112 protein-coding genes, 1 rRNA gene, 6 pseudogenes and 1 riboswitch (1 of these 120 running past the window's edge) are annotated in these 115343 nt (G+C 40.3%); of the genes and pseudogenes, 52 read left to right on the top strand and 67 right to left on the bottom strand.

The genetic code is table 11. From position 1 onward, the window contains the following. Positions 1-72, top strand: a 5S ribosomal RNA gene (gene rrf, locus HLH18_RS16300); the annotation flags it as partial. 184 nt (positions 73-256) lie between these two features. Further along, a pseudogene (locus HLH18_RS01925) lies at positions 257-813 on the top strand (DUF4256 domain-containing protein). Positions 814-876: 63 nt separating this feature from the next. Here HLH18_RS01925 and HLH18_RS01930 read toward each other — a convergent pair. The 7 genes from HLH18_RS01930 to HLH18_RS01960 all read right to left on the bottom strand — a co-directional run bounded on the left by HLH18_RS01930 (position 877) and on the right by HLH18_RS01960 (position 7876). Then, positions 877-1452 (bottom strand): lytic transglycosylase domain-containing protein, encoded by a 576-nt coding sequence (locus tag HLH18_RS01930; protein WP_350642243.1) that lies wholly within the window; start codon positions 1450-1452, stop codon positions 877-879. 201 nt (positions 1453-1653) lie between these two features. Then, a complete protein-coding gene (locus HLH18_RS01935) occupies positions 1654-2196 on the bottom strand; it encodes a type 1 glutamine amidotransferase domain-containing protein (RefSeq protein WP_171545610.1) in 543 nt (180 codons plus the stop codon). A gap of 398 nt (positions 2197-2594) precedes the next feature. Then, entirely contained in the window at positions 2595-3080 is a 486-nt protein-coding gene (locus HLH18_RS01940; protein ID WP_171545611.1) for a GNAT family N-acetyltransferase, read from the bottom strand. A gap of 101 nt (positions 3081-3181) precedes the next feature. After that, complete coding sequence (locus tag HLH18_RS01945) at positions 3182-4381, bottom strand: acyl-CoA dehydrogenase family protein (RefSeq protein WP_171545612.1); 1200 nt, start codon at positions 4379-4381, stop codon at positions 3182-3184. 25 nt (positions 4382-4406) lie between these two features. Beyond that, a complete protein-coding gene (locus HLH18_RS01950) occupies positions 4407-5693 on the bottom strand; it encodes an acyl-CoA dehydrogenase family protein (RefSeq protein WP_171545694.1) in 1287 nt (428 codons plus the stop codon). A 234-nt stretch (positions 5694-5927) separates the two neighbouring features. Beyond that, positions 5928-7301: an ABC1 kinase family protein gene (locus tag HLH18_RS01955; RefSeq protein ID WP_171545613.1), complete on the bottom strand. Its 1374-nt coding sequence runs from the start codon at positions 7299-7301 to the stop codon at positions 5928-5930. A gap of 269 nt (positions 7302-7570) precedes the next feature. Beyond that, entirely contained in the window at positions 7571-7876 is a 306-nt protein-coding gene (locus HLH18_RS01960; RefSeq protein ID WP_131287302.1) for a hypothetical protein, read from the bottom strand. A gap of 196 nt (positions 7877-8072) precedes the next feature. On the opposite strand from HLH18_RS01960, the gene HLH18_RS01965 reads away from it, so the two are divergent. From HLH18_RS01965 to HLH18_RS01985, 5 genes are all read left to right on the top strand, one after another. Further along, the gene (locus HLH18_RS01965) at positions 8073-8438 is read left to right on the top strand and encodes a lysozyme inhibitor LprI family protein (protein ID WP_131287300.1); all 366 of its coding nucleotides are present in this window, start codon (positions 8073-8075) and stop codon (positions 8436-8438) included. Between the two features lie 105 nt (positions 8439-8543). Then, positions 8544-9554 (top strand): 50S ribosomal protein L3 N(5)-glutamine methyltransferase, encoded by a 1011-nt coding sequence (gene prmB / locus HLH18_RS01970; protein WP_171527842.1) that lies wholly within the window; start codon positions 8544-8546, stop codon positions 9552-9554. A gap of 12 nt (positions 9555-9566) precedes the next feature. After that, positions 9567-10661 carry a chorismate synthase gene (gene aroC / locus HLH18_RS01975; RefSeq protein ID WP_171545614.1) on the top strand — a complete coding sequence of 365 codons (1095 nt, stop codon included), beginning with the start codon at positions 9567-9569 and terminating at the stop codon, positions 10659-10661. Between the two features lie 181 nt (positions 10662-10842). After that, complete coding sequence (locus HLH18_RS01980; RefSeq protein ID WP_171545695.1) at positions 10843-11385, top strand: GNAT family N-acetyltransferase; 543 nt, start codon at positions 10843-10845, stop codon at positions 11383-11385. Between the two features lie 214 nt (positions 11386-11599). Continuing rightward, a riboswitch (glycine riboswitch) is annotated at positions 11600-11689 on the top strand. 147 nt (positions 11690-11836) lie between these two features. Further along, the gene (locus tag HLH18_RS01985; RefSeq protein WP_171545615.1) at positions 11837-13081 is read left to right on the top strand and encodes a D-amino acid dehydrogenase; all 1245 of its coding nucleotides are present in this window, start codon (positions 11837-11839) and stop codon (positions 13079-13081) included. Between the two features lie 36 nt (positions 13082-13117). Here the strand turns inward: HLH18_RS01985 and HLH18_RS01990 are convergent, their stop codons facing one another. Together HLH18_RS01990 and HLH18_RS01995 are read right to left on the bottom strand one after the other, a co-directional pair. Then, on the bottom strand, positions 13118-13489 hold the full coding sequence (locus HLH18_RS01990; protein WP_171545616.1) for an MmcQ/YjbR family DNA-binding protein: 372 nt from the start codon (positions 13487-13489) through the stop codon (positions 13118-13120). 36 nt (positions 13490-13525) lie between these two features. Beyond that, on the bottom strand, positions 13526-14176 hold the full coding sequence (locus HLH18_RS01995) for an A1S_1983 family putative colistin resistance protein (protein ID WP_171545617.1): 651 nt from the start codon (positions 14174-14176) through the stop codon (positions 13526-13528). Between the two features lie 99 nt (positions 14177-14275). Here HLH18_RS01995 and ispF point away from each other — a divergent pair, with 99 nt between their 5' ends. Further along, on the top strand, positions 14276-14767 hold the full coding sequence (gene ispF / locus HLH18_RS02000) for a 2-C-methyl-D-erythritol 2,4-cyclodiphosphate synthase (protein WP_131287286.1): 492 nt from the start codon (positions 14276-14278) through the stop codon (positions 14765-14767). Here ispF and HLH18_RS02005 read toward each other — a convergent pair. The 3 genes from HLH18_RS02005 to HLH18_RS02015 all read right to left on the bottom strand — a co-directional run bounded on the left by HLH18_RS02005 (position 14755) and on the right by HLH18_RS02015 (position 17452). Then, a complete protein-coding gene (locus tag HLH18_RS02005) occupies positions 14755-15279 on the bottom strand; it encodes a protein tyrosine phosphatase family protein (RefSeq protein WP_171545618.1) in 525 nt (174 codons plus the stop codon). The two genes, ispF and HLH18_RS02005, sit on opposite strands and share 13 nt — an antisense overlap. 64 nt (positions 15280-15343) lie before the next feature. After that, complete coding sequence (locus HLH18_RS02010) at positions 15344-16435, bottom strand: 3-deoxy-7-phosphoheptulonate synthase (protein ID WP_214647243.1); 1092 nt, start codon at positions 16433-16435, stop codon at positions 15344-15346. A 126-nt stretch (positions 16436-16561) separates the two neighbouring features. Continuing rightward, positions 16562-17452, bottom strand: a complete 891-nt coding sequence (locus HLH18_RS02015) for a sulfite exporter TauE/SafE family protein (RefSeq protein WP_171545620.1) — start codon at positions 17450-17452, stop codon at positions 16562-16564. A gap of 226 nt (positions 17453-17678) precedes the next feature. On the opposite strand from HLH18_RS02015, the gene lpxB reads away from it, so the two are divergent. Continuing rightward, positions 17679-18875: a lipid-A-disaccharide synthase gene (gene lpxB / locus HLH18_RS02020; protein WP_171545621.1), complete on the top strand. Its 1197-nt coding sequence runs from the start codon at positions 17679-17681 to the stop codon at positions 18873-18875. A 1-nt stretch (position 18876) separates the two neighbouring features. Here the strand turns inward: lpxB and HLH18_RS02025 are convergent, their stop codons facing one another. Then, positions 18877-19800: a helix-turn-helix domain-containing protein gene (locus tag HLH18_RS02025; RefSeq protein WP_171545622.1), complete on the bottom strand. Its 924-nt coding sequence runs from the start codon at positions 19798-19800 to the stop codon at positions 18877-18879. 192 nt (positions 19801-19992) lie between these two features. Here HLH18_RS02025 and HLH18_RS02030 point away from each other — a divergent pair, with 192 nt between their 5' ends. Next, positions 19993-21213 carry an alkane 1-monooxygenase gene (locus tag HLH18_RS02030; protein ID WP_171545623.1) on the top strand — a complete coding sequence of 407 codons (1221 nt, stop codon included), beginning with the start codon at positions 19993-19995 and terminating at the stop codon, positions 21211-21213. Between the two features lie 194 nt (positions 21214-21407). On the opposite strand, the gene HLH18_RS02035 is transcribed toward HLH18_RS02030, so the two are convergent. Then, positions 21408-21758: a DUF3147 family protein gene (locus HLH18_RS02035; RefSeq protein ID WP_171527854.1), complete on the bottom strand. Its 351-nt coding sequence runs from the start codon at positions 21756-21758 to the stop codon at positions 21408-21410. Positions 21759-22179: 421 nt separating this feature from the next. Here HLH18_RS02035 and HLH18_RS02040 point away from each other — a divergent pair, with 421 nt between their 5' ends. From HLH18_RS02040 to HLH18_RS02060, 5 genes and pseudogenes are all read left to right on the top strand, one after another. After that, on the top strand, positions 22180-22290 hold the full coding sequence (locus tag HLH18_RS02040) for a hypothetical protein (protein ID WP_171545624.1): 111 nt from the start codon (positions 22180-22182) through the stop codon (positions 22288-22290). Positions 22291-22636: 346 nt separating this feature from the next. Then, complete coding sequence (ybaK, locus tag HLH18_RS02045; protein ID WP_171545625.1) at positions 22637-23104, top strand: Cys-tRNA(Pro) deacylase; 468 nt, start codon at positions 22637-22639, stop codon at positions 23102-23104. 102 nt (positions 23105-23206) lie between these two features. Beyond that, a pseudogene (locus tag HLH18_RS02050) lies at positions 23207-23659 on the top strand (hypothetical protein); the annotation flags it as partial. Positions 23660-23720: 61 nt separating this feature from the next. Next, positions 23721-24425 carry a hypothetical protein gene (locus HLH18_RS02055; protein WP_171545626.1) on the top strand — a complete coding sequence of 235 codons (705 nt, stop codon included), beginning with the start codon at positions 23721-23723 and terminating at the stop codon, positions 24423-24425. A 412-nt stretch (positions 24426-24837) separates the two neighbouring features. After that, positions 24838-24942, top strand: coding sequence for a YHYH domain-containing protein (locus HLH18_RS02060; protein ID WP_350642246.1), 105 nt, complete (start codon positions 24838-24840; stop codon positions 24940-24942). A gap of 70 nt (positions 24943-25012) precedes the next feature. Here the strand turns inward: HLH18_RS02060 and HLH18_RS02065 are convergent, their stop codons facing one another. Next, complete coding sequence (locus tag HLH18_RS02065; RefSeq protein WP_067722770.1) at positions 25013-25231, bottom strand: hypothetical protein; 219 nt, start codon at positions 25229-25231, stop codon at positions 25013-25015. A gap of 356 nt (positions 25232-25587) precedes the next feature. Continuing rightward, entirely contained in the window at positions 25588-25944 is a 357-nt protein-coding gene (locus HLH18_RS02070; protein ID WP_171545627.1) for a hypothetical protein, read from the bottom strand. Positions 25945-26493: 549 nt separating this feature from the next. On the opposite strand from HLH18_RS02070, the gene HLH18_RS02075 reads away from it, so the two are divergent. From HLH18_RS02075 to HLH18_RS02100, 6 genes are all read left to right on the top strand, one after another. Then, positions 26494-27723, top strand: coding sequence for an MFS transporter (locus HLH18_RS02075; protein ID WP_171545628.1), 1230 nt, complete (start codon positions 26494-26496; stop codon positions 27721-27723). Positions 27724-27918: 195 nt separating this feature from the next. Then, the gene (locus HLH18_RS02080; RefSeq protein WP_171545629.1) at positions 27919-28548 is read left to right on the top strand and encodes a 2'-5' RNA ligase family protein; all 630 of its coding nucleotides are present in this window, start codon (positions 27919-27921) and stop codon (positions 28546-28548) included. Then, positions 28545-29063, top strand: coding sequence for a bifunctional adenosylcobinamide kinase/adenosylcobinamide-phosphate guanylyltransferase (cobU, locus tag HLH18_RS02085; RefSeq protein ID WP_171545630.1), 519 nt, complete (start codon positions 28545-28547; stop codon positions 29061-29063). The genes HLH18_RS02080 and cobU overlap by 4 nt, the downstream gene beginning before the upstream one ends. Beyond that, a complete protein-coding gene (gene cobT, locus HLH18_RS02090) occupies positions 29063-30118 on the top strand; it encodes a nicotinate-nucleotide--dimethylbenzimidazole phosphoribosyltransferase (RefSeq protein ID WP_171545631.1) in 1056 nt (351 codons plus the stop codon). Before cobU ends, cobT begins: the two co-directional genes overlap by 1 nt. Before the next feature lie 29 nt (positions 30119-30147). Beyond that, a complete protein-coding gene (locus HLH18_RS02095; protein ID WP_171545632.1) occupies positions 30148-30768 on the top strand; it encodes a histidine phosphatase family protein in 621 nt (206 codons plus the stop codon). 5 nt (positions 30769-30773) lie between these two features. Next, positions 30774-31529: an adenosylcobinamide-GDP ribazoletransferase gene (locus tag HLH18_RS02100; RefSeq protein WP_171545633.1), complete on the top strand. Its 756-nt coding sequence runs from the start codon at positions 30774-30776 to the stop codon at positions 31527-31529. Positions 31530-31563: 34 nt separating this feature from the next. Here the strand turns inward: HLH18_RS02100 and HLH18_RS02105 are convergent. The 5 genes and pseudogenes from HLH18_RS02105 to tusD all read right to left on the bottom strand — a co-directional run. Further along, a pseudogene (locus HLH18_RS02105) lies at positions 31564-31762 on the bottom strand (LrgB family protein); the annotation flags it as partial. Positions 31763-31806: 44 nt separating this feature from the next. Beyond that, positions 31807-32118, bottom strand: coding sequence for a TusE/DsrC/DsvC family sulfur relay protein (locus tag HLH18_RS02110; protein WP_171545634.1), 312 nt, complete (start codon positions 32116-32118; stop codon positions 31807-31809). 13 nt (positions 32119-32131) lie between these two features. After that, positions 32132-32431 carry a DsrH/TusB family sulfur metabolism protein gene (locus HLH18_RS02115; protein WP_250852355.1) on the bottom strand — a complete coding sequence of 100 codons (300 nt, stop codon included), beginning with the start codon at positions 32429-32431 and terminating at the stop codon, positions 32132-32134. A gap of 5 nt (positions 32432-32436) precedes the next feature. Further along, positions 32437-32787 carry a hypothetical protein gene (locus tag HLH18_RS02120; protein WP_171545635.1) on the bottom strand — a complete coding sequence of 117 codons (351 nt, stop codon included), beginning with the start codon at positions 32785-32787 and terminating at the stop codon, positions 32437-32439. Positions 32788-32830: 43 nt separating this feature from the next. After that, a complete protein-coding gene (gene tusD / locus HLH18_RS02125; protein ID WP_171545636.1) occupies positions 32831-33199 on the bottom strand; it encodes a sulfurtransferase complex subunit TusD in 369 nt (122 codons plus the stop codon). Between the two features lie 71 nt (positions 33200-33270). On the opposite strand from tusD, the gene HLH18_RS02130 reads away from it, so the two are divergent. The 4 genes from HLH18_RS02130 to HLH18_RS02145 all read left to right on the top strand — a co-directional run bounded on the left by HLH18_RS02130 (position 33271) and on the right by HLH18_RS02145 (position 37269). Then, complete coding sequence (locus HLH18_RS02130) at positions 33271-34278, top strand: SDR family NAD(P)-dependent oxidoreductase (RefSeq protein WP_171545637.1); 1008 nt, start codon at positions 33271-33273, stop codon at positions 34276-34278. A 119-nt stretch (positions 34279-34397) separates the two neighbouring features. Continuing rightward, positions 34398-35792: a class II fumarate hydratase gene (fumC, locus tag HLH18_RS02135; RefSeq protein WP_171545697.1), complete on the top strand. Its 1395-nt coding sequence runs from the start codon at positions 34398-34400 to the stop codon at positions 35790-35792. A 101-nt stretch (positions 35793-35893) separates the two neighbouring features. Further along, positions 35894-36385: a hypothetical protein gene (locus HLH18_RS02140; protein WP_171545638.1), complete on the top strand. Its 492-nt coding sequence runs from the start codon at positions 35894-35896 to the stop codon at positions 36383-36385. A gap of 281 nt (positions 36386-36666) precedes the next feature. After that, positions 36667-37269, top strand: coding sequence for a nitroreductase family protein (locus HLH18_RS02145; RefSeq protein ID WP_171545639.1), 603 nt, complete (start codon positions 36667-36669; stop codon positions 37267-37269). 114 nt (positions 37270-37383) lie between these two features. Here the strand turns inward: HLH18_RS02145 and HLH18_RS02150 are convergent, their stop codons facing one another. After that, positions 37384-38589, bottom strand: a complete 1206-nt coding sequence (locus HLH18_RS02150; RefSeq protein WP_171545640.1) for an MFS transporter — start codon at positions 38587-38589, stop codon at positions 37384-37386. Beyond that, a complete protein-coding gene (locus HLH18_RS02155; protein ID WP_502708109.1) occupies positions 38586-39029 on the bottom strand; it encodes a MarR family winged helix-turn-helix transcriptional regulator in 444 nt (147 codons plus the stop codon). Before HLH18_RS02155 ends, HLH18_RS02150 begins: the two co-directional genes overlap by 4 nt. A gap of 377 nt (positions 39030-39406) precedes the next feature. On the opposite strand from HLH18_RS02155, the pseudogene HLH18_RS16305 reads away from it, so the two are divergent. From HLH18_RS16305 to pdxR, 7 genes and pseudogenes are all read left to right on the top strand, one after another. After that, a pseudogene (locus HLH18_RS16305) lies at positions 39407-39487 on the top strand (DUF2946 domain-containing protein); the annotation flags it as partial. A 263-nt stretch (positions 39488-39750) separates the two neighbouring features. Continuing rightward, positions 39751-41190, top strand: a complete 1440-nt coding sequence (locus HLH18_RS02160) for a cytochrome ubiquinol oxidase subunit I (protein ID WP_171545641.1) — start codon at positions 39751-39753, stop codon at positions 41188-41190. Beyond that, entirely contained in the window at positions 41187-42191 is a 1005-nt protein-coding gene (cydB, locus tag HLH18_RS02165; RefSeq protein WP_171545642.1) for a cytochrome d ubiquinol oxidase subunit II, read from the top strand. Before HLH18_RS02160 ends, cydB begins: the two co-directional genes overlap by 4 nt. 9 nt (positions 42192-42200) lie before the next feature. Next, positions 42201-42311 (top strand): DUF2474 domain-containing protein, encoded by a 111-nt coding sequence (locus HLH18_RS02170; protein WP_086193303.1) that lies wholly within the window; start codon positions 42201-42203, stop codon positions 42309-42311. Between the two features lie 135 nt (positions 42312-42446). Further along, entirely contained in the window at positions 42447-43265 is an 819-nt protein-coding gene (locus HLH18_RS02175) for a hypothetical protein (protein WP_171545643.1), read from the top strand. After that, the gene (locus HLH18_RS02180; protein ID WP_171545644.1) at positions 43252-43416 is read left to right on the top strand and encodes a cbb3-type cytochrome oxidase assembly protein; all 165 of its coding nucleotides are present in this window, start codon (positions 43252-43254) and stop codon (positions 43414-43416) included. The genes HLH18_RS02175 and HLH18_RS02180 overlap by 14 nt, the downstream gene beginning before the upstream one ends. A 107-nt stretch (positions 43417-43523) precedes the next feature. Beyond that, positions 43524-44984 carry a MocR-like pyridoxine biosynthesis transcription factor PdxR gene (gene pdxR, locus HLH18_RS02185; RefSeq protein WP_171545645.1) on the top strand — a complete coding sequence of 487 codons (1461 nt, stop codon included), beginning with the start codon at positions 43524-43526 and terminating at the stop codon, positions 44982-44984. A gap of 39 nt (positions 44985-45023) precedes the next feature. On the opposite strand, the gene HLH18_RS02190 is transcribed toward pdxR, so the two are convergent. Both HLH18_RS02190 and HLH18_RS02195 read right to left on the bottom strand, forming a co-directional pair. After that, complete coding sequence (locus tag HLH18_RS02190; RefSeq protein WP_171545646.1) at positions 45024-45575, bottom strand: thermonuclease family protein; 552 nt, start codon at positions 45573-45575, stop codon at positions 45024-45026. A 216-nt stretch (positions 45576-45791) separates the two neighbouring features. Further along, complete coding sequence (locus tag HLH18_RS02195) at positions 45792-46721, bottom strand: LysR family transcriptional regulator (RefSeq protein ID WP_171545647.1); 930 nt, start codon at positions 46719-46721, stop codon at positions 45792-45794. Positions 46722-46815: 94 nt separating this feature from the next. On the opposite strand from HLH18_RS02195, the gene HLH18_RS02200 reads away from it, so the two are divergent. From HLH18_RS02200 to HLH18_RS02215, 4 genes are all read left to right on the top strand, one after another. Continuing rightward, complete coding sequence (locus HLH18_RS02200) at positions 46816-48054, top strand: acyl-CoA dehydrogenase family protein (protein ID WP_171545648.1); 1239 nt, start codon at positions 46816-46818, stop codon at positions 48052-48054. Positions 48055-48183: 129 nt separating this feature from the next. Further along, positions 48184-49311: a phosphotransferase family protein gene (locus HLH18_RS02205; RefSeq protein WP_171545649.1), complete on the top strand. Its 1128-nt coding sequence runs from the start codon at positions 48184-48186 to the stop codon at positions 49309-49311. Next, positions 49308-50006: a histidine phosphatase family protein gene (locus HLH18_RS02210; protein ID WP_171527926.1), complete on the top strand. Its 699-nt coding sequence runs from the start codon at positions 49308-49310 to the stop codon at positions 50004-50006. Before HLH18_RS02205 ends, HLH18_RS02210 begins: the two co-directional genes overlap by 4 nt. A gap of 27 nt (positions 50007-50033) precedes the next feature. After that, positions 50034-50777, top strand: a complete 744-nt coding sequence (locus HLH18_RS02215; protein WP_171545650.1) for an SDR family oxidoreductase — start codon at positions 50034-50036, stop codon at positions 50775-50777. Positions 50778-50863: 86 nt separating this feature from the next. Here HLH18_RS02215 and HLH18_RS02220 read toward each other — a convergent pair whose 3' ends face one another. After that, complete coding sequence (locus tag HLH18_RS02220; RefSeq protein WP_171545651.1) at positions 50864-51175, bottom strand: hypothetical protein; 312 nt, start codon at positions 51173-51175, stop codon at positions 50864-50866. A gap of 431 nt (positions 51176-51606) precedes the next feature. On the opposite strand from HLH18_RS02220, the gene HLH18_RS02225 reads away from it, so the two are divergent. Then, entirely contained in the window at positions 51607-52317 is a 711-nt protein-coding gene (locus HLH18_RS02225) for an SGNH/GDSL hydrolase family protein (RefSeq protein ID WP_171545652.1), read from the top strand. 30 nt (positions 52318-52347) lie between these two features. Beyond that, positions 52348-52941 (top strand): uracil-DNA glycosylase family protein, encoded by a 594-nt coding sequence (locus tag HLH18_RS02230; protein WP_171545653.1) that lies wholly within the window; start codon positions 52348-52350, stop codon positions 52939-52941. Here HLH18_RS02230 and HLH18_RS02235 read toward each other — a convergent pair. The 3 genes and pseudogenes from HLH18_RS02235 to HLH18_RS02245 form a co-directional block, all read right to left on the bottom strand. After that, a pseudogene (locus tag HLH18_RS02235) lies at positions 52936-53439 on the bottom strand (pyridoxamine 5'-phosphate oxidase family protein). The gene HLH18_RS02230 and the pseudogene HLH18_RS02235 overlap by 6 nt on opposite strands. Before the next feature lie 153 nt (positions 53440-53592). Continuing rightward, positions 53593-54030 (bottom strand): hypothetical protein, encoded by a 438-nt coding sequence (locus HLH18_RS02240; protein ID WP_171545654.1) that lies wholly within the window; start codon positions 54028-54030, stop codon positions 53593-53595. A 203-nt stretch (positions 54031-54233) separates the two neighbouring features. Beyond that, positions 54234-55793 carry a phospholipase D family protein gene (locus tag HLH18_RS02245; protein ID WP_171545655.1) on the bottom strand — a complete coding sequence of 520 codons (1560 nt, stop codon included), beginning with the start codon at positions 55791-55793 and terminating at the stop codon, positions 54234-54236. Between the two features lie 121 nt (positions 55794-55914). On the opposite strand from HLH18_RS02245, the gene HLH18_RS02250 reads away from it, so the two are divergent. Further along, positions 55915-57030, top strand: a complete 1116-nt coding sequence (locus HLH18_RS02250) for an S-(hydroxymethyl)glutathione dehydrogenase/class III alcohol dehydrogenase (RefSeq protein ID WP_171545656.1) — start codon at positions 55915-55917, stop codon at positions 57028-57030. A gap of 53 nt (positions 57031-57083) precedes the next feature. On the opposite strand, the gene HLH18_RS02255 is transcribed toward HLH18_RS02250, so the two are convergent. Further along, positions 57084-58289 carry an amino acid aminotransferase gene (locus tag HLH18_RS02255; protein WP_171545657.1) on the bottom strand — a complete coding sequence of 402 codons (1206 nt, stop codon included), beginning with the start codon at positions 58287-58289 and terminating at the stop codon, positions 57084-57086. 625 nt (positions 58290-58914) lie between these two features. Between HLH18_RS02255 and HLH18_RS02260 the strand changes: the two genes are divergently transcribed. Together HLH18_RS02260 and HLH18_RS02265 are read left to right on the top strand one after the other, a co-directional pair. Next, positions 58915-59976: a 3-deoxy-7-phosphoheptulonate synthase gene (locus HLH18_RS02260; protein ID WP_171545658.1), complete on the top strand. Its 1062-nt coding sequence runs from the start codon at positions 58915-58917 to the stop codon at positions 59974-59976. Between the two features lie 288 nt (positions 59977-60264). Continuing rightward, complete coding sequence (locus tag HLH18_RS02265; RefSeq protein ID WP_171545659.1) at positions 60265-61458, top strand: PilT/PilU family type 4a pilus ATPase; 1194 nt, start codon at positions 60265-60267, stop codon at positions 61456-61458. A gap of 103 nt (positions 61459-61561) precedes the next feature. On the opposite strand, the gene HLH18_RS02270 is transcribed toward HLH18_RS02265, so the two are convergent. The 12 genes and pseudogenes from HLH18_RS02270 to plsB form a co-directional block, all read right to left on the bottom strand. Next, a complete protein-coding gene (locus tag HLH18_RS02270) occupies positions 61562-62743 on the bottom strand; it encodes an MFS transporter (RefSeq protein WP_171545660.1) in 1182 nt (393 codons plus the stop codon). A gap of 301 nt (positions 62744-63044) precedes the next feature. Beyond that, complete coding sequence (gcvH, locus tag HLH18_RS02275) at positions 63045-63419, bottom strand: glycine cleavage system protein GcvH (protein WP_171545661.1); 375 nt, start codon at positions 63417-63419, stop codon at positions 63045-63047. A gap of 71 nt (positions 63420-63490) precedes the next feature. After that, positions 63491-64519 carry a helix-turn-helix transcriptional regulator gene (locus HLH18_RS02280; RefSeq protein ID WP_171545662.1) on the bottom strand — a complete coding sequence of 343 codons (1029 nt, stop codon included), beginning with the start codon at positions 64517-64519 and terminating at the stop codon, positions 63491-63493. A gap of 111 nt (positions 64520-64630) precedes the next feature. Then, positions 64631-65080, bottom strand: coding sequence for a MaoC family dehydratase (locus tag HLH18_RS02285; protein ID WP_171545663.1), 450 nt, complete (start codon positions 65078-65080; stop codon positions 64631-64633). Then, a complete protein-coding gene (locus tag HLH18_RS02290) occupies positions 65080-66933 on the bottom strand; it encodes an ABC transporter ATP-binding protein (protein ID WP_171545664.1) in 1854 nt (617 codons plus the stop codon). The genes HLH18_RS02285 and HLH18_RS02290 overlap by 1 nt, the downstream gene beginning before the upstream one ends. Before the next feature lie 24 nt (positions 66934-66957). Then, positions 66958-68229: a mechanosensitive ion channel family protein gene (locus tag HLH18_RS02295; protein WP_171545665.1), complete on the bottom strand. Its 1272-nt coding sequence runs from the start codon at positions 68227-68229 to the stop codon at positions 66958-66960. 244 nt (positions 68230-68473) lie between these two features. Beyond that, positions 68474-69010 carry a DUF2058 domain-containing protein gene (locus HLH18_RS02300; RefSeq protein WP_171545666.1) on the bottom strand — a complete coding sequence of 179 codons (537 nt, stop codon included), beginning with the start codon at positions 69008-69010 and terminating at the stop codon, positions 68474-68476. Between the two features lie 14 nt (positions 69011-69024). Next, positions 69025-69699, bottom strand: coding sequence for a YoaK family protein (locus HLH18_RS02305; protein ID WP_171545667.1), 675 nt, complete (start codon positions 69697-69699; stop codon positions 69025-69027). 32 nt (positions 69700-69731) lie between these two features. Next, the gene (sstT, locus tag HLH18_RS02310; protein WP_131287185.1) at positions 69732-70925 is read right to left on the bottom strand and encodes a serine/threonine transporter SstT; all 1194 of its coding nucleotides are present in this window, start codon (positions 70923-70925) and stop codon (positions 69732-69734) included. 280 nt (positions 70926-71205) lie between these two features. Next, entirely contained in the window at positions 71206-72939 is a 1734-nt protein-coding gene (locus tag HLH18_RS02315) for a SulP family inorganic anion transporter (RefSeq protein WP_171545668.1), read from the bottom strand. 106 nt (positions 72940-73045) lie between these two features. Further along, positions 73046-73338: pseudogene (locus HLH18_RS02320) on the bottom strand (metalloregulator ArsR/SmtB family transcription factor). A gap of 185 nt (positions 73339-73523) precedes the next feature. Continuing rightward, entirely contained in the window at positions 73524-76025 is a 2502-nt protein-coding gene (gene plsB, locus HLH18_RS02325; RefSeq protein WP_171545669.1) for a glycerol-3-phosphate 1-O-acyltransferase PlsB, read from the bottom strand. 266 nt (positions 76026-76291) lie between these two features. On the opposite strand from plsB, the gene cysK reads away from it, so the two are divergent. Continuing rightward, positions 76292-77290: a cysteine synthase A gene (cysK, locus tag HLH18_RS02330; RefSeq protein ID WP_214647242.1), complete on the top strand. Its 999-nt coding sequence runs from the start codon at positions 76292-76294 to the stop codon at positions 77288-77290. 86 nt (positions 77291-77376) lie between these two features. Here the strand turns inward: cysK and HLH18_RS15925 are convergent, their stop codons facing one another. The 3 genes from HLH18_RS15925 to HLH18_RS02340 form a co-directional block, all read right to left on the bottom strand. After that, positions 77377-77763, bottom strand: coding sequence for an aldehyde dehydrogenase family protein (locus tag HLH18_RS15925; protein ID WP_250852357.1), 387 nt, complete (start codon positions 77761-77763; stop codon positions 77377-77379). 41 nt (positions 77764-77804) lie between these two features. Beyond that, on the bottom strand, positions 77805-78806 hold the full coding sequence (locus HLH18_RS02335; protein WP_250852358.1) for an aldehyde dehydrogenase family protein: 1002 nt from the start codon (positions 78804-78806) through the stop codon (positions 77805-77807). Positions 78807-78979: 173 nt separating this feature from the next. After that, positions 78980-80587, bottom strand: coding sequence for a GMC family oxidoreductase (locus HLH18_RS02340; RefSeq protein ID WP_171545670.1), 1608 nt, complete (start codon positions 80585-80587; stop codon positions 78980-78982). A 294-nt stretch (positions 80588-80881) separates the two neighbouring features. Here HLH18_RS02340 and HLH18_RS02345 point away from each other — a divergent pair, with 294 nt between their 5' ends. Beyond that, the gene (locus HLH18_RS02345; RefSeq protein ID WP_171527947.1) at positions 80882-81817 is read left to right on the top strand and encodes a LysR family transcriptional regulator; all 936 of its coding nucleotides are present in this window, start codon (positions 80882-80884) and stop codon (positions 81815-81817) included. Between the two features lie 44 nt (positions 81818-81861). Here the strand turns inward: HLH18_RS02345 and HLH18_RS02350 are convergent, their stop codons facing one another. Next, entirely contained in the window at positions 81862-82470 is a 609-nt protein-coding gene (locus HLH18_RS02350) for a TetR/AcrR family transcriptional regulator (RefSeq protein WP_131287174.1), read from the bottom strand. A gap of 638 nt (positions 82471-83108) precedes the next feature. On the opposite strand from HLH18_RS02350, the gene HLH18_RS02355 reads away from it, so the two are divergent. The 4 genes from HLH18_RS02355 to HLH18_RS02370 all read left to right on the top strand — a co-directional run bounded on the left by HLH18_RS02355 (position 83109) and on the right by HLH18_RS02370 (position 88335). Next, the gene (locus HLH18_RS02355) at positions 83109-84890 is read left to right on the top strand and encodes an acyl-CoA dehydrogenase C-terminal domain-containing protein (protein ID WP_171527948.1); all 1782 of its coding nucleotides are present in this window, start codon (positions 83109-83111) and stop codon (positions 84888-84890) included. 103 nt (positions 84891-84993) lie between these two features. Next, complete coding sequence (locus HLH18_RS02360) at positions 84994-86163, top strand: thiolase family protein (RefSeq protein ID WP_171527949.1); 1170 nt, start codon at positions 84994-84996, stop codon at positions 86161-86163. A 130-nt stretch (positions 86164-86293) separates the two neighbouring features. Beyond that, positions 86294-87793, top strand: coding sequence for a succinyl-CoA:acetate CoA-transferase ScpC (gene scpC, locus HLH18_RS02365; protein WP_171527950.1), 1500 nt, complete (start codon positions 86294-86296; stop codon positions 87791-87793). 203 nt (positions 87794-87996) lie between these two features. Next, complete coding sequence (locus HLH18_RS02370; protein ID WP_171527951.1) at positions 87997-88335, top strand: hypothetical protein; 339 nt, start codon at positions 87997-87999, stop codon at positions 88333-88335. A gap of 169 nt (positions 88336-88504) precedes the next feature. Here HLH18_RS02370 and HLH18_RS02375 read toward each other — a convergent pair whose 3' ends face one another. The 13 genes from HLH18_RS02375 to HLH18_RS02435 all read right to left on the bottom strand — a co-directional run bounded on the left by HLH18_RS02375 (position 88505) and on the right by HLH18_RS02435 (position 100647). Then, positions 88505-89221, bottom strand: a complete 717-nt coding sequence (locus tag HLH18_RS02375) for an SIR2 family NAD-dependent protein deacylase (protein WP_171527952.1) — start codon at positions 89219-89221, stop codon at positions 88505-88507. A 146-nt stretch (positions 89222-89367) separates the two neighbouring features. Beyond that, positions 89368-90147 carry a 3-oxoadipate enol-lactonase gene (gene pcaD / locus HLH18_RS02380; protein WP_067722621.1) on the bottom strand — a complete coding sequence of 260 codons (780 nt, stop codon included), beginning with the start codon at positions 90145-90147 and terminating at the stop codon, positions 89368-89370. Positions 90148-90254: 107 nt separating this feature from the next. Further along, entirely contained in the window at positions 90255-91460 is a 1206-nt protein-coding gene (gene pcaF, locus HLH18_RS02385; protein WP_171527953.1) for a 3-oxoadipyl-CoA thiolase, read from the bottom strand. 171 nt (positions 91461-91631) lie between these two features. Beyond that, entirely contained in the window at positions 91632-92285 is a 654-nt protein-coding gene (locus HLH18_RS02390) for a 3-oxoacid CoA-transferase subunit B (protein ID WP_171527954.1), read from the bottom strand. Between the two features lie 21 nt (positions 92286-92306). Beyond that, positions 92307-92978, bottom strand: a complete 672-nt coding sequence (locus HLH18_RS02395) for a 3-oxoacid CoA-transferase subunit A (protein WP_171527955.1) — start codon at positions 92976-92978, stop codon at positions 92307-92309. A 27-nt stretch (positions 92979-93005) separates the two neighbouring features. Then, a complete protein-coding gene (gene benE, locus HLH18_RS02400) occupies positions 93006-94226 on the bottom strand; it encodes a benzoate/H(+) symporter BenE (protein WP_171527956.1) in 1221 nt (406 codons plus the stop codon). Positions 94227-94286: 60 nt separating this feature from the next. Beyond that, positions 94287-95072 carry a benzoate diol dehydrogenase BenD gene (gene benD, locus HLH18_RS02405; protein WP_131287154.1) on the bottom strand — a complete coding sequence of 262 codons (786 nt, stop codon included), beginning with the start codon at positions 95070-95072 and terminating at the stop codon, positions 94287-94289. 27 nt (positions 95073-95099) lie between these two features. Next, complete coding sequence (gene benC, locus HLH18_RS02410) at positions 95100-96116, bottom strand: benzoate 1,2-dioxygenase electron transfer component BenC (RefSeq protein ID WP_171527957.1); 1017 nt, start codon at positions 96114-96116, stop codon at positions 95100-95102. Positions 96117-96205: 89 nt separating this feature from the next. After that, positions 96206-96697, bottom strand: coding sequence for a benzoate 1,2-dioxygenase small subunit (gene benB / locus HLH18_RS02415; protein WP_086193257.1), 492 nt, complete (start codon positions 96695-96697; stop codon positions 96206-96208). Next, positions 96694-98079, bottom strand: a complete 1386-nt coding sequence (gene benA / locus HLH18_RS02420) for a benzoate 1,2-dioxygenase large subunit (protein WP_171527958.1) — start codon at positions 98077-98079, stop codon at positions 96694-96696. The genes benB and benA overlap by 4 nt, the downstream gene beginning before the upstream one ends. An 81-nt stretch (positions 98080-98160) precedes the next feature. Then, positions 98161-99081 (bottom strand): catechol 1,2-dioxygenase, encoded by a 921-nt coding sequence (gene catA / locus HLH18_RS02425; RefSeq protein ID WP_131287150.1) that lies wholly within the window; start codon positions 99079-99081, stop codon positions 98161-98163. 150 nt (positions 99082-99231) lie between these two features. Continuing rightward, positions 99232-99522 (bottom strand): muconolactone Delta-isomerase, encoded by a 291-nt coding sequence (gene catC, locus HLH18_RS02430; RefSeq protein WP_067722604.1) that lies wholly within the window; start codon positions 99520-99522, stop codon positions 99232-99234. Between the two features lie 15 nt (positions 99523-99537). Continuing rightward, positions 99538-100647: a muconate/chloromuconate family cycloisomerase gene (locus HLH18_RS02435; protein WP_131287148.1), complete on the bottom strand. Its 1110-nt coding sequence runs from the start codon at positions 100645-100647 to the stop codon at positions 99538-99540. A 115-nt stretch (positions 100648-100762) separates the two neighbouring features. Between HLH18_RS02435 and HLH18_RS02440 the strand changes: the two genes are divergently transcribed. The 3 genes from HLH18_RS02440 to HLH18_RS02450 all read left to right on the top strand — a co-directional run bounded on the left by HLH18_RS02440 (position 100763) and on the right by HLH18_RS02450 (position 104815). Beyond that, on the top strand, positions 100763-101677 hold the full coding sequence (locus HLH18_RS02440) for a LysR family transcriptional regulator (RefSeq protein WP_171527959.1): 915 nt from the start codon (positions 100763-100765) through the stop codon (positions 101675-101677). Between the two features lie 336 nt (positions 101678-102013). Continuing rightward, positions 102014-103387, top strand: coding sequence for an MFS transporter (locus HLH18_RS02445; RefSeq protein WP_171527960.1), 1374 nt, complete (start codon positions 102014-102016; stop codon positions 103385-103387). A gap of 108 nt (positions 103388-103495) precedes the next feature. Beyond that, positions 103496-104815: a DcaP family trimeric outer membrane transporter gene (locus tag HLH18_RS02450; RefSeq protein WP_171527961.1), complete on the top strand. Its 1320-nt coding sequence runs from the start codon at positions 103496-103498 to the stop codon at positions 104813-104815. An 89-nt stretch (positions 104816-104904) separates the two neighbouring features. Here HLH18_RS02450 and HLH18_RS15810 read toward each other — a convergent pair whose 3' ends face one another. From HLH18_RS15810 to HLH18_RS02490, 8 genes are all read right to left on the bottom strand, one after another. Beyond that, positions 104905-105075 (bottom strand): hypothetical protein, encoded by a 171-nt coding sequence (locus HLH18_RS15810; RefSeq protein WP_214646588.1) that lies wholly within the window; start codon positions 105073-105075, stop codon positions 104905-104907. 382 nt (positions 105076-105457) lie between these two features. Further along, positions 105458-106084, bottom strand: coding sequence for a CoA transferase subunit B (locus HLH18_RS02460; RefSeq protein WP_171527962.1), 627 nt, complete (start codon positions 106082-106084; stop codon positions 105458-105460). Further along, entirely contained in the window at positions 106085-106792 is a 708-nt protein-coding gene (locus HLH18_RS02465) for a CoA transferase subunit A (RefSeq protein WP_171545671.1), read from the bottom strand. A gap of 81 nt (positions 106793-106873) precedes the next feature. After that, on the bottom strand, positions 106874-107776 hold the full coding sequence (locus tag HLH18_RS02470) for a hydroxymethylglutaryl-CoA lyase (protein WP_171527964.1): 903 nt from the start codon (positions 107774-107776) through the stop codon (positions 106874-106876). Continuing rightward, entirely contained in the window at positions 107773-109767 is a 1995-nt protein-coding gene (locus HLH18_RS02475; protein ID WP_171527965.1) for an acetyl/propionyl/methylcrotonyl-CoA carboxylase subunit alpha, read from the bottom strand. Before HLH18_RS02475 ends, HLH18_RS02470 begins: the two co-directional genes overlap by 4 nt. Positions 109768-109780: 13 nt before the next feature. After that, on the bottom strand, positions 109781-110581 hold the full coding sequence (locus HLH18_RS02480) for an enoyl-CoA hydratase/isomerase family protein (protein WP_171527966.1): 801 nt from the start codon (positions 110579-110581) through the stop codon (positions 109781-109783). A gap of 12 nt (positions 110582-110593) precedes the next feature. After that, entirely contained in the window at positions 110594-112195 is a 1602-nt protein-coding gene (locus HLH18_RS02485; RefSeq protein WP_171527967.1) for a carboxyl transferase domain-containing protein, read from the bottom strand. Between the two features lie 42 nt (positions 112196-112237). Continuing rightward, complete coding sequence (locus tag HLH18_RS02490; protein ID WP_131287128.1) at positions 112238-113410, bottom strand: isovaleryl-CoA dehydrogenase; 1173 nt, start codon at positions 113408-113410, stop codon at positions 112238-112240. A gap of 147 nt (positions 113411-113557) precedes the next feature. Here HLH18_RS02490 and HLH18_RS02495 point away from each other — a divergent pair, with 147 nt between their 5' ends. Together HLH18_RS02495 and HLH18_RS02500 are read left to right on the top strand one after the other, a co-directional pair. Then, the gene (locus HLH18_RS02495) at positions 113558-114193 is read left to right on the top strand and encodes a TetR/AcrR family transcriptional regulator (protein ID WP_171527968.1); all 636 of its coding nucleotides are present in this window, start codon (positions 113558-113560) and stop codon (positions 114191-114193) included. Between the two features lie 93 nt (positions 114194-114286). Then, positions 114287-115343, top strand: partial view of an AMP-binding protein gene (locus HLH18_RS02500; RefSeq protein WP_171527969.1) — the 5' portion only. 635 nt of this gene lie beyond the right edge of the window; only the first 1057 of its 1692 coding nucleotides appear in the window; its start codon is at positions 114287-114289; its stop codon lies off the right edge, out of view.

A 115343-nucleotide genomic window follows, 5' to 3' on the forward strand; every position in this document is an offset into this window, starting at 1 on the left:
ACTCAGAAGTGAAACCTCTTTGCGCTGATGGTAGTGTGGGGTTACCCATGTGAGAGTAAGTCATCGCCAGCTCATTCATTCTAAAATCCCCCTGACTCGTAGAGCAGGGGGATTTTTTATATTTAAAAAATGGAAAGAGGAAAGGAGATGATCTGTACAATTCCCCATTCTTTTCAGACTTGTAGTCTGTAAAAGAAATAATGCAAAATATTTAGAATAAAAAAGTGAGCGATATAAAATCAAAGAAAATAAATCCATACAAAAACAATTAACTACAGAACAAACAGCAGATCTTTTAAATATTCTAAAAATACGATTTGAGCGAAATATGCAGCGGCATAAAGCCATGCAATGGTCGAAGATCCAATATAAGTTGGAGGAAAACCCAGAAAAATGTGCTCATTACATGCAATGGAGCGAACAGGTGGAGAACCTGATGTTGTATTGCATGATCATATCACCGATCAGTATATTTTTATGGATTGTAGTATAGAGAGCCCATCAGGTCGTAGGAGCTTATGTTATGACCGGAAAGCACTAGATTCTCGGAAAACCCATAAACCTGAAAATTCAGTCTTGGATTTTGCTTCAGTTATGGGCGTCGAATTGTTAACCGAGCATGAGTATTATGAACTGCAAGCGATAGATTCAATGGATATGAAAACTTCAAGCTGGTTATTTACACCGGATGATATCCGCAAGAAAGGCGGGGCTCTTTTTGCGGATAAACGTTATGGACGAGTTTTTGTTTATCATAATGGAGCAGAATCTTATTATGCTTCTCGAGGTTTTCGAGCGTTACTTAGAGTCTAAAACACAACAAATGAATATGAATAATATCCTCCTATCTCATAGGCAGAAGGATTTCGATTAAATTTATAAAGCACCCTTTAAAGTGTTGTGATGTTGTTTAACTTGTCTTGCATACTTTTCACCTTGTTTTTTCATCTTAGAACTGGAGTTGTAGCCTGCAGGTCCAACATTGTAATAGGCAAGAGCTTTAGGCCAACTTCCTGCTTTGTTGTTATAGGTGGCTAAAATATAGGTGCCGCAATTAATATTATGATATTCATCACTTAAATCACCTGGACAAGTTTGTTGCCAGTAACGTGGAATCACCTGAGTAAGTCCAACAGCACCTGCGGATGAAATGGCATAATTCTTATAACTTGATTCTTGTCGGATCATGGCAGCTAATAGTAATGGATCAACAGCATATTTGTCCGCACTTTGGATAATCATCGGAGATACATGATTTGCCGTATCGGGTGCAACAGCATATGCTTTTTGTATGCCAGTGGATAATTTGGCAGATCGTTTAGCGACTGAACTCCCACCAAAGGATGTACAGCCGGTAAAAGCTAGAGTAGTAATGACGATCGCTGTTGATTTAAATGTAAAAAAATTATTAGGGGATAATTTTGAACGTAAATGAGATAAATGGCGCGTAATTAACAAGGTTAGAAACCCAAAGTAAAATTTTATTGAAGTTATGCTAGTGGTCTGCGTAAAACGAGTCAATAGTCGATGTTTAGTATAATTCAAACGATTTGTGAAGTATTTTTATGAATGAAGCATTCAATAATTTAATGTTTCAAGCTTTAAATTAAAGCGTCCCATTATATTAATGGGACTCACTGCTTAAAAATTTTGTTAATTACTCAATTCTTGCACAATGGCTTGATTAAAAGCAGGAATATCATCTGGGCTTCGTGATGTGATCAATAGCCAATTGTTGGTATTGCAGTGATGAACTTCTTCATCGACCCAATTCGCACCTGCATTTTCTAAATCCAGTTTTATACTTTTATAAGAGGTTAAATTTTTATCTTTAATTCTTTCCGCATTAATTAATACCCAAGGTCCGTGACAAATGGCAGCAATAGGTTTTGCATTATCTGTAAAGTGCTGAATAATTTTGTGAGCATCCTTATTTAATCGAAGGATATCAGCATTTACCGTTCCTCCAGGAATGACCAAAATATCATAATCCTCCGGAGAGACTCTAGATAAAGTGGTTTGCGGAGTATAAGAGGTTGCATGTTCCTTATCACTCTTAACCGTTTGAACATCCTTTTGTTCTTCTGCGGCATGAATCACTTCAATACCTTTTGATTGTAAATATTCAGACGGTTTGATCAGCTCATCTTGTTCTACGCCCACATTGGAAGTAATAAATAAGGCTTTTTTAGACATTTTAGTGATCCTGAATGACTGATTGAAAGTTCAACATTAGCAAGCTGAACCCATGAAGCTGTACAAATTTTGACTTATTCTTGTTAGGGTTTGAAAATTCTTGGCAAAAAATAAGCCCCATCATCGTGACGGGGCTTATTCAGATTAGTTACAAGGTATAACTCCTGTTTTACCCTTATGTATCCTGCTTATATCGTTTATTATTTTTATTATGGAAACATCATGCTTCCTGATATTTTTATACTAGGGCTCCTGCTGATTTTAGCATAGGTGTCAATGAATGCTTTCTGCGTAAGCAAATGCTGACATGGGAGATAAATCAAAAGGGCGAGTATAAGAAATCCCAAATTAAAAAATGTTCTTTTGAAGGCGAGAACATTTTTTAAAATGTAGAAGAATTACAATCGTTTTTCCATCCAGATTTCACAGGCTTGACTATGACCTGTGTTGCCTTTAGGGTGATTTAAATACTCAAACCCTAATTTTTCATAAAGTTTGACAGCTTGCCAAAGTTCTTTGGTGGTTTCTAAATAGCAAGAATGAAAACCATGCTGTAGGGTAAACTGAAAAGCTTTTTCTAGAAGTTGCTTGGCGAATCCTAGACCACGTATTTCTGGTAAAAAATACATTTTTTGAATTTCTAAAATGGTGCGATCACCTTTTAAAGGCGATAAACCACCACCACCCAAAATTTCACCCTGTTCATTTTCAATCACCCAATATTGTGCATTAGGTTGCTGATAAACCGTGTATAAGTCATCTAAAATTGGGTCAGCTACAGCAAAACCTGATTCAGGAGCAAGTCCGAACTCTTTGGAAACTTCGCGAATGACGCGTGCAATTTCAGCATTATCTTGTGCTTGAATAGGTCTAACTTGATACATAAGCTTAAATATATAGAAATAAAAAAAGATGGATTTTTATAACGCTATATCTGATAAAAATCCATCTTTTGGCCGATTTTATGCTTTGAAAAAGCGAGAAATTATTTTAATTCACTGGAACTCTTGCCCAATTCACGACGTGCAATAATCAATTGTTGAATCTGTTGTGTGCCTTCAAAAATATCCAGAATTTTTGAGTCACGTGCCCATTTCTCTAATAGTTCATCTTCGTTATAACCGACACTTGCAGCAAGTTCTACACATTTTAAAGTAATTTCATTACAGATTCGTCCCGCTTTTGCTTTGGAAATGGAGGCTTCACGTGAGTTCGGTTTTTTATTATCCGCCATCCAGGCCGCTTTCATGGTCAGTAAGCGAGCCGCTTCCCACTCGGCTTCCATACGGTAAATTTGTGCTGCGATATGAGTGGTTTGCAAATAGGGCATAGCGTAATTTTCATCTAATTGATCTTTGAAAATTTCCTTAATTCGTTCCAATGAGGCTTTGGCACATCCGACTGCCATGGCAGCAACCAGTGGTCGGGTATTGTCAAAAGTTTCCATGACTCCTGCGAAACCTTTAGCCACATCAATTTCAGCGTGGCCCAACAGATTTTCTGCGGGTACACGGCAATCAACGAAGCTGATCACAGCTGTATCGGATGCTTTGATTCCCAGTTTATGTTCCAGGCGTTCTACTTTCATGCCAGCTGTACCTTTAGGAACGACAAAGGATTTAATGGCAGCACGTCCGAGTTTTTTATCTAAAGTTGCCCAAACTACAACAGAGTCAGCACGCTCACCAGAGGTTACGAAAATCTTTTCACCATTTAAGATGTAATCATCACCGTCTTTTGTCGCTGTGGTACGAATGGCTGCAGAATCTGAACCGCAGCCGGGTTCAGTAATGGCCATGGCTGCCCATGTGCCTTTGAAACGTTCCAGCTGTTCGTCATTTGCCACGGCTGCAATGGCAGAATTCCCTAAACCCTGACGAGGCATACTGAGTAATAACCCAGTATCTCCATAGCACATCTCAATGACCCCAAGAACGGTAGACATATTGACGCCATTTTTATTTCCCGATTCTGTACTTCCACGTTTTCCAACAGCAGCCCCCGCATTGATGCCTTCGCCACCATCATTCATGCCATCAATGAGTGAGGCAAACATGTCCAGTTCTTTAGGATAACTGTGTTCAGCTTTATCATATTTACGTGAAATAGAGCGTAGTACATTTAAAGCAGATTCATGAGCTTGATCAATCAACATCTTAAATTTTTTAGGATTTTGTAAATTCATTGGCTCGATTCCTTATTGTTATGGATTAAGCATGTAAGCCTGAATGTAAGATCGCTGTTGCACGTAGGTCACGGTACCAGCACTCAACCGGATGTTCCTTGGTAAAGCCATGACCACCCAGTATTTGCACACCATCGGTGCCGATTTTCATCGATTTTTCTGCACAGAATAAACGTGCCAAATAGGCTTCACGATGAAACGGGTGACCTGCTTCAGCCAGGCTGGCTGCATTTAAAATCAACATGCGCATGGCGTCAATTTCAATCGCCATATCTGCAATCATAAATGCCACACTCTGACGGTGTGAAATAGGTTCACCAAAAGCAGTACGTTGATTGGCATATTGAATACAGTAAGCTTTTACGGCTTCACAAGTTCCAAGAGCCATGGCGCACCACATCAGGTTGCCCAAATCCAAGAAGACCGGATAATTAAAGTCATCATCACCTAATAATTCAGCCGGACTATTATTAAAGTGTAAAGTCACCGTTTCTGTAGCTTTTAAGCCCATTGCTGGACTTTTCTTCGCGGTAATGCTGCTGTCGCGTTTTACAATGAAAACCTCTGGCAAGCCATTCAGTTCAGCATTTACCAGAAATAGATCGGCAGTTTCACCCAATATCACTAAAGTTTTTTCTCCATGAAGGGTGTATTTTTCATGAATTGAAGTCGCTTTGGTTTTTAGCTTGAAAGGGTTAAATGCAGCGGTTGCTTCTTGTACCGCAAATGTCGCGAGAATATCGGGATCATTTGCGAAGCTTGCTAAATAGGTGGACTGAACTTTTTCAGAACCCCATTGGATAATCGCATTAATCACACTAAATGTGGAAAGTAAGCCTGCCGTTAAGCTGAAATCTCCTTTGGCTAAATGTTCAGCAATGAGGATATTGCTTACAATATTCTTTTCCGTCGCAACTCCACCTAAAGCTTCAGGAAGCGCATAGTAATTCAGTCCTAAATCAGTAGCATGTTGCCAAAGTGCTGCGGGAAATTTTTCATTATTGTCTGCTTCAGCGGCTAAGGGATAAAGCACTTCTGCTGCAAATTGATCCATCGCATCACAGGTCATTTGCTGTTCTTCAGTCAGACTTAAATCAAATAATGACTTGTGTTGATTTGGAAGGCGTTGTTTGCTGATATTGGAATTGGCTTTAAATGCTTTTTGGGTCTTGGTTAGGGTTTTAAAACCGATTTTTGAACCTTGATATAACGATTTTTCAAGAAATTTACGCAGTTTGAATTGATCAAGAACCTCGCTACCGGCAATTTTAGTGATCAGTAATAGCCCAAATCCTTGTGCTTTATTTACCATATTGGTCATTGTTATCGTCCATCGATTTTCGATTCTTTGTATTTTTATGCTGACATGTGAATTTGGAAAAGACTATGTCATGACTGACAATTAAAATTGACTTGGATGAACGGTTTGAAATAAATTTTAAAGTTATTAAATGTTTGAATAATATTTGTTTTTAATCATTATAAAGGCAGGCTAGAAAGATAAGGTTGACTAGAATGACAATGCAGTCACTCTAGTCAGAATAGATTATAAAAATTTTTCGACCATCTTGCGCACATTGGTTTTTGCATCAATGACAGTCATAAAAGTGTATGCCCCAATGAATTTACGACTAATAAACATAAATTCTTTTGGGGGAACGCTGAAATAACGCGATGCCATCGATTTGGATGCACGTTGCATTACGCGACTATGCAATTGGCTTTTTTTCCAGTCATAGCGTTGCTGCTCATCCATCACACCTTGAGGTAAGTCTGGATTATTAGCAGTTGTGCTAAATGCTTCAGTGGCCAATAAAAACACTTTGGCCATATCTGGCTTAATGCTTTGCGGAATGGAGTCAAAGAATTCATAACCCGTCATGGCACGAACCATTTCATCAATATTGTGATGATAACCGGCTTGAATCAAATTACGTGCAACACTCAGCAAATGTTCGTCAAATTGACGAATGGCCCCAAAATCTAACAGTACAATTTTATCTTGGCTATCTTCACCATTGCCCAAACGCACCAAATAATTACCAAAATTTGGATCGGTTTGCATTTCGCCCCATTCAAAAATTTCACGTACCGCAATTTCGAGAGAGGCTTCACCGAGCTGGTTGCGACGCTCTTGAGGCAAAGACAGCATCACAGGGCTATTGATTGGTACGCCTCGTTCAAAAGTCATGCATAAAATTTGATCTGTGCAATATTCATCCACAATCTGCGGCACAATATAGCGAGGATCATCTTTTAAACGCTCGGCAAAACGACGTGTGGTCGCAGCTTCAATGTCATAATTCACTTCGCGATGCATCATTTCACGAACTTCATCAAACCATTGATCAAATTCGCGTGTTTGCGGCACCATGCGGGTCAATTTGAGCATGTTTTTAAACAGGCTCATGTCTGAATCAATGGCCGCTGCTACACCCGGATACTGGATTTTGAGTACAATTTCCAAACCATCTGATTTTCGTGTGGCACGATGTACCTGGGCTAAAGAGGCGGTGCCTAAAGGTTCATGATCTATGGTTAAGTCATTGAGCTTAGAACCCAATTGTTGTTCTAGATGTTGTTTAATCGCAGGCCAGGCAAGTGCAATGGTTTGATTATTTAAAGTATTCAGCGCTTGAGTAATTTCTTCAGGTAAAAAATGTTCGCCATAAAGCGCCATCATTTGCCCAATTTTAACGATAGAACCTTTAAGTTTTCCAATTTCAGAAACAAGATAATCGGCTTGTTCTTTCATGGCTTTTTTACGTTTCTTTTCTTTTTCTGCTTCACTGGAAAACATGGTGGTTGCGCTAGAGGCCGCCCATCGCGTCCCTGCCAGTAAGGATGCTTTAGCGATAGATAAACGTCGATCCATAGAGGAGGTTTTGAGTTGTTTAAGCTTATCGTTCTGATCTGACATTAAACAAAATCCTTTAATCAGCAAGTCGCAGAATAATTAAATAATTAATTGTAGCGGATATTACCGCGTATTCACGTATTAAAAAAGTTCAACCTGCTGTACAGGGCATTAATATGCTTAATATTTAATTTATTTTCCATAAAAGCTCTAGTCCTATAAGAACTAGACGCTTTTCACACGCGTGAAATAAATGGGTTACTCACACTTTTATCAGCCTTGAGAAGGATACCCGCACAGGCAATTGTGATGAAGGTAGATTAGATAAATATTTACATGCGGAATTGAATTTTAATGTCACTTTTTTGCTTCAACACGGTTTTATTATCTTGAATATGTTTAAAAATCATAGCTTGAACAGTGTCATGTTTAAAACCGAGGGCATAACCTTTGACAATAATAATGCTGGGTAAACTAAAGAACAGATATTTGGCATCATCTTCTGATGGGGCTGTGTAGATGTTGTATTCAATCAAGGTTTGCTGAAAGAATTGTTTCTCGCTTTCAACCTGGGCTGAATCTGTGTCATTCCAATAGTTTTGGCGCATTGCCATTAAATTATTGTGTTTGTAGCTCATAAAAAAATATTTAGACAGAGAGTGAAAAGTATATAAGGGCATTTGGTGCAGATTCAATGTGTAATTGTAATGAAGTTTTTATCGGATTTAGGCTTGAGCTGCAGTGATATAGGAATTTGCACATGATTGTTGTAGTATCTTTGAATAAACAAAACAATATTATTTAAATTTGAGTCATTTAAGACAGGGGAATGTGATGCGATTTTTAATGCCAGTGATTTTCAGTATGGCTGCTTTGGGCTCAACCGCAGTTTTAGCACAAGGATATTCTGACGAATATAACAAATGCCTAAACACATCTTATGGTCAAATTGAAACAGTCAAAAAATGTGTAGATAAAGAGTTGAAAAATCAGGAAAAAATCCTGAATAAATATTATAAAAATTATTTAAAAAACAGTGGGATTAATCAAAGTAATGTCGAGCAGCAGCATAAGCTTTGGTTAAAACGTGTTAATCAGCAATGCTATTTAAAAGTGACCTCGAGCTTCCTTAAAGTCAAACAGGAAAAATGTGTTTTAGAAATGACGATGGAACGTGCTTACTATTATCAAATTAAATAAATGGCGAATAGATTATTGTTTTTAATCTGCTTGAAACGTTATAAAAAACCAATAAAACAAGGTATCATAAGGCGCTTTAAAAATTTGACCTTGGAGATGCCTTAAGTGGATCAACTGACAATTAGCCCTGAACATTTACAGGAAGCCGCTGAAAACCTAACAACTATTCGTGATTTTATCCGTTTTGGTGTTTCAGCTCTACGTCAATACGATGCACACTTGGGTCAAGGTACAGAAGACTTTTTTGCAGAAAGCTCGGCTTTAGTATTGCAAACACTGGCACTGGACTGGAACGCAAATCCAGAAATTTTAGATGCGAAATTACTGCCAAGTGAAAAAGCTGAATTTATCAGTTTGCTGGAACGTCGTATCAATGAAAAAGTGCCAACTTCATATTTGTTGAATCTGGCATATTTCTGCGATAAACCCTATTATGTGGATGAACGTGTACTTATTCCACGTTCACCAATTGCAGAATTGATTAACCAACGCTTTGCACCTTATTGCCTAGATGAAAATGGTCTGGTGCGTGAAGCTTTGAACAATCTTCCTGAAAATAATAATCCGCAAACTCCGCGTCGTATTTTAGATATGTGTACCGGTTCGGGCTGTATCGCGATTGCATTGGCTTATGCTTTCCCTGAATCTGAAGTGGATGCGACCGATATTTCTAAAGAAGCTTTAGAAGTAGCATCGATTAACGCTGAACATCACAATATGCAATATCAGGTTGCATTGATGGAATCGGATTTATTTGCAAAAATTCCTGCTGAAAATCAATATGATTTAATCGTATCTAATCCACCGTATGTGGATGCAGAAGATATGGCTGATTTACCAGCTGAATTTTTACATGAGCCAGAACTTGCGCTTGCTGCAGGTCAAGATGGTTTAGATCTAGTTCGTAAAATGTTGGCGCAAGCTGCGGATTACTTAACTGAAAATGGGTTGATTGTCATTGAAGTAGGTAATTCTGAATGGGCAATGAAACAGAACTTTAATACTGTTGATTTCCATTGGTTAACTTTCCAAAAAGGTGGTTCGGGTATTTTTGCTTTAACAGCAGAGCAATGCCGTAAATACCGTGATTTATTTGTACAATCTGTTCAAGCATAAGGAGTTGTGAACATGGCAGGTAATAGTATTGGACAACTGTTCCGTGTAACGACTTGTGGTGAATCTCATGGCGTTGGCCTGATGGCAATTGTCGATGGTGTGCCGCCTGGGATCGAACTGACTGAAGCAGATTTACAAAAAGATTTAGATCGCCGTAAACCGGGCACCTCTAAATTCGCGACCCAGCGTAAAGAGCCGGATGAAGTCGAAATTATTTCCGGTGTATTTGAAGGTAAAACTACAGGTACATCAATTGGTTTATTGATTCGTAATACGGATCAGAAATCCAAAGACTACGGCAACATTGCGCAAACGTTCCGTCCGGGTCATGCAGATTATACCTATACCCAAAAGTATGGTTTTCGTGATTACCGTGGTGGCGGTCGTTCAAGCGCACGTGAAACTGCAATGCGTGTGGCTGCGGGTGCAATTGCGAAAAAATATCTGGTTGAAAAGTTTGGTATTAACATTCGTGGTCATGTCACACAAATTGGTACGGAAAAAACCGAAAAACTAGATTGGAATGAAGTTCCAAACAATCCATTTTTCTGTGGTGATGTTGATGCAGTGCCACGTTTTGAAGCATTAGTCACTTCACTTCGCGAACAAGGCACTAGCTGTGGTGCGAAGTTGGAAATTCTTGCAGAGAATGTTCCTGTAGGTTGGGGCGAGCCAGTATTTGATCGTTTAGATGCGGATATTGCACATGCGATGATGAGCATTAATGCGGTTAAAGGCGTTGAAATTGGTGATGGCTTTGCAGTTGCTGAACAGTTCGGCCATGAATCACGTGATGAACTCACTACAGATGGTTTTCTTGCCAATCATGCAGGCGGGATTCTCGGTGGTATTTCAAGTGGTCAAACCATTCGTGTGGCAATTGCACTGAAACCAACTGCAAGTATCACCACCCCAGGTAAAACTATTAATATCGAGCGTGAAGATACGGACGTATTGACCAAAGGTCGTCATGACCCGTGTGTCGGTGTTCGTGCGACACCAATCGCTGAAGCGATGTTTGCGATTGTGTTGATGGATCACTTCATGCGCCATCGTGCACAAAATGCGGATGTGGTTATGCCATTTGCACCGATTGAACCCAAGTGAGGAAAAGCAAAGCAATGCTTTGCCCGAACGCGGTAAGTGAATAGCAACAAAAAAGCACTACTTCGTTAGCTACAAACTTAGATAAAAAAACCAGACTTTAAGTCTGGTTTTTTTATGAATAGAATTTTGTTTGATGATGCTTTGTGATAATTTTCTTTTAATTAAATTTTTTAGAAAAATAATGCAGCCATTAAAATATAGACTGGCAAATGCCAGTGATGTTGAAAGCCTAGTTGCTTTGATAAATCAGGCATATCGTACAACTACAGGTGCTAGTTGGACCAGTGAACAGGATATTGTTGCTGGAGATCGAATCAATCATCAGCAGTTATTGGATAGTCTGAATCAGCAGAATTTTTCTCTATTTGTTGCTGAAATGGTTGAGGATTTAGAATCTGCTTTAGTCGCTTGTATAGGTTTAACCTTTCAGCAAAATGCCGTTGAAATAGGCACTTTTTGTGTCCACTCACGCTGGCAAAATCAGGGTATTGGAAAGCATGTTTTGAAATATGCTGAAAAAAAGGCTTTAGAAGAGTTGCCGAGCTTAACTCACTATGAAATGTTTGTACTTGATGCCAGAACAGAGCTGATTCAATATTATGAAAGATGTGGCTATTCAAAAACAGCATGTGTTGAATCGTATCCAATTGATGCCAATGTAGGGCAACCTTTGATTGATTTGAAATTACAACATATGACAAAGTCGGTAATTAAAGAGATGTAAATTAGATCTCTAAAACGGTGCATTTTAATCACTACAACAGCACAATTTGAATAACTGATTTCACTTTATTTTTACGATATTTAATTTTTCTTAAATTTATTTTTTTGTTTTAATTGTTTGATTAGTATGAATATTTTTATTTAAGATGAATTAATTAACAAATAAATGAATTTAGTGCTCGCGAATGGTACAAAAGTTGCTCATATTAATATAAGTAATTATTGCAGGAGAGATGTTCTTCTGTGAACACGCCGAAGGAGCAACGACCCCGGAAACTCTCAGGCAAAAGGACTGTAATAATTTCAAAAATCTGGAGAGAAGCATATTCAGTCAATATGCTCACCGAAGGGGATGGTCAGCGTTAAGTTTTTAACGTCATGATCGAAGCTCTCAGGTATCAATCACAGATGGGGCTCAGAAGAAATGTATACACATTTCCAGGGAGTGTCGTATGTGTCATATCGTTGTGATCGGATCAGGAATTACCGGTGTTACTTCCGCCTATGAGCTGGCAAAATTGGGCTATAAAGTTACCGTCATGGATAAACATTTATATCCAGCCATGGAAACCTCGTTTGCCAATGGCGGACAGCTTTCTGCCTGTAATGCAGAAGTCTGGAATCAAAAAGCCACAGTACTGAAAGGTATTAAGTGGATGTCCAATAAAAATGCACCACTGTTACTTAACCCTTCATTTGACCTGCATAAATATGGCTGGTTAATGGAATTCCTTGGCAATATTAAAAATTACGAAGCCAATACTCGAGATACCGTAAAAATGGCGCTATTAGCCCGTGAGCGTTTATTTGCTGTTGCTGAACAAGAAAATATTCAGTTTGATTTGGAAAAACGTGGAATTCTGCATTTCTATCACAGCAAGCTTGATTATGAAGTGGCAACGCGGGTGAATACTTTGCTTATTGAGGGTGGTTTGGAAAGAATTTCGGTTACACCAGGTGAAATTAAAAGCATAGAACCCAGTTTAAAGGGCGAATATTATGGCGGTTTTTATTGTCCCGGAGATGCCACAGGTGATATTCATAAATTTACCAAAGGGCTTGCTGAGGCATCTGAAAAATATGGGGTGAAATACATGTTTGGTATGGAAGTCACGGATGTCAAACATCATGCCACAGGTGTCACTGTACTTTATCATGCCAGTAATGAAAATATGCATTTAAATGCAACTTCAGTTGAATCATTGGAAGCGGATGCCGTGGTGGTGTGTGGCGGTGTCGGAAGCTATCACTTGGCAAATTTATTGGGTGATCGCGTCAATGTCTATCCAGTGAAGGGGTATTCTATTACGCTAGATTTAAATGATGAGGACAGCATCAAGAATGCACCGTGGGTGAGCCTGCTGGATGAAAGTGCGAAAATTGTCACTTCACGTTTAGGTGCAGATCGGTTACGTGTTGCAGGCACGGCTGAATTTAATGGTTATAACCGGGATATCCGGGCAGATCGCATACAGCCGCTGACCGATTGGGTGAACAAGAATTTTAATATTACCACTGAAAATGTCGTACCTTGGGCAGGTTTACGTCCGATGATGCCGAATATGATGCCAATTGTTCGACGTGGAAAGCGTGAACGGGTTTTTTATAATACCGGGCATGGTCATTTAGGCTGGACATTATCCGCAGCGACAGCCGTGATGATTAGTCAGGAAGTCGCTTCACAACATCCAGTTTAAGCGATAAAAAAGCATGGAGTTTTAGCTTCATGCTTTTTATTTTTTAGCTTCTAAACCTATTTTCTGGTGTTTAGGTAATTTACTGATTACCAGTTCATATGAGGCAATGACTAAATCTTGCACTAATTCCATGGTGATTTCTTTGCCTGGATAAATCGTAATCCAGTGCTTTTTATTCATGTGATATCCCGGACGAATCGACGGATAGATATCACGTAGCATTTCAGAGTCTTGCGGAGAGCATTTTAGAGTGACAATTTTTTCATTTTGATAGGTCATGGTCATCATAAAAATTTTATCCGAGACTTTATATACCTCCACCCCAAAGCCAAAAGGTTGTGAATGTTCAGCCGCGACTAGGTTTATAGCAGTTTCAATAGCAATTTTCTGAATCGAATGATCATCCATCAGCAGAACACTTTTTAAAAAAATTAAATTGAGTAATTAATCATAAATCCGATATACACCCACAAAGCGTTCACAGCCTTTCTGTTCTGTTTTAACCGATAAAATGGCCTTATTAAAATCGAACTGATATTTGCAATCATGTTCGTTATCCATGATTTCACTTTTCTGGTCAGGCGTTGTATAGGCTAAAAAAGGAATTGTTTGTGTTTCCAGTTTATTGTTTGGGTTACGGTAGGCGATGCCTTCAATTTTAATTCTATCTTTGCTGAGTTGATGGACTTGTAAATGCACAGGTTGACTGGCAATTTGACCATTTTCAAATTTTAAATAATGATTGGTTAAACTCTGATTTAGTGAGGTATAAAAATTGAGATCTTCAATGCGTAGTTCAAATTGTTGTTTATAACAATTTAAACTTTTACATTGTTGTAAACGCTTAAACCATAAAGTATGGGTATCTTCCAATAAGTGAACCGGTGCATCACTGACCAAAAATGCAGTGATATAATGATTGTTTAATTTTTCTCGCGATTGGGCAAAATTTGCAGCACAAATCTGTTTCATTGATGAAGTATTGGGGCTAGAACAGTCAATTTTTTGAGCATGAGCCAAAGTTGAGCACAAACAGCCAATACTGAATAATGTGCTTAATGTTTTAATGAGATTAATATCGGTATTCACCAGCATGATCGCTTATAATTTCACTATGTTGTGCTGATGTAACTATAGCGAAATAGAAAGCGTGAATACAACATCTCAATCATTTATTTCTTAAGGATGCTCAAAGTGGTCGCACAAATTCGAATTGGTCAGGGAATGGATGTACACGCCTTTGAAGAAGGTGATTTTGTCACTTTGGCAGGGATTAAAATTCCACATACTCAAGGTTTAAAAGCCCATTCAGATGGTGATGTGGTATTACATGCTTTATGTGATGCGTTATTGGGTGCTTTGGCTTTGGGCGATATCGGGCAGCATTTTCCAGATACCGATCCGAAATTTAAAGGTGCTGATAGCCGTGTTTTGCTTAAACATGTCTATCAACTGATTTTAGATCGTGGTTATGTGTTAAATAATGCCGATATTACAGTCGCATGTGAACGCCCAAAATTGGCGAAACATAATTTAGAAATGCGTCAAAGTATTGCAGATGTTCTGGATGTACATGTCACACAAATTAGTGTTAAAGCCACAACCACAGAAAAATTAGGCTTTACCGGACGTGAAGAAGGTATTTTATCGACTGCAACAGTGTTGATTTCGCATCAGGCAAAATGATCTGGATGGATCAAAGACTGCTGTAATTCTTGGGTGGCTTTGCGACCTTGCAGTTGTAGGGCTACCGCATGGATGAGACCTGTCCAGGTTTCATTCGGTTCCCAAATGCTGTGCATCAGCTCTTGCGCCGTAGGCATGTCCATATCCATATAGTACTGACGATATAAATACATCAAACTACTGACATGATAATTTTTGCTGCAATGTAGCCAGACCATTTTTTCTTGTACTAAATGAGCCAGCATGTCTAATATCAGTAAACATTGGTCATCAGACGGTGTTTCTGGCGAAATGGGAAACTGAATATAATTTAAGCCTAAATCTAAACAAATTTTATCTTGATGATCTAAATGCTGCTCTGCATCAGACAATCCCAGATTCACAATCGTGGTCACGCCGTATTCTTTAATCAGTTTCAACTGTTCAGCAGTGGGCTGAGCTGAGGTGAATAGGTGTTCGTGAATAAACTGGAAATTCTCGATGTGGCTTAATGCATTTTCAATTTGATTCATAAGATAAAATTTTTCCTAAGGTTAAAGTAGAAACGCCATCTGGTTAGATGGCGTTTTAAATCTCTTAGCGATTTGGTAAAACGTCTTTCAGTGCTTCATGCATATCGAGCAGGGCTTTTTCTGTGGTTTCCCAATCGATACAGCCGTCAGTCACTGATTTGCCGTATTCAAGATCATCCAGATTTTCAGGAATATCCTGGCGACCGCCTTTAAGATGGCTTTCAACCATAAGACCCACAATCGACTTGTTGCCATCCAGAATTTGTTCTGTGATGTTTTTCAATACCAGCGGTTGTAAGTACGGGTCTTTGTTTGAATTGGCATGACTGGCATCAATCATGATTTTGTTGCTGACTTTCGCTTTCGCCAAAGCATTTTCAGCTTCTGCAACAGAACCTGCATCATAGTTCGGTTTGCCATTACCACCACGTAGAACTACGTGTGCGTATTGGTTGCCACTGGTACGAATGACAGAAACCTGACCTTGATCATTTAGACCGAGGAAGCTGTGACCGTGTTTAACCGATTGCATGGCATTGGTCGCAACTGTTAAACCGCCATCTGTACCATTTTTAAAGCCTACAGGTGATGATAAGCCTGAAGACATTTCACGATGCGTCTGGCTTTCGGTGGTACGTGCACCAATCGCTGACCATGAAATCAGATCTTGATAATATTGTGGCGAGTTCGGATCAAGTGCTTCAGTGGCACACGGTAATCCTTTTTCATTCAGTTCAACCAAAAGCTGACGACCAATACGAAGACCTTTTTCAATGTTGAAAGAGTCATTCATGTCAGGGTCATTAATTAAACCTTTCCAGCCCACAGTCGTACGCGGTTTTTCAAAATAAACGCGCATCACAATATAAAGGGTGTCTTTCACTTTTTCGCTTAAAACTTTGAGACGATCCGCATATTCATGTGCAGCAACCGTATCGTGAATTGAGCAAGGACCAATGACCACGAATAGACGTTTGTCTTTGCCATCCAAGATATTGCGAATGGTTTCACGGCCTTTAAGGACGGTTTGATAGGCATGTTCAGTCAGAGGCAGCTCTTTTTTTAATTCAGCAGGAGTTACCAAAGGCTGAATGCTTTGTACATTCACGTCGTCGATGTCAGATTGTGTAATAGGTTTTGACTGTAGTGTATTCATTGCCGTCACTGGTTCGATCATACAAAAGTTTATTCTCAATCTGAATATAACACGAATGTATGTTCACAATGTTATAAAAAAGATCAATATATAGGTCAAAAAAAAGTGATGAATCGTATAGTTAAATTAAACTTTCATCGATTTTTCAATAATGATCACTTGCGCTGTAGCCGGTTTTTCTACAGGTTTTGCTTTGACCGGATGAAGCATGAAATTCATGCCTAATGCGAATAGGGTAATCCCCAAAATCTTACGGATAATTTTTTCTGGCAGACGGGAACTGATCAAAGTTCCAACGATAATTGCAGGAATTGAACCGACCAATAACCATCCGAGTAAGTGTAAATCTACATTACCCGAACTCATGTGTCCAAGCCCTGCGACTAAAGTCAAAAGCACGGCATGGACAACATCGGAACCGATAATACGGATCATCGGTAAATTCGGGAACATCAGCACAAGCGCCATGATACCAAAGGCACCAGCACCGACTGAAGAAAGGGTCACAAATACGCCAAGTACAATACCCATAATGATAATATAAGCACGTTTGTCTTTGGCTTGCAGGTTAACCTTTTCCAAATCCTGCGTCATATCCAAAGGGACATCCTTACGGAACTTGTTAAAGAAGCGTTCAATGTGACCGCGGAACACGATAGAAATACCGGTCAGGGTCAGCATAAAGCCCAAGACCATAGTCAAAACAGCTTTATAGCTACTTGAATGACTGAGGTAATTTTCTAAAACCCAATGGGTTGCAAACGAAGCGGGAATACTACCCACAGCAAGCCAAAGGACAATCGGCCAGACAATATTCATTTTTTTTGCGTGAACTAAAGATCCGCAGAATTTTGAAATTGCGGCATACAGTAAGTCTGTTCCAATGGCAATATGTGGCTCGATTCTAAACAGGCTAATCAGGATGGGAGTCATTAATGAACCTCCACCAACACCTGTAATCCCAACGCAGAAACCGACCAAAACACCTGCTAAAATAAATTCGAGTGGACCAAACATGGTTATATGCCAAATATCAAAAAACGTGCATATGTTATGACTTTTTCATATAAGTCGTTGTCTTGATTATTGATTTACTTATTCTAAAAAAAGAAATAGAAAATAGCGTTGATCAGGCAGGACGATAAAGCCTCATTTCTGATGAGAAAAAATAGCTTTGCACCGCTATCATGATTAATCTGAAAGATCAGCTATGTTAAACTTTAAAAAATTTGAGGATAAACACTTGCAAAATCGGAAGCTTAAAATCGGTATCGTTGTCGGGGAAGTGTCTGGAGATACGCTTGGCGCTAAACTTATCCGTAGTTTTCGTGAGCAAGGAATTGATGCCGAATTTGAAGGCATCGGTGGTCCGCAAATGATTGCAGAAGGCTTCAAGAGTTATTATCCGATGGATATTTTATCGGTGATGGGGATTGTTGAAGTCTTAAAAGATATTAAAAAACTGTTTGCTGTCCGTGATGGATTGGTCGATACATGGACTAAAGATCCGGTCGATGTGTTTGTCGGAATTGATGCACCGGACTTTAATTTGCGCTTATCCAAAAGTTTAAAACAGAAAAATCTGCCGATTAAAACCGTGCAATATGTCAGTCCTTCAGTTTGGGCATGGCGTCAGGGACGGGTACATGGCATTAAAGCCAGTATCGATTTGGTGCTGTGTTTATTTCCATTTGAAAAAGCCTTTTATAAGCAATTTGATGTTCCCGCTGCTTTTGTCGGTCATCCATTGGCAAGTCAACTGCCGCTCACAAATCCACTGATTGATGCCAAGCAAGAACTTGGCTTAAATGTTGAACACAAACATATCGCACTTTTACCGGGCAGCCGTCGTGGTGAAATTGAAAGACTCGGTCCATTGGTGCTGGATGCCGCCAAGATCGTCAGTCAAAAGTACCCTGAATATGTATTTTTGATTCCTGCGATTAATGATGCACGCAAGCAGCAGATTGAAGCATTGCTAAAACAGTATCCTGCTGATTTTGTAGCTAAAGTTTGCTTAATGGAAAATATAGATACGGAATCTAAAATTGGTCGTCAGGTCATGAATGCCTCAAATATTGTGGCATTGGCTTCGGGAACCGCAACTTTAGAGGCGATGTTATTGCATCGTCCGATGGTGACCTTTTATAAGTTGAACTGGCTGACTTATGTGGTGATCAAATTCCTGATCAAAATTCCTTATTATTCTTTACCGAATATTATTGCCGGTAAAAAAATCGTTCGAGAATTGATTCAAAGTGATGCAACGCCGGAAAATTTGGCTGCTGAAATTGAAAAATTGATGAATGGTGAAACCGCACAAATTCAGGCGATGCAGCACATCACCATGCACAAGAAATTGCTTTCAGGCAATAGTGAAGATCCTGTTCAAGCGATTTTGAACATCTTAAATCCGGTGAATACATCAAACCCAGAATAATTTACTGAAATTGTTGCCGATACTGGCTAGGGGTTAAATCAAACAGTCGTTTAAAGGTTTGGCTAAAGGCCGTTTCTGAAGAATAACCTACGCGATGGGCAATTTGCTGAATGGATAATTGTCCTTCACGTAAATGCTGTGAGGCCAAACGTAAGCGATACTGCTGTAAATAGGCTAAAGGTGTTTCACCCACAATACTGCTAAATAAGGTGGCAAATTTAGAACGGGACATGCAACATTGTTCAGCCAAACTTTCCACCGTCCAGGCCTGTTCCGGTTTGCCGTGAATAGCAGCCAAAGCATTCGCCAGTTCAGTATGTGCCAAAGCCCTGAGCCAGTTGTTGGAATCCTGTAATTGCGCAATGTAGTCACGGACACATTCAATAAATAGAATACTGACCAGATGATCGAGAATTTTGTCGCGACCCGGTCGAATTTGATAGGCTTCAACCGCCAAAAAATGTAAACCAATCTGTAGCCATTCCGGTGCGGTACTGCCGGTAATATGATGAATATGAATATAGTTGGGCAGGGCATTCAGTAAAGGTCGCGCCATAATGGTATCGATATGGCAGCGGATCGCTAAAATGAGCGCAGGCTCACCGCTAACACTTCCAAACTCGATGGTTTCTTGTCTTTTTTGATCAAAAAGTTCAGTGATATTTAAGGCTTCAACTAAATTACTTTTATGACTGCTGTGACAAGAATGATTTTGTCCTGAAGGGATCAGCACCAGATCACCTGCTTCGACCTGAAGTTGGGCGTGAGGATTCAGTTGAATCGTCATATTGCCCACCAGAACCACATAGCCAATCATGGCATCTTGTTCCTGATACGAATATGCCCAGTCACCTTGCGGTTTTAAATAAATATATTCAGATTTATTAAGATGAATATCATCAAAAATTTTACTTAAAGCATCCATGTATTATCGTTCTGTCATCATCTAATAAAAATTATAAAAAGCTTTGATTCACTCAAGCATGTGTTTTCAGGTCAAATATTGGCTATTGATGCCAAGGACGTTTGCATAGCTTTTTTGGACGTTTAAAACTGTTCTTGATGGCCCATTTCTAGAAATATAACGGTAGAACAAAAAATAGGGAAGATCGCCAGCATGAATGCACCAGTAAATTTAAATCAAACAATAATTCAAACCCTACCCACTGCTTCAGGTTTAGCCCTCGATAAAAAACGCTATTGGTGGTTATTAAGTCCGGGTTTGCCTGTGATTGGCATGGGGATTTTGGCAGGCTATCAGTTTGGTCCAAAGGCGACGAAAAAAATATTTGCTTTAGGTGGTCCTCTATTACTGCATGTGATTATTCCCAGTGTTGATGCCATTGTAGGCAAGGACAGTAACAATCCAAGCGATGACCAAATTACCTCATTAGTGAACGATCCTTATTACGATCGTATTGTGAAATTGTTTATTCCTTTGCAAATGGCAGCCAATCTATTTGCAGGCTATGTGGTGAGTCGTAAAGAAACCTCTTTTCTGGATCAGATCCTGTTAGGGATTTCGATGGGAGCAATTAATGGCGTGGGGGTCAATACTGCGCATGAGTTGTCGCATAGACCAAATAAAAAAGATCACTATCTTTCTCATGCCACATTAATGCCACTGTTTTATAATCATTTTCGGGTAGAACATCCGTATGGACATCATAAACGTGCGGCAACGCCTGAAGATCCGGCATCGTCTAAAATGGGAGAAACCTTTTATGAGTTTTGGCCAAGAACAGTATTTGGCGGCATTAAATCGGCAGTTGAAATTGAAAAAAACCGTTTAAAACGCAAAGGCTTGTCTTTCTTTAGCAAGGAAAATGAACTGTTTCACGGCTGGGCGATGAGTGCGGGCTTCCATGCCAGCATGCTGAAGTTATTTGGTAAAGATGTAATTCCTTATTTGGCCACGCAGGCATTTTATGGCATCAGTTTATTTGAAATTATTAACTATATTGAGCATTACGGTTTAATGCGCGATAAAAAAACAGATGGTTCTTATGCGCGTACCATGCCAGAACATAGTTGGAATAATAATAACATTACCACGAATTTGTTTTTGTACCAGTTACAGCGCCATTCAGATCATCATGCCTATCCTACACGTCCATTCCAGGCGCTACGTAATTTTGATGAAGCGCCTGAACTGCCAAGTGGTTATGCAACCATGTTATTGCCGGCTTTAATTCCATCGCTATGGTTTAAAATGATGGATAAACGTGTATTTGACCATTACGAGGGCGATTTAAATAAAGCCAATATTCATCCAAAACGCCGTGCGAAAATATTCAAAAAATTTGGCGTGCTTGATCGACTGTTAAATAAAGAATAACGGGCAATAAGCTGGACATTTAAGATTTTTTGAATACGTCTTTAATTGATAAATCATTAAAAAAGCCCATTCGAGGGTGAATGGGCTTTTTACAATATCGTATTATACTGATTTTATATGACAATTTAATTACATTCCATATAGCGTGTATTATGTTGATTTTAGGAAAACTAATATAATGGCCCTTCTTTTATTTACAGTAGATCAATGCCGAAATGTCGCAATACAGCAGCCCATAAAATGAAGATAAGAACAGTCATTACACAGCAAATGGCTATAGATGGCCAAAATCCATAACGCTGATAAAGTATGGGGAATGCTAAGAACATAGGCAAGGTCGGCACCACATACCAAAAGGTATACCAAGCATGATTTGAAATTTTTTGTGGATCTTGATGCTCAAGTTTCATCCATATCAGCACAAGTACCGTCACGATAGGTAAGGCTGAAATTAGTCCTCCTAAGCGGTCACTACGTTTAGCAACTTCTGAAATAAGTACAATCATACCTGCCGTGATAGCGTACTTAGTGATAAGCCAAGCCATATAAATGTCCTATAGCCAAAATCCTATTTTATAGTTTGTTTAGCAGTATAGTTGTTACAAGAAGTCAAAAAAGTATGGATCTGATGTCCATTCCATCCATCAGAGTATTTTCTCTGCAATACTTGTATATTAATATAAATATCAATTACTTAAAAATTTAAGTCTGAGCGAGAAATAGGCGACAACCCAATGTTAAAATAATCTGGTTGTTTATTAATCAATAATGGGAGTTTTAGCTCGTAAAGATTCAGGGCTATTTCCTCTCGCCTCGAATTTAGACAAGAGTATCTAAATACAAATTAGTATTGCAGCTAAGCTCATTGTATTGCCTGTACTATCGTAGTTGAAATTATTAATGTTTAATATGCTCTAAATCAGTGCAATAATATGATGCAATTTAGACCAAGCCTTGAGGATCAATATGAATTTTTTAAAAAAGAAAAATAAAGCTAGCTTTGTATTCTTCATCATCACACTTTATTCATTCATCGGATTCGGTTTAGGTTACCTCATTTGGGAATATTTTTTATAAATGCTCAGGAAGTCATAGGGGCTCTGCCTTGAGAGAGAGCTTCCCACAAGAAATATAGAAACTTTAATGTTGAGTGAAAACTGAAACTTCAGTTTTTATTTTATTTCTCTATTTTTATTCATAACATATTAATAAATATAGAATTATTTAAATAATTTTATTCTCTTAATCTCAAAATACAGATTTTATTAAATACAATCTCGTATATGGATATATTTACTCACTTAGATTCTCAGACAAAGTGTCCCAGAGATGAGTTAATAAGCGGAAAATAGCCTAAGCATGCTAAACATTGACTTTGAAAAAGCATATAATTTAGTTATCCCGTTTTTTATATAATCGAAAAATGACACCTGCTTGCAAAGTTTTGAAATCAAATAAAATCGAATTTTCTATCCATGAATATGAACACAATGTAAATACAAAAAGTTTTGGATTAGAAGCGGCTGAAAAGTTAAATTTAGAAGTCAAAGAAGTCTTTAAAACTTTATTGGTGACCGATGATAAAAATTACTATGTCGCTGTTTTACCTGTTGCACATCAATTAAGTTTAAAGAAAATAGCTGCAGCAGTAGGGGCTAAAAAACTACATATGGCAGATCCTAAAGATGCCGAACGCTTAACTGGGTATCTGGTGGGTGGGATCAGTCCAGTCGGGCAAAAAAAGCGATTAAAAACGGTAGTTGATGGGTCTGCAGCGTTATTGAACAAGATATATGTCAGTGGTGGAAGAAGGGGGTTGGATATAGGGGTGAAGCCTGATGAGTTGGCTCGGGTTTTAGGTGCTAAATTTGCCGATATTATTGATGAATAATCATGTGATTTAACACTATTAATTTGAGTATGGTTTTATGTGTTACTCACATTATTACTCACTTTTCCTATTCCCTTAAAATAACAAAAGCCGCATTAAGGGTCACGTTTTGATTTAGAGGGATGGTTACTGCAATTTGGGACATGGTTATATACCAACACAAGTTCAAGCGGTCGTACTGTGAATCCTATTGCCGTAGCGAAGGATAATACTGTAAAGGCGAAGAAATCTAAAAAGCTTAATGTTGACCAGCAGTTGCAGATTATTTCGGATTATCTCACAGGTGATTATGTACCACCAAGACCACGTAAAACGAGAATGACTTGTGAAATTGATGACAATGAAGCTAGAGCGGTTCAGCGTTTGGTTTTAGATCTGCAAGGGCAATCTGAGGTGTTGGATGATTGGATGGATGCAATCATTGGCCGTTACTTCTATAGCAACTCCTGGTCTGAAATGGTGACTGATGAACGCAGTCAGTTAGATGCTCGAATGGATGTAAAGTGTGGGTTGGCTGCATTGCATAGCCGGTATGGGTTTATTCAATATAATTGAACAAAATTATCTAGTTGTATATATTTGATTTTTTTTTATATTAATAAATGAGTTTTATAGTATGCAAGAAAAAGGTATGAATTTTTTAGCGAAAGTTTTTAAGAAAAAACAATACATGGAAGAATTTCTTGATGGAAAACTCTATATGAATTGCTTAGGGTATTTTAAAAATGTTGAAGATGCTAAAAATACACAATATGATTCCAAAGAAGGTATTAAGAGTTATTTACAGCCACATGATGTGGAGATGGAAATTAAATTTGGTGATCAAGTAATTAAATTAGATGTAAGAAATCTTGCAGCACCAGTAATTATTCAAAATAATGGATATAATAATTTAAAAATTATATGTTTTTATTCTCCATATATTGATTATTCTGATTTAAAGGCAAGTAAAGAAGATATAAAAATAACTGATAAAATGAAAAATGATTTTGGTGACCATGTAATTATTATTACAAATTACGAAGAGTTTTCTAAAAGATTACAAGCTGCCCTAGATATTTCTGAGGATATTGAATTCTGTGGACATAAAAAAGTAGATTATTTCCCTCATAATTTTCATGGAAGCTTTGAAGATCATGAAATACCTTTTAAAAAACATGAAGATTTTTCTTTTCAGAAAGAATATAGAGTCATTGCTAGAACAAAACAGCATGATGAGCAACCCCTTGTAATCAATATTGGTGATCTTAGGGATATATGCTTACCTTTTACAGTTGATCAATTTAATGACATAGAATTAAATATAAAAAAAATACCTTAAGGTGTTTTGTTTAGCTCGTGAATAACTCTAATTTGCTTCACTTCATAAACTTGAGCATTCTTAAATTCATCAGTAACTAAGCATAGAGATTTTAAGCAAATAGGTGTAAGGAATAAATTCTCATTTGATTTGGATTCTGAATTCACAACAAATTATCACTTCAACTTGATCTGGCTAAATCAGATGCAAGCCTAGCGGGTAGTGTTTTAGGAAGTTATCGCAAGAAAAGAGATTTATTAATGACTGCAAATACTGAAGTTGGGAGACTTATGCAGCCATGCTTATTTGAATAAAAACCACACTCTCGCCATCTCCGGGTGGTTTTTTAATGCTTGATAAATAACCTGCTTCAGCTATAAATGAATCTTATACTTTAAAATGTAGTGATATTTTGAACAAGATTATAGCTTTAGTGCTTTTAACTTTGGTTGCAACTATAGCTTATTCGCATAGTGGTCGCACAGCAAGTGATGGATGTCACAATGAAAGAAGTACAGGAACACGACACTGCCATTAATAATAAAAGCACCCTAGGGTGCTTTTTTAATGCCGCTTATATGTAGAACTTGTGGTTGTTTGCTCTTTTATTACTCAGGCGTGGTTTTTTCTTGTGGTTGTGGGGTGCTGGTCGGGGCAGCTTCTTGGATTGTTGCCTTGGGTTTGCGGTTAGGCATATAGTCTGGGTCGCTGGTCATGGCTAGGTATAGAAAAGTAAAAAAGATAGTGGTTATAGCACCAACTATGGCAACGAATTTCCAACCTAAAACGGTTGATTCTGAGTCATCTGATGAGGAGTTGTTTTTCATGAAAAAGCCTAAATAGCAAAAAATAAAAGTGTCACCTTTATATTATAAAACTGATTTATGAGAAAAACCATGTCATATGCATTTATGGAATATCAACCACTTTTGGTTTTTAAATGCCAAAAGAAAAGCACCTCATGGTGCTTTTTTAATGCTTAAATTTTTCCCCGAGATTCCATCATGAATGATTTTTTCTTAGCAACAAATCGAAGTATTAAAGTTCCTATTTTGGATATTGATATTGAAGTCCGTCAGATCCAAATGAAGGACTTTGATACTTGGGCGATGCATGCAAAAGTACTTGAAAACTTTATTAAAGATAAAGATCATTCAGATGAGATTTTGACAGAGGCATTAGCTTATAGTTCTTCAAGAGCTGCTCTCAGGTGTTTATCTTGGCTTCTAATATATGATTGATATATTGTAGCATCTAGTCGATCTTCTTCAGACTGGCTGTTACCTAATAAGCTATACAACCTGTCTATTGCTAAAAAAAGAGTTTTAAATTCAATATCAAAGTAGTAATCATCATAAAAATCTTCATTCTTAATTTGTTGATTCAACTTTTCATAATTTCTTTTGAACGTATTTAGCATGTCTTTAGCAAAATTTATATCTGTTGAATCACAGCTAAAAATTACATTTTGTGTTTTTTCTAGTGGATAGAATGATTCTGCTCCAATTGTATCTTTTACAATCTTTCTTAAATCTATCATCGGTTATTCTCTGTATTTTTTAGTATATCTATATTGATTATTTATTTTAAAGCGGTCAAGAGATGATCAATTAATTAAAACCTTAAAGTTTTTTCGATATTTTATATATCCCTGTACAGACTAAAAGAGTCACCAAAAAAACCATTTCTCTATGTTTTTGCTGTGTTACTGCAAACAGCAAGAAAGAAGAATACACAATAATTAAGCTATCAAATTTCAGTTGCTGACAAGCACTTAAAAGCCTGTCCGAAAATTGAGGCGTGTCACCTATGCTTTATTTGGTATAATTATCTAAAAATAGACTAGAATCCTAGTCACTTTTATTTTTTACGGTACATTTAAAATATATAAATAAATTAATTATATAAAACAATATTTTAAAATTTAATTCGTGTGCACGCTGAGTAACTTGGAATCACTTGTCACAGCTGACTTGAAAATTATCAACCCGTTAAAAAACAAAAAATATGAGTTGAATATAAAATGGACAAAATTCATTAAGCTGCTATTGTTGCGTGTATAAAAAATAAAATTTGGTTAAATTGAATAATGAATCAAAACAATAAGATTCTTATCGCTGCAAGCCTAGCGAATGGTGGTTGTTTCTCGATGATTTTGCCCATACTTGCACCTTTGGTTCGTCAAATGAAAATGACCGAACTGCAAGGTGGAGCCTTGATTTCGGCAGGTGCATTATTGATGGCGATCGGGGCCATCTACATTTCTAAGCAGCAAAATAAATACAGTATTTATAGTTTATTAAGTATTGGTTTTATCGGTATGACCCTCACTTGGGGCTTATTTACTGCGGTTTTGGCTTATGGGCTTGAATATCATTTTGCTACGATGCTGCTGTTTACCTTGTTATTGTTGGCTCGGGCAAGTATGGGAGTATTTATGGCGATGCCCCAAATCGCCTTACAAACCTACGTCATGACCAAATATACCTCAGAACAACATCGCAGCCAGACCATGTCGAAGTTTGGAGCGTTAAATAGTACAGGTTTGGTGCTTGGACCATTTTTAACGACGCTTTTATTGGCTTGGGGCATGCTGACGCCGTTATGGGTTGCCTTTATTATTTTTGCTGTAATTAGCCTTTATATTGTACTGGAATTTGATCGCCAAGAAGCGGATGTTTCTCATACTTCTGAGCAGGTTATACCCACTGAAAATATGACATTCGCCCACAATGAAGCATTTTCTTTGCATAACAGTATGGGGTGGTTTGTATTAGGATTTAGTCTCTATATTGCGATTGTCACATTAAATCTAACCGCAGGTTTCTATATACAAGATCAATTTCAAATTTCGACTCAGCAGAGTGCAATTTACTTTGCTCAATGTTCTTTGATTGCCGGAATATCATTAGTGATTACGCAAACAGCTATTTCCAAGTTTTTACAATGGTCTGTGCAGCGCTTATTGTGGATTGGGCTGGTGTGCATGATGCTGGGCTTGCTGATCTCCATTCGCACCACACATATTCATATTTTTCAAAGTGCCTATGTTTTATATGGTGTGGCTGTGGCTTGTCTTACTCCTGCATTTACCACAGGTGCTGCTCAATCTGCACCGCAGCATCTACAGGTTAAAGTTGCCAGTTTTTGTACTGCGACACAAGCTTTAAGTTTTGTATTTGGTCCATTGGTCAGTACCGGCTTGTATCAGTGGCATAGTGATTATCCATTTTATTTATTAATGATAATGTTTATGTTGCTCGCTGTTTATTTCTTGTGTTATCAAAAGAATATGCAGCCATCTTCAGTCCCGGTGTGATTTTCTTTATGCAGTTATAGTTCTAAGTTGGTGGCTGGGGATTTATTGATAAAGCAATAATGTTTGTGACACGATTTAAGTATAAAAAAGCTGAATATAATTCAGTGTTGGTTGAATATTACTAAATCAACACCCCGAGAAAATAAACACCATTCATGCTTTAATAAGGTGGTTGAATTTAAAGTGATTTGATGTGTGTTCTTAAAGCCTTCTACGCCCGTTGTTCCTACACTTGCAGGGGATTATCCTGAATGGCATCGCGGACGCGAGCATTTTTCGTTATGGTATATCGAAATTGAGCATCCAGAATTATTAGAGTATTTAAATCAGCTGCGTTCGGTTTTTTCAGATTTTTTATACACACCCAATACCCGCCAATTTCACATTACTTTATTTGTTTGTGGCTTCCTCACCGACCAAAACCCAGTTTGGGATGATGATTTTTGCATTGAAAAGATGCATCAACATATTCAACATTTAACAAATGGTTTTCAGAATAAAATTCAATTAAAAACCGGTCGCATCAACAGTTTTGAAAGCGCCTTATTTGTCGAAGTTATTGATGAAAATGGCATCCTTTTAAAATTGCGTCATTTACTCGGACAAAGTTGCGATGAAATTGCACCGCTCGACTATTGTCCACATCTTACTTTAGGTTTGTATCATCAAGATTTTAATAGCGATTTAATTTTTAATCGTATCAACAGCATCGAACAAAAAAGCTTTGAATTTTCAGTCGACCAACTGACTTTTGGCACATATAACGCAAAAATATTGCAAGGTCAGCTTTCTCCATTTCATCAATTTCAATTGGGTGACGTATGATGCAACTCATTTTAGGTGGCGCACGTTCTGGTAAAAGTCGCCTTGCGGAACAAATCGCAAAAGATTCAAATCTTAATGTAACTTATATTGCAACCGCACAAGCATTCGATGCCGAAATGCAGCAACGTATTCATCATCATCAAGCACAACGTCCAGCACATTGGACTGTAATTGAAGAACCTTTATATTTAGCCAATTGTTTAATCGAGCTTGATCAACCCAATCAAGTGATTCTGGTCGATTGCTTGACCTTGTGGATGAGCAATTTATTGATGCATGAAAATCCTGAATTACAGATGCATCAATGCCAAAAGTTGCTGGATATTTTACCGATATTAGAGTCAGACGTTATTTTAGTCAGTAATGAAACAGGTTTGGGCGTCATCCCGATGGGGGAACTTAGCCGTAAATTTGTTGATGAATCGGGACGTTTGCATCAACAGTTAGGGCAGATTGCCGATAAAGTGGTGTTTTGTGTTGCGGGTTTTCCCATGATTTTAAAAGGAGAGAAATAATGAACTGGTGGTTGGATGCGTGTGAAACGCCAAGTGCGGAAGCAAAAAAACTGGCTGAAGAACGTCAATTACAACTGACCAAACCAACAGGCTCATTATCTGAACTTGAAAATACGGCGGTGCTATTGGCAAGTTTGCAAGCAAATCCCCGTCCCAATGTAGATCAACCCTGGATCACGATTTTTGCCGGTGATCATGGCGTGATGGAAGAAAATATTTCTGCCTATCCACAAGCCGTGACGCGTCAAATGCTGCAAAACTTCACCACGGGTGGCGCTTGTATTAGCGTGATTGCCAAAGAATATAATGCCAAATTACAAGTGATTGACTGTGGTTCTGTGGGAGATGCCTATGAATATGCAGGCGTAGAACGTCATTGTATTATTCCGGGAACAGCGAATTTTGCCAAACACGTTGCCATGACTGAAGCACAGTGTATTGAAGCCATGAATCTGGGACGTAAAAGCGTAGAAGATGCTGTGGCTTATGGTGCATCTATTTATGTTGCTGGGGAAATGGGCATTGGCAATACCTGTTCTGCATCAGCAGTCGCCTGTTTTTTGCTGAATGAACCTGCTGAACAGCTCACAGGTGTGGGTACGGGTATTCGTGAAGAACAATTAAGTCATAAAAAAAATGTCATTAACCAAGCCCTCGCTTTACACCAAGATTATGTTGATCAGGATGTCTTTAAAGCACTTTGCGCGGTCGGTGGTTTGGAAATTGCAGCAATGACAGGTGCCTATATTCGCTGTGCACAGCTCGGTTTGCCTATGCTGGTCGATGGTTTTATTACCACAGTTTCAGCACTTGTGGCGGTACGTTTAAATCCTGTAGTCCGTGAGTGGATGCTGTTTGGACATCAATCGGCTGAATATGGACATCAGCGTTTATTGCAGGAACTGAATGCAAAAAATCCATTACTCAAACTGGACTTGCGTTTAGGCGAAGGTAGTGGTGCCGGGGCTGCTTTAGGCGTGATTAAACTGGCGTGCAGTCTGCATAACAACATGGCCACTTTTGCAGAAGCAGCCGTTATTGGCGAAAAAGTTTAATCCTAAAAGTATTCAACAGGATATTGAACATGTTAAAGATTGATCTGCTTCGCCATGGTGAAACGACTCTAAGTCATACCTTGCGCGGTTCTACAGATGATGACTTAACCGAGTTGGGTTGGTCGCAGATGCAGCAGACCATAGATCAATCTTGGCATGCAGTTAAGCACGATTCTATGCATAAATCGGTGCAATGGGATGTAATCTTTAGTTCGCCCTTAAAACGCTGCCGTTTATTTGCAGAATCGGTCGCAGATCAAAAGCAACGATCTATCTTTTACGATGCAGGTTTGCAAGAAATGCATTTTGGCGATTGGGAAGGCATATCCACCCAAATAATTTATGAAAATGAACCTGAATTACTGGAGAATTTTTGGCAACAACCCACTCAATTTACCCCACCCAATGCAGAAAATATGCAGGATTTTTATCAACGCATCTTCAATAGTCTGGAAAAAATGCAACAACAGATGCTGGAAAATGGTTGGCAGCATGCTTTGGTGGTGACGCATGGCGGTGTAATTAAACTTTTAAAATGTATCGCTTTAAATCATTCACTGGATGATATTTTAAAAATGACTGCAGAATTAGGGCAACTCAATTCCTTTGCAATTCATGAAGATGCTTCAATCCATTTGCTCAAGGAATAACGGCAATGACACCATTTTTTATTGCCTTGCAGTTTTTAACGACATTTCCTGTTCAGTTGAAAGAAATGCCGAGCAAACAGCAAAATGGTCAATCTTTACTGTTTTATCCACTGATTGGTTTGATGATTGGTGTGATTTTATTTGCTATTGCCACGCTGCTGCATGCATTGCCGGTGATCTTGCTAAGCAGTTTGATTTTAGTGGTCTGGATCTGGTTGACGGGTGGCTTGCACCTGGATGGTTTAGCCGATACTGCCGATGCCTGGGTCGGTGGTTTTGGCGATAAAGAGCGCACATTAAAAATCATGAAAGACCCGAGTTGTGGGCCAATTGGGGTTTTAAGTTTAATTATCCTATGTCTGATTAAATGGTCAGCACTGTATGTATTATTAGAAAAACAACTCTATTCAGCACTCATTTTATTTCCGATATTGGGTCGTTTAGCCCCCTTATTTTTATTTTTGACTACCCAATACGTGCGTGAAAAAGGTTTAGGATCTTCAATCGCAGAATTTATTCCTAAAACGGGCGCAGTGATTCTATTTATATTGTGTTTGGTTGCATCTGCATATTTTGCGTGGACGGGGATTTTAACTGCCATTACTTTTGTAACCACACTCATCTATTTACGCCATAAATTTATTCAGCGGATTGGTGGAATAACTGGCGATACAGTCGGAGCAAGTATTGAAATTACAGAGGCTGTGAGTGTTTTGAGTCTGGTCGTATTTAGTTTTTATTTACCGGTGATTTGGCTTTAAATATTTTTGCTTCAATTAAGCTTTAAAGCAAGCACATCATATCTGCCATGGCAACTCCTGCAATACCGGTAATCATGGTAAATAAAATCACCAATTTAACTGAACCCACCAATATTTGAAGTCAGTTCTATGGCAAAGGGTGTGGAAATAGAACGTGCCATCAAACTGAACGAGGTTTCTTGATTAAAGCTGAATAACTTTGCCAAATAAAATGAGCTCATCACACCGGCTATTTAGAACGCCAAAAAATCCAGTTTTAAGCTTTGCTCAATCCTATTTATAGACAATTTGGTGGCTTAGGAATACCTGCCAAACGGCTTAAATGACGTGCCACCAAGCCGGTGTTAAATTTGTCTTGTAACACTGCATTATTGATGTCGGAACTGACCGTTTTCATCAGAAATTTAATCAGTGGGCGAGTTGCCGGTGAATGTCCAAACTGTTGGTAAAATTGGCGTACTGCATGCAGGACTTCAAAATGCCATGCTGTAAGTTCTAAACTTAAAGTGTTTGCTAATTCTTGAGCAACTGCTTCATTCCAAATGGTGTAATCGACTAAGTGACCATCTTGATCGAGTTCTAAATTCATCATTAATCTCAAATTAGTTCAAACGAATACAACGGGTATGGTTCAGGCAAATGTCTGCAAATTCGGCATAAGATATAATCTTCATATTCTCGGTTTTTTGTCCTGCCAAAATTTCAGCATCAGTTTCCAACACATAGAGGCAATCCAATTGTTGCAAGAAAGACTGTTGAAACTGCAATACAGATTCACCCATTAAAATAACGCTATCTTCAGGGCTGTAGAGTTGTTCGAGTTTTGCCAGTACAGAAGGGGTCGCTGAAAACATACTTTGTACTAAATATAAGCTTTTATTCGACATGATCATTTCACTCATCATCTTTACCAGTACAGCACAAAATTAAAACTTTGAATAAACTCACTATTCAGCTCCACAAATTCAATATCCTGCTGAGCTTGAGTCACAAAATGAGCGTGCTGATTTTTCTTTTCCACTAACACAGGGGTGAGGTCGTAAAACTCAAAGCTATCGACCATATTGGATGCAATTTTAAAGGCATGTTTAAGCTGTTCAAATTGCAGTTCTGAATTAAGTAAACTTAAAGCTGCATCTTGCAGCAAAACTTTGACTTCACAGCCAAAAGTCGCCAGCACCATGGTGGCAGACAAGCTTTCATGCACTTGTAAATTGGCAAGATTGGCTTGAGTTAAAATAACGAGTACAGATTTCACACAATTTACCTTTTAAAAGCAACAAATTCCAAAAAATAACGTCTTAGAATTGAATCAGACGTTCTGCTGATTGGATGGCATCGGCAAGTTCACCCAGTCCAACCAATTCAAAGCCTTGAGCAAGATTGTGCTGGTTAATTTGATGTCGTTTTGCATTTTCCTGATCGGTAATACCACGTGCCAATGCAGCACTGACACAAACCGGCAAGCGAATGGCCAACTTTTGCCATTCTTCAGTCAAATGACGTTGATCATCAGGAGTCCACTGTAAGGCATTCGCAACAGAAACACCGTCCTGATAGAAAAACACGCGAAATGCTTGGTTTTTAGCCTGTAAAGCCTCTGCCAAACCAAGGGCATGCCAAGCATAGATCGAGGTTGGAGCGGAGGTAATTAGTAATAAGGTACTCATTGAAATTCACTTGAGGAATGCCCAATCCAATGTTGATGCATCCAGACTTCATAAGAAAAAGGTAGTATACAATGATTTTAGTGACTGGTGGTTTAGGCTTTATAGGTTCCCATATTGCTTTAAGCCTGATGGCGCATGGGCAAGAAGTCATTATTGTCGATAATTTATCCAATGCAAGTTTACAAACATTAGAACGACTTGAATATATTTCAGGCATGTATGTGCCATTTGTCAAAATTGATATTCGCAATACACCGGCTTTAAACAAAGTTTTTGAACAATATTCTGTAGAAGCGGTCATTCATGCCGCAGGCTTTAAATCAATTGAAGAATCAGCACTTAAGCCGCTGGAATACTATAACGATAATGTCAGTTGCATTATGAGTTTGCTGCGTGCCATGCAGCGCACTGGAGTCAGAACCTTAATCCATTTATCCAGTTTGGCCGTGTATGGACAGTCGAGTTCGACCCTGTCAGAAGATACACCTTTTAACTATTCTTATCCGAATCCTTATATCAAGTCGCAACAAATGGCAGAAGAAATCATAAGAGATACTGCACTCACAGACAGTGAATGGAAAATTGCGATCTTGAGATTAAGTAATATTTCGGGTGCATTTGAACATGCTGTTTTAGGCGAGTTTGTTGCACCCTTGCCTAAAAATATTATTCCCTTGGCATTGCAAGCGGCAGCCAAGCAACGAGACTATATCGAGTTACGTCAGCAAGCTCAGACCTTAGACCGCACCGTTGAACGCAGCTTTTTACATGTGCTGGATTGCTGTGATGCGATTATAGCGACTTTACAGTGGCTCAGAACTCAGCCCTATACCTGTGATGCTTTTAATATTTCAGGGCAGAATATGTCCATTCGTGCTTTGTTGAGTGAAGTTGCCAAAGTCACCAAGAGCGAAATTAAAACCATAGATGCACCATTTTATGCCTATGCTGAATTAGACCAGGTTGGGGCAACTGCAGGGAAAGCACATGAAATTTTAAAATGGCAGCCTAAACGCACGATTACCCAAATCATAGAAGATTCCTGGCGCTTTTATCAGCAAACCTTAAAAGGACGTTAAAGAAAATATATGTAAATAATAATCATTTATAATTGTAAAATGTTTGATTAAGATCATTAAATATGTCAAAACAGTTGAATTGGCGAAAGTTATAAAACTACATGGAAATGAGGTTGATGATGCAGACACGTATTGAACACGACACCATGGGCGATGTTGAAGTTCCGAGTGAAGCAATGTGGGGTGCGCAAACACAGCGTAGTTTGCAAAACTTTAAAATAGGGCAAGAACGCTTACCCCGATTCATGATTCGGGCCATGGGTCTGGTAAAAAAAGCGGCAGCTATCACCAATGCCGAGTTAAATCAAATTCCGCATGAATTGTCACACTATATTGTCAATGCAGCGGAAGAAGTGATTGCTGGGAAATGGGATGCACAATTTCCATTGGTCGTGTGGCAAACAGGTTCAGGTACACAAAGCAACATGAACTGTAATGAAGTCATTGCCAATATTGCCAATCAAAAATTGGGCAATCCGTTAGGTTCGCAAAAGCCAGTACACCCGAATGATCATGTGAACCGTGCACAATCGACCAATGACTCTTTTCCAACGGCTATTCATGTCGCAGCAAGCTTGCAGATCAATGAACTGCTCATTCCAGCAGTACAACGTTTACGCGATACATTAGATGAAAAGTCGAAAGAGTTTTCGGACATTGTGAAAATTGGACGTACACATTTACAAGATGCAACGCCGTTAACGTTGGGGCAAGAATTTAGTGGTTATGTGGCGCAGCTCGATCATGCCTTAAAACGTTTACACTATGCTTTATTGGGCTTATATGAATTACCTTTAGGCGGTACGGCAGTCGGAACTGGCTTAAATGCACATCCTGATTACGCCGTAAAAGCAGCGGCACAATTGGCAAGCTTAACCGATTTACCTTTTGTCACTGCACCGAACAAGTTTGAAGCTTTGGCAGGGCGTGACGCTGCGGTATTTGCATCGGGTGCTTTGAAAACATTGGCAGCCAGTCTAAATAAAATTGCCAATGATATTCGCTGGTTAGCAAGTGGTCCGCGTTGTGGTTTTGGTGAAATTCGCATTCCTGAAAATGAACCCGGCTCAAGCATTATGCCAGGCAAGGTGAATCCGACCCAAAGTGAAGCCATGACCATGGTCGTCGCTCAAGTATTGGGTAATGACACGACAATTAATGTCGCTGGAGCTTCGGGTAACTTTGAGCTGAACGTATTTATGCCAGTGATTGCATTTAACTTATTGCAATCGATTCAATTACTGGGTGATGCATGTAATAGTTTTAATGATCATTGCGCAGTCGGTATTGAACCAAACCGGGAAAAAATTGATTATTTCCTGCATAACTCGCTCATGTTGGTCACCGCTTTAAATCCGGTGATCGGTTATGAAAATGCCGCGAAAGTAGCAAAAACTGCATATAAAGAAGGCAAGACTTTAAAACAGGTAGCGGTTGAATTGAACTTGGTGACAGCAGAACAGTTTGATGCTGTGGTGATCCCTGAAAATATGGTTTCAGCTAACGTGAAATAAGCATCTAAAGGCTTGAACACTGATCTATTGATCATCAGTGGTTTTTATCTGAGGCATATATGCGTACAATATAGCGAGAAATTAACTGCTGATGATTGATTATGCTTGATGTTTATTTAACAGATGTTCAGAAAAAGGTGAAATTTAAGGATTATCCGGGTGAGCATCCTGTTAAATTTATTTTGAATTTTAAAAAGATTTTTCCGAGTGTTATGGAACTGCTTCTTCCAGTGCTTCCTAACGACGAAAATTTGGATGAAATGACCTGGGAATCGACCACAAAAGATTTTGAGTTGTTCAAATTACTGTTAAGTGGCTGGGGAGTAATTGAATTACGTTTAAATGCGATTAGCCAATTTAAAAATAAGAACTATGCCGATCAATTGGTCAAAACTGCACAACAAAAACGTAAAGAGTTTGCTAAAACCCAAAAGACACTAAAAACAGTTGAACTGGATTATTTATTTATGCATGAAATTCATGCATTGATTGATGCTGAACTGGTTGAAATTGGTGAAAAATTCTATTTGCCAACCTTACGTGATATCTGGAAGCATAAGGTATCGCAAAGTGTCTTGAATGCTAAATTCTAAAACACCCTAAAACGTAATAACAATCCTCCAAATATTGGGGGATTTTTTATGGCTGCATAGTTTGTGAAAGGTAAGTCTAAATTGTAGACAAGATTCTATATAAAAAATTAAAGATTTAATTATCAATAAAATGTACTAGATATTGGAATTATTATTGCATATGGTAGGACAGCAACAAATTTGCATCTGCATGGTTATAAAATTTGATATTTCACATTTTCTTAACAGTGTAAGCAGATTGTTTCAAATCTTCCCGAGGAAATATCAAAGGATTTCATTCAATGTCGAATCAGTTTTTAGATTTAATTAATAAACGCCGTACCATTTATGCAGTGGGTAAAAATGTAGAGCAAAGCCCAGAATATTTAACTGAATTGATTCAACATGCAATTAAGCAAAGTCCGTCATCTTTTAACTCGCAATCTTCACGTGCCGTAATTTTATTTAATGACGAGCACGAAAAATTTTGGGGCTTTGTGAAAGAAAAACTCAAGTCTTATGCAACAGATGAAGAAGCTGCTACAAAAACCAGTGCCAAAATGGATAGTTTTGCTGCAGGTGTCGGGACGGTTTTATTTTTTGAAGATATGGATGTGATTAAGGGCTTGCAAGAGCAGTTCCCATCTTATGCTGATAACTTCCCGGTTTGGGCAGAACATTCAACAGCGATTGCACAATTCGCGACTTGGACTGCGTTACATACCGATGGTTTAGGTGCATCACTTCAGCATTACAACCCGATTGTGGATGAACAAGTGCATGCTGAATGGAATATTCCTGCAAGCTGGAAACTGCGTGCCCAGCTCGTGTTTGGTTCAGTAGAAGGTGAAGCCAAAGACAAAGGCTACATGGATGATGCAGTTCGTTTTAAAGTCTTTAAATAATTGTTGGTTTTACAAGAAAGAAAATAAAAAAGAGAGGTCAATTCGACCTCTCTTTTTTTGAATCTGCCTTTGTAAAGGAACTTTCTATCATCGCTATTTTTTAGATGCTTGTTTTTAAGCAGAGGCGTGTTGGCATTTACCTACTTTACGTCCATGCAATAGGTAGTAGATGACGATACAGGCTAAAACACACATTGCACTGTAGAAATACAGTTGTGAATAGTCGATGTAATCCAATGCCTGACCAATGAAATAAGGACCAAAGCCTAAACCTGCATCCAGAAAAATAAAGAAGGTCGAAGTGGCAAAGCCCATACGTTCGATGCTGGCGCTTTTTACCGCAACAGTTTGGCAAACGGACTGAATATTGCCATAACCGAAACCGAGTAAGCCTGCGCAAAGCAACAGCATGAGCGAACTGTGTACCTGACTTAATAAAACCAGGGCAATCGCCATAATGATAAAAGCAGGATACATAATGATATTTTCACCTTTACGATCCATCAGTGGGCCAGTAAATGGACGTGAGATCAAGATGGCAATGGCATACATCAAAAAGAAAAAAGAGGCTGTTTCAACCAGATCAATTTCTTTGGCATAAAAGTTGATGAAGGACAACACACCTGAATAGCAAATGGAAGCCAATAACATAATAAAGGAAATCGGCAGTGCTTTATGTTCAATAAATTGGGAAATCCAGTTGGGTTTTTCAACAGGTACAGAAAGATCCAGTGGGTTGTTTTGTTGTGGAAGATTAGGTACTTGAATCAGAAAAGCAACTACCAGACAGCTCACCGCGATAATGCTTGAAACAATAAAAATGGCATCATAACCAATGTGCAGCATCATCCATATGGCGAGGAAAGGACCAATCGCCGTTCCCAAAGTACTACTCATGCTGTAGTAACCAATGCCTTCACCGCGACGAGTTGGCGGTAATATCTGCGCAATAATGGTGCCTAAAACAGTGGAGGCCATACCCATCATAAAACCATGCATAAATCGCACAAGTAACAGCATGCCGACATCAAACTTCATGAAGTAGAAGCCAGAAAAGATCAGGAAGCCGGTTAAACCGACAATAAGTGTGGTTTTACGTCCAAAGCGTTCCAGAAATTTACCGACAAACAAACGGCCAATCAACGTACCGACAATAAATAAACCCGAGACTAGACCTGCTTGTGCCGTGGTTGCACCGAGTTCAGCGACGGCATAACCGACAATAACCACGACAAGCAGATAAAAGGTCAGGACCAGCTGAAAGTTAATCGAACTGACAAGAATAAAATTTCTTGACCATAAGGGAGCATTTTCATTCATGACTGGGTACCTGTTTTAAGCTCTTGCAGATGTTCCATAAGTGTATGAAGGGTGTCTAATGTGCAAGTTTTAGAATTCTGATCCAGTGGCAATAGCAGTTGTTGTTCAAACACATCCATTTTTTCAGAGCAAATTTGAAAAACTTCTACACCTTTTGCACTCAGGATCAGTTTCTTTTGCCGTTTATCTTCAGTATCCACTTGTTCAAGCACTTCTAGTCGCATCAGGGCATGAATACGTTTGGCAATGGAGGGCTTGGAGACATTCAGATATTCCGCAATGTCGATAGAGGTACAGCCCTGTTTTAACTGAATCACATACAGTACTTGCCATAAGGAATAGTTCAATTGATGGGGCAATAAAATGGTATTGATTTCATCACTCATTAGACGCGCGCAGCGCAATAATGAAGCACGGAATTTAAGTTGGGGAGACATAATAGTTAGCTAGGGTAACTAAATTAATTAAACTTTACGCCTCTTTAAACGGTTGTTCAAGTATTAAGCAAGCTGAAAGCAGGATTTATAAGCAAAAAAAGACTCATCACATAAATGAATTCAGACCACTTTCAAAATGCTTCTTTATAAACTGTAGTGAGTAAAGGGGAGAGTGTATTGAAGTGCTTGGAATTTAAAGTATAGGTTCAAACACTTTCTAGTGAATCGTCCAGTGCATATATGTTTGGGATTGAATTTTGTTTCTACGTCGTGGGTTGCTACGTCAGTATTGTAAGGTCTATGTTGACTTGGTTGAGACCTCTAATTTTGCTATTCAAATAGTGATAGCTCCAATTCAGTTACCTGTCTCCTTATTAGTACAGACTTTTAAACACGTTTATTTCGAGCTGCACCGACTATTTTTAATGCCGCAGGGTCGAGCTCCGCCTTTATCTCTATAAAAAATTGCATTCCATGTTTTTGACGTGCAACTGACCAACCATTTTATCGAGATCAGTATGAATATTCATTTCTTTCCTTCACATGCGAGGAAACAGACAGCTTTTGCCCAAATTTTAGTTTTTTTAAATGATGGTGAAATAATAAATCAACATACTTCAATGAAGTTTCGAGGGTATCCTGAAACAGGTCAAAACAACAAAATAGCGCGACTGTGTATCTGCGTACTCAATCACCACATTAACGAATTTAAAAAGGTGATGTTATGAATCTAGGATTAACCGCACTTGAACTGGCACGAATTCAATTTGCTTTCACCGTATCGTTTCATATTATTTTCCCTGCAATTTCGATTGGTCTAGCGAGCTTCCTTGCCGTTTTAGAGTGGCGCTGGCTTAGAACTCAAAATCCGGTATATCAGGACCTGTTTAAGTTTTGGGTCAAAATATTTGCCATTGCCTTTGGTATGGGCGTGGTCTCTGGCGTGGTCATGAGTTACCAGTTCGGAACCAACTGGAGTGAATTTTCCCGGGTTTCAGGCAGTGTAACTGGGCCACTTTTGGCTTATGAAGTGCTGAGTGCCTTCTTCTTGGAAGCCGGATTTCTGGGCATTATGCTGTTTGGCTGGGGGCGTGTTGGTCCCAAGGCCCATTTCTTTGCGACAGTCATGGTAGCAGTGGGAACCTGTATTTCCATGTTCTGGATTTTATCGTCCAATAGCTGGATGCAGACACCCCAAGGTTTCAGCATTGAAAATGGCATTATCGTTCCACAAGACTGGCTTGCCATTGTGTTTAATCCCTCTTTTCCATATCGCTTGGCGCATATGGCAATGGCTGCATTCTTGGTATCGGCCTTGCTGGTCGCCAGCACAGCAGCGTGGCATTTGCTTAAAGGTCGCCGTGATGCATTGGTCAAAACCTCTTTTTCCATGGCTTTATGGATGATATTGGTTCTTACACCTTTGCAGGTTCTGATTGGAGATATGCATGGGATCAATACCTTAAAGTATCAACCGGCAAAAATCGCTGCAATAGAAGGGCACTGGGAAACCAATCATAATGAAGGCATGCCTCTGTATTTATTTGGTATTCCAGATATGCAGGCAGAAGAAACCAAATATGCGATTGGTATTCCAAACGTGGGAAGCCTGATTTTAACCCATTCCATGAATGGTAAAGTTCAGGGCTTGAAAGAGTTTTTACCTGAAGATCGGCCAAATTCGACCATCGTGTTTTGGAGCTTTCGGATCATGGTCGGTATGGGCGTGTTGATGCTGTTATTAGCGCTAATCGGTTTGTGGCTTAGGAAAACTGGCCGGTTCTATGAAAGTCCATGGTTTCACCGTTTTGCACTGATTATGGGACCCTCCGGTTTTATTGCAATGCTGGCTGGATGGTTTACGACGGAGGTGGGACGTCAGCCTTGGGTGGTTTATGGTGTGATGCGAACTAAAGATGCTTTATCACCGGTATCGGCAGAACAGGTCGGATTAACCCTGATTATTTTTGTAGTGGTGTATTGCGTGGTCTTTGGGATCGGCATTTATTACATGTTGCGAATCATGCATAAAGGTCCGGAATTTGTTCATTCAGTACCACACAGTGAAGAAAAGGTCATTCAAGCCTCGCATCGTCCATTGGGCAGTACCGATGAAGAGCTGGATGGGCCACCGCTCGATAATCACCAGGAGAATGACAAATGATTGATTTATCTTTTATCTGGATTGTAATTATTGCGGTTGGTGTACTGATTTATGTGGTACTGGATGGTTTTGACTTAGGCATCGGCATCTTGTTTCCTTTCTTTAAAGGGCAACAAGAACGTGACGTGATGATGAATACTGTTGCCCCCGTATGGGATGGCAATGAAACCTGGATGGTATTGGGTGGGGCAGGCTTATTTGCTGCATTTCCCTTGGTGTATTCGACGGTACTTTCTGCGCTGTATTTGCCCATCATTCTGATGGTGGTGGCACTTATTTTCCGCGGCGTGGCTTTCGAATTCCGTTTTAAATCCAGACGTAACCGACATCTTTGGGACATTGCCTTTATTGGCGGTTCCATTTTAACCGGATTTTTACAGGGAATTATTCTGGGGGCATATATTCAAGGGATTAAAACCACCAATGGAATCTATACCGGTGGTGGTTTGGACTGGTTAACACCATTTTCAGTCTTTACGGGTATTGGTGTAGTGGTACTGTATGCCACTTTAGGTTGTGGCTGGCTGATCTTTAAAACTGATGCAGACTTGCAAAATAGAATGTATCAGCTCATGCCGAAGATGATTATTGCCTTATTTATTATTTTTGGCGGCGTCAGTATCTATACACCTTTGGCGCATCCTGCAATTGCAGAACGCTGGTTCAGTCAACCGCAACTCACTTATTTTAGTCCTGTCCCGATTCTGGTTTTGGTGTTTACCTTTCTGGCTTTACGCGCTTGCAAGCAACGTAAAGAACTCAGTCCATTCATCTACACTCTGGCTTTGGTATTTTTGGCGTATACCGGATTTCTCATTAGTTTGTGGCCTTATATCATTCCGCCATCCGTTACGATTTGGGATGCAGCTGCACCGCAAAGCAGTCAGTTATTTACCTTAATTGGGGCACTGCTTTTGATTCCGATTATTCTGATTTATACAGGATTATCCTATTGGGTATTCCGCGATAAAGTCCGAATTGGCGATAAGGGCTATCATTAAGGAGTGAATATGAAACTCTCACAAACCCAGTGGTTTATTGTTTTGTGGCTAGGTGGATTCTTTGCTTTGGCACTGGTGGCAGGGGCATTCCGGCTCTTAATTCAGTTGGCCTATATTTAATAGCGAAAGAAAGTTACTTTAAAAGTGGTCTGCTAAAAACAGACCACTTTGTTCTTGTAGAGCAGACCACTTTATTGCGGATTAAGTTCTATATTATGTTTATTCATTTTATAGTGCGTATTGTCCGAGGCGATCATGCTGCGAAGCCTAAGCTTCCAATTTATTTTAGATTTTTTTGAATTTACTCAAATTGATTCTACAAAAATCTTGCAACGACTGGGAATTGAATCCCTTGACGAATTTGATGTCATTCTTCAGCAAAGCCTAGCGGTTCGATCTGCGCAGCAATCATCCCATGATTACATCATTCAAAGTTCGACTTTAGAAAATAGCCTAAGTTATTTGTTTACACCTTTTATTCATGCTGTTTTGAATCAAAATACGATTTATATCGCACCACGACAAAATATTGTGGAACAGGTCTATGCGCATTATTTCCGTCTCGATGCTTTAGAACTGGAAAATCAGCAATCGATTACTGAAATGAATCTGTGTCTGGATTTGGTGCCAACAGAATTTAATGCGGCTGAATTTAGAATGTATGCTTTAGCGAAAGCATTGCTTGATCCTGCATGTCAGCATATGACGATGATCGGGCAAAGTGGACTGAATCCGGCTACAAAACAACAACTAGAAAGTTTATTCCAAGTCCGGATAGATGAAATTTTACTGGCTCATAAACAGTTTAATTTGCCAGAAATTGATTTTAAAAAACTATTCTGGAAAAGAAAGACACCAGAATTGGCACAAGTCTGTGAAAGCATCGCGCAGGAAAATGCACCTTTAGTCAGCCGCCAGTTTCATATGAAATTAAACGATGCAGCGCATTTGATTGACGATTTGATGTATAGCGAACATCTTTTTGAAAAATTATCCGTTTTTGGTGAATTTACCGAAACCATCTTTAAAAACAATCTTGAATCGAAATTGAGGTATGCTAATGAACGAACCTAAAAAGCCTTTTCCATATTTAGTGGTCGGAATTAGCCTGTTATTAGGCTGCATGTTCCTTGGGTTTTTCTTCCTGGCAGTAACCAATGAGCCAGAGTATATGCCTTCACATCAGAAGAAGCTGGCTGAAGCAGCCAAGGTACAGAATCAATAGATGTTTCGCTCACAGGATGAAGATCTTCTGAAAATAATGCCTTGTTTCGATAAGGCATTTTTGATTATTGTGAAATAAATATAAGTTGGATGCGTGCAGGTTGTGTAATGAAACAAAATGAATTTATCCAATTGTTAAGCCAAAATTTTGCACAGACCAATGAAAATAAATTAAGAACCAAAATATATTTAGCCATTAAAGCAACCTTGCCGAAATTAAACCTGCAGTCCGATTTTAAATGTCCATCCACACGGTTTTTATCCGAACACCTAGGGATATCTCGTGACACGGTAGAAAAAGTGTATGCTCAATTAGAACAAGAAGGTATATTGCAACGGATGAAAGGCAAAGGTACGTTTATTAGGGCACACCTAAAAGTAGAACAGCTAGCATCTGAAGCAGTTGAATACCGACTTCCAGAAAATACCGAGCAATTAGAAAATCTATTTTTTGATCAAAACCTGAATTTTTTTGCCGATGGCATGCCTGAAATACGTAATTTCCCGTTTAAAAAATGGTACGAAACTGAAAAAAATGCGCTAAGCCAATATGGATTAAATATTTTCTTAAAAGATAATGCAGCTGGTGATGATTTATTGTGTCAGCAAATTGCTCAGCACATTAATTTAAATCGTAATACCCAAATATCTGCAGAGCAAGTGCTTATTGTGAATAGCACACAGCAAGCTTTATATCTCTGTGGACGGGTATTATTTAATTCGAATGATAAAATCATTATGGAAAATCCATATTATTCGAATGCCTATCAACTTTTTAAGCATATGAATCTGGATTTAAAATGTATTGGTTTAGATCGTGAAGGTTTGAAAATACAGGATTGTGCCGATATTCAGGATGCAAAAGCAATTTATGTGACTCCGGCGAATCAGTATCCCAGCGGCATTCAAATGAGTGCAACACGCAAAGAACAAATTATTGAATATGCAGAGAAAAATAATAGTTATATTCTTGAAGATGACTATGATTCACTGTTACTGAATAAAAGTCAAAACACCGCCATTTTAGGTTTAGACTCTTACCAGAGAACGATTTATCTGGGTTCTTTCAGTAAATATATTCTACCGAGTTTAAGACTTTCTTATTTGATTTTACCCAAAGCGTTAATTGAGCCTTTTAAGCGCTATCGCAATTATATTGATGGCAGTGCGCCGTCTCAATATTTTCAGGTTTTACTTGGAAATTTTATGCAACGCGGGTACTACGCTGAATATTTAAGACAGATGCAGCAGCTCTATTTAAAGCGCTACCAAACGTTTATGCGTTGTTTTGAGTTTTATTTATCTGAATTCTGTTTTGTGAAACAGCATCATCCGAGTATGCAGGTTGCGTGTTATTTTAAAGCAGAGATTCCAAATACCCTTGAACAAGCTTTGGTAAATGGTGCAGAGCTACACAATATTGCAATTACACGTCTAAGCCAGTTTTATGAATATGATCGTGAATATGGTTTTGTGCTGGGTTTTAGTTCACTTAACGATACTGAAATTAAACTGTGTATGAAAGAACTCCGCCAACTCATACACAATGAATTGGCGCGCCTGATATAAAGCCATCTGATATTTTTTTATAATAAAAATTTAATCCTGTTATTTATTCTGTTTACGATAAACACTCGGACGTACAGGACGCGAACTTTTCCATAAACCTTTTTTCTGTTTTTTGGCTTTGTCTTGAAGTGACATCATATAGTGCAGATGATTTTTATCCTTGATATATTCTTCATAGACCCAAGCGGCACCGCGTTTGACCATCTCTTCATTGATATTTTTACGATAACGATAGACCACACCGACACAGCGTCCATAACGGTCGATATCGGTAATTTTCACTCGAACCATTTTATCTTTGACCATACTTTGGACCAGTCGCTGGGATTCCTTGCCATAGCTTTGACTAGATTCAGGTGCATCCACATAAGCAAAGCGTAACTTGGTTTCAGAACGTCTGATATTAAAACGGTAGCAGGTGAGGGTATCGCCGTCGCTCACTGCATTAACACGGCACCAATATTTTTTACCTTTTTTAAACGGACGAAATATATCCTTTAAGTAAATGGTAATTTTATGCAGTAAATAATAGGAAATACATAAAGCGAATAGCCCTAGCACAATTTGCCAGGTCGTAGAGAGATGCAACAAAGTTATAACCCAAATCCTTAAAAATTAGCCGTATATCGATACAGCTAGGAGATGGAGCATGGTAGGTTAAAGCCATTATTTGCAGGGCTTAAAAGCTAAACACTTAGTGTTTTATTTTGTAGTAATAAAATAGCCTAAGCATTTTATAAACCATCAAAGATGATCTGTTTCTTAATAAATAGCCTAAGTAGAATAAATGAATCTCTACAAAATAGCCTAAGCAAAAATTTTATAAATTTCGCTTCGCAAAAAAATATGCCGTGAATTTAATTCCAAATCCCTATGCCAATACATTCCCAAATCAATATTTGGAAGTTCTACAGGAACATCAAAAATATTCAAACCATCGGCCAATTGTAAATGAACCAGTATATTTTTAGGAATAGTAAGAATGGCTTGAGGCTGCTGGCTTAAAATTTGGAGGGCAGTTAAATAGTGCTGACAGCGTAAAAAAATCTGACGGGAAAGTTGTTTTCGGTTCAAATAAATATCTTCCACCAAAACCCCGGTACGTCGTGATGAAACACCAATATGCGGTGAGGCCAAATAAATATCTTCGGTCATGCTTTGCTGTTGAGTACACACCACAAATTGGTCTTGCACCAGTTTTTCAAATTGAATTTTGTCCCCAAAGTTTTGTTCTAAATCAATCACAAAATCAATCTGCTGAGTAGCAAGATCGGTCAGGACATTTTTACGGTCTAGCTTGATACTGGAAAATTGGATCGCTAAATTGAGTTGATGAAAATGTTCCACCAGTTTAGGGAAAATAATCGGCTCGATTTCATCATGCACTGCAATTTTTAAAGTCTGCACCATGCTCGGGTCAAAATTTTGTTTTTGGATTGAAATGCTTTGAATTGCAATCAAGGCATTTTTAATCACCGGATAAATTTGTTCAGCAAAGGGTGTGGGTAACATTTTGCTGCCTGCACGGACAAATAAATCATCCTGCAAATGCTGTCTTAGCCGTTGTAAGGCATGGCTGGCAGCAGATTGGGTGATACATAAAATTTGAGCAGCTTTTGAAATACTTCTTTGCTCATAAATCGCAATAAAAAGTGGATATAAATTAATATCGATACGGTGGAAGATGGCCATATCAACTGTACTACCCATCGTACTTTTATTATGAATACTATTCATAGTGTTGTATTGAATTAAATCATTTTGTTCATAGTAGTTTTCAAGATAAGGTGTTGTAAAGAGCAGTGATGACAATATTTAGAGGGAAGTTAGCATGTTTGAATTATCAGCACGTGCACAAGATTTTGTAGAATGTACCAAAACCTTTATAAAAAATGAAATTGAACCGATTGAAACTGAATTTTGGAATGAAGTTCATACGCTGAATCAAGGTGGTGACTGGACAACATGGCAGTGGCCAGCGCAAATAGACGTTCTTAAAAATAAAGCCAAAGCAGCTGGGCTTTGGAACATGTTCCTGCCTGATCCTGTTTTAGGCCAAGGTTTATCTGTACAGGAATATGCCCATATTGCCGAACTGACAGGCCGCAGTTTAATTGCACCCACCGTATTTAACTGTAATGCACCTGACAGTGGCAACATGGAAGTGTTGTGGCGTTATGGTTCTGATGCACAAAAACAGCAGTGGTTAATGCCCTTACTTGAAGGCAAAATTCGTTCAGTCTTTTGTATGACGGAACCCGATGTCGCTTCAAGTGATGCAACCAATATGCAGGCGACGGCGGTCATTGAAGGTGATGAAATTGTTTTAAATGGCCGTAAATGGTGGTCGTCAGGTTTGGGTGATCCAAACGCAAAAATCATCATTTTTATGGCGCATACGCCAGATGAAAGTAAAGACCGTCATCATCAACATTCCATGGTTCTGGTTCCTGTAGAAACTACGGGTGTGAAAATAGAACGGATGTTGCCGGTTTTTGGTGATTATGATGCACCACATGGTCACGGCGAAATCAGTTTCAATAATGTGCGTGTTCCGGTTGCCAACTTTATTGGCGGTGCAGGGCAAGGTTTCGAAATTGCCCAAGGTCGTTTGGGGCCAGGACGTATTCATCATTGCATGCGTTGTATCGGCGCGGCAGAAAAATCATTAGAGTTGATGATTGACCGCGGCATGAGCCGAACTGCTTTTGGTAAAGAAATTTTAAAATTGGGCGGTAATCTGGAACGTGTTGCCGAAGCCCGTGTTGCCATAGATCAAGCACGTCTTTTAACTTTGTATGCCGCCTATAAAATGGATACTTTAGGTAATATGGCTGCTTTAACTGAAATTTCTGCGATTAAAGTGGTTGCGCCAAGTGTGCTGGAGAAAGTGGTGGATATGGCGATCCAGATTCACGGCGGTGCAGGGGTTTCACGTGATACCCCATTGACAGGTTTCTTTGCTCAAGCACGTAGCCTGCGTTTGGCCGACGGTCCCGATGAAGTGCATAAAGGCATGATTGCCAAACTTGAATTGGCAAAACGTGGTTACGGTTCACATCGCAAGTAATATCTAAAAAATATTGTAGATGAGACTTCTTACAACTTTGTACAAATTTTCCTGTCAATGGAAAATGAAAAAGGTATAAATAAGATGGTGTAAGAAGTCTTTTGAAATTGAAGATTTAGGAAAATAACAATGTCAGTCATTGATGTGAGTGGAAATGTTCGTCCGGGCGAAGAACTGGACATAATCGCGGTAGAAAACTGGTTAAAGGCACAAGGGATTGATTTACAGGGTCAGGTAGAAGTCACTCAATATTCAGGGGGAGCTTCAAACTGGACTTACCGTTTGAAATACGACAATGCTGATTTAATTCTACGGCGTCCGCCTAAAGGTACTAAAGCCAAATCAGCTCATGACATGGCACGTGAATACAATGTGCAAAAAAATCTGGCACCGTTCTATCCTGTACTGCCTAAAATGGTGGCATTGTGTCAGGACGAATCCGTGATTGGTTGTGACTTCTATGTCATGCAACGGATAGAAGGCATTATTCCACGGGCCAATTTACCTAAAGAACTGCATTTTAACGAAGCTCAAGTTCACGAATTGTGCATCAATGTCATTGATAAGTTGATTGAACTGCATCAAGTCCCTTATCAAGGGACAGAGCTGGAAAAACTGGGTAAAGGCGACGGCTATTGTCGTCGTCAGGTTGAAGGTTGGGATGCACGTTATGAAAAAGCCAAAACCTTCAATGTACCTTCATTTAAATATGTACGTCACTGGCTCAAAGACAATATTCCTGCGGATTCGACCAGCTGCATCATCCACAATGACTGGCGTTTTGATAATGTAATTTTAGATCCGAATCATCCCACACAGGTCATTGGCGTACTGGACTGGGAAATGGCAACTTTGGGCGATCCACTGATGGATTTGGGTTCAGCTTTGGCATATTGGGTGGAAGAGACTGACAATCAAATTTTTAAAGCGACACGTCGTCAGCCCACTCATTTAAAAGGCATGTTTACCCGTAAAGAAGTGGTCGATTATTATTTGGAAAAAACGGGTCTGCAGCCTGAAAACTGGACCTTCTATGAAGTGTTCGGCATTTTCCGTTTAGCCGTGATCGCGCAACAAATTTATTACCGTTATCACCATAAACAAACCAATAATCCCGCATTTAAGGATTTCTGGATCGTCATTCATGCTTTACATATTCGTGCCTTAAAACTAATTGGTAAACAGAAGTTCGAAGCCAATGATATTGCACAGAAATATAAAGTAAAACTTCAGGAAATTTTAGGAAAAGTAAAATGACCACAATTTATCTGATTCGTCATGGACAGGCTTCATTTGGTGCGGAAAGTTATGACAAACTTTCACCGAATGGCGAATTACAGGCGAAATTATTGGGTCAGTATTTCAATCAAATTCTGAAAGAAGAACCTTATGTCGTTGCCGGTTCAATGCAGCGCCATCAACAAACTGCCAATCTTGCTTTGGCTGAATGTTTTCCCGAGGCAGAAATTCAAACCGACAGTGCATGGAACGAGTTCAACCATCAACAGGTTTTTGCCCAATATGAACCGCGTTTTAATGAACCGCATTTGTTAAAACAGGATGTCGAAAATGAAGTCAATCCACGGGCGTATTTAGCCAAAATTTTTGAAGGTGCCATTGAGCGCTGGACCGGTGGTGACTATCACCATGAATATGATGAATCCTGGCCAGATTTTAAAAGCCGGGTAGAAACGGCACTACAAAATTTATGTGATGAATTGGCAAAAACCAAACCGCGTTATGCCGTGGTATTTACCTCGGGTGGGGTGATTTCAGTGGCGGCAGGAAAATTACTCGAGCTTAATCCAAATCGTACTTTTGCATTGAACTGGGCGATTACCAATACCAGTATGACCACATTACGTCTGGTTGGAAACGAGCCACAATTACTGAGTTTAAACGAACATCATTTTATTAAAGCTGAAGATCCTCAATTACTGACATGGATTTGATATTAAAAAATAGACAAGGAATAGATCATGGCAAAAACGGTTTTAATTACTGGGGCAAGCTCAGGTATTGGTGCGGGAATGGCACGTGAATTTGCACAAAAAGGCTATAATCTTGCCATTTGTGCACGTCGTTTGGAGCGTCTTGAAACTTTAAAGCAAGAACTTGAAAGCAAATATGGCATTAAAGTGATTGCGAAAACTTTGGACGTGACCAATTACGATCAAGTCTTTGAAGTGTTTAAAGCTTTCAAAGAGGAATTTGGCACGATTGACCGCATTATTGTGAATGCAGGTGTAGGTGACGGTCGTCGTATTGGTAAAGGCAATTTTGAAATTAACCGTGCCACGGTAGAAACCAACTTTATTTCTGCTTTAGCGCAATGTGAAGCGGCTGTTGAAATTTTCCGTGCGCAAAATTCTGGTCATCTGGTGATGATTTCATCAATGAGTGCAATGCGTGGCATGCCTAAACATTTAACCGCGTACGGCGCAAGCAAGGCAGGGGTTGCACATTTGGCAGAAGGTATTCGTGCAGAACTGATTGATACGCCAATTAAAGTCACCACCATTTTTCCGGGTTATATTCGTACCGAACTGAATGAAGGCGCGAAGAAATTACCTTTTGAAGTGGATGAAAAAACAGGATCGCATTTACTGGTCAAAGCCATTGAAAAAGCACCCGTCAAAGCTTATGTCCCAGAATGGCCTTGGTTGCCATTAGGTTTGGCAATGAAAGTATTGCCACTAAAGTGGGTAAACAAGTTGGGTTGAGGAGCGAATGAATCGAAGGCGCTGAATGCGCCTTTTATTTTTCCAAGATTTTTAATAAACACATTAAGGTCGTCATAGCGACGCAATTATCTATTATTTTTAGAAATCAGGATGCCTAACATGATCATGAAGGTGCTCACTCCACCGATAACAAAACTCATGAGTCCCATTTCAACAGTGAAAACCTCATTCCAAAGATTATTATTGCTCCAAGGTACATAAATCCCCTGACTCCACAAAAAGCTAATCGCGCATAAAATGAGAAAGCTGATGAGAGTTGCAATGATAAGTGTAACGACAAGATTTTTCCAAATTTTACAGCCGACAATCAAGGTGATAACGCTGAGCCCAACTATTGCAATTATTGCTATTAATAAAACACTATTCCAATAGTCCATATTGATTACTCTTGGCTAAGTCAATAATAAATTTATGAGAGTTTCGTGTTTAAATTTCCAAATGATACTTTAATATGAATTCCAGAAAAAAAGTAAGTAATTTTTCCAAAAAATGCAGTCCTTTAGATTTCTTATGAATAAATTTTTATTAATTTACTGAAAAGCTGCATTTTTAGTATAACCAGATCAAACTGAATTTTTAGAATAATTGAAAGAAGATATATTCTGAATAGAAGTTCCGCTTTAGATGAAACAGTAACGGCTTATTATTAACGTCTGATCGTTGAAATGATCATGCTCGAATCGTATTAACAAAAAGATCAAGCAAATGATGATGCTCTTGATAGTTCTAACAATATGCACATTGGGTCAATGCTTTTAACAAGGTAAAATCGTATATTGATCTTGATTTTCCGCTACTTGCATCCTTTATGTTTTTAAAAATTTCGACTATCGCCCTTATTCCATCCCTGATTATTCAAGGCAATGCAGTCAAAAAAAATACCTTACGCTTAGCAGAACCCGAAGGAAACCGTCAGGGGATTATCGGAACAGGAAAGCCGCTGTCTATTTTAATTTTAGGTGATTCTGCAGCAGCAGGCGTCGGGGTTGAAATTCAGGAAGATGCTTTATTGGGTGCGGTGTTAAATCAGTTAAAAGATCAATACCAAATCAGTTATATGCTGGAAGCGAAAACAGGACATACCACAGGGCAAGTCATTAAAACTGCCAAAAATATGTCGGCTCAACACTTTGATGTGGTGATTACCTCTGTCGGAGTGAATGACATTACCAAACTTACACCACCTAAAAACTGGATTCAAAAACAGCAACAACTTTATGCAGAGATTAACCAGAAATTTACACCTGAATTGGTTATTGCCGCTGGTGTGCCACCGATGAACATGTTTCCATCTTTACCCAATCCACTGGCATGGCTATTTGGACAATATGCCAAAGGCATGAACAAAACTCTTGGGAAATTAGTGCAGCAGCAAGCCAATATGCAATGGATTGAATATGATCTAGCACGATTTAAAAGCTTAAACTTGGAAATGGCAGCAGACGGCTTTCATCCAAGCAAGGAAATTTATGCACTTTGGGGTGAACAGGTGGCAGATAAAATCCGTCAAATGTTTTAAATTAGGCTAAAGACTGATAAATGGGCTGTTATGACCACCGAACTGGAAATTGAAACTCATCCACTTGAACCCTTTTTACCCCAAAATGCCAAATTGCTTATGATGGGGAGTTTTCCACCACCTAAAAGCCGATGGAAAATGGAGTTCTATTATCCAAACTATCAAAATGACATGTGGAAGATTTTTGGTTTGGTTTTCTTTCAAAATAAAGAACACTTTTTAGATATCGCGAATAAAAATTTCAAGGAACAGCAGATCCGTGAATTTTTAACGGAAAAAGGCATAGCAATTTTTGATACGGCCTATCAAATCATTCGCCTCAAAGGCAATGCTTCGGATAAATTTTTGCAAATTGCCAAGCCGACTGATATAGCCAAGTTGCTACAACAGATTCCTCAATGTCACAGCATTATGACCACAGGCGATAAAGCCACAGATACTTTAATGCTTTCTATGCCTGAAGGAACACTTAAACCGGTGATTGGCGAATCTTCAAAAGCTTATTTTGCTGAACGTGACCTGACTTTATATCGCATGCCATCTTCATCACGGGCTTATCCACTTGCGATAGAGAAAAAAGCTGAAGCCTATAGTCAGTTATTTGAGGAAATAGGCTTACTATGAGTAAGCTTGAATATTGAATGGCATCATCTTTGGATATTTCACCCATCTAAAAGATTGCACGCTAAAATCCCGTACCTGAGTAAAATCAGACCAGATGAGATGAGTTGACTGCCTTTAGTCCATTTCAGACTTTGAATACGCTGTGAAATTTGAGCTAATTCTTCATGAGTAGCAGGGCGTAGTTCCCCAATTTCGACATAGAGTCGCACACCCGGATAATCACTAAATTGACCTTTTAATAGCGATTTCAACCAAAATAATCGGCTGCTATTAATCGCTTGAATACAGGCTTTATTATTCTGGGGCAAATTTTCTTTAAAAGATTCAGCATACGTATCAAAGAAAAAAACCGGTTTGGTTGTCTTTAAGAAATAAAGTGCCTATAGGCGTGATGGTGGGTTGAAACTGTGCATCAACAGTGGCAATAGAGCAGTGCATTGCAGCTTTTTGCGCGTCATTCACGACTTTGTGAATATGGGACCATTCATGATGATTCATTTTTGATTTCACTTTTTATTATTTTTAATATTATTCAGTAATCTGAGGAAAAGTTGAATACAGTTTCTAGCGATCTGACTGGTCATTCATGCCAAAATCGGGTTTCAAAAATTAAATCAAGCTATTTAAATCAGTTTGAATGGATTTCAACACCTATCCATCATATTCAACATAGTCCCATAAATTTAAACGGGATTTAATTTCACGGCGAATATTCGGTAGCATCGGTAGTAATGTGCCATCAATCCAAAGGCTTAAGGCTTGTATAGAAATTTTCTTTTGTTCACTATCGACAATTTGAGCGTCTTTAACCAAGAGCAAGGTTTCTTCGTTTGCTTCAGTTTCAATGCCTTTAAATAAGACCTGCAATTCTGTACCGGTATCCTGAATTATCCATTCCAATTCCAGTTGAATATTTTCACTGGATTTCAAAACCGCCTGACCTTCAAGAATTTCAGAATCAGACAAGCAGTCATATTCCACACGAACTTTGGCTAAAAACCATTCTTGTTGTCCAAGCTGATTCAGTGTTTTGCAGGGTGTTAAAATATCACTTAAATTAAATTGACGACTTAAATCAAAAAATTGCATTTCAGAGGGTCACGATCAGGAGATAAATGAGTTAAAAACTCGAAAAGTGGAATATTAAAGCAAATCAGGAAATGAGTAAAATCATTGTGTTGATTGATCTAAAATATGTATAAATAGCCCTCAAGATCTTATAAGTCATAACAATATTGAAATATCACTGGAACTAAAAGCACGATGTGTATTTTGATGTCATTCACTTGTCATTACATCAGCCATTCAATTGGGAAATAAGACACCACTTTCATCGCAAATCTTTGGAATTTGGTGCTTTCTGGGTCTTGGTTGTATTCAATGATAGAACCATTTTTTTGATGATCCAGCCAAATGACTTCCCCTTGTGGGTTGAGTTTTAATTCATAAGCAATTTGCGGCAGGTATTGATCCAGTGATGTAGAAATCTGATCTTGAAGTACATCTGATTCAACCACCAATCCTACTTCAGTATTTAAATTGGCTGAACGTGGGTCAAAGTTAAATGAACCAATAAACACCATACCGTCAATATCAAAGAATTTTGCATGCAAGCTTGAGGCATTTTTATTTTTTGCGGGAATCACATTGCCTGTAACCACTTCATACCAGGTGCGTTTATGTCGTTCAATATAGGGCTTAAACTCATAAAGTTTGACCCCACTTTGCAATAAGTTATGACGATGTTTTTTATAAAAGGCATGTACCAAAGGAACATCATTGGCCAAGAATGAATTGGTCAATACTCGAACCTCAACATTGTTTTTGACCAGCGTGGCTAAATAATCTGTACCTTTACGGGTCGGTACAAAATAGGCAGAAACCAGTTCAAGATGCTGCTTCGGTTCACCCATAATATTCAGCATCTGACGATAAATGAGCTGATCATGAGTTGCCTCTCCACGAATTTTATCCGGTGAGTCTGCGACAAAATGTGCTTTTGCCCAATTGATAGGACTGTCTTTTAAGTGCTGATTGATTTGTTTTTCTGCCAATTCAATCCGTTTTTTTAGCTGATCTTTTTGTAAAGCCGTCAGTTCATAATATTTGCGCAATTTGGCAAGTTGTTCTGGCTTGGCATCGCCCAACAGTTGTTGGACTGAATAGCTTAAATCATCATTCCAGAAGTCTTGAAACACCTGATTGGCATGGTCGACTGCATTTCCATAGAACAGAATATCCATGTCGGTAAACTGGAAATTTTCACTTGCATCAAAGTATTCACGGCTGATATTGCGTCCACCGGTAACCGCAATTGCACCATCGGCAATAATCAGCTTATTGTGCATACGGTGATTGATTTGGTTGAAACGAAAAAAATAATCAAATAAGCGTAATTTTCTAGCTCTAAAGGTATAAGGATTAAATATTTTAATTTCAAAATTGGGATGCTGTGCCAGTTGTTTTAAGGTTGCATCGAGTTGAGAACCATTCTGGTCATCAATTAATAAACGGATTTTTACCCCTTGATCTGCGGCCTTGAGCAGTTCAGCCAGCATCATGTGACCAATTGAGTCATCTTCCCAGATGTAGTATTGCAAATCGATATTATATTGCGCTTTATTAATCAGATGCAGCCTCGAGGCAATACTGATAAAAGCATCATCTAAAGTCAAATAAGCCGTTAGACCTTGTGCCATTTGTACATCAACATTGGAACCATTTAACCAGTGTTCGGCATGAACGTGAATAGAAGATGGCTTTTTCGATTCATTCATCGGCAAACTGCATCCTGTCAGTGTGATGACTGCAAATGAAAGTAAGACAGCTTGAGTAGAGTGTCTAATTTGCATAATTGTTATGAAGTCATAAAGTTATACGTACATATTATCATCATGTTATAGGTTGAATCGGACAATAAAAAGCGGTTACTGTAGCTCATCTGTTAAAGAATCAAATAAAGGATGGTATTTCATGAAATCACGTGCTGCAGTCGCATTTGGACCGGGTCAACCTCTTCAAATTGTTGAACTGGATGTTGCTCCACCGAAAGCAGGTGAAGTTTTGGTGAAAATCACCCATACCGGCGTATGTCATACCGATGCCTTTACTTTATCCGGTGAGGATCCTGAAGGTGTTTTTCCGGCGGTATTGGGTCATGAAGGTGCCGGCATTGTTGTAGAGGTCGGAGAAGGCGTGACCAGTGTTAAACCGGGCGATCACGTCATTCCACTTTATACCGCTGAATGTGGTGAATGTTTATTCTGTAAATCTGGAAAAACCAACCTGTGTGTCGCAGTTCGTGCGACTCAAGGTAAGGGCTTAATGCCAGATGGTACAACACGTTTTTCTTATAATGGTCAGCCAATCTATCATTACATGGGGTGTTCAACTTTCAGTGAATATACCGTTGTTGCAGAAGTATCATTGGCGAAAATCAACCCCGATGCAAACCCTGAACATGTATGTTTATTGGGTTGTGGCGTAACCACAGGTATTGGGGCGGTACATAATACTGCAAAAGTTCAAGCAGGCGACTCAGTTGCAGTGTTTGGTTTAGGTGGTATTGGTCTTGCGGTTGTGCAAGGTGCTCGCCAAGCCAAAGCGGGTCGAATTATTGTGGTCGATACCAATCCAGAAAAATTCAAACTGGCTGAAGAATTCGGTGCGACAGATTTCCTAAATCCAAAAGAATATGACAAACCGATTCAGGAAGTCATTGTTGAAATGACCGGTTGGGGCGTAGACCATTCGTTTGAATGTATTGGTAACGTCAATGTGATGCGTTCTGCACTTGAATGTGCACACCGGGGTTGGGGACAATCCGTGATTATTGGTGTAGCCGGAGCAGGTCAGGAAATCTCGACCCGTCCGTTCCAGTTGGTCACTGGTCGTACCTGGAAAGGCACTGCTTTTGGTGGGGTAAAAGGTCGTTCACAACTTCCGGGCATGGTTGAAGATGCAATGAAAGGCGAGATTCAACTTGAACCTTTCGTAACGCATACCATGGGTCTAGACAAAATTAATGACGCTTTTGACTTGATGCACGAAGGTAAATCAATTCGTACAGTCGTACATTTTAAAGATTAATCTTTTTCAAAATAAAAAACGGGCATATAGCCCGTTTTTTTATATCAGCTTGTTTAAGCAGTGGCTTTAATGACTTCTGCAATAGACTCAGCAACATAATCAATATTATTTAAATTTAGACCGGCTGCACACATACGACCACTGCGAACGAGATAGATAGCATATTGATCTTTTAATATATCAACCTGTTCAGCCGTTAAGCCTGTGTAGCTAAACATCCCTTGCTGTTTGACCAGATAACTAAAGTCACGTTCAGGCAAAGCTTGGCTTAATTTCTGATTCAAAATTTGACGCATTTTAATAATACGTTCGCGCATTTCTTTCAGTTCAGCTTCCCATTGTGCAGTCAGATCAGCATCATTCAGAACATTATCCACCAGCAAGGCACCTGTAGTTGGAGGGCTTGAGTAAATACGTCGTACAGTGGCTTTTAACTGACCCAATACTTTTTGTGCAGTAGCTTGATCATCACAAACAAAAGTTAAGCCACCCACACGCTCACCATAGAGTGAGAAAATTTTAGAGAATGAATTGCTAATAATAAAATTCATGCCTGCCTGATCTAAAGCACGAATGGCATACGCATCTTGTTCTAAACCTTGGCCAAAACCTTGGTAGGCAATATCAAGGAAAGGAATCAGATCCTGTTTTTTCAATACTTCAATCACTTGATCCCATTCAGCAGTTGTTAAATCTGCACCTGTCGGGTTATGGCAACACGGGTGTAACAGCACAATGCTTTTTGCCGGAAGCTGGCTTAATTTTTCCAGCATGGCTGGCACATTAACGCCATTGGTCGCTGCATCAAAATAAGGATAGAAATGTGAGTGAATGCCAGCCCCATTAAAGATGGCAATATGATTTTCCCAGGTCGGCTGGCTGACCCAAACATCAGATTCCGGAAAATATTTTTTAAGAAAATCTGCACCCACTTTAAGTGCGCCAGAACCGCCTAAGGTTTGGATCGTTACCGCACGACCATCAGGACGGGCTGGACTATTTTGACCTAAAACAAGAGCTTGAGTTGCCTGATTATAAGACTTCAAACCATCCATGGGTAAATAGAGCTTGACCTGATCATTGGTCGCTTCAATATTTTTATAGGCGGCTTTAATGGCATTTAATTGAGGAACAATATTTTCTTCATTGTAATAAAGTCCAATACTTAGATTAACTTTATGAGAGCGTTGGTCTTTTCCAAACTCTTCCATAAGAGAAAGAATCGGATCACCTGCATAACTATCAACATGTTGGAACATGAATACATCCTTCGTTATATGTGGTAAACACATCAAGCCTTCGGTATAGAACGCATTTTATCTTTTAATGTCAATGGATGGTCTTTTATTTTTATAGAAACTACCCAGCAGGATTCAGATATTAAAAAATTGATCTAAAAAATGTGAAAATAAAAAACGATGAAATTGAAGTCTAAGGAGTGCACTTTATTTTTAAACAATATATAAGTAAAAGTTGACTGATTTATGTATTTTTATTTTATATAAAATTCTTGTCAAATTGATGAATACAGCGTATTTTAATTTTAAGACACATACTTTTTTGAAGAAATAAAGATGTTAAAGCAACCAGTCATCTCAAACGCACGTTATTATTTTTGGCAATTTAGATAATTGCCTGAACGCGTTCGGGCAAGAAATGGTTGCCCACCAAGTTAATACCTGATCGGCAACCCTGATCAGGTTTTTTTATGCTTTATTTTTCTTACACTTTTTGGAGCTAGCTCATGAAAACATTAAATTACTCATATTTTAGCAACTCTTATTGGTTTTACTTTAGTCAAATGATGACGCTTGCCTTGCAATCCATTAGACCCATAACGCTCAAATAAAAGATGGGACTGAAAAAAGTCCCCAGGAAAGACCAATGAATGCTTTAAATACTGCTTTACAACAAACGCAAACGACTGCGAAAGAAACCACTTTAAGTTTGCCTCATCAATTGAAGGCACAATTTCCTTTATCTGCAAAACTGGCTCAACAAATTGCCGAGCAGCGTCAAACCATTGAAAATATTCTAGATGGCAAAGATCATCGTTTGATGGTGGTGACCGGTCCATGTTCAATTCATGATCCCGTTTCTGCACTTGAATATGCTGAAAAACTACAACAATTACAAAGCCAAGTATCAGATCAAATTTTTCTGGTGATGCGTGCATATATTGAAAAACCACGTACCACGATTGGTTGGAAAGGTTTTTTATATGACCCAAATTTAGATGGTTCATCCAACATGCAATTGGGTTTGGAAAAATCACGTGAGTTATATCTGCAAATTATAGAAATGGGTTTGCCGATTGCATCGGAAATTTTAAGCCCGATGGCGACTGCATATTTCGATGATTTACTGGCTTGGGGTGCAATTGGTGCCCGTACCAGCGAATCGCAAATTCACCGTGAAATTTCAAGCCATATGCCTTACAGCATTGGTTTCAAAAATGGCACAGATGGCTCCATTCAAATTGCGCTTGATGCCATTCAATCGGCTTCACATCCACATGAATTCTTAGGAATGAGCCAATCAGGATTACCTTGTATTTTAGAATCACAAGGCAACCCGAAAGCGCATTTGATTTTACGCGGTGCAAATTCGGGTCCTAATTATCAATTGGCTGAAATCGAGAACATTAAAGAAAAAGCTAAAGGTGAATTGCCTGCCTTGGTGATTGATTGTAGTCATGGTAATAGTCACAAAAATCCCTTATTACAACCTGAAGTTTTACGTACCATTGTAGATGAACGCGTACAAAGCAATGTTCGTGGCGTGATGCTAGAAAGCTATCTGGTTGATGGTCAGCAAAAGATTTCATGTGAGATGACCTATGGCCAATCTGTGACTGATGGCTGTTTAGGTTGGGATAAAACCCAGCAACTTTTATTGGAAATTGCAGATTCACTGCGTATTTCTCAATTAAAGCGTAGTGCTTAATATTTTTAAAAAACATGATTATTTTCTAATAAAGCCCCGTTGATCGGGGCTTTATTGTTTCTTATAAGCACATTTATGTTGTCTGTTTAAATTTAGAACAATACTTTGTTGATGCTCTATACATTTTTTATTAATTCTTTTAACTGATTGGAATTAACAAATTTGAGTCATATAGCTTCTTTAGGCACAATAATTGAAATTGATACTCAGTAATAACTAATTGTTTAATAAATACAATTTACTATCGATATTGCAGAGTACTTGAAATAATTTTAAATGGGGAAAAATATGTATAGTGCGGAATTATTGGAAGAAGCGCGTAAAATAATATTTCATATGCTGACTAAGGTGGTGGAATATGGCGGCTCGGACTTATTTATTTCAGCCGATTTTCCGCCCAGCATTAAACATCAAGGCCTAATGAAACCGATTGGGCAACAGGTATTAACTGCAGATAAGACAAAATTATTTGCCTACAGTTTAATGAATGAAAAACAACGCCAGGAATTTGAAAAAGAACTCGAATGTAATTTTGCCATTAGCGTTCCCGATGTTTCCCGCTTCCGGATCAATGTATTCCAACAACAGTTACAAGTCGGCATGGTGATTCGAACCATTACTGCGGAAATTCCAAATTTTACCAAGTTAAAACTGCCTGAAACATTAAAAGACGTAATGATGGCAAAACGCGGGTTGATCCTTGTCGTTGGAGCTACGGGTTCAGGTAAATCAACGTCTTTAGCGGCGATGATTGATCACCGTAATGAAAATTCAGCCGGGCATATCATTACCGTTGAAGATCCGGTTGAATATGTCCATAAGCATAAGAAATCGATGGTGACTCACCGTGAAGTGGGGGTAGATAGCCACTCATGGCACAATGCCTTGAAAAACACCTTACGCCAAGCACCCGATGTAATTTTGATTGGTGAAATCCGTGATACCGAAACCATGGAACATGCGATTGCTTTTGCGGAAACCGGGCATTTATGTTTAGGAACGCTACACGCCAACAATGCCAACCAAGCGCTTGATCGAATCATCAACTTTTTCCCTGAAGAACGAAAAAATCAATTGTTGATGGACTTGTCTTCCAATATGAAAGCGATTATTTCCCAGCGTCTGGTGCGAACTCAAGATGGCAGCGGTCGTCGTGCTGCCATTGAAATTTTGCTGAATACTCCTTTGATTGGCGATATTATTTTGAAAGGCCAATTGCATGAAATCAAAGAAATCATGAAAAAATCCCGTGAATTGGGCATGCAAACTTTCGATCAGGCCTTATTTGATTTGTATAACGAAGGTGCGATTAGTTATGAAGAAGCCTTGCGTAATGCAGATTCCATGAATGAATTGCGTTTACAGATCAAATTAAAAAGTCCTAGAGAGGATCAATTTGTAGCTGGTTCAGCATCATCATTTAGCATGATGCAGGAAAGTAATCCTGAAGAAAGTGAAACCAAGGAGACGAACCAAGCTTAGTTGAGGAATATTTTAATATTATAAAGCGTAACGATAAAAAATATGCATCATCCAATTTTAGGGTGATGCATATTTTTATTATATGAGTCTGGTTTGAAGTTTTTTATGCTGCTGTATGTTTACGATCTACAAATAATTTATAAAAAACCAAACTTAATGCCGTGATCAATGCACAGAGCAAATAGGCAAAGCTGTAGCCCTGATGAGCAATCACCACACCCAGCAAGATTGAACCAATCGCAATACCGATGTCATAACAGGTAAAGAAGGTTGAGGTGGCATGCCCAATTCGATCTTTGGGTGAATGCTGAATGGAAATAGTTTGCAAGCAGGGCTGAGCTGAACCAAAGCCCATACCGACAAATACCGCTGCAATTATCAATCCAGTCACGCTATTGATTTGGCTTAAAACAATCAGCCCAATGGAAAATAGCGCAATAGCAGGGTAAATCACATAATTTGGCCCTTTACGATCATAAATTTTCCCGGTGATCGGTCGCAAGCTCATCATGGAAATTGCAAAGATCACAAAGAATAAACTGGCATAGGCAAGTAAATTTTTTGATTCTGCAAATGTCGAAATGAAGGACATGATACTGGCGTAAGAAAAAGAGACAATCATGGCCATAATAGAAATGGGCAAGGCTTTCTTTTCAACAAAATCATGAACAGATAATTTACGTTTAACGGTTTCAACTTGGGTTTTTATGCTTTCTTGAATTGGAATCAGGAAGCAAAATGCAAAGCCTACGCAGATAATTCCGGCTAAAATTGCTGCAACCATTTGATAAGAAAGTGGCTGAATCAAGCTCAGACCAATTAAAGGACCGAGTACAATCCCCAAGTTGACCGACATGACAAAATATCCCATGCCTTCACCCTTACGATTTGCAGGAATAAAGTCATTGGCAATCGGAACGGTAACCGTGGTTAAAATACTAAACCAGATACCATGTAACAGGCGAATCACTAAAAGAAAAGTCAGATTATCTGCAAAAATATAGGCAAATGAAAAAAGACAGAACAAAGTTTCTGAAATATAAAGCGCTTTTTTTCGACCAATTTTCTCGATAATTAAACCACTGAAAGGACGAACGGCAATCGAGGATGCCATAAATAGCGTCATGGCTAAACCTGCCTGAGCTAAAGTTCCATCTAATTCATTTACAATATAAATCGGTAAAATTGTAGTTTGTGCAAAATAAAATATAAACAAAAAAAGATTATTGGCTAGACATAGAATAAAGGACTTATTCCATAACTGTTGTGTATTTACTGGAGTCATAATTTACCTAAATTTATAAGAAAAAGACGACTAAAGAGGCTTATCGAGGTCACTATTTTTTAGTTATAAATCATTTTTTATAATTAAAGATAAGTCAGATCATCGTTGGATGGGATTAATTCTAGAAGAATATTACTAGAAAGTACAGTAATGTAATAATGCAATACAATAATTTAATCAATATTGGTATTTTTATTGGTACTTAATATCATATTATGATTTTGGAATGATTTTTTTAAATTAAAATTACCTGAAATAAAAAAATCAGCCCTAAAGACTGATTTTTTTATTTACAACAGGATTATAAACCTGCTTCATATTCACTGCTTGAAAGTAACTTTTCGACATCTGCCATATTGTTTGGCTTGATTTTATAAATCCAGCCCTTGCCATACGGATCATCATTGACAAAGTCCGGATCATCTTCAAGCGCTGGATTCACTTCAACCACTTCACCTGAAACAGGGGCATGAATATCAGAAGCTGTTTTAACCGACTCCACCACACCCGCTTGTTCACCAGCGGTGATTTTCTGACCTACTTCTGGCGCTTCCACATAGACCAAATCCCCTAAAGCATCCTGTGCATGGTCGGAAATACCGGTAACAACCAGATCACCTTCAATTTTGACCCATTCGTGCGTACTGGCGTACTTTAATTCTGAAGGGTGATTCATGGATGACTCCTTTAAAATATTCAAATCATTTTTGCCATGTTTTATACAGGTTTTTTGATAAAAACAAAAGTTTATAAGTAAGGATCTTTACGCCAATTGCTTGGACTGCGACCACTCCAGCGTTTAAAAGCACGACTAAAATTGGCCACATCACTATAGCCCAGTTCATCTGCAATCAGCTCTAAGGTGTAATCGGTTCGGGAAAGCAGCGAGGTTGCGTGACGATAACGCACTTCGTCCACGAGGGTTGAAAATGAGGTACCTTCAGCGGCCAGTTGGCGTTTTAAAGTCCGATCCGACATATGCAGTCGATCAGCGACATTTTCGATGCTTAAATAATGCTGTTCTGAATTGGTCAAAATATCACGTACCCGCATGGACAAACGACGGCGTTCACCTAATGCCGAGAGTTCAGCTTCACATTGGTTAATTGCAATCTGGCTGGCAAGAGGATCAGCATTGACCATTTTTAAACTCAGGTATTTTTTATCAAAGCTAGACAATAAATGGGGTTGTTCAAAACGGAAAGTATGCGATGGAAATTTTGCCATATAACGCTCAAAACCGGGCGGTTTTGGGAAGTCAAAATCAATCTCGCCAGATAATTCATCACATCCAGTCAAGGCTTTTGCCATGCTGATAATGCCAAAGGTCAAAGCAATTGCAATTTCAGTTCTTAAAGGCTCAATCTCAAAATCACATTGCAATTGCAGGGTAGCTTTGTCACCAAAGGTAGAAAAATAAAGCTGTAAAAAGGGCAGACGGAGCTGAATAAAACGGTTGGCTAAGACCAAGGCATCGCTAATATCATGCGCAGTCATAATGGCATAGCCAATAAAACCATGAATGGAAATTCGCATTTGGGTACCCAAATGAAAACCCAGCGTCGGTTCACCGGTTAAACGTAATGCGTGTTTAACCAGTTCATTGGCAACAGGCGTTGGAATACGAAAATTTGGCTCTGCCAACTGCTCACTGCTTAAATGAAAAGGGGTAAACAATGCTTCTGCATTGTAGCCCCAACGTGACACCACATCTAAAAGGAGCAGACCGTAAACTCCGGGTATTCCTTGATCTTGTCTTGGAGAAATCGTTTTCATGCGCTATCCATTGCACTCAGTCGTTTTTTCTATTTGTTAATTTTTCATATTGGCATGAAAAGAAACAGCATCCTATTAAAATTGTTCGACAACCTGTTCAAAGTCCCTCAATTAAACAGGTTTAAATTCCTTTTTAAAGACCACAATTTTCGTTGTAGAAATCAGTAACACATCATTATTTTGATTCAATGCCTGGGTAACATAGCTCACTATAGCGCGGTCAGTTTTGGTTTTTGATGGTGTAATCGCAACAATTTCAACTTCAACATGAACTTTATCGCCAGGGCGAGTTGGTCGTGGCCAGCGCAGGTTCGATTCTGAACCAATCAGGCCATAAGCCACCGGAAAACATTCTGTCCATAAACGCATGGTCACAGCACAGGTATGCCAGCCGCTGGCTGCAATTCCTTGAAAAACAGGGTGCTCTTTAGCTTGATCTTCCTCGGTATGGAAAACTTGCGGATCATACGCATGCGCAAATTGCTTGATTTCTTCCAAGGTCATTTCATATTCACGACTGATGAAACGATCACCGATTTTTATATCTTCTAAATACAGCATTAATGCGCTTCCTTTTTCTTCAATGCTTGTTGTTCTATCAAAAAACTGCCGGTCTGTCTTTGCCACAAATGCGCATAAATACCATTCAGGGCGACAAGTTCATCATGCGTGCCTTGTTCCACAATTTTCCCTTCATCCAGTACAACTAAACGATCCATTTGGGCAATGGTCGACAGACGGTGGGCAATGGCGATAACAGTTTTACCTTCCATTAAATCATCTAGACTGGATTGAATTGCAGCTTCAACTTCGGAGTCTAAAGCACTGGTTGCTTCATCTAAAATCAAGATTGGCGCATCTTTTAAAAATACCCGCGCAATGGCAACCCGTTGACGTTGTCCACCCGAGAGTTTGACCCCACGTTCACCCACATAGGCTTCATAACCGGTTTTACCGCGTAAGTCGGTAAGTTGCGGAATAAAATCTTCTGCTTTAGCTTTGCGAACAGCTTCAAACATTTCTTCATCGCTTGCATGTGGGCGACCATATTTAATATTTTCAGCCACAGTGCGGTGCAATAAAGAGGTATCTTGCGTCACCAAGGCAATGCTTTTACGCAAACTATCCTGAGTCACATCTGCAATGTTTTGACCGTCGATCGAAATACGACCTTGGTTCAGTGTGTAAAAATGCAGCAGCAATTGGATCAGGGTGGATTTACCGGCACCGGAACGGCCAACAATGCCAATTTTTTCACCGGGTTTGATGGTTAAATTTAAATGATCAATGACATTTTTATTGTTATAGGCAAAACATACATCTTCAAATTTGATTTCACCGTGTTGCACTTGTAAGGGCTGAGCATCTTTCTTGTCTTGGATGCTAATCGGGCGCCCCATGGTTTTCATGCCGTCTTGAATGGTACCGACATTTTCAAATAAAGCCGAAGATTGCCACATCATAAATTCAGCAATACTGTTGAGCTTTAAGATCATCGCGGTAGTCGCAGCAATAATACCCAGCTGAGCTTGCCCATTGATCCACAGCCAAATCGCTGTCCCTAAAACACCGACATATAAAACCACACTAAGTAAATTAATGCTGATTTCATACCGAACCCCTAAGCGCATTTGCTTATACACCGTGATCATAAAGCCTTGCATGGATTCTTTGGCATACTGACTTTCACGACCCGCATGGGCAAACAGTTTTACCGTTTGAATATTGGTATAGGCATCGGTTACACGACCGGTCATTACCGCACGTGCATCAGCCTGTTTATTGGAAATTTTGCTTAAGCGTGGAATAAAATAGCAGGCAGCAGTAATAAACAGCACCAACCACAGCATAAGTGGCAAAATCAGCAGAGGGGAAATTGCGCCCAGAACAAAACTGATGGTGACAAAATAAATCAGCACATAGGCCAGCATGTCACCCAAAATTACCCAGAACTCACGTACCGCAAGCGAAGTTTGCATGACTTTGGCAGATAAACGGCCGGCAAAATCATTATGGAAAAAATCCAGACTTTGCAGCAAAAGCAGGTTGTGAAAACGCCAGCGCAGGCGCATCGGGAAGGAACTGTATAAAATTTGATGCTTGATAATCGACTGCATACTGGCGAATAAAATATTGGCCAGCAAAATACAGGTCAAAAGGGTCAAATTTTGCGTATGTTCTGCTAAAAATGTTTCAGGTTGGCTCTTGCTCAACCAGTTGACCAAATCGCCAATTTTTGAATAAAGAATGGCTTCAAAACTTGCAGCGCCTGCGGTACATAACACCAGCAACAGCAAATACCGGCGAACGCCTTTTGCCGCTTGCCAGACAAAAGGGAAAAAGCGCGTTGGAAGTGGTTCGTTTAAACCTTTGGTGGGATAAGGATCAACAAGTTTTTCAAACCACTGCAACATATAACATTCTCTTTAATTTAAAACTTAAACTGATGGATCACTTTGTTCTGCTACCGGTGCTGAAACAGGGGAAAATTGCTTGAAATCTGCGCCGGAAGGAGCCTGATACACTTTCAAACCAAACTCTGGAATAATCGCAATCAGGTGATCAAAGATATCTGATTGTATCGCTTCATAATCTTTCCATACAGTGGTATTTGTAAAAGCATAAATCTCCAGTGGCAAACCCTCACTGGTCGGTTGTAATTGGCGGATAATTAAAGACTGATTTTGTGCGATGCCGGGATGCTGTTTTAAGTAAAACTCGATATAGGCACGAAATGTCCCTAAATTGGTTAAACGGCGCTGATTATATGAAGCCTGATTCGACAATTGCTGATTAAAGCTTTCCAGTTCATTATGTTTGGTATTCAAGTATTGATCGAGCAATAAAAACTCTTTAAGTTTTTGCTGTTCATGCTCTGTCATAAAATGCACGCTACTCTGATCAATATAGATAGAGCGCTTGATACGGCGTACACCGGCAGCAGCCATGCCACGCCAGTTTTTAAAGGTATCCGTCACCAGTTTATTGGTCGGAATGGTGGTAAAAGTCTTGTCAAAGTTCTGCACGGTAATGGTATGTAATGACATATCAATGACATCACCATCTGCATTCAGGGTCGGCATTTCAATCCAGTCGCCAATACGCACCATGTCGTAAGATGAAATCTGCACTGAAGCAACTAAAGACAGAATGGTATTTTGGAACACTAACATCAGAACAGCCGCCATGGCACCAAAGCCTGCGAGCAAGGTGAAGACATCTTTTTTCAGGAACGTGCCTAAAATCATCAAGCCACAGACAATAAAGATAATCAGCTTAATTAGCTGTAAATAGCCTTTAATCGGCTTATTTCTTGATTTTGGATTACGTTGATAAATCAGATTGAAAATGCTTAAAAATTCACTGATGGCTAGCGCCAGGGTCAGGAAAATAAAGGCTTGCGCGCCCATTTGAATAAAGGTGACTATTTTTTCTGAAAGGTGCGGAACGGTCACGATACCATTCATAATCACAATTGCAGGCACAATGTTGGAAATACGGCGGATAACATTATGTTCAGCAAAAATACTCGAATTCGCCGACTTCATCTTGGAGACAAGCTTGCGAATCCCCCGAACCACCACCTGCTTGGCAATAAAATTTGCAAGAACTGCCAGTAAAATCAAGATACTTAAAGAGGTCAGCATTTCCAACCATGGATATTGATCTGACCAATCTTGAATATTCTGGATAAAAGCAAAATGCTGCAAAACTGCACCCTCAATATAGAAATTTAAAAATTCTTTATAGTTTATATAGTTATGTTTTAATCATCGCTCAAGATAACGTTTTAGCTACATGAACCCAAACTGAATTAACGACCTTGTGTCATGTTGCAATCAGGCAGCGAGTATTTTTTGGAGTTTTATTCCATCTTATTTTTAATTTTGGAACGATGCCAATACGCATATTGACATCGTTATTTTTAATTAAAGATAAAAAGATAAGCTGAACTTACCACATCAAATCATCAGGGATCACATAAGCTGCGTATGGATCTTCTTCATCGGTGATTTGCTCATTCTTTTCAGAATTATTGACAATAATGAAGCCTTCCATTTTGTCATTAATACGATCTGCCAAAGCTTTAGGCAAAACCGCATAACTTTCGCTTTCTTTGGCAATCACCAATGAACCTGAAACCAGCGCATTATAAATTTGCTGATTCAGATAAATCTTTTTGATTTTACTCTCGTCAATAAATTGATAAGCCACTTCGCCATCGATGTCGCGAATTTTGTGCTGATTGATCATTTGGATAATGGCAGCTTTTAATTCTTTGCCTTGCAGAAGACGTTTTTTCTCTAAATCTAAGGCTTGGTCTTTCGCGAGTTTCTCTTGCTTGTCTTGCGCAATTTTCGCTTTCAATTCGGCTTCGTTGCTTTGTCCAGTACGTTGCTCATGAACCGCCTGTTTAGACAGTTTTTTAGCCTTTTTATTATCGACTAAACCGGCTTTTAGCAATTGAGCCTGTAATGCATTTTTGACCATAATAAATTCCGAAACTACTCTTGACTACGTCGATAACGAAAATAAATAACCCAATATACGGCGCTAAGCATCCAGCTTAACAGCGCAGGGACAAGGAATGAATTTAATTTTAAATAAGGATAAATCATGCTGGCAACTAAGCCACCCATGAAAAATCCAAATAAAATGGCTAAATGGAGAATAATCCGTCTGCGATCTACATCTAAGCCACGTAAGCGATAACCTAACGCTAAGCCCAAATCGGTCAAAACACCAGACAAATGGGTGGTTCGGATAATCGCACCTTTGTAATGGCTGATCATGGCATTTTGTACCCCCATCGCCGCACATGCCCAAAGCAGGGCATAACGGGGGAAATAGGGCAATAAAAACCAGCACAGCACAATAAAAAAAGCCACCAAGCTTAAAGGGTAACCATAACGGCGTCCTAAGCTAAAGTGGCTATTTCCCAGTATCAATCCGCTATAACAGGAGCCGATCACATAACATAGGACAACCAAGCTCAAGTAGAGGATCTGTTCAGGATGCCAATGCAGCAAAGCCATGGCCAACATGCTGACATTGCCGGTCATGTGTGAAACGGACTGATGTAATACGGTAATCAGTCCGAGGACGTTAATCATTCCTGCATTCATTGCAAGAAAAAAAGCACCTAATTGAACCCAAAGCGGTAAAGTTTGAAGAGGCATGACGTCATAAAAAAATCTTAATAATGACTATCTTAATCTAAACCGCGGTCAACAGCAGCAGTAAATAGCACATCTGTAGAAGAATTTAATGCAGTTTCAGTCGAATCTTGCAAAACGCTGATGACCATACCAATGGCAACCACTTGCATGGCGATATCTGAACTGATGCCAAACAAGCCACACGCCACTGGAATAAGCAGTAAAGAACCACCGGCAACACCCGATGCGCCACATGCTGAAACGGTTGCAAGCACAGATAAAACCAGCATGGTGGTGAAATCAACCGAAATACCTAAAGTATTGACCGTGGCTAAGGTAAGAATGGTAATGGTGACTGCGGCACCCGCCATGTTAATCGTTGCACCGAGCGGAATAGCTACACTCGCTGTAGATTCGCTCACGCCTAAACGTTTGGCTAAATCCAGGTTCACTGGAATATTTGCAGCCGAACTACGGGTAAAGAAGGCGGTAATCCCGCTTTCACGTAGACATTGTAAAACCAGCGGATAGGGGTTTGCACGGGTAACAAATGCCACCATGATTGGGTTAACCACCAATGCCACAAAAAACATGGTGCCAATCAGCACAGCCAATAATTGTGCATAGCTTTCAAAGGTACTTAATCCCGCTTCTGCAACGGTGACAGCAACCAGACCAAAAATACCGACAGGGGCAAAATTAATCACCAGACGAATCACTGTATTTACGGCATTTGCAGCATCGGTGAGCAGCACTTTTGTAGTGTCATTGGCATGACGGAATGCAGCACCCAAAGCAACAGCCCACGCCAAGATACCAATAAAGTTCGCTTCACTAATCGCTACAACAGGGTTCGCCACAAAACTTAAAAGAAGGTTCTTTAAGATTTCAATCAGGCTACCTGGCGGTTGCAAGTCTGTGTTTGCAGGGATATCCAGAAACAAGGTACTGGGAAAAATGATACTGGCAATTACTGCACTTAATGCAGCCAATAACATCCCCACACTATACATCACCATAATCGGTTTGATCTTAGCGCTATGTCCGACTTTAAAATTCGCAATAGACGATAAAACCAGCACAAAAACCAATATAGGTGCAACAGATTTAAGAGCTTTAATAAACAAGTCACCCAACAGGCTTAAATAAGGAGCCACATTAGGGAACAAAACAGCAACACCAATACCTAAAATAATGGCGATAATAATTCGGGAGACTAAACTCAAACGCATTAAAGCAGAAAACATAAAGGTGCCTTGTTACAAATACGAGGACTAAAAAATTCACAAATATGCTCACCATTTTATACCTAAAAGAGTTGCTGCTAAAAAATAATTTTTATATAAAAACTAACTACTTATTTTTAAAGTTGATATTTTTATTTTTAAATATTTTTCAACTCAAAAAAATCAAATATTGTGTCGGAATTTTTTCTAGAAGTGATTCATTTATTCACAATCATGAACTAGATTTAATCCAGTCCATGATTGTGAATAGGCTGGATCGATTTATAGTTGTGTATTTATCTCATTCATTTAAAAAAACTTCAGGTGAAAGCTGCTGCATGGCCTGGAAATGAGACAAATAAATCTGACCACTTAAATGCTTTAACAGTTTTGAATGCTGTAATTTATCCATCACTGGACCCTTGATTTCTGAAAAATGCAATTTGATATTAAGTTTTCTAAATTCAGCATTGATATCTTCCAGCATTTCTAAAGCACTGAAATCAATTGCGCTAATACTGGAACAGTTAATCACCACATGTTCCAAATTAGCATAGGGACTGATTGCATTAATTAAAAAACCCTTAAAGGTATTGGTATTTAAGAAGGTAAGATTTTCATCAATACGCAGGGAAATAACTTTGGCAGAGGTCAGTACCTGATGACGTTGCACATTTCTAAAATGCTGCGTACCTTCAACTAAACCAATCACTGCAATATGCGGACGACTGATGCGCCACAATAAAAGGATAAAGGTGGAGACAATACCGATAATTAAACCGGTCGTAATATCAATGCAGATCACGCCAAAAAAAGTAATCCACATGGCGATACCATCGGCTTTTGAATAACGCCAGGTTTCAATAAAAGGTTTGAAATCGACCAGTTTCCAGATGGAAACAATAATGGTTGCAGCCAAGATGGCTAAAGGTAAATCACGGAAAAATCCAGTAAAATAGAGGCTGACCAGAACAATCAGCAGTGATGACATCACACCTGCCAGTGGCGTTTTAGCACCAGAGTCCGCATTTACCACAGTTCGAGATAAACTGCCTGTGACGGGGAAGGCAGAACTCAGACCAGCACTTAAATTGGCTAAACCTAAAGCCACCAGTTCCTGATTGCTGTTTAAATGACTGCGCTGTTGTAATGCAGTGGCTTGTGCGATGGATAAAGACTCGACAAAGCTAATCATGGCGATCATCGCAGCACCCGGTAATAAGGTGATGACCAAGTCCAAATTCCAAAATGGCATAGTAATAGGGGGAAATCCTGAAGGAATTTCTCCAACAGTTTTAATGCCGATTTCTTGTAAATTAAGAAAATAAACCGCAGCAATTGAAACAACCACGAGTACCAAAGGCAATGCTTTAGAGAGAAATGCTGTAGAACCAATGCGGCTTGTAACCGCATTGGAACTTAAAACTTTAGGCAGATAGATAAGAAACACTAATGCAAGAATGCCAAAAATAAAGGTTTGAATATTGCTATAACGAATATAGTGCCAAAAACTGAGTAAAAACTGAGGGATATTATTGGCTTCTAAGGGTACATCGACCAGAAATTTGAATTGACCTAATGCAATCAGCAAAGCGGAAGCAATAATAAAACTTTTAATCACGGGATGGCTAATCAGTTGAATCAGAAAGCCAAATCTAAAGATTCCGAGCAATAATGAAATGACCCCGACCATCACCGCAAGCAGACAGGCGGCTTGTATATAAACCGGAGAACCGACTTCAAATAGTGGATTTAAAGTGGCAAAGGTCATCATGGAAATAATGGCAACCGGACCGATTGATAGCGTAGGGCTACCACCGACCATGGCGTAAATAATCATCGGCAGAATGCTGGCATACAAGCCCATAATAGGTGGTAAGCCTGCAAGCATGGCATAGGCCATACCTTGCGGAACCAGCATTGCAATGACAATCAGTGCAGAAAGCAGGTCAGATTTAAATTTGGCTTGATTGTATTTTTGCAGCCATTGCCAAGCGGGCAATAACGTCGTTAAGCGAGTCTTTAAATCTGACATATCTAAAACTAAATCACTATTTTAGATATATTATGCATAAAAAATGCTAACAAGTCTTAAGTCATTCAAATGACTAATATAAATAATTGATATTCATTTAATTAAATTATATTTTAGGACAATACAAATCATATAAAGTATTTAACAGCCGCACCATTTTTTCATCCTTAATCGAATAAAAAATCTGTTTGCCATCACGGCGGGTCGAAACCACATCACTTTTGCGTAACATCATCAGCTGTTGAGATAAGGTGGGTTGATTAATTGCGAAACATTCAGTTCTTGTTTAGCAAGATGACATAAAATAAGTAGGCGATCTGTATTGGCGAGTGATTTTAATATCGTGACAACGATATCGACAGAATCATGCATAGAGGCAATTTCAAGATCGGTGTTCATACAGCATTTCCATACTACTCATCAGTCATATACGCAGTATAAGGGCTGCATAATTGAATACATGAGGAAAAAGGAATATTTTCAATGGTTTTTAATGAAGCTAAATATCAAATATTCTTATATAAATAAAAATAAGGCATGGAGTTTTAACTCCATGCCTTATTTCAGCGCTAAAAATGCGGAACTTATTTTTTAGCCGGCTGCTTAAATTGTTTTAATTCTTTTTCATTAAAATGAAGTGCTTCGATTATGGCTTGACGAGTATCCAGGTCATACCAATTGAAAATGGCCGATATTTTTTCTTCAAAATCATCACTCAACACAAAATGATCATCCTGAATATTTAATAAGCTGTTTTGTTTCAGTATTGAAATAAAGCTTTTTAAGGTCGCACTGTCAAAATAATAGCCAGATTGGATTTTTTGAGTTTGGAAAAGTTTTTGCAATACTACTTTACCCATTTTCTCTAACTCTTTCATGCTCAGCGCTTGAGTTGGAGCATACTGCTTGAGCAATTCTGAAATCATAATCATGTTATTCAGGCTAGAACTGGATAGATGAGCAAGTGATAACAGCTTATTTTGCATCTGTTCATCTAATGCAATGGATACCGTGTTGTCTTGCTGAACAATCCAGCCTAACTGTTCCAAACTATTTAAAATTAATCCAATTTCATTTTCTAGTTCATCGAGATTCCATTTTAAGAAAAACTCTTCTTTAAAATAGGGATAGATATTTTTAACGTTATCGATTAAATAGTGACATGAGATCTTTTTATAAGATTGAATCAGCATGGCAATTAATGCAGGAACAATAAAACAATGCAAAATATTATTACTAAAATAACTTAACAGAATTTTTTGGCTTTCAGCCACACGAATCCAGTTTTCATTATTTTGATTAAACGTTTCAACCTGTTTTAATTTTTTAGCATATTGAATAATTTCAGCACTGGATAATTCCGTCATCATCATTCTGGAATCGTATTTTGTGTCATTTAATAATTGACGATATTGATCAATCTGCGAGATTAAATCATGTTCACTTAAAGCATGATTTTCAACATTGAGTAAAATCAGTGAGATCAGTGAAATAGGATTAACCACAACCGCTTTATTAATATTTTCTAAAATTGAACTCGCAACCTGATTCACGGTTTGAACGACAGGTTGAGGTAATTCATCATTAATATTTAATTTAATTTGATCTGCGTGATTGGCGGTTAAAATTTTATCCAGAAAAATGGGTTCACCAAAATTAACATGGACTTGTCCAAAGACTTTTTCAATTTTACGTGCTGAACTTAAAATACCCCAGATCGATTCGGCTTCCTTAGGTTTGCCATTCAGTTCATTTAAGTACGAGGTGCCTTCCATCAGCTTTTCATAACCAAAATAGGTCGGAATAAAAGCAATCGGTTTGGTCGCACCGCGTAAATGACTTTGTACTGTCATCGAAAGCATGCCTTTTTTAGGCGGCAATAATAATCCGGTACGTGAACGTCCACCTTCAATAAAATACTCCAAAGGCGTGTTACGCGATAAAAGACTGTGTAAATATTCTTTAAAAACAGAAGTATAAAGCTCATTGCCACTAAACGTACGGCGAATAAAATAGGCACCACCGCCACGCATGATTTGACCCACAATAGGCAGGTTTAAATTAATTCCCGCGGCAATGTGTGGAACCATGAGTCCACGGTTAAAAATTACGTAAGAGAGCAATAAATAATCGATATGACTGCGATGGCATGGGGTATAGACAATTTCATAATCCTTGGCTAATTCACGCACCGTATCGAAATTATGCACTTCAATACCATCATAAAGTTGCGTCCATAACTTGGTCAGGGCAAGTTCCGCAAAACGTAAGGTGGAATATGAAAAATCAGAAACCACTTCGGTTAAATAACCTTTAGCGCGATTTTCCGCCTCAAACATACTAATTTTATGATCAATACTTTCTTTGCGAATCGCATCTTGAACCGTTTCGGTTTTCATTAACTTATTAATGAGATTGCGACGGTCTGATAAATCGGGTCCTAAAATCGCTTCTTTGTGTTTATTAAAATTTGTATTGAGTTCTTTGACAATCGAATGTGCCGGAGAAAAGTTTGGATATTCAATTTTGGCTTTTTCAATGGCTGCTTTAAGCGAAATCGGCTTATGAAATTCAATGTAGTTTTCACGACTATATAATGAAATATTCAAGGCTTGTTTTAGTTTGGATGGGGTCGCCCATGCATCCGCAAATAAAGCTTTAAACCAGGAATTTTCATATTCAGGTGAGCGTCCCCATAAAACGGTTACCGGTACCAGTTCAATATCGTATTCAGGGTATTTTTCCAAAGCTTCAATTAGTCGAATGAGTTTTGCCGAATAATGGTAGGCCTCATTTTTGGAACTCGGTACATTTAAAGCCAGAATGGAGTCATCTTCTTTAAACTCCTGAATGCTTAACGGTGTAAAAACCGAAGGTAGTTTTCGTGCTTGGGCTTCAGTATCAATGATGACGGTATTGCTAATGGACGCATCTTGTAAAACATAACAAATTATTTTTTTATCGAGTTGCTGTTCTATGGTTTTTTCTAATTCTTCAGTATTGCCTAAGACTTGAGGTGTCACGATTTTATCTAGAATCTTTTGCGTAAATTGTCGATAGAATCGGCTATAACCCTTATTAGACATTGTATTCCCTAAATCAGTTTTCATTTGCTTGATATTGTGTGCAATAACAAGGATAAATACAAATCTTATTGACGACAAATAAGTCATTTAAGTTGTAACTATTTAAGAAAACCCAGCGGTGAGGATGTGAAAAAATATTTGTTTTTTAGGCTTAAATATATGCTTAAGGCGAAAAAAAATGGAATAGAAAATCTTATCTTCAGGGTCTAAATGGCTTATGATAAAAGGCATGACTTTAAAATCAAAAGATCGCTCAAGGAGTTAAAATGAGTACAGATTCTGCATTTCCAACACCAAATAATTTAGGCATTGCGGTTTATAGCAATAATGCTGAATCTATTGGCAACACTCCATTAATTCGTATTAATCGCTCAATTTCTTCAGCTGCAACGGTACTGGCTAAAATTGAAAGCCGTAATCCTGCATTTTCTGTGAAATGTCGTGTCGGTGCCGCTTTAATTAGAGATGCTGAAGAAAAAGGTTTGCTTAAACCTGGCATGCATATTGTAGAGCCGACCAGTGGCAATACCGGGATTGCACTTGCATTCGTAGCGGCTGCAAAAGGTTATGATATCACTTTAACCATGCCTGCAAGTATGAGTGTTGAACGTCGTAAAGTTTTAAAGGCATTTGGCGCAAATCTGGTCCTGACTGAACCGGCTAAAGGAATGAAAGGTGCAGTGGATGAAGCAGTGCGTTTAGCCACTGAGCAACCGGAACTGTATTATTTACCGCAACAATTTGAAAATCCGGCCAACCCTAAAATTCATGAGCAAACTACGGGTCCTGAAATTTGGGAAGCAACCGGTGGTAAAGTTGATATTTTAGTTTCGGGTGTAGGAACAGGCGGTACCATTTCAGGTATTTCACGTTATTTTGAGCAGGTCAAAAATCAGCCGCTTTATTCGGTTGCTGTTGAACCGGCGGAATCACCGATTATTGGACAAACTAAACGTGGTGAGCCATTAACGCCGGGACCGCATAAAATCCAGGGTATTGGCGCAAACTTTATTCCAAAAAATCTGGATTTAGATTTGGTTGATGAAGTTATTGCGATTGAAAGTTCAGCAGCGATTGAATGGGCGCGTAAAACCGCGACTCATGAAGGCATTTTGGTCGGTATTTCAAGTGGTGCAGCAATGGCAGCGGCAGCTCAATTAGCTGCACGTCCTGAAAATGCCGGAAAAACCATTGTGGTGATTTTACCGGATGCGGGTGAGCGTTATTTATCTTCGGTATTGTTTGAAGATATTTCTGCCGATTAATGCGGCACGAATTTTTCTGATGATAAGTAAAAAGGCTGAAGTTGATCTTCAGCCTTTTTTATTCAGTCTGTATGAATCACAAAACCTTAACGGATAAACAGTTTTAAAATCAGTTTTTGAATAAATGTGCCATAAGGCGGATAGAACAATCGCATCAAACTAAATTTAGGTCGGTTAAACACGGCTTTCGCGTGACTAAAGGTAACAAATCCTTCATAGCCATGATAATTGCCCAGTCCCGATGTACCTACACCGCCAAAGGGTAAATCTTCCTGTCCGACATGAACCAAGGTTTCATTGAGGCAAACACCGCCACTGTGGGTTTGCATGAGGACTTTTTGCTGCTCTTGCCTGTTATAACCAAAATAATATAAAGCCAAAGGACGCGGTCTTTGATTAATATAATTAATCGCTTCATCAAGCTGTTGATAAGTCACTATCGGCAACAAGGGGCCAAAAATTTCATTTTGCATCACCTGCATATCATCTGTGACATTGCTTAAAACATAATGTGCTAAACGTCGTCCTGAAGAGGGGCGGTAATGACATTAACAGTCGCATTTTTTGCAGTTGCATCTTCAAGATAGCGATTTAAACGATTGAGCTGTCGCTCGTTAATAATCGCGGTGTAATCAGGGTTATCGGCTAATTTTGGGAAAAACTCCTGAATCGCTGTGGCATATTCTTCAATAAATTGGGCCTGCAATTGCGCAGGAATCAGCACATAGTCGGGCGCAACACAGGTTTGTCCGGCATTCATGGCTTTGCCAAAGGCAATCCGTCGTGCACTTTCACGAATATTGGCATCGGCTAAAACCAGTGCCGGAGACTTTCCACCGAGTTCCAACGTCACTGGCGTGAGGTTATTGGCTGCTGCGCGCATGACATGTTTACCGACTTCACTGGCACCGGTAAATAAGATGTGATTAAAAGGTAATTGAGTAAATTTCTGTGCAACTTCTGCATCACCATTGACCACACTAACCAAATCTTCCGGAAAGGCTTGCGCAATCAGTTGTTTGAATAGTGCAGAAAATTCAGGCGTATATTCGCTCATTTTTAAGATGACCCGATTTCCTGCAGCAAGGGCTTGGCAGAGGGGGCCAATGGCTAAAAACAGCGGATAATTCCATGGCACAACGATCCCCACCACACCGACCGGTTGATATAAGACATAACCTGTCGCAGGTTGGAAAAGAATACCAATATGACGTTTACTGGGATGCATCCATTTTTTGAGATTTTTTAACGCATATTTAATGCCGAGTACGCTGGTCATGACCTCGAACATTTCAGTTTCAGAATGACTTCTATTGGAAAAATCATGGCTAATCGCTACGTTAATCTCGGTCTTATTCTGCAGAATCAATTGCTGCAAGGTTTTAAGATGCTGTCTACGCTGCTCTAGACTCGGGTAACTGTTTTCAGTAAATGCCTGTTGTTGTTTCTCGAATAATTGCTGTAATTCGATCGAGATATTTTGATCTGTATTTTGATCCATTTTGTGATTCAACATCTTGCATATCCTTTGCCTGTAGTGAGAGAGAATAACCTGAATTTTTGATTATGATTTGGTTATTCTCACTTTGCTTATAACTTTGAATTTTTTAGAAATATTACATGCCGAGTTTAAACACATCATCAACTCACTATAAGTGAGGTGAGAATAAATTGAGCTTGCTGTTTGAATTAAGCGTGCAATTGTTTGTTGCGTATCATATCCACCGCTTTTTCAGCAATCATGATGGTTGGCGCATTGGTATTGCCATTGACCACATTCGGTATGATGGAGGCATCCACTACACGTAAATTTTCAATGCCATAGACGCAAAGCTGCGGATCAACCACGGCCATCTCATCAATGCCCATTTTACAGCTGCCGACCGGGTGATACACGGTATCCGCACGTTCACGCAAAATATGCCGAATTTCATCATCGGTTTTGACCGAAGCACAGAACAGATCTTTTTTATGCAGCATTTTTAAGGCCGGTGAATGCATCAGTTGTTGCGTTAATTTATAGGCATTAACCATATCTTCAATATCATCTTCATGATCAAAGAAATTCGGATCAATCAGCAAAGGATCATCGATGCTTGGACCGCTGATTTTAATGCTGCCGCGACTTTTCGGATTCAGCAGGCAAACATGACAGGAAATACCGTGGCTGGCATGGAAAGTGCGGGCATGGTTATCCACCAAAGCCACCACAAAATGCAGCTGCAAATTCGGAATGTCCTTTTCAGGCGTACTTTTTAAAAAGCCGCCACATTCGGCAAAATTGGTACTGAGCATGCCACGGCGTTCTTTACGATAGCGCGAAATTTGTTTCACCAGATCGATCGTACCGGCCAGTGACACGCCAAAAGTGCCGGCAATCTCACTGACGGTATAACTAAAAATAAAGTCGGGATGATCGTGAAAATTTTTACCGACACCCGGTAAATGCTGAGTCACCTCAATATCATGCTCAGACAACTCTTTTTCATCGCCAATACCGGAAAGCATTAAAATCTGCGGTGAATGCATCGCACCTGCGCTTAACAACACTTCTTTATTGGCACGCAGCTGTTTGATTTGACCAGCATGTTTAACTTCGACGCCAACCGCAATCTGATTTTCAATTAAAATGCGCTGCGTGGATGCATGGGTGAAAATGGTCAGGTTGGGGCGTTGCAAATGCGGAAATAAATAGGCACGTGCTGAACTACAGCGCTCACCGTTAATATGCGTGACTTGATACACGCCTAAACCTTCCTGTTCCGCCCCATTAAAGTCATCCAGAATTTTATAACCCTGTTCTTTGGCTGCCGTAATATAACGCTCATGCCATGGGCTGTCAGTGCGCAAATTCGATACCGACAATGGCCCGGTATTGCCGTGATATTCATTTTCAATATCATGATTATTTTCCGAGCGAATGAAGTAGGGCAGCACCTCCTGATAACTCCAACCGTGATTGCCGAGTTCTGCCCATTGATCGTAGTCTTTTTGATGTCCACGCACATAAATCATGGCATTAATGGCAGATGAGCCACCCAAACATTTCCCGCGTGGTTGATAGCCTTTACGGCCATTCAGACCTTTTTGCGGCACGGTTTCAAAGGCCCAGTTATTGATTTTTGTGGGTATGCTGATCACGGCTGCAGCGGGTGTATTCACCGTCCATGTATTGCCATGACTGCCAGCTTCTAATAAACACACTGAAATATCTGGATTTTCGGATAAACGCCCCGCCAATACACAACCGGCACTGCCGCCACCAATGACAATATAATCAAACGTCTGGTTTTCCATAGAGGACCTTGTTCCTGTTATTTATTCTTGAATGTCATTTTTGTTTTAAGTGATATTTCTATTGTTTTTATCACCTATTGAAACTGATCTTACCGAAGCCTTAGACGAAAAGATATACAGTTTAGAGCTTGATTCATAAATAAAAAATATTTAATTCTTAGTCACGCGTATATGATCAAGTATCAATTTAATTACAATTGCATGCCATATTCGATATAAATGAACATTGGAAATAGGTCGAAAAAAGCAGATGATATAGCAGTTTTAAAAATAGAAGATCAGGGATTTTGATTCGTGTTTGAACTTGACTGTAAATTACTCAGTGTTTTTCTTTATATCTATAAATATAAAAGTGTTTCAGTTGCAGCTGAATATCTGGCGATGAGCCAGCCGACGGTCAGTAATATCCTGAATAAAATCCGTCAGCATTATAACGATCCGCTTTTTTTAAGAATTGGCAACGAGATGGTGCCGACCGAACTGTCCAAACAGCTTTTCCCCTTGGTGAGTGAGGCGCTGAGTAAGGTTGAGATCATTAACAATTTCACCATTAATTTTGATCAGTCGACCTCGCAGCAAAAATTTACCATTGCCATGACCGATGTGTCGCATTTGGTGTTATTGCCTAAAATTTCCCAGTATTTAAAACAACATGCCTCCCATATTCGCTTGAATGTGCGTGCGATTACTTCTGAAACCAGTTATCAAATGGCCAATGGGGAAATTGATTTAGCCATTGGTTTTTTACCGAATCTGGAAAACGGTTTTTATCAGCAAAAATTATTTGAGCAATATTATGTGGTGATTGCTTCCAAGGATCATCCAAGGCTGAGTGGAAACCGTTTAAGCACGGAACAATATATTAGTGAACAGCATATTGATATTGATGCAGGCATGGGGCATTACCATATTGAAAATGAGCTGTTAAATTTAGAATTAAAACGTAATATCTTGATGCGTTTACCGAGCTATTTAGGGGTCGGGCTGGTGGTTCAGGAAACCGATGCAATTGCGACAGTGCCTTATTATTTAAGTGAGGTCTTATTGTCGCGTGGGAATTTACAAATTTTTGAAGCACCGATTACCTTTCCCACCTATGCGGTTAAACAATATTGGCATATGTCTTGTCATCATAAAACCAGCCATCAATGGCTGCGTCAGATGTGTCATGAATTATTCAGTCAAATGAATGAACTCGATGGTTCAGCTCATGGAATCATTCATCACTAATCAGAACCCCCAGCTCAATCATGGATTATTAGTAACTTACCGAATTAATCCACCGAAGAAATTTTATCCGGAGTCATGAGCGCCTGATTAATATACAGCTTGATTAAGCGTTCACGTGAACCAATGGATTTTTGATAATGGGTGGAATTGAGTAATAACGAGGCACCATAAGTCACCGTCCAGATATAAGATAAATAATCGCGAATCGACATGGCGCTATCTAATGATTTTAAATATTCATCGGTCATGTCTTTGATTTCAATAATCCGTTCTTCACGGACTTGATATAATTCTTCAAATAATTCTTTTAATTTTCTTTCATTATTGGTTAACCGGTCTTCAATCACATGTAATAAAATCGTGCGGTTGGAATTTAACATGTTGTAAAGCATGTACTGGGAGACATAGGTTTTAATATTATTTTTATATTTCTTTGAAATTTCTAACAGTCTTTTTTCATTCAAGATAATCAATTCTAAATACAGCTGATTCTTGCTTTTAAAATGCTTATAAATTGTACCTTTGGCAATATCCAGTTCAGAGGCTAACTCTCCAAGCGTAATATCCTGATTGTTATCCAGCAACAGCGTTTCTGCCATGGCTAAAATTTTCTCTTTACGTAATAGAAAATTTTGTTGGCGTACTGTATTCATTGCAATCGTCCCAAGCAGACATTAAAAAAAGCGCCTTCAACATATACCCATAAAATCGTGATGACCATTCCACCATTGTCGGGTATGGGTAAAAATTAATATTTAAAATAGATATTTATATTTAACCCTATTCTGAATTTGATAGCTCTCAATTGCATAGCGAAAATTAAAAGTCAATAAATGAGAACCTGAGAGGTCAATAATCGCCAATAAAATTCCAATTGATCCATAATTATTTTATTGTCTTTTTGCGCTGAAACGTGAAATCACCGATTAAACGCAAACAGAATAATGTGCTGATCAAACAGTATTTCAACCGTATATTTAAAGATTAGGTTTTAGGATGAATCGTTCAATTCAAAGTCAATTACAGAAAAGATGTTTTATTCAGCAAACATTCGAGTGAACATCAGATGATGAACACATTTTAACTCTTAAACCCTTATGGGGCTGTCCTTCAAACTGGATTTTAGCTCAATGCCATTTCTCCTGATGGATATTGAAAGCCGGTTTGAACGCCCAAATTTTATTTAAATATATATGGGTTGAAATAAAGCTCGTTATTTTCAGTTTAGGTTCTTACAACTTAAAAAAGCACTTCAATATTCAATGTGAAGTCTTCACCCAAGGAAAGCAATATGCCTATTTATAACGCACCTCTTAAAGACATGGATTTTATTTTAAATGATGTATTTAAGGCTGAAGATTTTTGGCAAGGCAATGACGACTTAGCCCACATTGACATGGCAACGGCCAATGCCATTTTAGAAGAAATGGCAAAATTTTCTAAAAATGTGATTCTGGATTTAAACCGCTCAAGTGATGAAGAAGGCGGTGCTCAATTTAGCAATGGTGTTGTGACTACGCCTAAAGGTTTTAAAGAAGCATTTAAACAATATGCAGAAGGCGGCTGGATTGGCTTGGGTGCGGAAGAAGAATGGGGCGGCCAAGGCATGCCGAAAATGCTGACGGTGCTTGCCGATGAGATGATTTGGGCGACCAATCCCTCGTTTATGCTTTACCCGCTACTTTCTGTGGGCGCAGGCATGGCATTGAACAACTACGCCTCTCAAGAGCAAAAACAAACCTATCTACCTAAAATTTATACTGGAGAATGGTCAGGCACCATGTGTCTGACTGAACCGCATGCAGGGACTGATTTAGGCATTATTAAAACCAAAGCTGAACGCAATGAAGATGGTTCTTATGACATTAGCGGAACCAAAATTTTCATTACCAGTGGTGAGCATGACCTATCAGAAAACATTATTCATCTGGTACTGGCTAAAACACCGGATGCACCTGCAGGTTCACGCGGTATTTCGTTATTCATCGTGCCGAAATTCCTCGTGAATGAAGATGGTTCATTGGGCGAACGCAATAGCATGGGTGCCGGTTCGATTGAACACAAGATGGGGATTAAAGGTTCTGCAACTTGCGTGTTGAACTTTGATGCTGCGAAAGGTTTTCTTGTGGGTAAAGAAAATGAAGGTCTGGCAGCCATGTTCGTAATGATGAACTATGAACGTCTGTCTATGGGGATTCAAGGTTTAGGCGCATCTGAGTTTGCCTATCAGAATGCGGCGCAATATGCGACAGACCGTCTACAAGGCCGCAGTGCAACAGGGGTGAAATCACCAGAGAAACCAGCCGATTCGATTCTGGTACACGGTGATGTGCGTCGTATGTTGCTTAACGGTCGTGCTAACAATGAAGCATCGCGTGCATTTGCGGTCTATGTCGGTCAGCAACTGGATATCACCAAATTTTCGAGTGATGCTGAAGCGGTTAAAAAAGCCAATGACCGTGTGGCGTTGTTAACCCCAATTGCCAAAGCCTATTTAACCGATACGGCATTGAATGCTGTACTTGATTCACAAATGGTGTTTGGTGGTCATGGTTATATCCGTGAATGGGGCATGGAACAGTGCGTTCGTGACCTGCGGATCTCACAGATTTATGAAGGCACTAACGGTGTGCAGGCGCAGGATTTAATCGGTCGTAAAACCATTCGCAACAATGGTGCGAATATGGCTGAATATATCACTGAAATTCGTGAATTTGTCGCTACACTGGATGATTCACTGGCGATTAAAGCCGCGACTGTAAACGCGTGTACCGAAGTGGAAGCGATTACCCAGTTCATTTTGGAGCAGGCGAAAGGCGCAGCTGATTTTGCCAATGGTGTTGCGGTAAATTACTTGCATGCTGTGGGCTTACTTAGCTTCAGCTATATGTTTGCGAAAATTTCGCAGGCGGCTCAAGTTAAAACAGAAGCGTTCTATCAAAACAAACTTATTTTGGCGCAGTACTTTGCAGAGAAAGTGTTACCTGGCTTAACTGCACATATTGCCCAAATTAAAGCCGGTTCAAACTTGATGATGCAATTGCCAGAAGATTACTTTACTGCTCAATCTTAAGCTCAGCACTTGGGTTTAACCTCTACTTGCATAAAAGGAAATGATATGGGCAGGGTCTTCTGCTCATATCAAACAACAAAATTTATAAATTAGGATGGAAAAAATGATTGTTATTGTGAATGGTGTACGTACAGCGATGGGTGGTTTTCAAGGTGCACTTTCTGCATGTACCGCACCCGATTTAGGCGCAGTGGTCATTAAAGAAGTGGTGGCACGTTCAGGCTTACAGCCTACAGATATTGATGAAGTGATTTTTGGCTGTGTTTTACCTGCGGGTTTAAAGCAAGGTCCGGCACGTCAAGCCATGCGCCAGGCAGGCTTACCTGATTCTACCGGTGCGACCACCATCAACAAAATTTGTGGTTCGGGTATGAAAGCGGTGATGCAAGCTGCCGATGCTGTTAAAGCCGGTTCTGCACAAATTGTGGTTGCCGGTGGTATGGAATCCATGAGTAATGCACCATATTTACTGGAAAAAGCACGTAGCGGTTACCGTATGGGACATGGTAAAACCACAGACCACATGTTCCAGGAAGGTCTGGAAGATGCAGAAACCGGTCTTTCTATGGGCATCCTTGCACAAGAAATGGCAGATAAAAAAGGCTATACCCGCGAGCAACAAGATGCTTTTGCGATCAGCTCTTTAAATAAAGCCGTGACTGCCATTAATAATGGTTATTTCAAGGCTGAAATTGCGCCTGTAACCGTATCGAGCCGTAAGGGCGATGTGGTGGTTGAGCAAGATGAGCAACCACTGAATGCCAAAGCAGACAAAATTCCGACTTTACGTCCAGCGTTTAAAAAAGATGGCACCATTACAGCGGCAAACTCCAGCTCAATCAGCGATGGTGCATCTGCATTGGTGATTACTTCGGAAGAAATTGCAGCTGAACGTGGACTTGAACCCGTTGCTAAAGTTCTCGCTTATGCCAGCCATTCTCAGCATCCTTCTGAATTCAGTATTGCTCCCGTAGGCGCAATTGAGAAAGTCTTAAAGCAAACTGGCTGGACTGCTGCAGAAGTTGATCTTTGGGAAATTAATGAAGCCTTCGCGATGGTGACCATGGCGGCTATGGATGCTTTCAATTTAGACGAAGCCAAGGTCAATGTGAACGGTGGTGCGTGTGCACTCGGACATCCACTGGGTTCATCGGGTTCACGTATTATTGTGACCTTGATTCACGCGTTAAAACGTACTGGTGGCAAGAAAGGGATTGCCAGTTTATGTATTGGTGGTGGTGAAGCGACTGCGGTTGCGGTTGAACTGATCTAAACTCTATTTATTAAAAAAACATTGCTATTAAGAACATCAATAACGAACAGATGCGATAAGCAATAAAAGCCACCATTTCAGCGTGCTGGGATGGTGGTAAACAATATGTGTATTTTTTGAGATTTTTATTATGAATGGTTTAGAACGCATTCGCTTAGTCTCCCTTCGCGACAAAATAATGTCTGCTCAACAAGCGATTGAATTGATTCAAGACGGTGCTGTAGTGGGTTTAAGTGGTTTTGGTGGTGCCGGTGAAGCCAAAACAGTCCCTTTGGCTTTGGCTGATTATGCTCAGCAACATCCTTTAAAAATCACCCTGGCAACTGGTGCAAGTTTAGGCAATAAAATTGATGGCCGTTTAAATGAAGCGCATGCCATTCAACGTCGTTATCCCTATCAAGCCGATCCGGGCTTGCGTAAATCCATTAACGCCGGCGAAGTGATGTATATCGATCAGCATCTGTCTGAAATGGCAGATAACATTCGTCATCATAATTTACCGCGTATTAATGTGGCTGTCATTGCAGCAACTGCCATTACAGAAGATGGTCAGATTATTCCAACAGGTTCATGCGGTAACTCGGCTAACTTTATTGAAATGGCTGATCATGTCATTATCGAAATTGATAATACAATCAATCCTGTACTTGAAGGTGTGCATGATATTTATGTGCCCAAAGCCCGTCCAAACCGTGCACCGATTCCCTTGATTCACGCCGGCGATCGTATAGGTACAATCGGCATTCAGGTGAGTCCGGAAAAGATTTCCGCGATTGTACTGAATGATATTCCTGATACATCCTTCAATATGGATGAACCCGATAGCGACACCTTGTCGATTGCCCAACACCTGATTCAATTCTTTGAGAATGAAGTGGCAGCAGGGCGCTTGCCGGCAAATCTAGGTCCATTACAGTCAGGTGTGGGTTCAATTGCCAACGCAGTCTTTTCGGGCTTTGAGCATTCAAACTTCCATCATCTGGAAATGTACTCGGAAGTCTTACAGGACTGTACTTTCGACTTGATTGATTCTGGAAAAATGACCTTTGCTTCAGGTTGTTCAATGACGCTTTCTGACGCTTGTGCCAAGCGTGTCATGAGCAACTTTGAACAATACAAAGACAAGATTGTGCTACGTCCGCAAGAAATTTCCAATAATCCTGAAATCATCCGCCGTTTAGGGATTATTGCGATTAACACGGCACTTGAGTTTGATATCTACGGCAACGTAAATTCGACCCATGTCACCGGTACCAAAATGATGAACGGAATTGGCGGTTCAGGCGACTTTACTCGTCATGCGCATATTGCAATTTTTGTGACCAAGTCGATTGCTAAAGGTGGTGCAATTTCATCGGTGGTTCCAATGGTCAGTCATACCGATCATACTGAACATGACATTGATGTATTGGTGACAGAGCAAGGTCTGGCAGATTTGCGTGGCTTGGCACCGCGTGAACGTGCCCGTAAAATTATTGACTGCTGTGCACATCCAAGCTATTGCGAAGCTTTAAACGACTATTTTGACCGTGCTTGTGCAAAGGGCGGACACACGCCGCATATTTTGCAAGAAGCTTTGTCTTGGCATGCAAAATTTGAAGAAACAGGTAGCATGCAAAAAACTGCATAAGATCACGTCTAGCTAGAATATGAGAAAACCCATCAAATGATGGGTTTTCTCATTTTTATGAATGAAATGTGGATATAAATTTCAAAAAATGACGAAAGCAAAACAGATGCCGTACTGCTGAAACGGTTTGCCAACAAGAACCCGCTTAACCGAAAGATTGTTTTTTCTATAATGACCGCTTTGCAATACTCAAGGTCAACATTTTGAAATATATTCAATATTTTTCAGGAATCACGTTATTACTTCTATTAACTGCTTGTGCCAAAGCACCAGATTATCAGGGCACTTGGAAAAATACCCTAGAAAATCCAAAACTTGAAAATTCACTCGAGATTAGCAAAAATGGTGACAATTATTTCATTACCAATACATTAAAAGACAAAGCAACCGGTAAAACGGAAAAGAAAAATCCTGTTCCTGCCTCAGTCAGCAAGAATGGTTTACTTGAGGTGAATGCAGGTGCCGGTGTGGTTGATTTTGCGATTGACGAGAAAACCGGAAATTTGGTGGGTTCAGGCTCAATTTATAAAAAAGCAAAATAATCATTGCAGCAATGTATTAATACAGAAGATGTCATGAAAGGGTATTGTTCATGACATCTTTTTTAACTGATAAAATGGAATAATGCTGCCAAATCTTTTGTTGAGTTGAATGACCTGAATGATATCTCGTTTCAATCGGGCAGAGATTGAAGGACAAAATTCTCTCATTTTAGCTTTTATTGGAAAATCTTTCTTCAAGCTGGCTAAACAGGCTTTGCATACCTTGAGTTGCTGTTTGGGGAATCAAATGATATTGCTGCGGTACTCGAAGGTGATCGGCTTTAGGGTCAATATAATACGCTTCACAGCTTTCAGGTATTTCATGGATCAGTCCGGCAACTGGGTAAACCACCAGACTGGATCCGATCACGATAAAAATATCGGCATCTTGAACTAGTTGCATGGCGTGTTCATAAGCCGGAACCGCTTCGCCAAACCAGACCACATGCGGACGCAGCGGATAGCCTTGCGGACATTTATCTCGTTCCAGGTTTAATTCCCAGCCTTGGATCGGATAGAAAGTCTCAGAATACTGGGCACCAGGCGCAGAGCTTTTGGCCAAGCGAATATTGCCATGTAAATGTAAAACATGCCGGTTTCCAGCACGTTCATGTAAGTCATCTATATTTTGGGTAATCACATAACACTCTGCAAAGTCTTGAATTTTGGCAATGAGTTGATGTGCTAAATTGGGCTGTGTTTCCAAAACACTTTTGCGTCGTGCATTATAAAAGCGTTGCACCAGTTGCGGATTTCTTTGCCATGCTTCGGGTGTCGCGACATCTTCAATCTTGTGGTTTTCCCAGAGCCCATCATGATCACGAAATGTATTGATTCCACTTTCTGCACTCATTCCTGCACCGGAAAAGATCACGATTTTTGGCATTTTTTTCAGTTCTTTGTTTTTGATTTAAACAAACGTATCATAAATTATTCAGGTTTTTATAGGTTTTATAGAGCACTGCAATTTTACTTTTGAGCCGCTATAAAAAAAGCCCCCACAAATTTGTGAGGGCTAATTGTGTTATTTTTCTATTGAGCAATAAACTGCTGAACAGCCTGATTGAACTCGTTTGGACATTCAATATTTGAAATATGCGAGGCATTAATTTCAAATAACGCGCTATTTTTAATATGATTGACCATATATTGACCGTCTGAAACTGTGGTCACAGGATCTTTTTGACCTGCAATAACCAGTACCGGTACACGAATTTCTTCTAACTGTTCACGTAAATCTGCTTTTGCCAAAGCTTCACAGCAACTTGCGTAACCTTCGGCGCTACCAGCTGCCAAGCTGTTTTGCAACTTCTCAACTTCTGCTGCATTGCTTTGAATAAATTTATCCGTAAACCAACGCCCAGCTGCAGTTGAAGCGATCGGCTGTAAACCTTGCTCACGTACCAGTGCTGCGCGTTCATTCCACGCTTGTTCTTGACCAATTTTCGCTGCAGTATTGCAGACAATGATTTGGTTAAAACGTTTGGCCTTGTGAACGGCAAGCCATTGACCCGTTAAGCCACCCATTGAAATACCACAAAAAACAGCTTTTTCAATATTAAGATGATCAAGCAGGTTCACTACGTCTTGACCCAATTGCTCAAGGGTATAGGGACCTTGTGGAGCTGATGATGCACCATGACCGCGTGTGTCATAACAAATCACAAAAAAATCATCTTTAAAATGATCAATTTGAGGTTGCCACATTGCATAATTCGTCCCAAGCGAATTTGAAAAAATGATCGCAGGTTTAGTCACATTACCAAAGGTTTGGTAATTGATTTCAGCACCATTCGAGCTAAAAGTTGGCATAGATATTCCTTTTATTACTTATCCTTCCTCAATCCTTGCTGTACAAAATTTAAATATGGCTATAAAAAAAAGCACAGCAAGGAAAGGTTTTTGAAGGATTCTATTTTTTAAACGCGTTCAATAATCAAGGCAATACCTTGACCAACACCAATACACATTGAACAAAGGCCATACTTGCCACCCGTTTGTTCCAGCTGGTTTAAAGCAGTCGTCACCAGACGTGCACCCGATGCACCGAGGGGATGACCCAGAGCAATCGCGCCACCATTCGGGTTGACTTTGGTTGAACCATCTTCTAAACCTAGGTCACGGGTTACCGCCAAGGCTTGAGCAGAAAAGGCTTCATTCAGCTCAATGACATCCATCTGCTCTAAAGTCAAACCGGTTTGTTTCAACAGCTTTTTAATCGCAGGTGCAGGACCAAAGCCCATGATGCGAGGTTCAACGCCCACCACCGTTGCGCCAATAATTTTGGCACGTGGTTTTAAGCCATACTGTGCTACAGCATCATCCGAAGCAATCAGCAGGGCTGCTGCACCATCGTTAATCCCGGAAGCATTACCTGCCGTCACCGTACCTTCGGCTTTCACCACCGGTTTCAGCTTGGTTAAAGCTTCTAATGTTGTTGAAGCACGTGGATGTTCATCAGTATCCACTACAACGGGTTCGCCTTTACGTTGTGGAATCACCACAGGCACGATTTCGTTGGCAAAGAAACCTTTTGCTTGTGCTGCTGCTGTGCGCTGCTGACTGGAGAAAGCGAACTGGTCTTGGTCTGCACGGCTAATGTTGAACTGTGCAGCCACATTTTCAGCAGTTTGCGGCATGGTTTCGACACCATACATTTCTTTCAGTTTTGGATTGATAAAACGCCAGCCCATGGTGGTGTCTTCAAGTTTTTGACTACGACCAAAGGCAGTTTCCGATTTACCCATCACCAAGGGCGCACGGCTCATGGATTCCACACCGCCGGCAATAATCAGATTGGCTTCACCAGCTTTAATGGCACGTGCAGCGATTGCTACAGCATCCAGTGATGAACCACATAAACGGTTGACCGTCGTTGCAGGCACCTGATAAGGCAGACCTGCAAGCAGAGATGACATACGACCAACGTTACGGTTATCTTCGCCGGCCTGATTGGCACAGCCATAAATTACGTCATCAACCTGTTCCCAGTTCACTGACGGGTTACGTTCCATCAAGGCTTTGATTGGAAGTGCACCCAGGTCATCGGCACGAACAGGAGCCAGACCACCGGCATAACGGCCGAATGGGGTACGGATGGCATCTACGATATATGCGTTTTTCATTGTGTAATCCTTTTAGCTCCCTTAATCCCTCCTGAAAAGGAGGGAGACTTACCCAGCTTCAAAATGATTTGCGCTTGGGTATAAAGTCTCCTTTTCTTGCACATCGACTTAAAGCAATGCTTAAGTCTCTCAGGGGGAATTAGGGGGATTTAAAATTTTATTTAAAGTGTATTAGCCTTGAGTCGCATCAATCAGTTTGGCACCAGTCAATGACTGCAATTCTTCAAATGACAGACCTTCAACTTTCTCAATCACTTTCATACCTTCAGGGGTGACATCAATCACGCAGAGGTCGGTGTAAATGCGGTCGACACATTTCAAGCCAGTCGCAGGGTAAGATAACTCAGCGACGATTTTTGGCTCGCCTTTTTTAGTCACGTGGTCTGTAGTGATAAAGACTTTTTTTGCACCAACAGCCAAGTCCATCGCACCGCCCACTGCAGGAATCGCATCAGGTGCACCGGTATGCCAGTTGGCCAGGTCACCATTTTCAGCGACCTGGAATGCTCCAAGCACAGCAATATCCAGGTGACCACCACGCATCATGGCGAAGGAATCACCATGATGGAAGAATGAACCACCTTCAAGCAAGGTGACAAATTCTTTACCGGCATTAATTAACTCTGGATCACGGTCTTCTTCAGCAGGAGGAGGACCAAAGGCCAATAAACCATTTTCAGAATGTAAAAACACGTCTTTGTCTGAAGGCAGGTAGCTGGAAATCTTGGTCGGTAAGCCGATTCCGAGGTTCACATAAGCACCATCAGGAATGTCTTGTGCCACACGTTCAGCAATCTGGTCACGGCTTAATTTGGTATAACTCATCTTTTAATACTCCAATGCCAATTACTGTGCAGGTTTTACTGCAACCACGTGTTGAACAAAAATCCCCGGGGTGATGATGTGCTCTGGATCAAGTGCGCCCAGTTCAACCACTTCAGAAACCTGGGCAATGGTGACATCGGCTGCCATGGCCATAATCGGGCCAAAGTTACGTGCCGATTTACGGTATACCAGATTGCCCCAGCGGTCGCCTTTATGCGCTTTAATCAAGGCAAAGTCAGCCTTGATCGGGTTTTCCAGCACAAAGTCTTTGCCTTCATAGTTCAGGGTCGGTTTGCCTTCAGCTAGCAACGTACCAAAACCGGTTGGGGTGTAGATTGGACCTAAGCCCATACCTGCAGCCTGAATACGGCAAGCCAGGTTGCCTTGCGGTACCAGTTCCAGTTCAATTTTGCCGGCACGATAGATTTCATCGAATACATAGGAATCTGACTGACGAGGGAAAGAGCAGATGATTTTGCGTACCGCACCGGTTTTTAACAGTTTAGCCAAACCGTAATCGCCATTACCGGCATTGTTGTTGACGATGATCAGGTCTTTCACACCCAATTCAATCAAGCCATCAATCAGTTCAGCCGGTTGTCCAGCCGTACCGAAACCACCAATCATGATGGTTGCACCATCTTTAATTTGGGAAAGTGCTTCAGTCAGTGAAGCGGAGCTTTTATCAATCATAATGTTTCCTAGACAATCATTTGCCCATTAACTTTTAGAGCTTTGAGTTGAAGGGAGAGCAGTGCTATTCGGTTCACGTTTATTTAAAACTAAATGCGCAATGATACCGATACAAATACCCCAAAATACGGAACTGAGCCCTAAAAAATGCATGCCTGAGGCAGTGGCTAAAAAGGTGATGAGAGCTGCATCTCGATAAGATTCATTTTTCATCGCGACAGAAATATTGGTTGCAATCGCACCCAGTAAAGCAAGGCCTGCTAATGCAGCGACCAGTTCTTTAGGCAGTAAGCTGAACAACATGACAATACTGCCGGCAAATAAACCGCCTAAAATGTAAAAAATACCGTTGGCGATTCCGGCGATATAACGTTTGTCTTTCAGTTCATGTGCATCTTTACCCATACATAAAGCAGCCGTGATCGAGGCCAGAACGATGGTAATCCCACCGACACAAGCGACTGCCAAGGATGCAATACTGGTTACCGTGATAATCGGTTTAGCCGGAGTGTCATAACCACTGAGTTTCATGATGGCCATACCCGGTAAAAACTGACCGGAAAGACTGACCAGAATCAGCGGAATGGCTAAATTCAGGGTTGAATTCCAGCTCCATTCAGGGGCAATCAATTGCGGAATGGCGAGGGTGAAATGGACATCAACCGGATTCATCTTGCCTAAAACCAGACTCAGAACTACACCTGAAACAAGCACCCAAACCATGGCATAACGTGGCACTAAACGCTTTGCAATGAGAAACACCATCAGCATGCCAAAAACAATCATCGGCATGGTATTAGTTGCAGTAAACAGTCCCAGACCAAACTGAAAAAGGATTCCGGCCATCATGCCAGCTGCGACATCTTGGGGAATCCATTTCAATAACTTGTCAAAATAACCGGTAATTCCAATCAAAAAAATCACCACAGCAGAAGTGATGTATGCGGCGATGGCTTCATTCAATGAAATATTGGGGAACAAGGTCACCAATAATGCCGTTCCCGGTGCAGACCATGCGGTAATCACGGGAACTTTGTATTTAATCGAAAGAAAAATACCGGCAACTGCTGCACCAATTGAAATTCCCCAAATCCACGAAATCATCATGGCACTGGAGACTTGCGCTTTTTGGGCAGCCTGGAAAAAAATGATGAGTGGACCTGAATAGGAGATCAGCACGGCCAAAAATCCTGCGACCGTGGCTGAAATGGACCAGTCATCTTTTAATGTTTGTAACAGGGTTGTCATTGCGCTATTGCCTCCATGCTTAGATTTCAATGATCCTGTTGAATTTTGATGAGATCAGGTTTAACCCTGATCACCACCACCTACAGGAACCACAGTTCCTGTCATATATGAAGATTCATCTGAAGCCAGGAATACAATCGCATTCACCTGTTCTTGAATGGTGCCGTAGCGCCCCAAGAAAGTACGGTCAATGGTTTGATCCACGACTTGTTGCATCCATTCTTTTTCTGACTCGGTCAGAGGATTAGCATTGCGTGGCACTTTACGTGGTGGCGCTTCTGTACCACCAGTTGCCACCGCATTGACACGGATACCATCTTTGGCATGTTCAAAGGCGAGGGCAGCCGTTAAACCATTTACGCCACCTTTAGAAGCAGAGTAAGGCACACGGTTGATACCACGTGTTGCAATAGATGAAACGTTAACTATAGTACCTTTTTGATTTTTAATCATTTCAGGTAACACTGCACGGCAACACCACAGGGTCGGGAACAATGAACGATTCACTTCCTTGATAATTTCCTCTTCAGAAAATTCTTCGAAAGGTTTCATCCAGATTGCACCACCCACGTTGTTGATCAATGCGTCAACACGGCCATAAGTGTCCAATGCTTTTTCAACGACTGACTGGGCACCGGCAAAAGTTTCCAGATTGGCTTTGACGGTAATCGCATCGCCACCAGTGGCTTCAATTTCAGCCAGCACTTCTTCCACATATGGGGAGAGGTCAGCCATAACGACTTGTGCGCCTTCGCTGGCAACTTGCAGCGCGACACCGCGACCGATGCCTTGAGCGGCACCGGTTACGATCACAACTTTATTTTCAAATCTTTTTGCACGATTCATTTTATTCTCCGGCTCAGTCTCTTAAACTTAGTTTGCAGAGAATTTTTCAAATAAGAAGCTTGCAGGTTTAACGCCTTCAGCCTCTAACCAGCCACGCACGGCTTCTACCATCATTACAGGGCCACATAGATAAATATCAACATCGCCTGCATTTAACCAGTCATTTTCAATATGACTTGTCACATAACCTTTACGCTCATGTGCAGATTCTGGGTTAGCAATCACTGTGCGGTATTCGAACCACGGGAATTTCTCTTGCAGTTCATTCAGTTTTTCAATGGCCACCAAGTCAAAGTCATTGGTTACACCAAAAACTAAACGTACTGGATGTTCTGAACCTTTTTCTTCAAGCACTTGCAACATTGACATAAATGGTGCAATACCCGTACCACCTGCAAGCATTAACACAGGACGAGTCACTGGACGTAAGTAGAAACTACCAAATGGACCCGCGAAGGTCATTTTGTCGCCAGTTTTGGCATTGGCACTTAAAAATTCGCTCATTTTGCCGTTTGGTACGTTACGTACCACAAAACTGGTTAAACGGTTACCCGGTTTAGAGCTGAAAGAATAAGAACGGGTTTCAGTAGTTCCCGGAATACCCACATTGACATATTGACCAGCAAGGAAATGAATATCCGGCTGACCTTCGTCTAACTGGATGTCAAAGGTGATGGTCGAGTCAGATAAATTTTCTACACGAGCCAAAGTACCCTGGAATTCATGAATTTCAGTTTTACAAACTTCTGATGACGCTTGAATCTGGAATACTGCGTCTGAAGTCGGTTTACACTGACAAGCTAGGATGTAGCCTTCAGCTGCTTCTTCAGGAGTTAATGCATCTTCAATATAAGTTTCTTCAGGCATGTCATATGAACCTGATTCACAAAACGCACGGCACGTTCCACATGCACCGTCACGGCAGTCCAAAGGAATATTGATCTTTTGACGGTAAGCTGCGTCTGACAGGGTTTCTCCGTCTGAAACAGAAATAAAACGTGTAACGCCATCTTCAAATTGAAGTGCAACATTGTGGTTTGACATGGCTGAATATCCTATATAAATCTTTAAATCTGGACCTTTCAGCCAATTTTCCATCTGGCTGAAAGGTTTTTTCGTCTGTGGGAGCAGTCTTAGAGGTGATACACATCAATCACTTGATTGATGTAATCATTTTTGAGAACCACGTATTTGTTCAAGATTTTGAACTGCTCGCTTGAGCAATCAATCACATAACGTGACATACCGAAGTAGCTGTAATTGGTTTTATAACGGAAACTCAAAGTATTCCAGTTAAAACGCACAGTTACTTGATCACCGTTTTGCTCAACAATTTCAATATTGCAAATGTTGTGACTGGTACGGGTATCCGGCATGGTTGCAGAAGAACGTTCAGTCTTGATACGGAACACGCGGTCTTCTAAACCTTGACGGTCAGGGTAATAAATCAAAGAGATTTCAGACTGAGGATCTGTAGTCAGTTTGTCATCATCATCCCAAGATGGCATCCAGAATTCTGCTGATGGGGCATAGCACTGTAACCAGTCATCCCATTGTTCATCATCCAGAAAACGAGCTTCTTTGTAGAGGAATTGAGCAATTTTTTCTAAAGTAATCGCGCTCATGCGTTTTCTCCTTCAGTTGCAGCAAGTTCTTTTTCAGAAGTAATCGCGTCTTTCATCAGATGTAACCAGTGTTCATGCTGAGCAAGATACAAACCTTCGTCTTCAGTTTTAATTCCTGAAAGTTTTGGTTTCAAACCAATTTCATTGGCTGCATCATCTGGACCTTGAATCCAGTGTTTTGCACCACGGCTCATATCATTCCATTCAAGCGCAATACCGGCATAACCAGCTTGACATGCACGGAATTCTTCCAAGTCATCTGGAGTTGCCATACCTGAAGCATTAAAGAAGTCTTCATACTGACGAATACGGCGTGAACGCGCTTCCTTGTCTTCACCCACAGGGGCGATACAGTAAATGGTCACTTCAGTTTTGCTTGGAGATAACGGGCGAAGTACACGAATTTGTGAACCGAACTGATCCATGAAATAGACGTTTGGATAAATACACAGGTTACGAGAACGCTCGATCATCCATTTCGCCATTGCAGCACCGAATTTCTCGGTATATTCCTCTGCTTTAGCGAAGTTTGGACGGTCTTCAGGGTTCGCCCATTGGGTCCAAAGTAACATGTGACCATTGTCGAAACCGTAAGAACCACCGCCTTGTTTACCCCAAGAACCCGCACTCATGGCACGAATGTTATCACCAGCTTCTTTTTCTTTACGTTGCTGAGTCGTTGCAGCATAGTTCCAGTGTACTGCAGACACATGGTAACCATCGGCACCATTTTCAGCAGTTAACTTCCAGTTACCTTCATAAGTGTAGGTAGAAGCACCACGTAAAACTTCAAGACCTTGATCAGACTGACCTACAATCATGTCCATGATTTTAGTCGCTTCGCCAAGGTATTCTTCTAGCGATGGAACATCTGGGTTTAAGCTGCCAAACAAGAAACCTTTATAGCTTTCAAAACGGGCAACTTTTTTCAAGTCATGAGAACCATCTTTGTTAAAGCAGTCTGAATAGCCTGCATCAGAAGGATCTTTAACTTTTAACAATTTACCCGAGTTGTTAAATGTCCAACCGTGGAATGGGCAGGTATAGGTCGCTTTATTGCCTTTCTTGTTGCGACACAATTGTGCGCCACGGTGTGAACAGGCATTAATCATGGCATTCAATTCACCTGCACGGTTACGTGCAATGATGATTGGTTGACGGCCAATATAAGTGGTATAGAAATCGTTATTATTCGGAATTTGGCTTTCATGTGCCAGGTAAACCCAATTGCCTTCAAAGATATATTTCATCTCTAAATCGAATAAGGCTTGATCTGTGAATACTGAACGATGAAGTTTGAATTCACCTGTTTCATAGTTTTCAACAAGTAATTCATCAATGCGATCGAGATGGCTGGTGTTAATTACAGGAATACGTGGCATGTCCGTTCTCCGACTTTCCAAATTTGGGTAAGTCCCCGAAATGTCATGAAATTGACATCTCGGTTCCTTATCATGAGCTTATTAAGCGCTTGCGCGGCGACGTTCAACTTCAGTAGAAGGTGCACCTTCTTTATCGTGTTGAAGAACGACGTTGAATTGAATGTGTTTGAAAGGACCTTTCAAGCCACGACGCGCGATTTCAGCTTCATCAGTAACATCAACAGCTTCTGCAACCAAACCTTCACGTGTACCGAATGCGAAGTCATCCCAAAGGTATTTGTCGCCTTCGATGTTGAACTGGGTCGTTAATTTACGGAAGCCCGGTGCAGAGATGAAATAGTGCACGTGAGCAGGGCGTTGACCATGACGAGAGATCTGGTTTAATACGCCTTGAAGTGGACCTTCAGGGTTTAAGCCATAACCTACAGGCATAGTAGTAAGCGCAGTGTATTGACCTTTTTCGTCTGTCAAGATTGAGCGACGTAGGTTAAAGTGGCTTTGTGACTTATCAAAGAATGAATAGTTGCCGTGGCTGTTTGCATGCCATACTTCAACTTTAGCACCCGGAATAATGTTGCCATCAGTATCCGTTACTGTACCGTCGATGATAAGCGTCGGGATTTTGCCTTCTTCAGAACCATCGTCCATACGTGCAAAACCAGTTGATTCAGGTGCACCTGCAACATAAAGTGGACCTTCGATCGTACGTGGCGTACCACCAGTTAAACCTGCTTTTACATCTGCTTCATCAGCACGTAAGTCAAGGAAATGTTCAAGACCTACTGCAGAACCCATCAATGCAAACTCATCTGCTTTTGCAATGTCGATAATAGTTTCAATACCTTTCCAAACTTCTGATTGGCTTAAATCTAAGTCTTCAATCGCTTGGAATAAATCTGTAACTAAACGTACCAGTACTTGTTGTACGCGTGCATTTACTGGACCTTCAGAAGTGTCCACGTTACAAGCTTTAACTACATTTTCAATCGTTTGACGATCCATTTTGTTACTCCTTGGAAGTATGGTTTTGGGTGGCTAGTTTCTCAGTGTTTGTTTTGAGATCACTGGCTGCCACAATCCTTGTTTAATTACCCTTTGAATGCTGCTTTTGCGCAGATGGAGAAGAAGTTCGCCATCTTGCATGTTTAAAACTTAGCGGTCGTCTTCATGAATAGAAGAAGGATGGCGGTTTAATGGCATCACTTCAATATTCATATACGGATATAGAGGAAGACCTTGTAAAATATTGTGTAGTTCTTCGTTGCTCTCGACATCAAAGATACTGATGTTTGAGTACTGACCCGTAATGCGCCAGATATGACGCCATTTACCTTGACGCTGTAAATCATGTGAATAAGCTTTTTCAACCGCTTTAATCTGGTTGGCTTGTTCAGTTGGCATATCTAGCGGAATATTTACATCCATGCGTACTTGGAAAAGCATGTCTAACTCCTTCAATTACTGACGACGTAAGTTGTCAATTTTGTCTAAATCCAGTTCGATACCTAAACCTGGTACAGTTGGTAAAACCAACTCATAGTTTTGATATTGAAGCGGTGTTTTTAAAATTTCTTCAGTCAATAGCAGTGGGCCAAATAACTCTGTGCCATAGGCCAAGCTTTCGAAAGTTGAGAATACATGCGCTGAAGCAATCGTACCGACTGGTCCTTCAAGCATGGTGCCACCGTACAGATCAATGCCTGCAAGTTTGGCAATTTTCCCAACTTCACAACCTTCAATCAGACCACCTGACTGGGCAATTTTTACTGCAAATACTGATGCACCGTTGTTACGGGCAATCTGATAAGCACTCTGCGGACCGTATAATGATTCATCCGCCATAATGGCAATATCAAAGCGACGGGTTAAACGCTGCATTGCATCCAGATTTTCAATTGCACATGGTTGTTCAATCAGGTCGACACCGCCATCTTGCAATAACTGAATACCTTTAACCGCTTCAAGTTCTGACCAGGCACGATTGACATCGACACGAATCGAGATGTCTGAACCCAAAGCTTTCTTGATTGCTAAAACATGGGCAACATCGTCTTCTACAGGACGTGAACCGATTTTGAGTTTGAATACGTTATGACGTTTCAGCTCAATCATTTTTTTCGCTTCAGCAATGTCTTTCTCAGTATCACCTGAAGCAAGTACCCAAAGTACTGGCACGCTATCACGCAGACGGCCACCGAGGATTTCGCTTAACGGTAAACCTAAGCGTTGTGCCTGAATATCCAGTAGTGCAGTTTGAATGGCACATTTAGCAAAACGGTTACCGTTGATATTGCGTTTAAGGGTTTTAATCGTTTGAGCGACATTCAGACCTGAAAGTGATTTCAGTAACGGTGCAAAATATGTTTCAATATTGGTTTTAACGCTTTCCGGACTTTCATCGCCATATCCCAATCCACCAATCGTGGTCGCTTCGCCCCAACCGATGAAACCATCTTCAGTGGTGACTTTTACCAACACTAATGTTTGGGTTTGCATGGTTGCCACAGCCATCTTGTGCGGACGGATGGTTGGAATTTCAACAAGCAACGTTTCTATGGATTTGTACATCTTTAAGCTTCCCAATCTTGCTTTGTCTATCTCATGTGGTATACCTTAAAAGAATAAACATTTGCTGTCTAAGATTAAATTTGCATTTTATTATGCTTTAAAGGTATGGTTGATTATGGAACTAAGACATTTACGATACTTTGTTGCTGTGGTGGAAGAACAAAGTTTCACCAAAGCGGCTGAAAAACTGTTTATTGCTCAGCCTCCTTTAAGCCGTCAGATACAAAACCTTGAAGCTGAGCTGGGTATACAGCTTTTTGAGCGTGGAAGTCGACCATTACTAACCACTGAAGCGGGGCAGTTCTTCTATCAACATGCTGTTAAACTTTTGTCTAATGCCGAAGAAATCAAGGCTATGACCCAGCGTGTGGGAATGGTCGAAAAAACTGTAACTTTGGGTTTTGTCGGTTCTCTACTTTATGGTTTATTACCGAAAATAGTGTATTTATTTCGTCAGCAACAACCCCATTTAAAAATTGAACTGATTGAAATGAGCACCAAAGATCAAATTCAGGCGCTCAAGGAAGGGCGGATTGATGTAGGCTTTGGTCGACTACGAATTTCGGATCCTGCAGTTAGACGAATCCTTTTACGCGAAGAGCCTTTAATGGTCGCGGTGCATGCCAGTCATCCACTTGCCTCGCAAAAGAAAGGCGTCTTTCTGACCGATATTGTGGATGAGAACCTGTTCTTATACCCAAGTCACCCCAAACCTAACTTTTCTACGCAAGTCCGATCGCTTTTTTCGGAATACAGTCTCGATCCAAAAAGTTTAAAAGAGGTACGTGAAATTCAGCTGGCTTTGGGACTGGTTGCAGCAGGTGAAGGGATTTGCGTTGTTCCTGAAAGCGCTAGAACCATTCAGTTATCGCATTTGCATTATATTCCTTTACTCGATGATGCTGCTGTGAGTCCTATTTTTCTGGCGATACGCAGCATGGATGAAAGTGAAGATATCCGCTCATTATTTGATTGTATTTATCAGGTTTATGACCTTGAAGCGATTGTTTATGATCGTGCCGTGATTTAACAGACCAAGGTCTCATCTCGCTACAGTTTTTAGCCTTAATTTTTAGCCTTGTCATCTGCAAATCAGACCGTGATTTTTGAAATATGCCTACCGATCAAGTTGTCTATATTTGATCAGTAGGCATATTTTTTTCAGAAAAATAAAGCTCAATAGAGAAAATAAAATCTCACAACCGGCAGAATCCAGTTTTTAGATATCTATAAAGTATTGTTTTCGTTTTTAATCCCACTCGTCTAACTTTTAAGGTATGAATATATATGTAATCGGTTTTGGACAAAAAAAACGCTTTGCTGCATTGTTGCCACAAATCTAAAGATTCATATGCAGGAGCGCAAAGTGAATACCAATAAACTGAACATAAATACTTTAGTGGATGAAGCCAAATTTACCCCTTTTCATTGGGGAGTCCTGATTTGGTGTTTAATGATTATTATTTTCGACGGTTATGATTTAGTCATTTACGGCGTCGTATTACCAATTTTAATGCAGGAGTGGGCACTCAGTTCAGTACAAGCTGGATTACTGGCCAGTACTGCTTTGTTCGGCATGATGTTTGGTGCCATGAGTTTTGGCACACTCTCAGACAAACTGGGTCGCAAAAAAACCATCATGATCTGTATTGCCATTTTTAGCGGTTTTACTTTCATGGGCGCATTTGCAACCACACCGACTGAATTTGGAATTTTAAGATTCTTGGCAGGACTGGGTATTGGCGGAGTCATGCCAAACGTGGTTGCGCTGATGACAGAATATGCACCTAAACGTATTCGCAGCACCTTGGTTGCCATTATGTTTAGTGGTTATGCCATTGGTGGTATGGCTTCAGCACTCTTGGGTGCGTGGCTAGTTGCGGATCATGGCTGGAAAATCATGTTCTATATCGCCAGTATTCCTTTATTTACCTTGCCTTTAATTTGGAAATTTCTCCCAGAATCCCTAATGTTTTTGACCAAAAAGGGTGAAACAGAAAAGACGCGTGTAATTGTGAAAAAAATTGCACCTGAACAAGAGATTGGTCCACAAACGACTTTTGTTCTGAATGAACCGACTGTGGGTGATGATGCTCCATTACGCGCGTTATTTCAGCAAGGCCGTATGTTCAGTACCTTAATGTTTTGGGCAGCCTTCTTTATGTGTCTACTTATGGTTTATGCATTAGGTAGCTGGTTACCAAAACTGATGATTCAGGCTGGTTATTCATTGGGTGCAAGTTTAATGTTCCTGTTTGCCCTGAATATTGGCGGCATGATCGGTGCAATTGGTGGCGGAGTACTTGCAGATAAATTCCATTTAAAACCGGTACTGAGCATTATGTTTACTGTGGGTGCGATTGCTTTAATCTTGCTTGGTTTTAACAGCCCACAAGCGGTGCTATATGTTCTGATTGCCATTGCTGGCGCAGCAACCATCGGCTCACAAATTCTGCTTTATACCTTTGTTGCACAATTTTACCCAACTGCAGTTCGCTCAACAGGTATGGGCTGGGCATCAGGAATTGGACGAATTGGTGCCATTGTTGGACCTGTCTTAACTGGCACCTTGCTCACTTTTGAATTACCTCATCAAATAAATTTTTTGGCCATCGCTATTCCTGGAATTATTGCTGCCGTGGCCATTTATCTGGTTAATTTAAAAGCGTCTGTCGATGGTCAATCCCTTACAGCGCATGAGGTTGAACCTAAACCAATTACGCGAAAAGTAACCCAATAATTTCTTATCATTTTCAATAAAGACCATAGTCTAAGTGAAATAGATTGCCATCGCAGTAGTGAAAATCTATTGCTAATATTTGATCGAACAATAACAAGTGAGTTTAGGATGAACACCACGCAACCGACAATGAAACGTACGCTCATGATGAGCATGATTGCCCTAAGTCTAGGTGGAGTCAGCGTAGCGGCCCAAGCCCAAACCCAACAGCAAAAAGAAATTGAACAGCTCAGACAGGAAGTTCAAGCTTTACGTAACCTTGTTGAACAGCAAAAAGTACAGACAGTACAGACTGCAACTGCTATTGCAGCAGTTCAACGCCCAGCGCCTGTGGCTACAGCAACCCCTGTACTGAAAACTGCCAAAGGTGCAGAGTTTAATCTGTATGGTAATGTCCGTGCAGATGCATCCTATCAGGCTGAAGGTGGTGGTGTGGATATGCCATATAACCAGATCAATAGCGTGCCACTGGAAGGTACTGCTGGGAATAGTGATCGTTTCAGATCGACTTTATCTGCAACGCGTTTAGGTCTGGATTTTAAAACTCAGGCTGCTGAGCAAGAGGTGAAGGGTAAAATTGAAGTTGACTTCCTGGGTGGAGCCAACCTTGATAATTTGCGTATCCGTCACGCCTATGTGAATTATGGTAACTGGCTGATGGGGCAAACCTGGTCAAACTTTGCAGTACCGGATTATATGCCTGAAACCATTGATGCCTTGGCTTTCGTTGGTGGTGCTGTGAAACGGACACCACAAGTGCGTTATACCAGCAAATTTAGTCCACAAACCAATTTGGTATTAGCGGCTGAAGATCCGAAAGATAAGTTAAGCACACAGCGTTTTCCTGCATTAACGGCACGATTAAACCATCAGTTTGCTGATAATTTCAACATCAGTGCACGTGCCATGGGTCATGAAAAACGTGTTAATTCTGATGAAGAAATGGCATGGGGTGTAGGCCTAGGTGCCAAGTATGATGTGGTGCCGGGAACAACCCTAAAAGCTGATTATTACCATGTCAAAGGCGACAGCAGTTTTGTTTCCTTTACCAATAGTGGTGTGGTTAAAGCCGCAAATGGTGATCTGTTACAAAGTGAGTTTGATTCGATTACTGTCGGTTTGACCCAACAGTTTAATGAAAAACTACGCGGTACTTTGGGATATGGTTATATGACTTTTGATAAAGATCAAAACTATATTGATGCACTTATCGCCTCAACACCGGCTACTGAAGCAGAATCAAATGCTACCAGAGCCAATAAAGACTTATGGCAAGCATGGGCTAATGTATTCTATAGTCCAACCAAGCCTCTAAGTTTTGGTCTGGAATATGTCTATGGTGAGCGTACAGCTTTAGAAGCAGCAACCACTGGTGGTAAAACAGGTGAAGACAATCGAATTAATATGGTAGCGATCTATAACTTTTAATTTTCTATAACTATTAATAAAAAAGCCTCTATTTTCAAATGGAGGCTTTTTTATATGAATCATTTTTAGATTTTATCTGTCTATAAACACTATTCAGTAACTTCAACCGTTAAACCATAAGTAAAGTTTTTAGTGCCCGGTTTTTGAGTGTTTGCTGTTTCAGCAGGTTTAGCTGCAGGCGCTTGTATCAGAGCACGAACCTGACGGACGTGTAACCAGCGACCATCAACCAAGGCATATTTACCACTATTACCCAGCACATCTTGATGTGCGGATACGGGTAAGTACTTTCTTTAGGTAAATCAAATTTTGCAATGTTAAAGCGTTTTAATGTGGCAGTTTAAAAGCATGGCGCAAGAAGTTGAGCAAGCCTTGTTAAGGCTTCTAGGTACTGAACAATTAGCACAACTGAAACTTGAAGGACGTTATCAGCGGGATATTTATTAAAGCGATATCGCATGAAACTCAGCATAAAAAAGGGCATAGTTACATGCCCTTAATTCTATATTTTATTGTTAAAAAGTAGCTGGAATATAGCTAAGCGTTCGACCCAGTATTCCATACCAAAAAAATTTCCCCCTTAAAACTTTAGTCAGCTTTAAGGGGAGAAGGAGAGTAGAGGCTCACATCAAGACAGCATTATTAAAGCAGTTTGACACCAGTAACTTTTTGAATCTCTTCAAAGCTGACGTCTTTCGCCAGTTCCACCAGTTTGACCCCGTCAGCGGTAATATCGAGTACACCCAAGTCGCTAATAATCCGGTGTACCACGCCTTTACCGGTCAACGGCAGGGAACATTGATCCACAATTTTTGGCGTGCCATCTTTGGCACAGTGTTCCATCAACACCACCACTTTTTGTACACCGGCAACCAGGTCCATGGCACCGCCCATGCCTTTGACTTTTTTACCCGGAATCATCCAGTTGGCCAAATCACCGGTTCGGGAAACTTCCATGGCACCTAAAATGGCAATATTGACATGACCACCGCGAATCATGGCAAAAGAGTCAGCGCTTGAGAAAAAAGCTGCGCCTTTACGGGCAGTGACCGTTTGCTTGCCGGCATTAATCAGATCGGCATCGACCGTATCATTCGTTGGAAATTCACCAATCCCGAGCAAGCCATTTTCTGACTGTAACCAGACATCCATATTTTCAGGAATATAGTTCGCCACTAATGTCGGTAAGCCAATCCCTAAATTGACATAGAACCCATCTTCCAGTTCCAAAGCGGCACGCTGTGCCATTTCATTACGAGTCCAAGCCATTTATACAGCCTCCGCTTTTAATGTCATTTGTTCGATGCGTTTTTCAGGATGGGGGTTTAAAATAATCCGGTTGATATAAATGCCGGGAAGATGAATTTCATCAGGATCCAAATCGCCAATTTCCACAATTTCTTCGACTTCAGCAATGCTGATTTTGCCAGCCATGGCACAGACCGGATTAAAGTTTTGTGCGGTTTTGCGAAAAATCAGATTCCCTGCTTTATCGGCTTTATAGGCTTTGACCAAGGCAATATCGGCAGTTAAGGAATTTTCCAGAATGTATTCTTTGCCATTAAATTCACGAACTTCTTTACCTTCGGCAATTAAAGTACCGACACCGGTTTGGGTAAAAAAGGCAGGAATACCGGCACCGCCAGCACGAAGTTTTTCAGCCAGTGTACCTTGCGGAGTCAGTTCGACTTCCAGTTCACCGTTTAAATATTGACGTTCAAATTCTTTGTTTTCACCAACATAAGATGAAATCATTTTTTTGATTTTTTTGGTTTCCAGTAAAAGACCCAAACCGAAACCATCCACGCCGGCATTGTTGGAAATACAGGTCAGTTGTTTGGCACCTGTGTCTTTGAGTGCCGCAATTAACGCTTCCGGGATACCACATAAACCGAAGCCACCGACCGCCAGGGTTTGACCATCCTGAACAATATCTTGTAATGCAGCCTGTGCATTTTCATAAACTTTATTTGGCATTTGATCCCTCTTTTTATTCCTGGTCAGTCCTTTGTATGACCAACTTTAACTTTTCATCAATGTAACAATCGTCGCTTTGTGTCAGGCACATTTTGTTTGCCAATAGGCATTGGCATAGTTCGATGGATTATTGCGGTTTAATACCTGACTGATATTGCGACTGGTCTGCATTAAGGCATCCAGGTGAATACCGGTTTCAAAACCCATCTTGGACAATAAATAGTACAAGTCTTCTGTGGCCACATTGCCCGAAGCACCTTTGGCATAGGGACAACCACCTAATCCGGCAATCGAAGAGTCAAATATCCGAATGCCTTGGTTAAGCGATTGATAGATATTGGCAATCGCCATACCGTAAGTATTATGAAAATGACCGGCTAAAACCTGGCTATCTAATTCGGCAAGGCAAACATCCCACACTTTTTTCACCCGATCTGGGGTGGCAGTACCGATGGTTTCCCCTAAGGACACTTCATAGCAGCCCATATCCAGTAAGCGTTTGCTGACTTTGGCGACTTGCTGAGGATCAATAGCGCCTTCATAAGGACAATCGACCATACAGGACACATAACCACGAACCTTGATATCATTGGCTTTGGCAGCTGCCATGATATTGGCAAACTTCTCAAAGCTTTCATCAATGGAACAGTTGATGTTTTTGCGGGTAAAACTTTCAGAAGCTGCGGTAAACACCGCAACCTCTTTACATCCCACAGCCAGTGCAGACTCAAAACCTTTCAAATTCGGTGTCAGCAAGCTGAACTGAATGTTCGGATCTTGCGGCAATTGGGCAAACAGTGCATCACTGTCTGCCATTTGCGGAACCCATTTCGCCGAAACACAGGAACCCACTTCAATTGCCTGCAAACCGGTTTTCATTAAATCCAGAATCAGGTTTTTCCGGTCATCTAGCGTCAGCGGTGTTTTTTCATTTTGCAAGCCATCGCGTGGCCCGACCTCTACAATTTTGACGAAATCAGTCATGCAACTTCCTCCACCAGTACCTGAAATTCCACAAGCTCATCACCGGCTTTGACCTGGTCACCGGCTTGGAAATAGGAAGCTGCGACAATGCCGTCATGTGGTGCACGAATTGAATATTCCATTTTCATGGCTTCAAGGGTCATCAGCACATCATCTTTTTTCACCTGATCATTCGCCGCAACCAGAACTTGAGTAATTACGCCTGGCATTGGCGCTTTTAAGTTGCCTTCAGTACTTTGCGCGTCCTCAGAACTGAATTTCTGATTCAGATAACCAAACTTGTGGCTTTGACCATTTTTAAAAATGGTGAGGCCGTGTGCATTTTGGCTAAACGCAATTTTGTCCTGTTTGCCATTGATGTTGAAATGTACTGTATTGCTATTTAACAGTTGTCCAGAAATATGGAATTTTTCACCTTGATATTCAGCCACAAAACCTTCTTTTTCAGCGTTTAAATTGACTTGAACAAGTGTTTCATCGAGCTTCAACTTAATGGCATAGCTTGGGCTGATATTGACGCGCCATAGCGTTTCACTTTGCCAAACTGGATTGCTCGCTGCTTTATTTTTGCTAAAACGCAACAATAATTCGGTCAATGCCGTCGCCACGACCAGCTCAGGTTGCAGTGATTGAATATTTTTAAACAGGAACTCATCTTCACGCTGAATCAGGTTGGTATCCAGTTTGGCATTTTTAAAAGAGTCACAGCGAATGATGCGGTCCAGAAAAGCAATATTGTTGCCCAAACCATCGACATGGAACTGTCCTAAGGCATGATGCATTTGCAATAAAGCGGCTTCACGATTTTCGCCCCAGACAATCAGTTTGGCAATCATCGGATCGTAATAGCTGCTGATTTCATCGCCTTGAACAATGCCGCTGTCGACCCGAACATGCTGATTTTGTTCAGGGTAGTGCAGATAGCTGATCTGACCAATTGCAGGAATAAAGCCTTTTTCAGGTTCTTCTGCATAGACGCGGGCTTCAATGGCATGGCCATGAATTTTTAATTGATCTTGCTGTTTCGGTAATGGCTCGCCAAAGGCAACACGCAATTGCCATTCCACCAGATCAACGCCGGTGATCATTTCAGTGACCGGATGCTCAACTTGCAGACGGGTGTTCATTTCCATGAAATAGGCGGTGCCGTCTTGCTCTACAATGAACTCGACCGTGCCAGCACCGACATAATCGACCGCACGCGCGGCATCAATGGCAGCTTGGCGCATGGCATCGAGTTTGTCTTGTGAAACCAATGGGGCAGGCGCTTCTTCAAGCACTTTTTGATGACGGCGCTGTACCGAGCAATCCCGTTCAAATAAATGCACATAGTTGCCGTGTGAGTCGCCAAATACCTGTACTTCAATATGACGCGGATTAATCACATAACGCTCAATCAGAACTTCATCATTACCGAAGCTGGATTTAGCTTCGCTTTTACAAGAAGCCAGTGAACCTAAGAAATCTTCACTGCGTTCAACCAGACGCATGCCTTTACCGCCACCGCCAGCGCTGGCTTTAATCAGCACCGGATAGCCAATCATATCGGCCTGTTGTTTTAGAAAATCAGCATCCTGATTAGTGCCATGATAACCTGGTGTCAGCGGAACACCGGCTTTTTCCATCAAGGCTTTAGAAGTCGCTTTTAAACCCATGGCCAAAATGGCTGCGACTGGTGGACCAATAAAAGTAATGTTGTTGGCTTGGCAGGCTTCGGCAAACTGGTCATTTTCAGACAAGAAACCGTAGCCTGGGTGAATGGCTTGAGCACCAGTTTTTACAGCCGCCTGAATAATGCGATCAATCTGTAAATAACTTTGTGCCGCTGGGGATTCGCCAATATAGATGGCTTCATCCGCCAGTTTGACATGTTGCGATTGTGCATCGGCATCGGAATAGACCGCTACCGTCGCGATTCCAAGTTTTTTTGCGCTACGAATCACACGGCAGGCGATTTCACCACGGTTTGCAATTAAGATTTTTTCAAACATTGTATGATCCTTGTTATTGTTGTGCTGTAGAGATAATCCAGGAAGGACTTTGCTTATCTAAAAAAGCACTCAAGCCATTTTTCGCCTCTGATCCCTGGCGTACATGAGCAATATGTTGCGCTGTTTGCAGCAGTAATTCTTCGGTTAATACCTGTTGGTCGACCAGTTGAATCAGTTGTTTCGATGCTGTCTGTGCTTCAGGTCCACCCAAGAGCAAGGCTTGAACAATTTCATCAATCTTGTCATCTAATTCATCAGAAGGAGTGACTTCATGCACTAAACCAATAGTCTTGGCTTGTTCAGCGGTAATCCGTTCAGCGGTTAAGAAATAGCGCGAAGCCTGGCGGGCACCAATGGCACGAATCACATAAGGGCTAATGGTCGAAGGTGCAAGACCTAGACGGACTTCAGAGGTAGCAAATTTGGCGTCCGTGCTGGCGATACAGATATCACAGGCTGAAGCCAGACCCATACCGCCACCAAAAGCAATACCGTGTACCCGGGCAATGGTTGGCTGTTTTAAAGTCGCCAGACTTTGTAACATTTTCGCCAGTTTCAGCGCATCAGCTTCATTTTCCACTTGCGAAGCTTGTCCCGCCTGTTTCATCCAGTTCAGGTCGGCACCGGCCGAGAAGCTTTTGCCTCGACCCGCCAAAACCACCACACGTACATCATCACGGTCATTTAAAGACTGAAAGCAGGCATGCAGTTCTTCAATCACTTGGGTATTAAAGGCATTATGGAGTTCAGCACGATTAATCCAAACCGTAGCGACCTGATTCTGTTGTTCGAGTTGTAAAAATTGATAGCTCATTATTTTTACCCCTTACATGCGGAACACGCCAAATTTGGTTGGTAAAATAGGTGCATTTAAAGCAGCTGCCAGGCTTAAGCCCAACACCTGACGCGTTTGCGCAGGATCAATCACACCGTCATCCCAAAGACGCGCTGATGCATAATAAGGATGACCTTGGCGCTCATATTGATCACGAATCGGTTGTTTAAATTGATCTTCCTGTTCGGCTGACCAGCTTTCACCTTTTTGTTCAATCTGGTCGCGTTTTAAGGTTGATAAAACACTTGAAGCCTGTTCACCGCCCATCACCGAAATACGCGAGTTTGGCCAAGTCCACAGGAAGCGCGGAGAATAGGCACGACCACACATGCCATAGTTACCGGCACCAAATGAACCACCAATCACCAAAGTCAGTTTAGGTACATTGGCATTGGCAACCGCCATCACCAGTTTGGCGCCATTTTTGGCAATGCCTTCATTTTCATATTGGCGACCAACCATAAAACCGGTAATGTTCTGAATAAAGAGCAGGGGAATATTGCGCTGGGTACACAGTTCAATGAAATGCGCACCTTTTTGTGCAGATTCTGAAAATAGAATACCGTTATTGGCAATGATGCCGACTTTCATACCAAAAAGTTCAGCGAAACCTGTGATCAATGTCGTACCAAAACGGGCTTTAAATTCATCAAAACGTGAACCATCGACAATACGGGCAATCACTTCACGCACATCAAAAGGTTTACGCGCATCACTTGGTACAATGCCGTACAGCTCATCTGCATCAAATAATGGTACTTCAATTTGATCTGCGGTTTTATTGGGTTTTTTATTTAAGTTCGCCACGATGTTGCGGGCAATCGCAATCGCATGTTCATCATTTTCAGCCAGATGATCGGCTACCCCAGAAAGACGGGTATGCACATCACCGCCACCCAAGTCCTCAGAACTGACCACTTCACCAGTCGCGGCCTTTACCAGAGGAGGACCACCCAAGAAAATGGTGCCTTGATTACGCACGATAATGGTTTCGTCCGACATAGCCGGCACATAAGCACCGCCTGCGGTACAGCTACCCATCACCACGGCAATCTGGGCAATGCCTTGGCTCGACATACGGGCCTGATTATAGAAAATACGACCGAAGTGATCACGATCCGGGAATACTTCATCCTGCATCGGTAAATAAGCACCACCTGAATCAACCAGATAAATACACGGTAAATGGTTTTGTTCAGCAATCTCTTGGGCACGTAAATGTTTCTTCACCGTGAGCGGATAGTAGGTTCCACCTTTTACCGTAGCATCATTGGCCACAATCATGCAGGTGACACCATTCACTTGACCAATTCCGGCAATCACGCCCGCAGCAGGCACATCATCGGGATAGACGTTATAAGCCGCCAATTGCCCAATTTCTAAAAAGGCAGTTCCGGCATCAATCAGATGATCAACCCGTTCACGCGGTAACAGTTTGCCGCGTGCCAAATGTTTTTCACGGGCTTTTTCACCGCCGCCTAAAGCAATTTGCTGCGCTTTTTGTTTTAAATCATCGACCAAAATCTGCATGGCAGCTTGGTTGGTTTTAAAATCTTCGCTTCGAATATTAATTTTGCTTTGTAATATATTCATTCTCGAACTTCCTTGTTATTCAGTGTGCTTATGAATCGTGATTTAAGCTGTTTCATTAAACAGTTCGCGACCAATCAGCATGCGACGGATTTCAGAAGTTCCCGCACCAATTTCATAAAGTTTGGCATCACGCCATAAACGACCCGCTGCAAATTCATTGATATAACCATTACCACCTAAAGTCTGAATGGTTTCACCTGCCATCCAGGTGGCTTTTTCAGCAGCATATAAAATCGCACTTGCTGCATCTTTACGTAAGCTACGGCTATGTTCTGCCTTGTCACATTCAGCGCCCACGGCATAAACCAGCGCTTTACATGCCAGCCAAGTCGAATACATATCGGCAATTTTGCCTTGCATCAACTGGAATTCACCCAGCGCCTGACCAAACTGTTTACGGTCATGAATATAAGGAATCACCGTGTCTAAACAGGCATCCATAATACCCAGTGGACCTGCACTTAAAACTGCACGTTCATAGTCCAAACCGCTCATTAACACCTTGGTGCCGTTACCCACGCCACCCAGCACGTTTTCTTTCGGCACTTCTACATTGTCGAAGAAAAGCGGGTAGGTGTTTGAACCACGCATGCCTAATTTATCTAAATGAGTTCCATGACTAAAACCTGGCATGCCTTTTTCAACCAGAAAAGCTGTCATGCCTTTAGAACCGGCTTGAAGATCAGTTTTAGCATACACCACCAATACGTCAGCATCACCACCATTGGTGATCCACATTTTTGAACCATTCAACAGGTAATGATCCCCTTTATCTTCAGCTTTTAACTTCATGCTAACGACATCTGAACCGGCATTTGGCTCCGACATCGCCAGAGCACCGACAAAATCACCGGAAACCAGTTTAGGCAAGTACTTTTGTTTTTGTTCTTCGCTACCATTTCGCTTAATTTGGTTTACGCATAAGTTAGAATGTGCCCCGTAGGACAAGCCAATCGATGCTGATGCGCGGGAAATTTCTTGCATGGCAATAATATGGGCCAAATAACCCAGGTTAGTACCACCGTATTCTTCACTTACAGTCAGGCCAAGCAGTCCCATATCACCAAATTTTTTCCAAAGGTGAGCAGGGAATTCATTGTCTTGGTCAACTTGCTGAGCAATCGGTGCAATCTCCTTTGCACAGAATGCTGCGATTGAATCTTGTAAGGCAACTAGCGTTTCATCCAAACCGAAATTTAAGCTTTGTAGATTCATTTCTTCATTCATCCTGATGGTTATATTTGTTGTTCCAAAAAGCATTTTTGTTGTGCTTGATTTTTACAATACAACTATTTTTCAAAAAAGTGAATATAAATTCACAAAATGATTTACAATTCATTTTATCTGGTTGAGAATACGATTATGAGTTATAAAAGATCATCATTGATGCAGGAACGAATGGAACAAAATCGTCAAACGATTTTGCAGTCTGCTCGTGAACTGATTGCTCAAGGGGGATTTAAAGATGCGCAAATTCAGGCGATTGCTGAGCGTGCTGGCGTTTCCAGTGGTCTGGTTTATCGTTATTTCGATAATAAAAGCCAAGTGTTAATTGAAGTATTGTCGGATGCCATTCAGCATGAAATTCAAATTTTGAATAACATTGCTGCAAGTGATCTGCCAGTCGCTGAAAAATTACATAAGGCCGTATCAACTTTCGTTAAACGTGCATTGAACAGTCCCCAGCTTGCGTATTCGCTGATGTTTGAACCTGTCGATCCTTCGATAGAACATGAGCGTTTTCGTAGTAAGCAACTGATTAAACAAAGCATTAATGAAATACTTGCCGAAGGTAAAATCAATGGTGAGTTTGGATTTGAGGATTTAAATACCGCAGCCCTGTGTGTGGTGGGTGCCATGACTTTTGTGGTGATTGAACCGTTAAATCCTTCCAAAAATGTGAGGTTTGATCAGGCCTATAAAGACTATTTTGTCAAACAGATTGCCGATTTTTGTGTAAGTGGAGTTTGCTTAAAAGGAGGGACATTGATCGGTTAAACACAAAAAATAAGGCTGTTTGGGAAAGTCGTCTGAGTCAAAACAATTAAAGTGAAAGAATCATAATTACAAAGAATCAAGGAGAGTGATTCAATGACACAAGTACGGTTAAGTTATGCCTATGGAACAAGCAGTCAGCCTTTACTTGGGATGACCATTGGTGAAAAGTTTGATCAGGCCTGTCAGCAATATGCTGAACAAGATGCTGTGGTCAGCGTGCATCAAAATGTACGCTTAAGCTATAAACAGCTACAGGATCAAGTCAATGCATTTGCTTGCAGCCTGCTTCAGTTAGGCTTGGAAAAGGGCGATCGAATCGCGATTTGGTCGCCTAATTGTGTGGAATGGACCATTACACAATTTGCAGCCTTTAAAGCCGGTATGATTTTAGTCAATTTGAATCCAGCGTATAAAAGCAGTGAACTTGAATATGTGCTGAATAAAGTATCCTGCAAGGCATTGGTGATTGCACCTCAATTTAAGAGCAGTAATTATCAGGACATCTTGACGAAGATTGCCCCTGAAATTACCCAATCAATAGATAAACTGCTTTCTTCCAAAAGACTTCCGCATTTAAAGCACATTATTAAAATTGACCATGAGCAGCATACCGGTATTCACCGTTTTGCTGACTTGTTGCCAGAACCGACGGCTGCACAGTTAGATCAGTTACATGCCATTGCCGCTGATTTGCAGTTTGATGAAACCATTAACATTCAATTTACTTCCGGCACCACGGGTAATCCGAAAGGAACCATGCTGACGCACAATAATATTTTGAATAATGGCTATTTTGTCGGTGAAGCGATTCATTTAACACCCCAAGACAGGGTTTGTATTTCGGTGCCTTTATTCCATTGTTTTGGTATGGTGATGGGGAACTTGGCCTGCATTACGCATGGTTCAACCATGGTGTATCCATCGGCTGTGTTTAATCCACTCGACACTTTAAAAACCATCCAGCAAGAGAAATGTACCGCAGCGTATGGTGTTCCGACCATGTTTATTGCCCTATTGGAACATGAACAGTTTGATGAATTCGATCTTTCAAGCTTACGTACCGGCATCATGGCGGGCAGCCCGTGTCCGCGTGAAATTATGCAGCGCGTGATTGAACGCATGCACATGACAGAAATCACCATCTGTTATG

The sequence above is a fragment of the Acinetobacter sp. ANC 5414 genome, assembly GCF_013004295.1.
Lineage (GTDB): Bacteria > Pseudomonadota > Gammaproteobacteria > Pseudomonadales > Moraxellaceae > Acinetobacter.

Bases quoted from the DNA above. Each gene is read 5' to 3' on its own strand.
- HLH18_RS01935 (WP_171545610.1), bottom strand. From the start codon at position 2,196: ATGTCTAAAAAAGCCTTATTTATTACTTCCAATGTGGGCGTAGAACAA.
- HLH18_RS01940 (WP_171545611.1), bottom strand. From the start codon at position 3,080: ATGTATCAAGTTAGACCTATTCAAGCACAAGATAATGCTGAAATTGCA.
- HLH18_RS01945 (WP_171545612.1), bottom strand. From the start codon at position 4,381: ATGAATTTACAAAATCCTAAAAAATTTAAGATGTTGATTGATCAAGCT.
- HLH18_RS01950 (WP_171545694.1), bottom strand. From the start codon at position 5,693: ATGGTAAATAAAGCACAAGGATTTGGGCTATTACTGATCACTAAAATT.
- HLH18_RS01955 (WP_171545613.1), bottom strand. From the start codon at position 7,301: ATGTCAGATCAGAACGATAAGCTTAAACAACTCAAAACCTCCTCTATG.
- HLH18_RS01960 (WP_131287302.1), bottom strand. From the start codon at position 7,876: ATGAGCTACAAACACAATAATTTAATGGCAATGCGCCAAAACTATTGG.
- HLH18_RS01965 (WP_131287300.1), top strand. From the start codon at position 8,073: ATGCGATTTTTAATGCCAGTGATTTTCAGTATGGCTGCTTTGGGCTCA.
- aroC (WP_171545614.1), top strand. From the start codon at position 9,567: ATGGCAGGTAATAGTATTGGACAACTGTTCCGTGTAACGACTTGTGGT.
- HLH18_RS01980 (WP_171545695.1), top strand. From the start codon at position 10,843: ATGCAGCCATTAAAATATAGACTGGCAAATGCCAGTGATGTTGAAAGC.
- HLH18_RS01985 (WP_171545615.1), top strand. From the start codon at position 11,837: ATGTGTCATATCGTTGTGATCGGATCAGGAATTACCGGTGTTACTTCC.
- HLH18_RS01990 (WP_171545616.1), bottom strand. From the start codon at position 13,489: ATGGATGATCATTCGATTCAGAAAATTGCTATTGAAACTGCTATAAAC.
- HLH18_RS01995 (WP_171545617.1), bottom strand. From the start codon at position 14,176: ATGCTGGTGAATACCGATATTAATCTCATTAAAACATTAAGCACATTA.
- HLH18_RS02005 (WP_171545618.1), bottom strand. From the start codon at position 15,279: ATGAATCAAATTGAAAATGCATTAAGCCACATCGAGAATTTCCAGTTT.
- HLH18_RS02010 (WP_214647243.1), bottom strand. From the start codon at position 16,435: ATGAATACACTACAGTCAAAACCTATTACACAATCTGACATCGACGAC.
- HLH18_RS02015 (WP_171545620.1), bottom strand. From the start codon at position 17,452: ATGTTTGGTCCACTCGAATTTATTTTAGCAGGTGTTTTGGTCGGTTTC.
- HLH18_RS02025 (WP_171545622.1), bottom strand. From the start codon at position 19,800: ATGGATGCTTTAAGTAAAATTTTTGATGATATTCATCTTAATAAATCT.
- HLH18_RS02030 (WP_171545623.1), top strand. From the start codon at position 19,993: ATGAATGCACCAGTAAATTTAAATCAAACAATAATTCAAACCCTACCC.
- HLH18_RS02035 (WP_171527854.1), bottom strand. From the start codon at position 21,758: ATGGCTTGGCTTATCACTAAGTACGCTATCACGGCAGGTATGATTGTA.
- HLH18_RS02040 (WP_171545624.1), top strand. From the start codon at position 22,180: ATGAATTTTTTAAAAAAGAAAAATAAAGCTAGCTTTGTATTCTTCATC.
- ybaK (WP_171545625.1), top strand. From the start codon at position 22,637: ATGACACCTGCTTGCAAAGTTTTGAAATCAAATAAAATCGAATTTTCT.
- HLH18_RS02055 (WP_171545626.1), top strand. From the start codon at position 23,721: ATGCAAGAAAAAGGTATGAATTTTTTAGCGAAAGTTTTTAAGAAAAAA.
- HLH18_RS02065 (WP_067722770.1), bottom strand. From the start codon at position 25,231: ATGAAAAACAACTCCTCATCAGATGACTCAGAATCAACCGTTTTAGGT.
- HLH18_RS02070 (WP_171545627.1), bottom strand. From the start codon at position 25,944: ATGATAGATTTAAGAAAGATTGTAAAAGATACAATTGGAGCAGAATCA.
- HLH18_RS02075 (WP_171545628.1), top strand. From the start codon at position 26,494: ATGAATCAAAACAATAAGATTCTTATCGCTGCAAGCCTAGCGAATGGT.
- cobU (WP_171545630.1), top strand. From the start codon at position 28,545: ATGATGCAACTCATTTTAGGTGGCGCACGTTCTGGTAAAAGTCGCCTT.
- cobT (WP_171545631.1), top strand. From the start codon at position 29,063: ATGAACTGGTGGTTGGATGCGTGTGAAACGCCAAGTGCGGAAGCAAAA.
- HLH18_RS02095 (WP_171545632.1), top strand. From the start codon at position 30,148: ATGTTAAAGATTGATCTGCTTCGCCATGGTGAAACGACTCTAAGTCAT.
- HLH18_RS02100 (WP_171545633.1), top strand. From the start codon at position 30,774: ATGACACCATTTTTTATTGCCTTGCAGTTTTTAACGACATTTCCTGTT.
- HLH18_RS02110 (WP_171545634.1), bottom strand. From the start codon at position 32,118: ATGAATTTAGAACTCGATCAAGATGGTCACTTAGTCGATTACACCATT.
- HLH18_RS02115 (WP_250852355.1), bottom strand. From the start codon at position 32,431: ATGAGTGAAATGATCATGTCGAATAAAAGCTTATATTTAGTACAAAGT.
- tusD (WP_171545636.1), bottom strand. From the start codon at position 33,199: ATGAGTACCTTATTACTAATTACCTCCGCTCCAACCTCGATCTATGCT.
- HLH18_RS02130 (WP_171545637.1), top strand. From the start codon at position 33,271: ATGATTTTAGTGACTGGTGGTTTAGGCTTTATAGGTTCCCATATTGCT.
- fumC (WP_171545697.1), top strand. From the start codon at position 34,398: ATGCAGACACGTATTGAACACGACACCATGGGCGATGTTGAAGTTCCG.
- HLH18_RS02140 (WP_171545638.1), top strand. From the start codon at position 35,894: ATGCTTGATGTTTATTTAACAGATGTTCAGAAAAAGGTGAAATTTAAG.
- HLH18_RS02145 (WP_171545639.1), top strand. From the start codon at position 36,667: ATGTCGAATCAGTTTTTAGATTTAATTAATAAACGCCGTACCATTTAT.
- HLH18_RS02150 (WP_171545640.1), bottom strand. From the start codon at position 38,589: ATGAATGAAAATGCTCCCTTATGGTCAAGAAATTTTATTCTTGTCAGT.
- HLH18_RS02160 (WP_171545641.1), top strand. From the start codon at position 39,751: ATGAATCTAGGATTAACCGCACTTGAACTGGCACGAATTCAATTTGCT.
- cydB (WP_171545642.1), top strand. From the start codon at position 41,187: ATGATTGATTTATCTTTTATCTGGATTGTAATTATTGCGGTTGGTGTA.
- HLH18_RS02170 (WP_086193303.1), top strand. From the start codon at position 42,201: ATGAAACTCTCACAAACCCAGTGGTTTATTGTTTTGTGGCTAGGTGGA.
- HLH18_RS02175 (WP_171545643.1), top strand. From the start codon at position 42,447: ATGCTGCGAAGCCTAAGCTTCCAATTTATTTTAGATTTTTTTGAATTT.
- HLH18_RS02180 (WP_171545644.1), top strand. From the start codon at position 43,252: ATGAACGAACCTAAAAAGCCTTTTCCATATTTAGTGGTCGGAATTAGC.
- pdxR (WP_171545645.1), top strand. From the start codon at position 43,524: ATGAAACAAAATGAATTTATCCAATTGTTAAGCCAAAATTTTGCACAG.
- HLH18_RS02195 (WP_171545647.1), bottom strand. From the start codon at position 46,721: ATGAATAGTATTCATAATAAAAGTACGATGGGTAGTACAGTTGATATG.
- HLH18_RS02200 (WP_171545648.1), top strand. From the start codon at position 46,816: ATGTTTGAATTATCAGCACGTGCACAAGATTTTGTAGAATGTACCAAA.
- HLH18_RS02205 (WP_171545649.1), top strand. From the start codon at position 48,184: ATGTCAGTCATTGATGTGAGTGGAAATGTTCGTCCGGGCGAAGAACTG.
- HLH18_RS02210 (WP_171527926.1), top strand. From the start codon at position 49,308: ATGACCACAATTTATCTGATTCGTCATGGACAGGCTTCATTTGGTGCG.
- HLH18_RS02215 (WP_171545650.1), top strand. From the start codon at position 50,034: ATGGCAAAAACGGTTTTAATTACTGGGGCAAGCTCAGGTATTGGTGCG.
- HLH18_RS02220 (WP_171545651.1), bottom strand. From the start codon at position 51,175: ATGGACTATTGGAATAGTGTTTTATTAATAGCAATAATTGCAATAGTT.
- HLH18_RS02225 (WP_171545652.1), top strand. From the start codon at position 51,607: ATGTTTTTAAAAATTTCGACTATCGCCCTTATTCCATCCCTGATTATT.
- HLH18_RS02230 (WP_171545653.1), top strand. From the start codon at position 52,348: ATGACCACCGAACTGGAAATTGAAACTCATCCACTTGAACCCTTTTTA.
- HLH18_RS02240 (WP_171545654.1), bottom strand. From the start codon at position 54,030: ATGCAATTTTTTGATTTAAGTCGTCAATTTAATTTAAGTGATATTTTA.
- HLH18_RS02245 (WP_171545655.1), bottom strand. From the start codon at position 55,793: ATGCAAATTAGACACTCTACTCAAGCTGTCTTACTTTCATTTGCAGTC.
- HLH18_RS02250 (WP_171545656.1), top strand. From the start codon at position 55,915: ATGAAATCACGTGCTGCAGTCGCATTTGGACCGGGTCAACCTCTTCAA.
- HLH18_RS02255 (WP_171545657.1), bottom strand. From the start codon at position 58,289: ATGTTCCAACATGTTGATAGTTATGCAGGTGATCCGATTCTTTCTCTT.
- HLH18_RS02260 (WP_171545658.1), top strand. From the start codon at position 58,915: ATGAATGCTTTAAATACTGCTTTACAACAAACGCAAACGACTGCGAAA.
- HLH18_RS02265 (WP_171545659.1), top strand. From the start codon at position 60,265: ATGTATAGTGCGGAATTATTGGAAGAAGCGCGTAAAATAATATTTCAT.
- HLH18_RS02270 (WP_171545660.1), bottom strand. From the start codon at position 62,743: ATGACTCCAGTAAATACACAACAGTTATGGAATAAGTCCTTTATTCTA.
- gcvH (WP_171545661.1), bottom strand. From the start codon at position 63,419: ATGAATCACCCTTCAGAATTAAAGTACGCCAGTACGCACGAATGGGTC.
- HLH18_RS02280 (WP_171545662.1), bottom strand. From the start codon at position 64,519: ATGAAAACGATTTCTCCAAGACAAGATCAAGGAATACCCGGAGTTTAC.
- HLH18_RS02285 (WP_171545663.1), bottom strand. From the start codon at position 65,080: ATGCTGTATTTAGAAGATATAAAAATCGGTGATCGTTTCATCAGTCGT.
- HLH18_RS02290 (WP_171545664.1), bottom strand. From the start codon at position 66,933: ATGTTGCAGTGGTTTGAAAAACTTGTTGATCCTTATCCCACCAAAGGT.
- HLH18_RS02300 (WP_171545666.1), bottom strand. From the start codon at position 69,010: ATGGTCAAAAATGCATTACAGGCTCAATTGCTAAAAGCCGGTTTAGTC.
- HLH18_RS02305 (WP_171545667.1), bottom strand. From the start codon at position 69,699: ATGCCTCTTCAAACTTTACCGCTTTGGGTTCAATTAGGTGCTTTTTTT.
- sstT (WP_131287185.1), bottom strand. From the start codon at position 70,925: ATGTTTTCTGCTTTAATGCGTTTGAGTTTAGTCTCCCGAATTATTATC.
- HLH18_RS02315 (WP_171545668.1), bottom strand. From the start codon at position 72,939: ATGTCAGATTTAAAGACTCGCTTAACGACGTTATTGCCCGCTTGGCAA.
- plsB (WP_171545669.1), bottom strand. From the start codon at position 76,025: ATGTCTAATAAGGGTTATAGCCGATTCTATCGACAATTTACGCAAAAG.
- cysK (WP_214647242.1), top strand. From the start codon at position 76,292: ATGAGTACAGATTCTGCATTTCCAACACCAAATAATTTAGGCATTGCG.
- HLH18_RS15925 (WP_250852357.1), bottom strand. From the start codon at position 77,763: ATGCAAAATGAAATTTTTGGCCCCTTGTTGCCGATAGTGACTTATCAA.
- HLH18_RS02335 (WP_250852358.1), bottom strand. From the start codon at position 78,806: ATGTTGAATCACAAAATGGATCAAAATACAGATCAAAATATCTCGATC.
- HLH18_RS02340 (WP_171545670.1), bottom strand. From the start codon at position 80,587: ATGGAAAACCAGACGTTTGATTATATTGTCATTGGTGGCGGCAGTGCC.
- HLH18_RS02350 (WP_131287174.1), bottom strand. From the start codon at position 82,470: ATGAATACAGTACGCCAACAAAATTTTCTATTACGTAAAGAGAAAATT.
- HLH18_RS02355 (WP_171527948.1), top strand. From the start codon at position 83,109: ATGCCTATTTATAACGCACCTCTTAAAGACATGGATTTTATTTTAAAT.
- HLH18_RS02360 (WP_171527949.1), top strand. From the start codon at position 84,994: ATGATTGTTATTGTGAATGGTGTACGTACAGCGATGGGTGGTTTTCAA.
- scpC (WP_171527950.1), top strand. From the start codon at position 86,294: ATGAATGGTTTAGAACGCATTCGCTTAGTCTCCCTTCGCGACAAAATA.
- HLH18_RS02375 (WP_171527952.1), bottom strand. From the start codon at position 89,221: ATGCCAAAAATCGTGATCTTTTCCGGTGCAGGAATGAGTGCAGAAAGT.
- pcaD (WP_067722621.1), bottom strand. From the start codon at position 90,147: ATGCCAACTTTTAGCTCGAATGGTGCTGAAATCAATTACCAAACCTTT.
- pcaF (WP_171527953.1), bottom strand. From the start codon at position 91,460: ATGAAAAACGCATATATCGTAGATGCCATCCGTACCCCATTCGGCCGT.
- HLH18_RS02390 (WP_171527954.1), bottom strand. From the start codon at position 92,285: ATGAGTTATACCAAATTAAGCCGTGACCAGATTGCTGAACGTGTGGCA.
- HLH18_RS02395 (WP_171527955.1), bottom strand. From the start codon at position 92,978: ATGATTGATAAAAGCTCCGCTTCACTGACTGAAGCACTTTCCCAAATT.
- benE (WP_171527956.1), bottom strand. From the start codon at position 94,226: ATGACAACCCTGTTACAAACATTAAAAGATGACTGGTCCATTTCAGCC.
- benD (WP_131287154.1), bottom strand. From the start codon at position 95,072: ATGAATCGTGCAAAAAGATTTGAAAATAAAGTTGTGATCGTAACCGGT.
- benC (WP_171527957.1), bottom strand. From the start codon at position 96,116: ATGTCAAACCACAATGTTGCACTTCAATTTGAAGATGGCGTTACACGT.
- benB (WP_086193257.1), bottom strand. From the start codon at position 96,697: ATGAGCGCGATTACTTTAGAAAAAATTGCTCAATTCCTCTACAAAGAA.
- benA (WP_171527958.1), bottom strand. From the start codon at position 98,079: ATGCCACGTATTCCTGTAATTAACACCAGCCATCTCGATCGCATTGAT.
- catA (WP_131287150.1), bottom strand. From the start codon at position 99,081: ATGGATCGTCAAACGATTGAAAATGTAGTTAAAGCTTGTAACGTGGAC.
- catC (WP_067722604.1), bottom strand. From the start codon at position 99,522: ATGCTTTTCCAAGTACGCATGGATGTAAATATTCCGCTAGATATGCCA.
- HLH18_RS02435 (WP_131287148.1), bottom strand. From the start codon at position 100,647: ATGTACAAATCCATAGAAACGTTGCTTGTTGAAATTCCAACCATCCGT.
- HLH18_RS02440 (WP_171527959.1), top strand. From the start codon at position 100,763: ATGGAACTAAGACATTTACGATACTTTGTTGCTGTGGTGGAAGAACAA.
- HLH18_RS02450 (WP_171527961.1), top strand. From the start codon at position 103,496: ATGAACACCACGCAACCGACAATGAAACGTACGCTCATGATGAGCATG.
- HLH18_RS02460 (WP_171527962.1), bottom strand. From the start codon at position 106,084: ATGGCTTGGACTCGTAATGAAATGGCACAGCGTGCCGCTTTGGAACTG.
- HLH18_RS02465 (WP_171545671.1), bottom strand. From the start codon at position 106,792: ATGCCAAATAAAGTTTATGAAAATGCACAGGCTGCATTACAAGATATT.
- HLH18_RS02470 (WP_171527964.1), bottom strand. From the start codon at position 107,776: ATGACTGATTTCGTCAAAATTGTAGAGGTCGGGCCACGCGATGGCTTG.
- HLH18_RS02475 (WP_171527965.1), bottom strand. From the start codon at position 109,767: ATGTTTGAAAAAATCTTAATTGCAAACCGTGGTGAAATCGCCTGCCGT.
- HLH18_RS02480 (WP_171527966.1), bottom strand. From the start codon at position 110,581: ATGAGCTATCAATTTTTACAACTCGAACAACAGAATCAGGTCGCTACG.
- HLH18_RS02485 (WP_171527967.1), bottom strand. From the start codon at position 112,195: ATGAATATATTACAAAGCAAAATTAATATTCGAAGCGAAGATTTTAAA.
- HLH18_RS02490 (WP_131287128.1), bottom strand. From the start codon at position 113,410: ATGAATCTACAAAGCTTAAATTTCGGTTTGGATGAAACGCTAGTTGCC.
- HLH18_RS02495 (WP_171527968.1), top strand. From the start codon at position 113,558: ATGAGTTATAAAAGATCATCATTGATGCAGGAACGAATGGAACAAAAT.